Source organism: Paraburkholderia sp. GAS448, from assembly GCF_050435685.1.
GTDB lineage: Bacteria > Pseudomonadota > Gammaproteobacteria > Burkholderiales > Burkholderiaceae > Paraburkholderia.
This window is the reverse complement of sequence record NZ_JBNDKT010000013.1, coordinates 57,672-171,002: the sequence shown is the minus strand read 5'-3', so window position 1 is coordinate 171,002 and position 113,331 is coordinate 57,672. Positions and strand designations below refer to the sequence as shown.

At 62.7% G+C, this 113,331-nt stretch carries 103 protein-coding genes, 1 other RNA gene, 1 pseudogene and 1 riboswitch (2 of these 106 running past the window's edge); of the genes and pseudogenes, 62 read left to right on the top strand and 43 right to left on the bottom strand.

Annotation, left to right across the window (positions count from 1 at the left end; genetic code table 11):
* On the top strand, positions 1-198 hold the final stretch of the coding sequence (locus P3T23_RS23735) for a PaaI family thioesterase (RefSeq protein WP_429318561.1). It extends 222 nt beyond the left edge of the window; 198 of the gene's 420 nt are visible here — the last part of the coding sequence; the start codon falls outside the window, past its left edge; its stop codon occupies positions 196-198.
* A 927-nt stretch (positions 199-1,125) separates the two neighbouring features.
* Here P3T23_RS23735 and P3T23_RS23730 read toward each other — a convergent pair.
* Both P3T23_RS23730 and P3T23_RS23725 read right to left on the bottom strand, forming a co-directional pair.
* Entirely contained in the window at positions 1,126-1,542 is a 417-nt protein-coding gene (locus P3T23_RS23730; RefSeq protein ID WP_429318560.1) for a DoxX family protein, read from the bottom strand.
* Between the two features lie 136 nt (positions 1,543-1,678).
* Positions 1,679-3,238: a cobyric acid synthase gene (locus P3T23_RS23725; RefSeq protein ID WP_429318559.1), complete on the bottom strand. Its 1,560-nt coding sequence runs from the start codon at positions 3,236-3,238 to the stop codon at positions 1,679-1,681.
* A 55-nt stretch (positions 3,239-3,293) separates the two neighbouring features.
* Between P3T23_RS23725 and cobU the strand changes: the two genes are divergently transcribed.
* Genes cobU through P3T23_RS23705 form a run of 4 tightly spaced genes read left to right on the top strand, consistent with a single transcriptional unit; the run spans position 3,294 to position 6,718 of the window.
* Positions 3,294-3,839: a bifunctional adenosylcobinamide kinase/adenosylcobinamide-phosphate guanylyltransferase gene (cobU, locus tag P3T23_RS23720; RefSeq protein WP_429318558.1), complete on the top strand. Its 546-nt coding sequence runs from the start codon at positions 3,294-3,296 to the stop codon at positions 3,837-3,839.
* A 2-nt stretch (positions 3,840-3,841) separates the two neighbouring features.
* Positions 3,842-4,777 (top strand): adenosylcobinamide-phosphate synthase CbiB, encoded by a 936-nt coding sequence (cbiB, locus tag P3T23_RS23715; RefSeq protein ID WP_429318627.1) that lies wholly within the window; start codon positions 3,842-3,844, stop codon positions 4,775-4,777.
* Complete coding sequence (gene cobD, locus P3T23_RS23710) at positions 4,770-5,798, top strand: threonine-phosphate decarboxylase CobD (protein WP_429318557.1); 1,029 nt, start codon at positions 4,770-4,772, stop codon at positions 5,796-5,798. The genes cbiB and cobD overlap by 8 nt, the downstream gene beginning before the upstream one ends.
* Positions 5,795-6,718, top strand: coding sequence for a cobalamin-binding protein (locus P3T23_RS23705; RefSeq protein WP_429318556.1), 924 nt, complete (start codon positions 5,795-5,797; stop codon positions 6,716-6,718). Before cobD ends, P3T23_RS23705 begins: the two co-directional genes overlap by 4 nt.
* 40 nt (positions 6,719-6,758) lie before the next feature.
* On the opposite strand, the gene cobC is transcribed toward P3T23_RS23705, so the two are convergent.
* The 6 genes from cobC to P3T23_RS23675 are packed head-to-tail and all read right to left on the bottom strand — an operon-like array spanning position 6,759 to position 13,064.
* Positions 6,759-7,349, bottom strand: coding sequence for an alpha-ribazole phosphatase (cobC, locus tag P3T23_RS23700; RefSeq protein ID WP_429318555.1), 591 nt, complete (start codon positions 7,347-7,349; stop codon positions 6,759-6,761).
* Positions 7,334-8,092: an adenosylcobinamide-GDP ribazoletransferase gene (locus tag P3T23_RS23695; RefSeq protein WP_429318554.1), complete on the bottom strand. Its 759-nt coding sequence runs from the start codon at positions 8,090-8,092 to the stop codon at positions 7,334-7,336. Before P3T23_RS23695 ends, cobC begins: the two co-directional genes overlap by 16 nt.
* A 34-nt stretch (positions 8,093-8,126) precedes the next feature.
* Positions 8,127-9,182, bottom strand: a complete 1,056-nt coding sequence (gene cobT / locus P3T23_RS23690; protein ID WP_429318553.1) for a nicotinate-nucleotide--dimethylbenzimidazole phosphoribosyltransferase — start codon at positions 9,180-9,182, stop codon at positions 8,127-8,129.
* Between the two features lie 20 nt (positions 9,183-9,202).
* The gene (locus P3T23_RS23685) at positions 9,203-10,036 is read right to left on the bottom strand and encodes an ABC transporter ATP-binding protein (RefSeq protein WP_429318552.1); all 834 of its coding nucleotides are present in this window, start codon (positions 10,034-10,036) and stop codon (positions 9,203-9,205) included.
* The gene (locus tag P3T23_RS23680) at positions 10,033-11,079 is read right to left on the bottom strand and encodes a FecCD family ABC transporter permease (protein WP_429318551.1); all 1,047 of its coding nucleotides are present in this window, start codon (positions 11,077-11,079) and stop codon (positions 10,033-10,035) included. The genes P3T23_RS23685 and P3T23_RS23680 overlap by 4 nt, the downstream gene beginning before the upstream one ends.
* Positions 11,080-11,123: 44 nt before the next feature.
* On the bottom strand, positions 11,124-13,064 hold the full coding sequence (locus tag P3T23_RS23675) for a TonB-dependent receptor plug domain-containing protein (RefSeq protein WP_429318550.1): 1,941 nt from the start codon (positions 13,062-13,064) through the stop codon (positions 11,124-11,126).
* A gap of 88 nt (positions 13,065-13,152) precedes the next feature.
* A riboswitch (cobalamin riboswitch) is annotated at positions 13,153-13,403 on the bottom strand.
* Positions 13,404-13,622: 219 nt separating this feature from the next.
* Between P3T23_RS23675 and P3T23_RS23670 the strand changes: the two genes are divergently transcribed.
* The 5 genes from P3T23_RS23670 to P3T23_RS23650 all read left to right on the top strand — a co-directional run bounded on the left by P3T23_RS23670 (position 13,623) and on the right by P3T23_RS23650 (position 16,115).
* Positions 13,623-13,985 (top strand): ATPase, encoded by a 363-nt coding sequence (locus P3T23_RS23670; protein ID WP_429318549.1) that lies wholly within the window; start codon positions 13,623-13,625, stop codon positions 13,983-13,985.
* On the top strand, positions 13,982-14,296 hold the full coding sequence (locus P3T23_RS23665) for a cell division protein ZapA (RefSeq protein ID WP_429318548.1): 315 nt from the start codon (positions 13,982-13,984) through the stop codon (positions 14,294-14,296). The genes P3T23_RS23670 and P3T23_RS23665 overlap by 4 nt, the downstream gene beginning before the upstream one ends.
* Before the next feature lie 110 nt (positions 14,297-14,406).
* Positions 14,407-14,588: non-coding RNA, 6S RNA (gene ssrS, locus P3T23_RS23660), on the top strand.
* A gap of 119 nt (positions 14,589-14,707) precedes the next feature.
* Complete coding sequence (locus P3T23_RS23655) at positions 14,708-15,166, top strand: EVE domain-containing protein (protein WP_429318547.1); 459 nt, start codon at positions 14,708-14,710, stop codon at positions 15,164-15,166.
* 217 nt (positions 15,167-15,383) lie between these two features.
* Positions 15,384-16,115, top strand: a complete 732-nt coding sequence (locus tag P3T23_RS23650; RefSeq protein WP_429318546.1) for an SIMPL domain-containing protein — start codon at positions 15,384-15,386, stop codon at positions 16,113-16,115.
* 100 nt (positions 16,116-16,215) lie between these two features.
* Here P3T23_RS23650 and lgt read toward each other — a convergent pair whose 3' ends face one another.
* Together lgt and P3T23_RS23640 are read right to left on the bottom strand one after the other, a co-directional pair.
* Entirely contained in the window at positions 16,216-17,121 is a 906-nt protein-coding gene (gene lgt, locus P3T23_RS23645) for a prolipoprotein diacylglyceryl transferase (RefSeq protein ID WP_429318545.1), read from the bottom strand.
* Positions 17,122-17,241: 120 nt separating this feature from the next.
* Positions 17,242-18,204, bottom strand: coding sequence for a LysR family transcriptional regulator (locus P3T23_RS23640; protein ID WP_429318544.1), 963 nt, complete (start codon positions 18,202-18,204; stop codon positions 17,242-17,244).
* 159 nt (positions 18,205-18,363) lie between these two features.
* Between P3T23_RS23640 and ilvD the strand changes: the two genes are divergently transcribed.
* Positions 18,364-20,037: a dihydroxy-acid dehydratase gene (ilvD, locus tag P3T23_RS23635; protein ID WP_429318543.1), complete on the top strand. Its 1,674-nt coding sequence runs from the start codon at positions 18,364-18,366 to the stop codon at positions 20,035-20,037.
* A 153-nt stretch (positions 20,038-20,190) separates the two neighbouring features.
* Complete coding sequence (locus tag P3T23_RS23630) at positions 20,191-20,526, top strand: c-type cytochrome (RefSeq protein WP_429318542.1); 336 nt, start codon at positions 20,191-20,193, stop codon at positions 20,524-20,526.
* A gap of 79 nt (positions 20,527-20,605) precedes the next feature.
* Here P3T23_RS23630 and P3T23_RS23625 read toward each other — a convergent pair whose 3' ends face one another.
* The 3 genes from P3T23_RS23625 to P3T23_RS23615 form a co-directional block, all read right to left on the bottom strand.
* A complete protein-coding gene (locus tag P3T23_RS23625) occupies positions 20,606-21,322 on the bottom strand; it encodes a DUF2486 family protein (RefSeq protein ID WP_429318541.1) in 717 nt (238 codons plus the stop codon).
* Between the two features lie 120 nt (positions 21,323-21,442).
* The gene (locus P3T23_RS23620; RefSeq protein ID WP_429318540.1) at positions 21,443-21,859 is read right to left on the bottom strand and encodes a DNA polymerase III subunit chi; all 417 of its coding nucleotides are present in this window, start codon (positions 21,857-21,859) and stop codon (positions 21,443-21,445) included.
* 31 nt (positions 21,860-21,890) lie between these two features.
* Complete coding sequence (locus tag P3T23_RS23615; RefSeq protein WP_429318539.1) at positions 21,891-23,402, bottom strand: leucyl aminopeptidase; 1,512 nt, start codon at positions 23,400-23,402, stop codon at positions 21,891-21,893.
* A 125-nt stretch (positions 23,403-23,527) separates the two neighbouring features.
* Between P3T23_RS23615 and lptF the strand changes: the two genes are divergently transcribed.
* From lptF to P3T23_RS23595, 4 genes are all read left to right on the top strand, one after another.
* The gene (lptF, locus tag P3T23_RS23610; RefSeq protein WP_429318538.1) at positions 23,528-24,628 is read left to right on the top strand and encodes an LPS export ABC transporter permease LptF; all 1,101 of its coding nucleotides are present in this window, start codon (positions 23,528-23,530) and stop codon (positions 24,626-24,628) included.
* Between the two features lie 3 nt (positions 24,629-24,631).
* Complete coding sequence (gene lptG / locus P3T23_RS23605) at positions 24,632-25,780, top strand: LPS export ABC transporter permease LptG (protein WP_429318537.1); 1,149 nt, start codon at positions 24,632-24,634, stop codon at positions 25,778-25,780.
* 58 nt (positions 25,781-25,838) lie between these two features.
* Complete coding sequence (locus tag P3T23_RS23600) at positions 25,839-26,216, top strand: sirohydrochlorin chelatase (RefSeq protein ID WP_429318626.1); 378 nt, start codon at positions 25,839-25,841, stop codon at positions 26,214-26,216.
* A gap of 1,023 nt (positions 26,217-27,239) precedes the next feature.
* A complete protein-coding gene (locus P3T23_RS23595) occupies positions 27,240-27,935 on the top strand; it encodes a GntR family transcriptional regulator (protein ID WP_429318536.1) in 696 nt (231 codons plus the stop codon).
* Between the two features lie 75 nt (positions 27,936-28,010).
* Here the strand turns inward: P3T23_RS23595 and P3T23_RS23590 are convergent, their stop codons facing one another.
* From P3T23_RS23590 to P3T23_RS23545, 10 genes are all read right to left on the bottom strand, one after another.
* Entirely contained in the window at positions 28,011-29,297 is a 1,287-nt protein-coding gene (locus P3T23_RS23590; RefSeq protein WP_429318535.1) for an MFS transporter, read from the bottom strand.
* 221 nt (positions 29,298-29,518) lie between these two features.
* A complete protein-coding gene (locus P3T23_RS23585) occupies positions 29,519-31,120 on the bottom strand; it encodes an acyl CoA:acetate/3-ketoacid CoA transferase (RefSeq protein ID WP_429318534.1) in 1,602 nt (533 codons plus the stop codon).
* Positions 31,117-31,872: an enoyl-CoA hydratase/isomerase family protein gene (locus tag P3T23_RS23580; RefSeq protein WP_429318533.1), complete on the bottom strand. Its 756-nt coding sequence runs from the start codon at positions 31,870-31,872 to the stop codon at positions 31,117-31,119. The genes P3T23_RS23585 and P3T23_RS23580 overlap by 4 nt, the downstream gene beginning before the upstream one ends.
* A 24-nt stretch (positions 31,873-31,896) precedes the next feature.
* A complete protein-coding gene (locus P3T23_RS23575; RefSeq protein WP_429318532.1) occupies positions 31,897-33,237 on the bottom strand; it encodes an FAD-dependent oxidoreductase in 1,341 nt (446 codons plus the stop codon).
* A 642-nt stretch (positions 33,238-33,879) separates the two neighbouring features.
* A complete protein-coding gene (gene cobA / locus P3T23_RS23570) occupies positions 33,880-34,626 on the bottom strand; it encodes a uroporphyrinogen-III C-methyltransferase (RefSeq protein WP_429318531.1) in 747 nt (248 codons plus the stop codon).
* 52 nt (positions 34,627-34,678) lie between these two features.
* Positions 34,679-35,992, bottom strand: a complete 1,314-nt coding sequence (locus tag P3T23_RS23565) for a sulfate adenylyltransferase subunit 1 (RefSeq protein WP_429318530.1) — start codon at positions 35,990-35,992, stop codon at positions 34,679-34,681.
* Between the two features lie 60 nt (positions 35,993-36,052).
* A complete protein-coding gene (cysD, locus tag P3T23_RS23560) occupies positions 36,053-37,015 on the bottom strand; it encodes a sulfate adenylyltransferase subunit CysD (protein ID WP_429318529.1) in 963 nt (320 codons plus the stop codon).
* 101 nt (positions 37,016-37,116) lie between these two features.
* Positions 37,117-37,851 carry a phosphoadenylyl-sulfate reductase gene (locus P3T23_RS23555; protein ID WP_429318528.1) on the bottom strand — a complete coding sequence of 245 codons (735 nt, stop codon included), beginning with the start codon at positions 37,849-37,851 and terminating at the stop codon, positions 37,117-37,119.
* Positions 37,848-38,387 (bottom strand): DUF934 domain-containing protein, encoded by a 540-nt coding sequence (locus P3T23_RS23550; RefSeq protein WP_429318527.1) that lies wholly within the window; start codon positions 38,385-38,387, stop codon positions 37,848-37,850. Before P3T23_RS23550 ends, P3T23_RS23555 begins: the two co-directional genes overlap by 4 nt.
* A gap of 40 nt (positions 38,388-38,427) precedes the next feature.
* On the bottom strand, positions 38,428-40,107 hold the full coding sequence (locus P3T23_RS23545; protein ID WP_429318526.1) for a nitrite/sulfite reductase: 1,680 nt from the start codon (positions 40,105-40,107) through the stop codon (positions 38,428-38,430).
* Positions 40,108-40,370: 263 nt separating this feature from the next.
* Here P3T23_RS23545 and P3T23_RS23540 point away from each other — a divergent pair, with 263 nt between their 5' ends.
* The 3 genes from P3T23_RS23540 (at position 40,371) to P3T23_RS23530 (ending at position 43,027) form a co-directional block, all read left to right on the top strand.
* Positions 40,371-41,312 carry a CysB family HTH-type transcriptional regulator gene (locus P3T23_RS23540; protein WP_429318525.1) on the top strand — a complete coding sequence of 314 codons (942 nt, stop codon included), beginning with the start codon at positions 40,371-40,373 and terminating at the stop codon, positions 41,310-41,312.
* Positions 41,313-41,411: 99 nt separating this feature from the next.
* On the top strand, positions 41,412-42,578 hold the full coding sequence (locus P3T23_RS23535; protein ID WP_429318524.1) for an ABC transporter substrate-binding protein: 1,167 nt from the start codon (positions 41,412-41,414) through the stop codon (positions 42,576-42,578).
* Between the two features lie 191 nt (positions 42,579-42,769).
* Positions 42,770-43,027, top strand: coding sequence for a hypothetical protein (locus P3T23_RS23530; RefSeq protein WP_133660478.1), 258 nt, complete (start codon positions 42,770-42,772; stop codon positions 43,025-43,027).
* Positions 43,028-43,079: 52 nt separating this feature from the next.
* On the opposite strand, the gene P3T23_RS23525 is transcribed toward P3T23_RS23530, so the two are convergent.
* The 7 genes from P3T23_RS23525 to P3T23_RS23495 form a co-directional block, all read right to left on the bottom strand.
* Entirely contained in the window at positions 43,080-43,793 is a 714-nt protein-coding gene (locus tag P3T23_RS23525; protein WP_429318523.1) for an NAD(P)H-binding protein, read from the bottom strand.
* A 54-nt stretch (positions 43,794-43,847) separates the two neighbouring features.
* Positions 43,848-44,996, bottom strand: a complete 1,149-nt coding sequence (locus tag P3T23_RS23520; RefSeq protein WP_429318522.1) for a Gfo/Idh/MocA family protein — start codon at positions 44,994-44,996, stop codon at positions 43,848-43,850.
* A 31-nt stretch (positions 44,997-45,027) separates the two neighbouring features.
* Positions 45,028-46,077 (bottom strand): sugar phosphate isomerase/epimerase family protein, encoded by a 1,050-nt coding sequence (locus P3T23_RS23515; protein WP_429318521.1) that lies wholly within the window; start codon positions 46,075-46,077, stop codon positions 45,028-45,030.
* A gap of 110 nt (positions 46,078-46,187) precedes the next feature.
* A complete protein-coding gene (locus tag P3T23_RS23510) occupies positions 46,188-47,150 on the bottom strand; it encodes a substrate-binding domain-containing protein (RefSeq protein WP_429318520.1) in 963 nt (320 codons plus the stop codon).
* A gap of 141 nt (positions 47,151-47,291) precedes the next feature.
* On the bottom strand, positions 47,292-48,305 hold the full coding sequence (locus tag P3T23_RS23505; RefSeq protein WP_429318519.1) for an ABC transporter permease: 1,014 nt from the start codon (positions 48,303-48,305) through the stop codon (positions 47,292-47,294).
* The gene (locus P3T23_RS23500) at positions 48,286-49,773 is read right to left on the bottom strand and encodes a sugar ABC transporter ATP-binding protein (protein WP_429318518.1); all 1,488 of its coding nucleotides are present in this window, start codon (positions 49,771-49,773) and stop codon (positions 48,286-48,288) included. Before P3T23_RS23500 ends, P3T23_RS23505 begins: the two co-directional genes overlap by 20 nt.
* 48 nt (positions 49,774-49,821) lie before the next feature.
* Positions 49,822-50,901: a LacI family DNA-binding transcriptional regulator gene (locus P3T23_RS23495; protein WP_429318517.1), complete on the bottom strand. Its 1,080-nt coding sequence runs from the start codon at positions 50,899-50,901 to the stop codon at positions 49,822-49,824.
* A gap of 198 nt (positions 50,902-51,099) precedes the next feature.
* Here P3T23_RS23495 and P3T23_RS23490 point away from each other — a divergent pair, with 198 nt between their 5' ends.
* Both P3T23_RS23490 and P3T23_RS23485 read left to right on the top strand, forming a co-directional pair.
* Positions 51,100-51,753 carry a protein-L-isoaspartate O-methyltransferase family protein gene (locus P3T23_RS23490; protein WP_429318516.1) on the top strand — a complete coding sequence of 218 codons (654 nt, stop codon included), beginning with the start codon at positions 51,100-51,102 and terminating at the stop codon, positions 51,751-51,753.
* A gap of 58 nt (positions 51,754-51,811) precedes the next feature.
* Positions 51,812-52,135, top strand: coding sequence for a rhodanese-like domain-containing protein (locus tag P3T23_RS23485; protein ID WP_429318515.1), 324 nt, complete (start codon positions 51,812-51,814; stop codon positions 52,133-52,135).
* A 51-nt stretch (positions 52,136-52,186) separates the two neighbouring features.
* Here the strand turns inward: P3T23_RS23485 and P3T23_RS23480 are convergent, their stop codons facing one another.
* Entirely contained in the window at positions 52,187-53,470 is a 1,284-nt protein-coding gene (locus tag P3T23_RS23480) for an aspartate aminotransferase family protein (protein WP_429318625.1), read from the bottom strand.
* A 492-nt stretch (positions 53,471-53,962) separates the two neighbouring features.
* Between P3T23_RS23480 and urtA the strand changes: the two genes are divergently transcribed.
* The 13 genes from urtA to ureG all read left to right on the top strand — a co-directional run bounded on the left by urtA (position 53,963) and on the right by ureG (position 67,259).
* A complete protein-coding gene (urtA, locus tag P3T23_RS23475) occupies positions 53,963-55,261 on the top strand; it encodes an urea ABC transporter substrate-binding protein (RefSeq protein ID WP_429318514.1) in 1,299 nt (432 codons plus the stop codon).
* A 119-nt stretch (positions 55,262-55,380) separates the two neighbouring features.
* Positions 55,381-57,000, top strand: coding sequence for an urea ABC transporter permease subunit UrtB (urtB, locus tag P3T23_RS23470; protein WP_429318513.1), 1,620 nt, complete (start codon positions 55,381-55,383; stop codon positions 56,998-57,000).
* 1 nt (position 57,001) lies between these two features.
* Positions 57,002-58,195, top strand: a complete 1,194-nt coding sequence (gene urtC, locus P3T23_RS23465) for an urea ABC transporter permease subunit UrtC (protein WP_429318512.1) — start codon at positions 57,002-57,004, stop codon at positions 58,193-58,195.
* Positions 58,195-59,061 carry an urea ABC transporter ATP-binding protein UrtD gene (gene urtD / locus P3T23_RS23460; RefSeq protein WP_429318624.1) on the top strand — a complete coding sequence of 289 codons (867 nt, stop codon included), beginning with the start codon at positions 58,195-58,197 and terminating at the stop codon, positions 59,059-59,061. The genes urtC and urtD overlap by 1 nt, the downstream gene beginning before the upstream one ends.
* Positions 59,062-59,892: 831 nt before the next feature.
* Positions 59,893-60,585, top strand: coding sequence for an urea ABC transporter ATP-binding subunit UrtE (gene urtE / locus P3T23_RS23455; RefSeq protein WP_429318511.1), 693 nt, complete (start codon positions 59,893-59,895; stop codon positions 60,583-60,585).
* A gap of 95 nt (positions 60,586-60,680) precedes the next feature.
* Complete coding sequence (locus P3T23_RS23450; protein WP_429318510.1) at positions 60,681-61,562, top strand: urease accessory protein UreD; 882 nt, start codon at positions 60,681-60,683, stop codon at positions 61,560-61,562.
* Positions 61,563-61,901: 339 nt separating this feature from the next.
* The gene (locus tag P3T23_RS23445) at positions 61,902-62,717 is read left to right on the top strand and encodes a transporter substrate-binding domain-containing protein (protein WP_429318509.1); all 816 of its coding nucleotides are present in this window, start codon (positions 61,902-61,904) and stop codon (positions 62,715-62,717) included.
* Between the two features lie 171 nt (positions 62,718-62,888).
* Entirely contained in the window at positions 62,889-63,191 is a 303-nt protein-coding gene (gene ureA, locus P3T23_RS23440) for an urease subunit gamma (RefSeq protein WP_017773123.1), read from the top strand.
* A 10-nt stretch (positions 63,192-63,201) separates the two neighbouring features.
* Positions 63,202-63,507 carry an urease subunit beta gene (locus P3T23_RS23435; protein WP_429318508.1) on the top strand — a complete coding sequence of 102 codons (306 nt, stop codon included), beginning with the start codon at positions 63,202-63,204 and terminating at the stop codon, positions 63,505-63,507.
* Positions 63,508-63,559: 52 nt separating this feature from the next.
* The gene (ureC, locus tag P3T23_RS23430; protein WP_429318507.1) at positions 63,560-65,266 is read left to right on the top strand and encodes an urease subunit alpha; all 1,707 of its coding nucleotides are present in this window, start codon (positions 63,560-63,562) and stop codon (positions 65,264-65,266) included.
* 1 nt (position 65,267) lies between these two features.
* The gene (gene ureE / locus P3T23_RS23425) at positions 65,268-65,933 is read left to right on the top strand and encodes an urease accessory protein UreE (RefSeq protein WP_429318506.1); all 666 of its coding nucleotides are present in this window, start codon (positions 65,268-65,270) and stop codon (positions 65,931-65,933) included.
* On the top strand, positions 65,920-66,600 hold the full coding sequence (locus P3T23_RS23420) for an urease accessory protein UreF (RefSeq protein WP_429318505.1): 681 nt from the start codon (positions 65,920-65,922) through the stop codon (positions 66,598-66,600). The genes ureE and P3T23_RS23420 overlap by 14 nt, the downstream gene beginning before the upstream one ends.
* 11 nt (positions 66,601-66,611) lie before the next feature.
* Positions 66,612-67,259, top strand: coding sequence for an urease accessory protein UreG (ureG, locus tag P3T23_RS23415; protein WP_429318504.1), 648 nt, complete (start codon positions 66,612-66,614; stop codon positions 67,257-67,259).
* A gap of 24 nt (positions 67,260-67,283) precedes the next feature.
* Here the strand turns inward: ureG and waaA are convergent, their stop codons facing one another.
* The 4 genes from waaA to P3T23_RS23395 all read right to left on the bottom strand — a co-directional run bounded on the left by waaA (position 67,284) and on the right by P3T23_RS23395 (position 72,327).
* Complete coding sequence (waaA, locus tag P3T23_RS23410; protein WP_429318503.1) at positions 67,284-68,585, bottom strand: lipid IV(A) 3-deoxy-D-manno-octulosonic acid transferase; 1,302 nt, start codon at positions 68,583-68,585, stop codon at positions 67,284-67,286.
* Between the two features lie 52 nt (positions 68,586-68,637).
* Positions 68,638-69,522 carry a Kdo hydroxylase family protein gene (locus P3T23_RS23405; RefSeq protein ID WP_429318502.1) on the bottom strand — a complete coding sequence of 295 codons (885 nt, stop codon included), beginning with the start codon at positions 69,520-69,522 and terminating at the stop codon, positions 68,638-68,640.
* 200 nt (positions 69,523-69,722) lie between these two features.
* Positions 69,723-70,724, bottom strand: a complete 1,002-nt coding sequence (waaC, locus tag P3T23_RS23400; RefSeq protein ID WP_429318501.1) for a lipopolysaccharide heptosyltransferase I — start codon at positions 70,722-70,724, stop codon at positions 69,723-69,725.
* Positions 70,725-70,932: 208 nt separating this feature from the next.
* Positions 70,933-72,327 (bottom strand): phosphomannomutase/phosphoglucomutase, encoded by a 1,395-nt coding sequence (locus tag P3T23_RS23395; RefSeq protein WP_429318500.1) that lies wholly within the window; start codon positions 72,325-72,327, stop codon positions 70,933-70,935.
* A 309-nt stretch (positions 72,328-72,636) separates the two neighbouring features.
* Between P3T23_RS23395 and P3T23_RS23390 the strand changes: the two genes are divergently transcribed.
* The 4 genes from P3T23_RS23390 to galE all read left to right on the top strand — a co-directional run bounded on the left by P3T23_RS23390 (position 72,637) and on the right by galE (position 77,029).
* Positions 72,637-73,911 carry an oligosaccharide flippase family protein gene (locus P3T23_RS23390; RefSeq protein WP_429318623.1) on the top strand — a complete coding sequence of 425 codons (1,275 nt, stop codon included), beginning with the start codon at positions 72,637-72,639 and terminating at the stop codon, positions 73,909-73,911.
* Positions 73,912-74,021: 110 nt separating this feature from the next.
* Positions 74,022-74,798, top strand: a complete 777-nt coding sequence (locus P3T23_RS23385; RefSeq protein WP_429318622.1) for a glycosyltransferase — start codon at positions 74,022-74,024, stop codon at positions 74,796-74,798.
* A gap of 39 nt (positions 74,799-74,837) precedes the next feature.
* Positions 74,838-75,986 carry a glycosyltransferase family 4 protein gene (locus P3T23_RS23380; RefSeq protein WP_429318499.1) on the top strand — a complete coding sequence of 383 codons (1,149 nt, stop codon included), beginning with the start codon at positions 74,838-74,840 and terminating at the stop codon, positions 75,984-75,986.
* 11 nt (positions 75,987-75,997) lie between these two features.
* Positions 75,998-77,029: a UDP-glucose 4-epimerase GalE gene (gene galE, locus P3T23_RS23375; protein WP_429318498.1), complete on the top strand. Its 1,032-nt coding sequence runs from the start codon at positions 75,998-76,000 to the stop codon at positions 77,027-77,029.
* 119 nt (positions 77,030-77,148) lie between these two features.
* On the opposite strand, the gene P3T23_RS23370 is transcribed toward galE, so the two are convergent.
* A complete protein-coding gene (locus tag P3T23_RS23370) occupies positions 77,149-77,313 on the bottom strand; it encodes an FmdB family zinc ribbon protein (RefSeq protein WP_429318497.1) in 165 nt (54 codons plus the stop codon).
* 440 nt (positions 77,314-77,753) lie between these two features.
* Here P3T23_RS23370 and P3T23_RS23365 point away from each other — a divergent pair, with 440 nt between their 5' ends.
* Both P3T23_RS23365 and P3T23_RS23360 read left to right on the top strand, forming a co-directional pair.
* Entirely contained in the window at positions 77,754-78,128 is a 375-nt protein-coding gene (locus P3T23_RS23365; protein WP_429318621.1) for a DUF2784 domain-containing protein, read from the top strand.
* Positions 78,129-78,293: 165 nt separating this feature from the next.
* Positions 78,294-78,779, top strand: a complete 486-nt coding sequence (locus P3T23_RS23360) for an adenosine-specific kinase (RefSeq protein WP_133660579.1) — start codon at positions 78,294-78,296, stop codon at positions 78,777-78,779.
* Positions 78,780-78,967: 188 nt separating this feature from the next.
* Here the strand turns inward: P3T23_RS23360 and P3T23_RS23355 are convergent, their stop codons facing one another.
* Complete coding sequence (locus P3T23_RS23355) at positions 78,968-80,362, bottom strand: Do family serine endopeptidase (RefSeq protein WP_429318496.1); 1,395 nt, start codon at positions 80,360-80,362, stop codon at positions 78,968-78,970.
* A 400-nt stretch (positions 80,363-80,762) separates the two neighbouring features.
* Here P3T23_RS23355 and P3T23_RS23350 point away from each other — a divergent pair, with 400 nt between their 5' ends.
* The 8 genes from P3T23_RS23350 (at position 80,763) to P3T23_RS23315 (ending at position 93,218) form a co-directional block, all read left to right on the top strand.
* A complete protein-coding gene (locus P3T23_RS23350) occupies positions 80,763-81,227 on the top strand; it encodes a ferritin-like domain-containing protein (RefSeq protein WP_429318495.1) in 465 nt (154 codons plus the stop codon).
* Between the two features lie 85 nt (positions 81,228-81,312).
* Entirely contained in the window at positions 81,313-82,308 is a 996-nt protein-coding gene (locus P3T23_RS23345; protein ID WP_429318494.1) for a virginiamycin B lyase family protein, read from the top strand.
* Positions 82,309-82,570: 262 nt separating this feature from the next.
* On the top strand, positions 82,571-83,272 hold the full coding sequence (locus P3T23_RS23340) for an ABC transporter ATP-binding protein (protein ID WP_429318493.1): 702 nt from the start codon (positions 82,571-82,573) through the stop codon (positions 83,270-83,272).
* A 3-nt stretch (positions 83,273-83,275) separates the two neighbouring features.
* Positions 83,276-85,855 (top strand): FtsX-like permease family protein, encoded by a 2,580-nt coding sequence (locus P3T23_RS23335; RefSeq protein ID WP_429318492.1) that lies wholly within the window; start codon positions 83,276-83,278, stop codon positions 85,853-85,855.
* Positions 85,856-85,859: 4 nt separating this feature from the next.
* A complete protein-coding gene (locus P3T23_RS23330; RefSeq protein WP_429318491.1) occupies positions 85,860-87,011 on the top strand; it encodes a lipocalin-like domain-containing protein in 1,152 nt (383 codons plus the stop codon).
* Positions 87,012-87,390: 379 nt separating this feature from the next.
* On the top strand, positions 87,391-88,881 hold the full coding sequence (locus P3T23_RS23325; protein ID WP_429318490.1) for an efflux transporter outer membrane subunit: 1,491 nt from the start codon (positions 87,391-87,393) through the stop codon (positions 88,879-88,881).
* A gap of 110 nt (positions 88,882-88,991) precedes the next feature.
* Positions 88,992-90,143, top strand: a complete 1,152-nt coding sequence (locus P3T23_RS23320; protein ID WP_429318489.1) for an efflux RND transporter periplasmic adaptor subunit — start codon at positions 88,992-88,994, stop codon at positions 90,141-90,143.
* Positions 90,144-90,155: 12 nt separating this feature from the next.
* Complete coding sequence (locus tag P3T23_RS23315; RefSeq protein WP_429318488.1) at positions 90,156-93,218, top strand: efflux RND transporter permease subunit; 3,063 nt, start codon at positions 90,156-90,158, stop codon at positions 93,216-93,218.
* On the opposite strand, the gene P3T23_RS23310 is transcribed toward P3T23_RS23315, so the two are convergent.
* Positions 93,215-94,804, bottom strand: coding sequence for a methyl-accepting chemotaxis protein (locus tag P3T23_RS23310; protein ID WP_429318487.1), 1,590 nt, complete (start codon positions 94,802-94,804; stop codon positions 93,215-93,217). The two genes, P3T23_RS23315 and P3T23_RS23310, sit on opposite strands and share 4 nt — an antisense overlap.
* A gap of 304 nt (positions 94,805-95,108) precedes the next feature.
* Here P3T23_RS23310 and P3T23_RS23305 point away from each other — a divergent pair, with 304 nt between their 5' ends.
* Positions 95,109-96,212, top strand: coding sequence for an MraY family glycosyltransferase (locus P3T23_RS23305; protein ID WP_429318486.1), 1,104 nt, complete (start codon positions 95,109-95,111; stop codon positions 96,210-96,212).
* A gap of 35 nt (positions 96,213-96,247) precedes the next feature.
* On the opposite strand, the gene P3T23_RS23300 is transcribed toward P3T23_RS23305, so the two are convergent.
* From P3T23_RS23300 to P3T23_RS23280, 5 genes are all read right to left on the bottom strand, one after another.
* A complete protein-coding gene (locus P3T23_RS23300; RefSeq protein ID WP_429318620.1) occupies positions 96,248-97,246 on the bottom strand; it encodes an MraY family glycosyltransferase in 999 nt (332 codons plus the stop codon).
* Complete coding sequence (locus P3T23_RS23295) at positions 97,236-98,201, bottom strand: NAD-dependent epimerase/dehydratase family protein (protein ID WP_429318485.1); 966 nt, start codon at positions 98,199-98,201, stop codon at positions 97,236-97,238. Before P3T23_RS23295 ends, P3T23_RS23300 begins: the two co-directional genes overlap by 11 nt.
* 69 nt (positions 98,202-98,270) lie before the next feature.
* The gene (locus tag P3T23_RS23290) at positions 98,271-98,438 is read right to left on the bottom strand and encodes a hypothetical protein (protein WP_429318484.1); all 168 of its coding nucleotides are present in this window, start codon (positions 98,436-98,438) and stop codon (positions 98,271-98,273) included.
* Entirely contained in the window at positions 98,419-99,027 is a 609-nt protein-coding gene (locus P3T23_RS23285; protein ID WP_429318483.1) for a glycosyltransferase, read from the bottom strand. Before P3T23_RS23285 ends, P3T23_RS23290 begins: the two co-directional genes overlap by 20 nt.
* Before the next feature lie 99 nt (positions 99,028-99,126).
* Complete coding sequence (locus tag P3T23_RS23280) at positions 99,127-101,013, bottom strand: polysaccharide biosynthesis protein (protein ID WP_429318482.1); 1,887 nt, start codon at positions 101,011-101,013, stop codon at positions 99,127-99,129.
* A 497-nt stretch (positions 101,014-101,510) separates the two neighbouring features.
* Here P3T23_RS23280 and P3T23_RS23275 point away from each other — a divergent pair, with 497 nt between their 5' ends.
* The 13 genes and pseudogenes from P3T23_RS23275 to P3T23_RS23215 form a co-directional block, all read left to right on the top strand.
* Positions 101,511-102,962 carry a mannose-1-phosphate guanylyltransferase/mannose-6-phosphate isomerase gene (locus tag P3T23_RS23275; protein WP_429318481.1) on the top strand — a complete coding sequence of 484 codons (1,452 nt, stop codon included), beginning with the start codon at positions 101,511-101,513 and terminating at the stop codon, positions 102,960-102,962.
* Between the two features lie 163 nt (positions 102,963-103,125).
* On the top strand, positions 103,126-103,380 hold the full coding sequence (locus tag P3T23_RS23270) for a hypothetical protein (RefSeq protein WP_429318480.1): 255 nt from the start codon (positions 103,126-103,128) through the stop codon (positions 103,378-103,380).
* Positions 103,368-103,529 (top strand): annotated as a pseudogene (locus tag P3T23_RS23265) (glycosyl transferase family 1); the annotation flags it as partial. The gene P3T23_RS23270 and the pseudogene P3T23_RS23265, both read left to right, overlap by 13 nt.
* Positions 103,530-103,641: 112 nt before the next feature.
* Positions 103,642-103,785 (top strand): hypothetical protein, encoded by a 144-nt coding sequence (locus P3T23_RS23260; protein ID WP_429318635.1) that lies wholly within the window; start codon positions 103,642-103,644, stop codon positions 103,783-103,785.
* 293 nt (positions 103,786-104,078) lie between these two features.
* Positions 104,079-104,852 (top strand): glucose-1-phosphate cytidylyltransferase, encoded by a 774-nt coding sequence (rfbF, locus tag P3T23_RS23255; RefSeq protein ID WP_429318479.1) that lies wholly within the window; start codon positions 104,079-104,081, stop codon positions 104,850-104,852.
* Positions 104,849-105,919 (top strand): CDP-glucose 4,6-dehydratase, encoded by a 1,071-nt coding sequence (gene rfbG, locus P3T23_RS23250; RefSeq protein ID WP_429318478.1) that lies wholly within the window; start codon positions 104,849-104,851, stop codon positions 105,917-105,919. The genes rfbF and rfbG overlap by 4 nt, the downstream gene beginning before the upstream one ends.
* Positions 105,920-105,930: 11 nt before the next feature.
* A complete protein-coding gene (gene rfbH / locus P3T23_RS23245; protein ID WP_429318477.1) occupies positions 105,931-107,244 on the top strand; it encodes a lipopolysaccharide biosynthesis protein RfbH in 1,314 nt (437 codons plus the stop codon).
* A gap of 11 nt (positions 107,245-107,255) precedes the next feature.
* Positions 107,256-108,305 (top strand): NAD-dependent epimerase/dehydratase family protein, encoded by a 1,050-nt coding sequence (locus tag P3T23_RS23240; RefSeq protein WP_429318476.1) that lies wholly within the window; start codon positions 107,256-107,258, stop codon positions 108,303-108,305.
* The gene (locus P3T23_RS23235; protein WP_429318475.1) at positions 108,302-109,108 is read left to right on the top strand and encodes a transketolase; all 807 of its coding nucleotides are present in this window, start codon (positions 108,302-108,304) and stop codon (positions 109,106-109,108) included. The genes P3T23_RS23240 and P3T23_RS23235 overlap by 4 nt, the downstream gene beginning before the upstream one ends.
* The gene (locus P3T23_RS23230; protein WP_429318474.1) at positions 109,105-110,034 is read left to right on the top strand and encodes a transketolase family protein; all 930 of its coding nucleotides are present in this window, start codon (positions 109,105-109,107) and stop codon (positions 110,032-110,034) included. Before P3T23_RS23235 ends, P3T23_RS23230 begins: the two co-directional genes overlap by 4 nt.
* Positions 110,009-110,449 (top strand): GtrA family protein, encoded by a 441-nt coding sequence (locus P3T23_RS23225; protein ID WP_429318473.1) that lies wholly within the window; start codon positions 110,009-110,011, stop codon positions 110,447-110,449. The genes P3T23_RS23230 and P3T23_RS23225 overlap by 26 nt, the downstream gene beginning before the upstream one ends.
* A complete protein-coding gene (locus P3T23_RS23220; protein ID WP_429318472.1) occupies positions 110,446-111,441 on the top strand; it encodes a glycosyltransferase family 2 protein in 996 nt (331 codons plus the stop codon). Before P3T23_RS23225 ends, P3T23_RS23220 begins: the two co-directional genes overlap by 4 nt.
* A gap of 19 nt (positions 111,442-111,460) precedes the next feature.
* Positions 111,461-113,331: the 5' portion of a DUF7024 domain-containing protein gene (locus P3T23_RS23215; RefSeq protein ID WP_429318471.1), read on the top strand. Its footprint extends 418 nt past the window's final position; 1,871 of the gene's 2,289 nt are visible here — the first part of the coding sequence; it begins with the start codon at positions 111,461-111,463; the stop codon falls past the right edge of the window.

Genomic DNA, 113,331 nt, shown 5'->3' with positions numbered 1-113,331 from the left:
TTGCCTGAGAAGGCTCGTAATTTCACCACGGTTGAGTTGAAGAGCAATTTTCTGGGTACCGCGACTGAAGGGGTCGTGCGGGCCGTGGCCACGGGGGTTCATCTCGGACGGAGTACCCAGGTTTGGGATGCCAGGGTTTTTGCGCCCGATGGGCGGACTATTGCGCTTTTTCGTTGTACGCAGATGGTTTTGTATTGAGGTTTTTTGTTTCTTTTATTTTTCTGTTTGTTTGCCTTTCCTTGTTTTGCTTTTGGTTTATTAGCGTCGCCCCTGTGCGGGGCGGCACCTACTTTTCTTTGTCTTGCCAAAGAAAAGTAGGCAAAAGAAAGGCGCCGAAAACTCATCTTTTCCTGATGTGTCGCTGACCGGGAATGGCAACCCGCGAAGTGTCGCCCTCGCAAGGGAAACGACATTGGTCCGACGCCAGACCGTCCCTCGCGCAGTACTTCCCGTGACAAGGCCGTCATCCATCCCACTCCGCACTGCGTGCGTCGCGGACCGGTATGCAACAGGACCGTGAGCGCGCGGCCGCGATCAGCGGGCGAAGTGTCACAGTACGACTCGACGCGGCACACCACGACTTTTGACGTGCGTCGCTCACCACAACGATTTGCCCCGCTCTCTCGCCCGAATCCGTTGTCGCCACGCGTTACGTTAGTTCCAACAAGTTTGGGTCAACGCACACGCGACGCGAGCCCGACAGCTGCCCATCCTGACAGTCCGCGTGTTCGCGATACGAAAGCGAAGATTGAAGCCGAAGGCGAAGGCGAAGCCGCGAGATGATATGCAGAAGGTGCTGTGCCGGACGGGGACGCGCGTAGCGCGGAGTCGGAGGGATGAGTCCTTTGTCACGGGCAGTACTGCGCGAGGGATGGTCTGGCGTCGGACCAAGGTCGTTTCCCTGCGAGGGCGACACTTCATGGGGTGCCATTCCCCGTCAGCGACCCATCGAGAAAAGACGCGTTTTCGACGCCTTTCTTTTGCCTACTTTTCTTTGGCAAGACAAAGAAAAGTAGGTGCCGCCCCGCACAGGGGCGACACCAATAAACCACTAACAAAACAAGGAAACGCGACAAACCAGAACAACAACTTCAGCGTCAAAAAAACCAATAAAACTCAAAAAAATCAGGCATTAGCAACCCGCAGCGCCCGAGCCGCCCCAACCGCATAATGCCCATTCCCGAGCAAAGCCTGAACAACGAGGGTAACGGCCCAAAAGGCCGGATACTCCCACCCGCCGTTGGGCGAAGCAAACCCCCAACCGTTATGCAGGTGCGCGGACATCGCGCCGAGCATGAACGGCAACAGCACAATTGCGACCCAGCGAACCTGGACACCAAAAATCAGCGCGATTCCGCCAAACAGTTCGACGAAGGCTGTCACATAGCCAAGCCAGCCGGGCAATCCGAGCGACACGAAAAAGCCCGCCGTCCCCGGCAGCGTAAAAACGAAGATCTTCTGCAGGCTGTGGGCCAGATAAAGCACACCCAGGGCAAGTCGCAGCAAGGTGGCGGCCGCATCGGCAGTACGGGTCGAGTTCATGTCAGTTCCTCAAAGGTTGAAAGGAGGACGCCTGTGCGTCATCAATGGAACGGACTTTATTCGAACCGTGACAGACGAGAAACCACCTCCGACGCTTAGATTATTTCCTCTCAGTAGTTAATCGTCAAAGCACCCTTCAACCAATCGCCGCGAACAACTTCCCCAGATCAAGGTGTTGAGCCAGCGTATCGGCAAGCCGGTCGAGCGAAGCCTCCCGCAGCGCGGAATAGTCGATCGCCTGCGCGTCATCCAGCCCCGCCCAGGCGAGCAAGGCGCCGCACGCAGCAGGTGTGTCGAACAGCCCGTGAACATACGAGGCGAGAATCTGTCCGTCGGCGGAAATCGCTCCATCCGGGCGGACACCCTCCCCTTCGTCAGCCGCCAGCTGCAGGGCGGCCCGCTCGAGCGCCGGTCCTTCGGTCTCACCCATGTGGATCTCATAACCTGACACCGCTGCCGGATCCGGAAGCGTCAGGTATCCCGACACGTTTTTTAGCGTCTTGGCCTGCGTCAGCGTCGTCGAAAAATCGAGCCATCCCAAGCCGGCGACCACCTTCCCCGGCGCGCCCTCGACACCATAAGGGTCCGCAATCTCCTGCCCGAGCATCTGCATGCCGCCGCAAATGCCGATCACGCGGCCGCCATAGCGCAGATGGCGTCGCAGCGCGTCTTCCCAGCCTTGCGCCCGCAGCCACGCGAGGTCCGCCTGCACATTCTTCGAGCCCGGCAGGATCACGAGGTCGGCCGGCGGCGGCACAACGCCCGCGCGCACGTAGCTGAAATCGACCTGCGGATGCGCACGCAACGCATCGAAATCCGTGTGGTTGCTGATGTGCGGCAACGCCGGCACGACGACGCGCAGCGTCCGCGCCACATCGCCGGCATGGGTGGAGTGCGGGTCGCGTGGCAGCATATCTTCGGCGTCGAGCGTCAGGCCGTGCAGATACGGCACGACGCCCAGCACCGGCTTGCCGGTCTTTGCTTCGAGCCAGTCGAGCCCAGGCTTCAGCAGACTGATATCGCCGCGAAAGCGGTTGATGATGAAACCCCGCACGCGCGCCTGCTCGCTCTCCGACAGACACGCCAGTGTGCCGGTCAGGTGCGCGAACACGCCGCCACGGTCGATATCGGCGACCAGTACGACCGGGCAATCCACGGCTTCCGCAAAACCCATGTTGGCGATGTCGCGCTCGCGCAGATTCACTTCGGCGGGACTGCCCGCGCCTTCGACAAAGATGGTGTCGAAGGCGGCCTGCAGACGCGCGTAAGACTCCAGCACCGCCTCGAACGCGACCGGCTTGTAGTCGTGATACGCCCGCGCATCGAGATTCATGCGCGCCTTGCCGTGAATGATCAGCTGCGCGCCGCGGTCGCTCGTCGGCTTGAGCAGCACGGGATTCAGATCGGTATGCGCGGCGATGCCCGCGGCGACCGCCTGCAAGGCCTGCGCGCGGCCGATCTCGCCGCCATCGACCGTCACCGCGCTGTTGAGCGCCATGTTCTGGGGCTTGAACGGCGCGACTCGTACCCCCGCGCGACGGGCAAGCCGGCACAGCCCGGCGACGAGCGTGCTCTTGCCGGCATCGGACGTGGTGCCCTGGATCATCAGCGTGCCGCGCGGCACGTGCATGGCGTCGAGTGGGGAGGAAGTCGTCACGGAAAAGGCGCAGAAAGGCGGCAGAGGCGAAGGCGGCATTATCCCTCGCGCGCTACATCAAGGTATACGCGGGGACAGCCGGTACAATCACGCGATGATTCCACGCGACCTCACCTTCGTTCTCGGCGGCGCCCGCTCGGGCAAGAGCGCGCACGCTGAACAACTCGCCAGCGACAGTGCCTGTCCCGTCACCTACATTGCGACCGCACGGGTCGCGGATGAGGAATTCGCGCAGCGCGTCGCCCATCATCGGGAACGGCGTCCGGCACACTGGAATCTGCTCGAAGCTCCCGTCGATCTGGCGGGCGCCGTCACGTCAGTCGATGCGCCCGGCCACTGCATCCTGATCGACTGCCTGACGCTCTGGCTCGCCAACCTGCTCTGCCCGCCCGATAACGCCCCGCTCGCCGACGACCCGCACGCACACATGCTCGCGTTCGAGGCGGCGCTGGTGTCGGCGAAGGGCAGGATCATCGTGGTCAGCAATGAGATCGGCCTCGGCGTCGTGCCGCTCGGCGCGGCGACGCGTCTCTATGTCGACGAAATCGGGCGGCTGAACCAGCGCGTGGCTGCCCTGAGCACGCAGGTCACGATGATGATCGCGGGCCTGCCGCTGTCGCTGAAAACGGCGGGCCATTGACGATGCTGTCGCTGCCGCTCATCGCAACGCTCGCGACGGCTTCGGTCGCCGTCGATCGCTGGCTTGGCGAGCCGCGCACGGCGCATCCGCTCGTCGGCTTCGGCAAGCTCGCAAGCCGTATCGAGGCGCGCCTGAATACCGGTGTGCGCGCACGTCTGATGGGCATCGTCGCGTGGCTGCTGGCAGTCGCGCCGCCTGTGCTGATTGCCGCGTGGCTCGTCGCCGTACTGCCGTTCGGATACGCCTGCGCCGTGCATGTCGCGCTGCTGTGGTTCGCGCTCGGTGCCCGCAGTCTGCACGACCATATCGCGCCGATTGCGCGCGCGCTTCTAAAACGTGATCTCGCAGAGGCACGCTTGCTGACGTCGCGGATCGTATCGCGCGAAACAGCGCATGCGGACGAAGGCGCGTTATCGCGCGCCGCCGTCGAATCCGCGCTGGAAAACGGCAACGACGCGATCTTCGGCGCGCTCTTCTGGTTCGCGATTCTGGGCGGCCCGGGTGCACTCGCGTTCCGGCTCGCCAACACGCTCGACGCGATGTGGGGTTACCGCACACCGCGCTATCTGCGCTTCGGCTGGGCGGCCGCGCGCTTCGACGACGTGCTCAACTGGATTCCGGCACGCCTCACGGCGGCGAGCTATGCGGTGCTCGGCGATACCCGCGCCGCGCTGCAATGCTGGCGCGAACAGGCGCATCGCTGGGACAGTCCGAATGCCGGCCCGGTGATGGCTTCAGGCGCGGGCAGTCTGAACGTACAGATCGGCGGACCCGCCGTGTATCACGGCGCAATCGAGCAACGCCCGACGCTCGGCATGGGTCGCACAGCCAGTGCGCAACACGTGACGGCGGCGCTGGTTCTGGTGGAACGGAGCGTCGTTCTCTGGCTCGCCGTGCTGATCGTGCTGGCGCTTCTGAGCGTACCGTTCCATGGCTGAAGCAATCGCGCACGGCGGAAACCTGCACGAAGCGGCGCGACGCTACGGCATTCCGTACGGTGAATGGCTCGACCTGTCGACAGGGATCAATCCGCACGGCTATCCCGTGCCCCCGGTTCCCGCCGAAGCATGGCGACGGCTGCCGGACGAAGGCGACGGTTACGCCGCCTGCGCCGCACACTACTATGGCGCGCCGGACGCCGCACATGTGCTTCCTGTATCCGGCAGCCAGGCGGCGATCCGCATGCTGCCGACACTGTTGCCGCGCGGGGTCGTCGGTATTGCGCCGCTCACCTATGGCGAATATGCGCCGGCGTTCCGGCGTGCCGGTCATCGGGTCGCCGCGCTCGACGTATCGAGCGCGACGTTGCCCGATGAAATGACGCACGCGGTCGTCGTCAATCCAAACAATCCGACTGCGCAACACGTCCCGGCTGCAACACTGCTTCAGTGGCATGCCCAATTATCGGCGCGGGGTGGCTCGCTGGTCGTCGACGAGGCATTTGCTGATGCGATGCCATCGGCGTCGCTTGCGAACCGGACCGATCGCGTGGGACTGATCGTCTTCCGCTCGCCGGGAAAATTTTTCGGGCTTGCCGGCGTGCGCGCGGGTTTCGTGCTGGCTACGCCCACGTTGCTCGCTGGCCTGCGTGATGCGCTTGGTGCGTGGACCGTCAGCGGTCCGGCGCGGCATGCGGTGAGCGCCGCCTTCGGTGATATCGAATGGCAGCGCGATATGCGCACGCAACTCGAAGCGCAAAGCGCGCGTCTCGCTGCGCTGCTCGGTGCGCAAGGGTTGTCGCTGCATCGCACGCCACTCTTCGCATGGACCTGCGATGCGCGCGCTCAAGCCCTGCATCATGCGCTCGCGCGACGTGGCATCTGGACGCGCTTCTTTGCAGAGCCTGCCAGTGTGCGCTTTGGACTGCCCGGCGCCGATGCGGAATGGGCACGTCTTGAGCATGCTCTCGCCGTGAGCATGCGCGAAATCGCTGCCACTCCTCGTTTCGACAACCGATGATCCGCCGACTGCCGCGCGTTGCCTTCGCGATCTTCGCTGGCCTGTTCGCCTACGCACCGTCGGCGCACGCCACGACGATCAGCGTCACCGACGACTCTGGCGCCACCGTCACGCTCGCTGCTCCGGCACAGCGCGTCATCAGCCTTGCGCCGCATGTCACCGAAATGCTCTATGCGGCAGGAGGCGGAGCGAAACTCGTCGGTGCGGTCACCTATAGCGACTATCCGCCTGAAGCAAAACAGATTCCGCGCGTCGGCGACAACAAGGCGCTCGACCTTGAACGCATCGTCGCGCTCAAACCCGATCTGATCGTCGTGTGGCGTCACGGCAATGCGCAGCGGCAGCTCGACCGTCTGCGCGAGCTGCATATTCCGCTCTTCTTCAGCGAGCCGCATCGTCTCGACGATGTCGCCGTCACACTGACGAAGCTGGGTGCCCTGCTTGGCACATCGCAGACCGCGGATGCCGCGGCCAACGCCTATCGAGCCGACATTGCACAGCTGCGCGCGCGCTATGCGGCGCGGCCGCCCGTCAGCGTGTTCTACCAGGTGTGGGATCAGCCGCTGATGACGCTCAACGGCGAGCACATGATCAGCGACGTGATCGCGTTGTGCGGCGGCCGCAACGTCTTCGCGAAACTGGAGCCGCTCGCGCCCACCGTCTCAACCGAAGCCGTGCTCGCGGCGAATCCGGAGGTGATAGTGACCGCGTCGCGAGGGGCTACCGCACCCGACACGCAATTGCCGCAGCTCGACAAATGGCGCGCGTGGCCAGGCCTCGCGGCAGTGGCGCACAACAACCTCTTTGCGATCGATGGTGACCTGATCAGCCGCCCCGCTCCGCGTATTGCGCAGGGTGCGGCGCTGCTGTGTCGGGATCTGGAGACGGCGCGCTCAAGAAGAACGGGTTCAGGACAGTAAGCCCCGAGCACTCGAATTCGCGCTACAAGACGACGCGGCCTCAAGCATTCCAGCGTACGAGCGCCCACTGCCCGGCCGCATCGCCGCCTCGCAGCCATGCCACACCGGCGAAGTCGATCGACCAGGACAGACAACGGTCAAGCGGGATCCCTAGCGCGATCGATGCCAGCACGCGAATGACCCCCGCGTGCGTGACGACGTGCACGCATGCGTCATCAGTCTGCGCCTGCATGTCATCGAACCATTCCTGCACTCGTGCGCTGAACTGGGCAACGCTCTCGCCGCCATGTGCGCGGGCGTGCTGAAGATCGGCAGCCCATTCGTCGAGCAACGCGCGGTCGATTGAGTCCCAGCGTTGCTGTTCCCACGCGCCGAAATCCATCTCCTGCAGACGCGGGTCCACGCGCCACTGACAACCGCAATAAGCTGCCCACGATTCAGCCACCGACGCGCAGCGTCCAAGCGGACTGGTCAGCGTAACGTCGGGGGCCGGTACTTCGAGCTGCGCAAAGCGACTCGCCAGTGCTGAGACACAGGCCTGCGGTTCGCCTGCAAGCGGTACATCGCTGCGACCATAGCAAACGCCGGCCTCGACCGCGACCGCCGGATGACGGATCAGAACGAGATCCATGCAAGCCCCGTCAGATAGATCGCAAGTTCGAAGACCTGCTGTGCAAAGCCGAGGCAATCGCCGGTGTAGCCGCCGATGCGCCGCACGAAATAGCGCGCGAGGGCGAGGCGAAGTGCGATCAGCACGACAAGCGTGGCGCAGCCCGCGCGCCAGTCTGGCCAGAAAAGCCATGGCAGTCCGAACACGGCAGCGAGCGCTAACGCACCCGGCGTCATGCGCTGCGCAACGGGCCTGGCCTTGCCTTCGGGCCGCACGTAATCGAGCGTCGCCAGATAGCTGATCGCGCAGGCGCGGCTCGCCGTGTGCGCCGCCATCATCAGCCACGCAGCGCGCAGTGGCGGCAGCGAAGCTAGCGTCTGCCATTTCAACGCGAGCGCAACCACGAGCGCAATGGCACCGAACGCACCGATGCGCGAGTCATGCATGATGCGCAGCACGTCGTCGCGCGTATAGCCGCCACCAAATGCGTCGCAGCAGTCTGCGAGACCATCCTCGTGAAACGCGCCGGTCAATAGCAGCGTCGCAGCCATCGACAGCAACACGGCCACGCCCGCCGGAAACACGCGCAACGCCGCGAGATAAACGAGCGAGCCAACCCCGCCCACCAGCGCGCCGACGAGTGGAAAATACCGCGCCGCCGCGTTGAGATAGTGCGGTTCATAGCCGACCCAGCGCGGCACCGGTACCCGTGTGAAATAGCCCAGCGCAGTAAAGAAATAACGCAGTTCGGCAAGCGGATTCATGATGGCGCGGCCTCTACATCCGTATGCGATTGGCTCAGGCGTCGCGGTCAGCCACACCGGCGGATTCGAAACTCGCCATCTCGTTGATGAACGCGACTGCCGCGCGCAACAACGGCAACGCCAGCGCGGCGCCGGTGCCTTCGCCCAGCCGAAGATCGAGCGAGAGGAGCGGAACCGCACCGAAATAGTCGAGCATGCGCCGATGCCCAGCCTCATTCGACGCATGAGCGAACACACAGTAGCCGCGCACCTCAGGCGCAAGCGCATCGGCCACGAGCAGCGCGGACGTCGCGATGAAACCGTCGACGAGGATCGTCATCCGCTCCTGCGCCGCTGCGAGGTACGCACCGGCCATCATCGCAATCTCGAAGCCGCCGAAAGTGGCGAGCACGTCGAGCGGGTCGGCGCTGACGGCGTGCATGGCAAGCGCCGACGCCAGCACGTTGCTCTTCTTCGCGAGACCGGCGTTATCGAGACCGGTGCCGCGTCCGACGCATTCGTCGATCGGCACGCCACAGAGTCGACTCATCAGGCACGCGGCCGCCGACGTATTCGCAATGCCCATCTCACCGAGGCCGATCACATTGGTACCCAGCGCCGCGTGATGGCGCACGCGTGCCGCGCCGGCCTGCATGGCGGCGAGCGCTTCTTCACGCGTCATCGCAGGCTCGTGCGCGAAGTTTCGCGTGCCTCGCGCGATCGGGATATCGACGAGTACATCCGACGGCGGCAACGGCGTCGCCACGCCCGCATTGACGATTTCGAGCGTGAGCCCCGCGACACCGCTCAGCGCATTGATCGCCGCTCCGCCCGCAAGAAAGTTACCGACCATCTGCGCCGTGACGGCCTGCGGATACGGACTCACGCCTTCGTGCGCGATGCCGTGGTCGGCCGCGAATACGATCATCGCCGGACGTTCGATGGTGGGATGCGTCGTGCGCTGGATCATGCCGATCTGGCGCGCGAGCGCTTCGAGACGACCGAGGCTGCCGGGCGGCTTCGTCTTCGTGTCGATGATGCGCTGCAAGTCGTCACGCAACGTCTGATCGAGCGGTTCGACAACCGGCAACGCGAGTGGAGAAGAGGTCATGTTCATTTTTCGTTGAGGGATTATTGGTGTCCTGATGCATCGCCCGGCGCATGCGCAGGGTACATCGCGGGAACGAGTGCTTCATGGTCGCCGTCGCGGATCAGGATGAGCGGATAACCGAAGGCGCGGCTCGCGAGCGCCGGTGTCAGCACGTCGCGCGGGGCGCCCGCGTGCGCGCCGCCGTTTCCTTCGAGCAGTAACGCGTGTGTCGCAAAACGGCGTGCAAGGTTGAGGTCGTGACATGAAAAGATGACGGTTCGCGGTGTGTGCCGCACCCACTTCGTCAACGCTTCGAGGCAGTCGATCTGGTGATGCAGGTCAAGATGCGATAGCGGTTCATCCAGCAGCAACAGCGGCGCATCCTGACACAGGACCGCTGCCAGCGCGACCCGCTGACGCTCGCCGCCCGAAAGCGACAACACGTCACGCGTCGCCAGCGGGGCAAGGCCCAGCGTATCGAGCGCCGCGTGCGCCGCCGCGCGATCTTCGGCGCCTTCCCACCCCCAGCCCGAGAGATGCGGAAAGCGGTTGAGCATCACGATGTCCAGCACGCTCGCGCTGAACGCGTCGTGTTCGCCCTGCGGCATCAGCGCCCGGCGGCGTGCAAGATCGACTGGCGACCAGTCCGCGACGCGCAGGCCGTCGACTTCGACATGGCCTGTTGCGGGCGCAAGCAATCCGGCAAGCGCCGAGATCAGCGTCGTCTTGCCGGCACCGTTCGGTCCGGCGATGCACCAGGCTTCGCCGGCATAAAACGTGTGCGTGAAATCGTCGAGCAACGTGCGTGCGCCTGCACGCAACGTCACATGTTGCGCACTAAGCGCAGGCGCGTTGCGGGAAGGACGCTTCATCATCGCCGCCTGCGCAACAGCATCCACAGGAAGACGGGCACGCCCGTCAACGCCGTAATCACGCCAACCGGCAATTGCGCCGGTGCGATCACGGTGCGCGCAACCAGATCGGCGCCCATCACGGCGACGCCTCCGGCAAGCGCGGCTGCGGGCAGCAGCATGCGCTGGTCATTGCCGAAGCAAAGCCGCAGCATGTGCGGCACCACAAGGCCGACGAAGCCGATGGTGCCGCCCGTCGTGACGGCAGCGGCCGCTGCCAGCGAGGCCACGAGGTACACCCGCAAACGCAGCCGCATGACGGAGACACCAAGCGCGTGCGCGGCCGCATCGCCGCGCAGCAGCACGTTCAGTTGCGGGGTAACGGGCACGATCGCGACGAGCCCGACCAGCAACGCGGCAAGCGCGACCCAGGGCGCGCCGCCGCCGTTCAGGTCGCCGGTGAGCCAGAACAGCATGCCGCGCAGACGGCTCTCCGGTGCGACGCTCAGCAGCAACGTGATGACCGCGCCCCAGCCTGCTGCAATCACGGCGCCCGTCAGCAGCAAACGCGGCGACGTGTCCTGCGGCTCGCCTCGCCACAACTCGCGGCGTGCCAGGCCCAGCACAAGCAGGATCGACAGCAATGCACCGGCCAATGCGCTGGCGTCGACGATCCACCATGCGCAACCCGCGATCATCGCGATCAGCGCGAAGCTGGCCGCGCCGCCAGACACGCCTAGCACGTACGGTTCGGCGAGCGGATTGCGCAGCAGCACCTGCAACAGGGCACCGGCAACGGCGAGCAATGCGCCGCACGCGAATCCGGCAAGCGCGCGCGGCAGGCGCAGGCTGCGGACGATTTCACCCGCGAGATCCGTCGATGCCAACTCGCTGCTGCCATGCCACGGCAGCAGCGCAGCCAGCACGCGCACCGGCGAGACGGGCACGCTGCCAAGCATGAGCGATGCGACAAACACGAGGAACGCCAGCACGCCGAGCACGAGCCAGATCGCGGCCGCGCGCTTCGCGGTCATGCCGGCAACGGTGCGTAGTGCGAGGCGACTCATGGGCGTGGTTTCAGAAGACACGATGGCTCAGTACACCATGCGCATCACTGCTGCTGCCAGCCGAGCGTGAGCCAGGCGCCGCGTCGTGGCGTGTTGTATGTGTAGGCCAGTTCATAGTCCTTGTCGAAGAGATTCTGGATCTGCGCGGCCACGTACCACGCCTTCGTGATGTTGTAGCGCGCGGAGAGGTTCACTACACCATAGCCGCCGAGGGTATTGCCGGTATCGTCGCGCTCGCCACTTACGATCCACTCGCCGCCCACGCGCCATCCTGCAACGTCGCGGTTCGCCGAGAGCGATGCGAAGCGGCGCGCGCGCCGGTTCAGATCGGTGTTCGTGTCTTCGTCGACGGGATTCTGCACCGTCAGCGAAGCACGCACGTCAGTCTTGCCCAGATGGCCGCTCCACGATCCTTCGAGCCCCTGCACCTTCGCCCGCCCGACGTTCTGCGCGACATACACGCCCGGCGTGACCTGTTGATATTCGATCAGGTTCGTATGGCGCGTCTGGAACGCGGTCAGTCGCAACACGCCCAGGGCATCCGATGCGTACTGCAACGCCGCTTCAATCGAATGACTGTGTTCCGGCTGGATGGACGGATTGCCGCTCTCCGGAAAGTACAGATCGTTGAAGGTCGGCGCGCGGAATGCATCCGACCAGCTTGCGGTCACCTTCCAGTGCTCGTTCAGATCGTAGCCATAGCCGAGATAGTAACTGTTCGCGCCGCCGAAATCGGAGTACTGGTCGCGCCGCACGTTTGCCTGGAACTGGCTGCCGCCGAAGCGCCCCGTATAGCCGATAAACCCGGAGTCCACGTGACGGTCGGGCGCGCCGTACTCATCCGAATCGAGGCTCTGGTCGAGATGCTCGTAGCCTGCCTGGACCTTCTGCTGCGGCGCGAACGTGAAATCGTTCTGCCACGTGTACTGATGGTTGTCGGTGTTGAAGTGGTCGGTATAAAGGCCGTTCAACGCCGTGGTGCTGCGATCGTTGCCCGTCGCGACGACGAAGTGCGTCGTCCACCAGTCGGTCACGCGACCGTTCGCGAATACCGAAGCCTGCTGAATCCTGCTGTATAGATTGTTGAGATCGGTGGGCGCGCCGAACGGATCGTCGAAGCTGTCGTTGCCGTTCGACTGGAAATAGCGGATGCCCGCGTCCCACCTGTCGTTGAATGTGTGGCGCAGCGATGCCGAGATGCTTTCGTTCAGATAGCCATTGGCGTTCGGATTGACCGGCGCGAGCGCGGGATCGATCGACGAAAAGCCGTCGGTTTTTGTCCGCGCGAGCGACAGGCTGAAGGTCGTCGCGCCGTCCCTGTCGAGCGCACCGTTCACACCGGCCTGCTGGCTTTGCGTGTGATAGCTGCCATAGCCGACGGAGAAATTGAAGCGCGGCGGATGATCACCGCCGTCCTTCGTGAACACCTGCACCACGCCGCCAATCGCGCCGGAACCATATAGCGCCGACACATTGCCGTTCACCACTTCGACGTGATCGACCTGATCGAGCGGGATCTGCTCGATCTGTGCACTACCGAGGCTGACCGAATCGACACGCACACCATCTATCAACACGAGCGACTGCTGTGCCGAAGCGCCCCGCAGGAACAGACTCGCGGACGAACCCGGGCCGCCATTGCGCACGATCTGCGCGCCGGGCGCGAGTTGCAGCAAACCCGGCAGATCGCGCGCCGTGGTGTCGGCGATGTCCTGCTGGTCGAACCGCGCGGTCTGAGGGATCGCGTCGGCGAGCGGCTGCGGGCCGCGCTCCGCAGTCACGACGATCGGCGTGAGCGTGGTGCTGGCGGGCTTCGTGGCGGGAGCGGCCGTTGTGCTGGCGGTTGCAGTGTCGCCGGGCGCAGCCGACGGCGCCGTATCCTGCGCAAGCGCAGGCGCTTCATCCGTCGTTGCGGGCAAGGCCTGCGCGCCGAGCGGCAAGCCGGCCACGGCGAGTACTGCCGTGCCGGCGATGGGCGTGTACATCCGGTTGATTCCTGTGGATAGCGTGCCTGGCCTGCTTCCCCGCAAGCCGATGCGTAACAGGGCGGTCCGCCGGCGTGAAGCCACGCAGACGACGCCCCTCACTCTGGCCGGTATCCGGGCTGGCGACACATCGACCCGCCTTCCCACGCACGAATAGCGCAGTGGCATCGCGCGCCTCGCTGGAGGCGCGCCCAGGTCGACCTGCATGACATCATGCGGTCGCTTACCGTTGCGGGGGCAGCACAGGTTGGCTCGTCCTGGCGGACGCGGCTTCCTGTTTCCCGTTTAACTGCGCACGATGTGAAAACGCGCGCGGGCACCAAAGTGCCGCAAGTGTAGGAGCGGCCTCCTGGGGCGTCAAGAAAGGTCGATTCCTGCAATTCGCGTGCGCACGTCGCGTGCAATGCGAGCAAAATTTCTGCATGCCACAGGCACGAAACTCGCTCGAAACACGCATAAAACAGGTATAAAGCAGAGCTGTTACGTCTCGAAACGAGACAATTGTCGGAAGCTGTCACATTCCGCGCTAAAATGCCGTGTCTTTAGAGGACGCAGCACATGCTCACCGAACTCGAAACACTCTCACAGAATATTGGCCGGCTGATCGAAATCAGCCAGCGTCATCACGAAGCGCGTCGCGCGCTTGAACAGCAGCTCGCCGACGCTCGCGCAGAATGCGAAGCCGCGCGTGCCGAGCTCGAGCAGATGCGCGAAGAGCGCAACGCGCTGCAGGCGGAGCGCGATACGCTTTCATCGAAGATCGACGACGCCCAGGTGCGCCTGAACGCGATCCTCGAAAAACTCCCGCGAGCGAAAGCTCACGCCGAGCCGGACAATCAACTTGATCTGCTCGCGTCGTCGCAGCAGGAAGTCGAAACTGAAGCCGGCGGCGACGTCACCCGCCACGGAGAAAACGCATGACCGCAAAGCAGATCGAAGTCTCGATCCTCGGCCAGCCCTATCGTCTCGCCTGTTCGCCGGAAACCGAAGCCGCGCTGCTCGAAGCCGTTGCGCGCGTCGATGCAGAGATGTCGAAGATCCGTTCGACCAGCAACGTTCGCGGCCAGGATCGCATTGCCGTCATGGCTGCGCTGTCGCTGGCATCGGAACTGCTTAAGCTGCAGGCTAGCGTACGTCATGGAGAATCATTTCCCGCCGAAGAAATCCGGCGTACAATGCACTCAATGAACGAACAGCTGGGCGCAGTGATCCAGCAGTACGGTGTGCAGTAAAAGTTATTCAGAGGCAGGCCATCTGGAACATCGGGCCCGCTTCGGATTCAGAGCAGTTCGCGAGGTCACCCGAGGTAACCTCGAGCGTCTGGATCCAGTCAGTTTTGTCAGCTTCCCTGCCTGGTTCGCCAAGGTCATATATTCCTTGAACCAATGCCATGTGCACGGTTGCGGAAATTTGCAGCACGGGTGTGCGCGTCACTCCGTCTGATGTACCCGAAGTGCTGCTAACTGCGACCAATTCTGAACTCCCGGTTCAGGATGCCGGCCTAGCGGCTATGGCGGGGACCTATTCAACGGCATCGGACAATCGTCCGATGCCGTTTCCGTTTGTAGTGTTCCTTCCGCATCGCTAGCGCCGCGTCACGCATTGCGCTTATCCTGTGTTCTTCTCAACGTTCAAATCGACTCATGCGCTACTGGCTAATGAAGTCCGAACCGGACGAAGCAAGCATCGACCACCTCGCCAACGCCCCTCGGCACACCCTCCCCTGGACGGGCGTGCGCAACTATCAGGCGCGCAACTTCATGCGCGACATGATGCAGGTGGGCGACGGTGTTCTCTTCTATCACTCGAGTTGTCCGGAGCCGGGCATCGCCGGGATTGCCGAGGTATCGTCGACGGCCTACCCCGACCCTACCCAGTTCGATTCGAAAAGTCCGTACTACGATCCGAAATCGAGCCGCGAGACACCGCGCTGGATACTGGTCGACGTGGTCTTCAAGAAGAAGATCCCGTTGATTCCGCTCGCAAAGCTGCGCGAATATCCTGCACTTGCGGACATGCGTGTGCTCGCCAAAGGCAACCGGCTGTCCATCACGCCGGTCACTGAAGCCGAATGGCGCTTCATTACGAAGCAACTCGCCTAGCTGCTATGCGCGACATCGCGCGGCATCGCCTGACCGGACCGTCGCGCAGAGGAACCAACCTGATCTTACAGCCGCCTAACTGAGTCGCAAGCACCGTGCCACTCCGATGCACGGTGCTTGCATCGCGACAGCCTCGACGGGCGCCCGGTTGGACTTCAAGTGCCTGCCGCCCGATATAGGGCATCGCGTACAACCTGCCCAAGAAAGGAATCAAACGATGACCAGAAAACACGCACTCGCCTTCGCTCTCGCTGTCGCGTCCGCGGCGCCGCTCGCGTTGTCGCTGGCGCCAGCAACCGCCCACGCGCAGACTGTCGTGCAAAATCCGCCGTCGGGCGTGTTGTCGCTGTCGGCGCAGGCAAGCACCGAAGTGCCGCAGGATGTCGTCAACATCACGCTGTTCTATGAACAGCAAGCGAGCGACCCCGGTTCACTCACCAGCACGCTCAACGAGCGCGCTGACGCGGCGCTGCAAAAGGCGCGCGGCGTGGCTGGCGTCACCGCGCGCACCGGGGCATTCTCGATCTTTCCGTCAACCGATCGCGACGGGCGCATCTCGGCGTGGCGTGGCCGCACAGAAGTACAACTCGAGTCGCACGACTTCGCTGCGGCATCGAAGCTCGCCGGACAGATGTCGTCGATCATGCAGGTCGGCAATGTGTTGTTCTCGCTGTCGCCGGAAGCGCAGCGCGCCGCCGAACAGAAGCTCACCGGTCAGGCGATCGCGTCGTTCCGTCAGCAGGCCGCTTCATCGGCACAGGCGTTCGGCTACAGCGGCTACACCATTCGCGAAGTCAACGTCGGGCATAACAGCTTCATGCCGCGTCCGATGATGATGATGAGCGCCCATGCAATGGGCGCCGATGCCAAAGCCGCCGCGCCGATGCCGCTCGAAGGCGGCACGTCCACGGTGACGGTGAACGTATCGGGTTCGGTCCAGATGAAGTAATACGGTGCGCTCCATTGGAGCGTTTCGTTCATTGCCCGCAGAAGAGCAAAACGCCACGGCATGCCGTGGCGTTTTGCTTTTCTTCCTCTGTGAAGACGCGTCAGTTCGCGCCGACCGCCGATGATTGTTGACGCTTGCCGCGCCGATACGACCACACCAGCAACGCGATGCCCACGAGGACCATCGGCAGCGAAAGCCATTGTCCCATCGAAAGCCCCAGCGCCAGCAGCCCGAGAAAATCGTCCGGCTCGCGTGCGAACTCCACGGTGAAGCGGGCCAGCCCATAGCCGATCAGGAACACGGCGGACGCTGCACCCACCGGACGTGGCTTGCGCGTAAAAAACCACAGCACGAGGAACAGCACGACACCTTCGAGCGCGATCTCATACAACTGCGACGGATGGCGCGGCAGCATGTGATATTGCGCGAACACATCGGCCAGATGCCAGCGCGTCGTCAGTTCCGGATGCGTGGCGAGCCAGCCGGCGTCCTCATTGGCGGCGCCCGGAAACAGCATCGCCCATGGCGCAGACGGATCGGTCACGCGCCCCCACAACTCGCCATTGATGAAATTGCCGAGCCGCCCCGCGGCGAGCCCGGTGGGCACCATCGGTGCGACGAAATCGGTGACCTGCAACCACGTGCGCTTGCGCTGCCATGCGAACAGCACCATCGCGAACGTCACGCCGAGAAAGCCGCCGTGAAACGACATGCCGCCTTCCCAGACCTTGAAGATATCGAGCGGATGCGCGAAGTACCAGCTCGCCTTATAGAACAGCACATAGCCGAGCCGGCCACCGAGGATCGTGCCTAGCACGCCGTAAAACAGCATGTCGTCGATGTCTTTCGCGGTCCAGCCTTGTGCAGCGACATGCGGCAGGCGCAGACGCAAGCGGCCGACAACGATTGCCGCAATGAACGCCACAAGGTACATCAGGCCGTACCAGCGCACCGCGAGCGGCCCCAGGTGAATGGCGACGGGATCGAAATTGGGGTGAATGAGCATGTGTTTTTATGGGTGGTTCAACTGCGGATTCGGTTACGGCAACCGCGACGGGCGCGGCAACAAAACATGCATTGGACGGCGCGTCGCCCGATGGGTTCGCGATAGTCTCGAAGTCATTCGTCAGCGCTTGCGCGCACCGTGCGCCGCGACCGTGGCCGCATGCGCGCGCACGATGTCGATGAAGCCCGCCAGCACCGGACTCACCTCACCCGTGCGCCAGACGAGACCCGTCTCGATTGCCGGCACCGATTCGCGCAGCGGCCGGTAGACGACGCCCGTGCGCCGCAGATTACGTAACGATTGCGGCACCAGCGCGACACCCATGCCCGCCGACACGATACTGACGATCGTCTGCATCTGGATCGCCTCCTGGCCGATACGCGGCGTGAGCCCCGCGACGCCGTAGCAATCCATAATGATGTCATAAAAGCCTGGCGCGAGACGCCTTGGGAAGATCACGAGCGGCGCATCGGCGACGTCGCGCAGGCTGACCGGCTCGTCGCGCCAGTCCCCGTCAGGGTTGCTGCCGGCGTGCTCAGCCAGCTCCGACGACATCGCGATCACCAGCGGCTCGCGCGCGATGGGCAGCCAGGATAGCTGGGCCAGATGCCGCGGCGGCAGCGGCGCAATCACGAGGCCGGCGTCGATGCGGCCCGCAACGAGTTCGTCGATCTGCACGTCGCTGGTCGCTTCGGCAAGCTGCAGGCGCACGCGCGGATGGCGCGCGCCGAAGTCGCGCAGCAGAAGCGGCAGCAACCCGTAATCGGCCGTCGAGACGAAGGCGAGCGACAACACACCCGCTTCGCCACGCGAGAGGCTCTGCGCGAGCGGCCTCAAGCCCTCGGCGCTCGCGAGGAGGCGCCGCACTTCGGGCAGCAGGTCGACGCCCACCGGCGTCAGCTCGACCGAGCGCTTGGTGCGCGCAAAGAGTTCGACGCCGAGCGTATCCTCCAGCGCGCGGATGGCCTGCGACAACGGCGGCTGCGTCATGGACAGGCGCGCCGCCGCCCGCCCGAAGTGCTTCTCTTCGGCGACGGCGATGAAATAGCGCAACTGGCGCAGATCAGGCGTAAGGTGCAGCATCGATTAATATGTTTTCCGACCTAATACAGCCTCAATAATATATTGGACACGCGCGACGAGACACTGCATTCTTGCGCCACGTGCTGAACCATCCGCCCTGACCTCCCGGGCGAAGGTCCCCCAATACCAGCACCCAGGACAAGACAATCGGAGCTCCCCATGTCGTACAACCGTCGTTCGAAGAACATCACGCAAGGCGTCGCGCGCGCGCCGAACCGTTCGATGTATTACGCGCTTGGCTATGAAAAGGCCGATTTCGACAAGCCGATGATCGGCATCGCGAACGGCCACTCGACGATCACGCCGTGCAACTCGGGCCTCCAACGCCTCGCCGACGCAGCCGTGACAGCGGTCAAGGGCGCCGACGCCAACCCGCAGATCTTCGGCACACCGACCATTTCGGACGGCATGTCGATGGGCACGGAAGGCATGAAGTACTCGCTCGTGTCGCGCGAAGTGATCGCCGACTGCATCGAAACGTGCGTACAGGGCCAGTGGATGGATGGCGTCGTCGTGATCGGCGGCTGCGACAAGAACATGCCGGGCGGCATGATCGCGCTCGCGCGGCTCAACGTGCCGGGCATCTACGTCTATGGCGGCACGATCCGCCCGGGCAACTGGAAGGGCAAGGACCTGACGATCGTGTCGTCGTTCGAAGCCGTTGGCGAGTTCACGGCCGGACGCATGTCGCAGGAAGATTTCGACGGCATCGAAAGGAACGCGTGCCCGTCGTCGGGTTCGTGCGGCGGCATGTACACCGCGAACACGATGAGCTCGTCGTTCGAAGCGCTCGGCATGTCGCTCCTGTATTCGTCGACGATGGCCAATCCGGACGACGAAAAGGTCGGTTCCGCAGCGGAATCGGCGCGCGTGCTGGTCGAAGCGGTCAAGAAGGACCTGAAACCGCGCGACATCATCACGAAGAAGTCGATCGAGAACGCCGTATCGGTGATCATGGCAACCGGCGGCTCGACGAACGCGGTGCTGCACTTCCTCGCGATCGCCCACGCGGCCGAAGTGGAATGGACCATCGACGACTTCGAGCGCATGCGCAAGCGCGTGCCGGTGATCTGCGACCTGAAGCCGTCGGGCCAGTTCGTCGCCACCGATCTGCACAAGGCAGGCGGCATTCCGCAGGTCATGAAGATCCTGCTGGACGCGGGTCTGCTGCACGGCGACTGCATGACGATCACCGGCAAGACCATGGCCGAAGAACTGAAAGACGTGCCGTCGACGCCGCGCGCCGACCAGAAAGTGATCTTCCCGATCGACAAGGCGCTCTACAAGGAAGGCCACCTCGCGATCCTGAAGGGCAACCTGGCAACGGACGGCGCGGTCGCGAAGATCACGGGCCTGAAGAACCCGGTGATCACGGGCCCGGCACGCGTGTTCGACGACGAGCAAAGCGCAATGGAAGCCATCCTCGCCGACAAGATCAAGGCCGGCGACGTCGTCGTGCTGCGTTATCTCGGCCCGAAGGGCGGCCCCGGCATGCCGGAAATGCTCGCACCGACTTCGGCGATCATCGGCAAGGGTCTGGGCGAATCGGTCGGCCTCATCACCGACGGCCGCTTCTCGGGCGGCACGTGGGGCATGGTGGTGGGTCACGTTGCGCCGGAAGCGTATGCAGGCGGCACGATCGGTCTCGTGCAGGAAGGCGATTCGATCACGATCGACGCCCACAAACTGCTGCTGGAACTGAACGTCGACGCCGCCGAACTGGAGCGCCGCCGCGCCGCGTGGCAACAGCCGAAACCGCGTTACACGCGCGGCGTGCTGGCGAAATACGCGGCGCTCGCGCTGCCGGCCAACAAGGGCGCTGTGACGGGTTGAGCATGAAACCGGCGTAGCGCCCGACCGGCTGTGTTTGACAACGGCCGGCTCGAAACGAAGGGGCGAGGACTGGGGCACACGACGGGTCGTGTGCCCCTTTGCTTTTATAATGCCTGCACCACAGGTCGGGCACACGCACCGGCGGAGACCAGAATGAATCGAAAGTCGTATGCAGCATGGGCGCTCATCGGCACGCTGGCAGCCGGTGGAACGGCGTATGCACAGAAACCCGCGGTCGACGGGCTCGCGCTCGCCAAGGCGCAGAACTGCATGAGCTGTCACTCGGTGAACCGGCCAGTCATGGGACCGGCGTTGCATGACATCGCGGCAAAATACGCACCGCGCGGCGATGCGGCGACGTCGTACCTGTCGCGCAAGATCGTCGAAGGCAGCACGGGCGTCTGGGGCAGGGTGCCGATGCCCGCCAACACGCAGCTCACGCCCGATCAGGCCGTCGAGCTTGCGAACTGGATCCTGTCGCTGCAGTAAATCGCGGGTGGTGTTCGCCAGCCAGGCATCGGACAGCCCGCTGGCTGCTATGCACTACATGCATGGCTGACGGGGCGAGTCAGACGTCCGAACGCCGCGCCGCTTCTTCCTTTACTGCGTCCTTCACCCATCCGGCGATTTGCACTTCGAGCGCAGATGCCACTTCGCGCGCGATCTGACCGACGAGCCAGGTCGCGTGGACCCGCATCGCGGCCTGACACCGCTCTTCGATCAGCTCACGCCCTTCGCCGCCCAGATAACTCGCAAGACGGCCGCGCAGACGCTCGGCCAGCATATCGGCATCGATCTCGTGAGTGCCGTTCCCGCGCGCCAGTTCGGGCGCGTAGGGCTCGGCGAACGGCGTTGTTGCGACTTCGGTTGAGTCGTCGACGGGTGCGGGTTGCGGCACGAACGCAGGCGCTACCGTCTGCCGGTGTTCTGGCGGAGACTGGGGGGCGACCGCTGACGGCACCTCTCGCGCAACTTCCGGTGCAACCTGCGGCGAGGCATCGGCGGCGACATGAGGTACGTCTTTCGGCGCAACCACGGGCTCTTCGGTCGTGGCCACGACGGCAGGTGGCGGCACGTCTGTCGGTGCCGGAGTGGGCGCAACAGGCTCAGCCGGTGCCTCGAGTACGTCCTCGGCCGGCGCTGCGGCCGGCGCCGCAGCCTCGGCGGACGGATGGCGCGCGCGCACGGGACTGCCCGCCACGAGAACGTCACTCAGTACCGGAATCGAAGTATCGTCGCTACCACGGGGACCGCTGCTATCGTGGCTATCGTGAGAAGGGGACACGAAAACACTCCGTCAATGAATCGGGCGAACCGATAGGGGTCAAGCCAGGCCGCTGAGCCATGTTCACGCAGCAGACCACGCGAACGTTAACCGCGGGCAATCGCACGCACCCGGCAGACATCAACCGCCCTGCTTGTAGTTGTTCAAAGCATAGCCGCGATCGCGGTAAAAGCGATAGCGCTCGCGACCTGCGGCGAGTTCGTCGGGCGTATTGCCGACGATTTCCAGAAGCCGTTCGAAGCGCGCGAACTGCGCCGGCACCTCGGCGCCAAGATTGAGCAGTACCTGATGGTGCGGCGCGTTATCGAGATTCGTCGCCAGTACGATAGGCGTCTGCGCGGCAAGCGGGCTGTCCATCATGCAGTGCGGCACGAAGTCGAGCGGCGAAAACGTCCACAACTGCTCGTCGAACGCGCGTAGCCGTGCAGGGTCCGCCAGCACGACGGTCGGCTGTTGCGCCTGATACGCCTTGCGTATCAGGCGGCAGGCGTACAGAAGCGAATCGCCCACGTTCGAATGAAAGTCGATCCGTGTCATGCCCGGCTCCGCCTCGCCACGCTGCAACGCGTCATTGCGCCGCGCGGTCGATCAGGAACTGCGCGAGCAGCGGCACCGGACGCCCCGTCGCACCCTTCGCCGCTCCGCTCTTCCATGCCGTACCGGCGATGTCGAGGTGGGCCCACGGATAGCTTTCAGCGAAACGCGACAGGAAGCACGCCGCCGTCACGCTACCCGCCGGACGGCCGCCAATGTTCGCCAGATCCGCGAAATTCGACTTCAGCTGATCCTGGTACTCGTCGTCGAGCGGCAGGCGCCAGGCCGGATCGGCCGCTTCTTTCGATGCGTCGAGCAGTTCGCCGGCAAGCGCGTCGTCCTTCGCGAACAGGCCGCTGTTGTGATGGCCGAGCGCGATGATGCACGCGCCCGTCAGCGTCGCGATGTCGATCACGGCGGCCGGTTTGAAGCGCTCCGCGTAGGTGAGCGCGTCACACAGGATCAGACGGCCTTCCGCGTCGGTATTGAGCACTTCGATCGTCAGGCCCTTCATGCTGGTGACGATGTCGCCCGGCTTGGTCGCGTTGCCGGCCGGCATGTTCTCGACAGCCGGAATGATGCCGACGACATTGATCTTCAGGCCCATTTCCGCCACCGCGCGCAGCGTACCCAGCACCGAGCCCGCGCCGCACATGTCGTACTTCATCTCGTCCATGCCTTCGCCCGGCTTCAGCGAAATGCCGCCGGTGTCGAACGTCACGCCCTTGCCGACCAGCACCACCGGCGCAGCCTTCGCGGCGCCACCCTGGTACTGCAGCACGATGAACTGCGGCGGCTCGACGGAACCCCGCGTGACCGACAGGAACGAGCCCATTTTCAGCGCTTCTGCCTGCTTCTCGCCGAGCACTTCAACTTTCAGCTTCCAGTCTTTCGCGAGCTTCTTCGCGGTGTTCGCGAGGTAGGTCGGCGTGCAGACGTTGGCCGGCAGATTGCCGAGGTCGCGGGTCAGGTCCATGCCGTTGGCGAGCGCGGCGCCCTGCTTCGCGGCAATTTTGGCGGCCTTTTCGTCGGCGCTATCGACACTGAATACGACGCGCTTGAGCGCCCGCACGCTGGTGTCGGGCTTGCTCTTCAACTGGGTGAATTTGTACGTGAGTTCACGCAGTGCGAGGATCGCGGCGCGCACGTTCCAGTCGGCCGTGCGTTCCTGCACCGGCAGTTGCGCCAGCGTGAACGTGACCTGCACGACCTTGGTGCCGAGGAGCGCCCGCCATGCGGCGCGCACGGCTTCGCCGTAGGCTTTCTGCGTAAAGACATCCTGTTTGCCGAGACCGACCAGCAGCACGCGCGAGGCGCCGATGCCCGATACTTCGTGCAGGAACAGCGTGGTGCCGCTCTTGCCGTCCATGTCGCCGGCCTTGATGATACGGGTCAGGAGGCCCTTGGCGGCGGCGTCGATTTCCAGCGCGGCACCCGACAGCGTCTGCGACTCGAACACGCCGATTACAATGCAATCGGACTTTCCGGTAAGGAACCCGTTTGACGTGCCTTTGTTCCAATCACAGGCTTTTATGCTAAAGTCCATCGCGCTTGTCCTCGGATAAAATCTGGGCTTAGGATGAAAGCCGCAATTATCCGCTATTTTTCCCGCGGCGGCTGCAAGGAAGGCGCAACAGGCGCTTTCGTGGGCACGCCCTCTCTTCATCAACAATGATCTTCGAACGCTCCCTCCAGCGCGAACTCGCGTATACGGCTGGTGCCGTGTTCATGGTTCTGCTGACGCTCGTGCTGACGACAATGATGATCCGCATCGTCGGTTTCGCCGCGTCGGGCGAGATCGATCCGCGCGACGTACTGGTTCTGATCGGCCTCACCGTGATCGGCTACCTGGCGATCATGCTCGTCGCGACGCTGTTCGTGTCGATCCTGTTCGTCCTCACACGCTGGTACAAAGACTCCGAAATGGTGGTGTGGCACGCGTCCGGCGTGAGCCTCATGCGCCTCATCAAGCCCATTGGCGTGTTTTCGACGCCGATCATCATCCTTATCATGTTCTTCGTGTTCGTTGGCTGGCCGTGGTCGAACCAGCAGAACAGGCTGATCCGTGCCCGTTTCCAGCAGCGCGACGAGGTCTCGATGCTCGCGCCCGGGCAGTTCCGCGAATCGCCGGCCAGCCACCGCGTGTTCTTCATCGAGAAGATGACGTCCGATCAGGGCCGCGTCGAGAACGTATTCGTGACGAGCACCGAAAACGGCAAGGTCAACGTGGTGGTGTCGAAGACCGGCCATACAGAGACGCACAAGAACGGCGACCGCTTTGTCGTGCTCGAAAACGGCCGCCGCTATGACGGCGAGCCTGGCCAACCCGATTTCCGCATCATGGAATTCGAGCGGTATGGTGTGAAGATCCAGAGTCAGCCTGTGGTGAGCGTCCCGACCACGACGGGCACGCCGACGCTCGACCTGCTGCGCAATCCGACGAACGAAAACCTCGCCGAACTGGCGTGGCGCGCCGGGTTGCCGCTGATCGCGATCAACCTGATGCTGCTGGCCATTCCGCTTGCGCACCAGAATCCGCGCCGCAGTCGCACCATCAACCTCGTGATGGCGGTGTTGATCTATCTGACGTATTCGAACCTGTTGAATGTCGTGCAGTCGTGGATCGAACAGGGCAAGATGCCGTTCGTCGTCGGCCTCGTATCGCTGCACATTGTCGTGGCGGTGATCGTCGCGGTCATGTTCTGGCTGCGCGTGCGCAACCGCCCGGTCTTTACGCGGGCGATGTTCCACCGCTCGTCGCAGGGAGCCTGACCGATGCGGATCTATGAAAGGTACTTCGCGCGGCAGATCTACCTCACGTTCGTCTTCATCCTGTTCGCGTTTTCCGGGCTGTTCTTCTTTTTCGACCTGATCAACGAACTGGGCACGGTTGGTCACGGCAATTACAAGTTCGGCTACGCAGTGCTGCGCGTCGCGCTGCAGACGCCGTCGCGCTTCTACGAAATCATTCCGGTTGCCGCGTTGATCAGCGCGATCTACGTGTTCGCCCAGATGGCCGCGAACTCCGAGTACACGATCTTCCGTGTGTCAGGTCTCGCGACGAACCAGTCGCTGCGATCGCTGCTCAAGATCGGGATTCCGCTCGTGCTCCTGACCTATCTGATCGGCGAGGTGGTCGGCCCCTACACTGACCAGCTATCGGAACGTGTGCGGCTCGAGGCGCTCGGCTCGGCAGTATCGACGAATTTCGAATCCGGCGTGTGGGTGAAAGACACGCTGACCGCGCGTGCCGACGGCGAGCAGGTGACGCGCTTCGTCAACGTCGGCGAACTGCAGCCAGACTCGACGATCAGCAACGTGCGGATCTATGAATTCGACGCGCTGTTCCGCCTCGCCAACGTGCGCATTGCGAAGAGCGGCAGATATGCACCGCCCGGCCACTGGCTATTGAAGGACGTGACGGACACGCAGCTGATCGACGTCGTGCCGCCGGGCGCCCAGCCCACCGATGCGCTCAACCCGGTTTATCGGGCGAAGCAGGTGTCGCTGCCTGAATATTCGCTGCGCTCCGAACTGACGCCACAGATTCTTTCGGTGCTGCTGGTTTCGCCGGACCGGATGTCGATGTTCAACCTGTTCCGGTACATCCAGCATTTGACGGAGAATCATCAGGACACGCAGCGTTACCAGATCGCATTGTGGCGCAAGCTGTTGTATCCGTTCGCCGTGTTCGTGATGCTGGTGCTGTCGTTGCCGTTCGCTTACCTGCATACGCGCGCCGGCGTGGTGGGCGTAAAGGTGTTCGGCGGGATCATGCTCGGCATGAGCTTCCAACTCGTGAACACGCTCTTCTCGCACATTGGTACGCTGAATACGTGGCCGGCGCCGCTTACTGCGGCTACGCCGGGGCTGCTCTATCTTGTGCTCGGGTTGGTCGGGTTGAAGTGGGTGGACCGGCACTAGGGCGTCGTGTTGGTGTTGGTGTCGGTATCGCTGTCGCGGTCTGCCTGGGGATTGCATGATGGGTACGCACGGTATCGTTCTGTTCGGGCATGGGGCGCGGGACCCGCGATGGGCTGAGCCTTTTGCGAGGCTTGCCGCAAAGTTGCAGGGTTTGCGCGGCGAAGCCGGACCTGTGTCGCTCGCTTTTCTGGAATTGATGACGCCGGATCTGCCCGGCGCGATTGCTGCGCAGGTCGCAGGCGGGTGTGATGAGGTTACTGTCGTTCCCGTGTTTTTTGGCCAGGGTGGGCATGTGCGGCGGGATTTGCCCAATGTCGTTGAACAATGCCGTGCGGCGTATCCTGGTGTTGTGATTCGTTGTGCTACTGCCGTTGGTGAAGATGAGGGTGTGCTCGATGCTGTTGCTGGCTATTGCCTTCGGCAGGTTCAGGGTTAGGGTTTGGTTGTTCTTCCTGAGCGATGTTTTGGGGTTTTGGGGTCTGCTCGCGGATGGCCCCCAAGGACCATCGGCAAAGTTGCTCAGTCTCAATCGGTGCGCGAAAGCCTGTCCCTGTAATCGGGCCGGGATATTACCCGTGTCTAGCAAAGCATGGCGACTACGACGCCGTACAAAGCCAGGTAGCCAGCGAACAGAACAAGTATGTGTGTGTAGTCCATATCACGTCATCCCTCAGGTTTCCTCTTTGGTCATCGACAACTGCAAGCCCGGCGACGTGCGACGAACAGGTTTCGCAGCACGGAAGTGAGGCGAGCAGGCATCAGGCGAACGTGGCTGTGACGCGTGATGCCTGCGCGCCTATACAGGTCCGAAACTTCAATCAGGTAAAAGGGGCTCATGGCTATCTCCGTACAAGTGTCAAAAGGTTAAAGAGATAGTAAGCAGGCAACCCTTTGCCTTGTATCGGTAGAGTCCGAAAGAACTATGTCCCTCAATGTCGTGATCAGCGATCAGGAAAGCGGTCATCGTTACCATCGCAATCACGCAATGCGTAGCGATCGCCTGTGAGATGCTCAACAAACCCCGGTCGGTGTTTGAACGCGTGAGGCGCGAGATCGAAAGCGGTCTGGCGGTTGGCGCGCATGATGGAGCGCTATTCCTGGCGCGACCACGCCGCGTTCATGTAACCATTCATCGACCTGGCGCAGGCTCGTCTGGAAGCAGAAATTCCGACGCTCAGCGCAACTGATGACGGCGGCGGGAAATTCGAGGGCATCAAAGACCGCCTCCGTTTTCTTGATCCCTGCATCTCACACGACCACCTCGATAACGTGACAATGCCCGGTCCAAAGTGATAGATCCCGCTGCGGCGGAAGCCGGTGCGAACAACGCGTAGTCAGGGAAGTCGAGACGGAGAGCATTTGCGCGTCGGCACCGTGTATCCTGACGCTAACAAGGGGCGCGTCCAGGCGAATCACCACACCCGCAGCACGTCCGAGTCCAACGGTTCTGATAGTTCCAATGAGAAATAGCAATTCCGAAAAAAAAACCTTCAGACGTGAAGAGACGAATCTGCCCGAGCTGTTGCTCGCTGACGTCGCGTTCGCGCAGATAGAAGAAATGATCATCACACGTCGCTTGCCGCCCGGTTCCATGATCTCGGAGGTGCAGCTTGCAGCTGAGTTAGAAATGGGACGAACCCCGGTCCGGGAGGCTCTCCAGCGGCTACGCCAGATCGGATTCGTCGAAATGCTTCCGCGCCGCGGCACGCTTGTCGCCGGAGTCGACATTCGCCAGCAACTGGAACTTCTGGAAGTCAGACGTCCGCTCGAGGAACTCGTCGTCCGGATGGCAGCGCTGCGTGCGACTCCGGAGGAGCGAACCAATCTTCGACGACTCGCCAAGGTGATGGCGGCGGCGGCTGAACGCGGAAATATGGAGGACTGGATTCGGGCCGGCGGAGAAATTCATGACGCAGAAGTCCGCGCGACCCACAACAGCATGCTGGTCATCAGCATGCAGCCAATTCATGCCCAGTCGCGAAGATTCTGGTACCTGCATATTGGGCAGAATCGCGCGTATGTCGAGGGTGCACAGTTACACGCCAAAGTGTTGACCGCTATCGCACAGGGCGATGGTGATCGAGCTGCGGCCGCGGCGAACGGCTTGATGCAGTTCATCGAGCGATTTACCCGTTCCGCGCTCGATACCTTCTGAAGGGTCGCGTGATACGGGATGCGGTGCTCTAACCGCATCCCGGAATTTATCCCGCAGAAACGCGCGCGGGCATCGCTAATCTGTCAGCGGCTGGGGGACATCTGCGTTCAGGTTGCCGTGTGCTTCGGCAATCTTTCGTGGTGATCGCACGAACATGGCTACCGCGAGGGCACCCGCCAGAGCAACACCTCCGCTCAGCAGGAACGCGCTTGTGAATACCTTGGTCCATTGCACGAGGAAGCCCGTCAAAATCGGCGCAAGAATCCCGGCCGTATTCGCGAGCAGGTGCATGAAACCTCCAACGCCGCCCATCCGCGCTGGTTCAACCGTATCGAGGATGATGGCCCAGTACACGCTGAGCGTAAGGTTCATGAAGAACACCGTAATTCCCATCAGCGCGACTGCTGCACCAACGCTAGTCGCTGTCCCGGCACACGCGACGCAGGCGGCTGCGACCAGCAGACCGCCGACAATTACTATTTTGCGTGACTTCAGCGCATTTCCTGTCCACCGGAAAATCTGATCGGAGATAAAGCCGCCCAGCGCGATCCCCATAAACCCGAGAACCCATGGAATGACGTTGACGACGCTCATCGAAGACAGGCTCAGATGTCGTTCCATCATCAGGTAGCTGGGAAACCAGGATAGAAAGAAATAGAGGATGTAGGCGTAGCCGAAGTAGGCAAGCGAGGTTGCCCAGATCGTAGGACTTTTCAGATAGAAGCTCAACGGCCTGTGTGCAACGGACTCGAGTGCAGGGACGTCCGGGCCCGACGGCAGTGCACCGCGAACCCAGCGGTTACCCTCTGGCCGGTCCGTAGAGAATATCGACCACATCGCCACCCATAGCACCCCGATAACGCCGATCACGATAAAGGGAATTCGCCAGCCCCACTGGACCGCCATCAAGCCGACGACGGGACCCGCAAGCGCCGCGCCTAACTGCAGTCCGGAATTCGCAAATCCGACCGCTGTGGTCTGCTCCTTTCGCTCGAACCAGCCGCTTATTATCTTGTTCGTGCAGGTGGCTAGCGGCCCCTCCCCGGCGCCGAATACGACCCGGATCACAAGCAGGGTCGCAAGACTCGAAGCGACCGCGGTCAAGCCGCAGAAGATCGACCAGAGAGCGATGGCGACGACGAGTACCCGTTTGGCTCCAAAGCGGTCGGCTGCATAACCGCCGATGAAACAGAACAATGAATACCCTACGAAGAAAGCGCTAAACACGATGCCGAGATGGGCTGCATCAAGATGCAGATCTTTCGCAATCAGCGGCGCGGCGACCGAGAGTGCGGCTCGATCAAGGTAACTAATTGCGCAGGCTAGAAATAGCATGAAAACAATGAACCAGCGGTACTTCATGGTTGTCTCCTCCATAGCCGCCGTAGCGACCAAGATGGTCATTCTGTCAGGTGCTGGTCCACACCATGGACCGCCCCGTACAACGCCGGACGAACTGGCATAAGGTGTCCGACAGCGAGAAGTTCATTCGTGGCTGGTGAAGCGGCCGCTTCTCACATCACGTCGGACCAACTTCGAATAGGACTTCACGCTGCAGAAAAGTACGCCGTCGCACTGAGCTTCTAGATTTCGACCACCGGTTCGACACATTGACCAGAAGTCGCCGAAAACAGCGATGCGTCCATGAGCGGCAATGGGTCAAGGATATGAGCCGGAGCAAACGCCATATGCGCAAGAACATCGCGGCGCACATCGACGCCGGGAGCAACCTCAGTCAGCGCGAGGCCTCGCGTGGTTTGTTCGAAAACGGCACGTTCCGTCACAATCAACGCACTTTGCCCCGTCGAAACTCCCTTCGCCACCGAATAGGTAATGCTCTGCGCGGTATCGACGAACTTGCTGACCTTGCCTTCCTTCAGAATCTTCATGCGACCCGCTTCATACTCGATGTCGAGCCCGCCTGTAGTAAATGAGCCAGTAAACACCAGCCGCTGTGCATTCATCGCGATGTCGATAAAGCCCCCTGCTCCCGGGTTGACCTTGCCGAACTTGCTGACATTGACCGTTCCGTGTGAATCGTACTCAGCGAATGCCAGCGCGGCGAAGCGACACAAGCCACCATCGATTACGTCGAACTGCGTGACGCCATCCAGTAAAGCCTGGGGATAAAGATTCGCTGAGAACTGCCACCCATTCATCACGATCCCGCCGTAGGAACCATGTTCCGTCGTGAACCAGTAGTCGTCCGATCCGGTCTCGGGGTCGATCAGTCCCTGCTCGGCCATCACGAGGGGAACATCGGCTGCAGCGCCAAAGCCGAAAATCGATAGTTCATGCTTGCGCACTTCCATGGCCGCACGCCGGGCGATAACCTTTTCGGGACCAAACGGGATCTCGGGCAAGCGCGTACTCGCGCCAACCGAGCGCAGATACGCTTCGTTGTATGGCGTGTCGGTACTCATCATCATGTGCGGCTCGACCACAAGCGCATCGACCAGCATGCCCGGCAGTCGAACTGACGTTGCAGGTCGCTGGCCGCGCGGCACGATCCGCCGTACCTGTGCGATGACGCGACCGCCACTTGCCTTTGCCGCCAGCGCGAGCGCCAGACCAGCCGAAACCAACGGCTCGTCTTCAAACGAAAGATTCCCGAACTCGTCGGCACTGCTCGCACGAATGATCGCCACGTCAATTGGCCAGCTCGGGTAAAAAAGCACCTCTTCCTGATTCAGCCGGATCTTCTGGATCAGATCATCCTGACAGCGGCTGGTGAACTTCCCACCGCCGAACTCAGGATCTGCGTATGTTCCTACCCCCACACGCGTAACGTAGCCCGGGCTCTTGCGGGCCACTTCGCGCAACCAATGCATCGAGGCACCGATCGGCCACGAATACGCTTCGATCCGGTTCTCCTGAATGAGTCCCATCAGTGCAGGGCGTTGGCCAGTGCGCGGATCGACCGGGTTGATGTAAGACCCGGAGACAATGCGTTTCATCAACCCTTCCTGCGCCACGTGGTCCATCCCGCGGATACCGACTGCGTCTCCTGTGCCGCAGGGAAAGTAGAACGTGAGATTGCGGGGTGAGCCGGTTTCTCGAAAGCGCTTGCCAAGCGCTTCAAGTGTGGCGTCGGGAACGACCCATCCGATAACCCCCACCGACGCTACCGTCTGTCCGTCCTGGATCGATGCGACGGCCTGCGCCGCAGAGATGATTTTCGTCATGACTTCACCTTGAATTTCAAAAAAATGGCCTGCGCAGCCCCCCCTTCACAGTTGCTGGCAAAATGCCGGGAGGCCAGATTGTCGAGCCGCTCGCCGTCGAGCGTGGCGAAGGGCTCGAAGAAGCGTTTTGTCGATGTGATCGCATCGGGTGGCAGTGCTGCGAGCCGTGTGGCAAGAGCGATCGCCTCCTGATCGGCGGACCCGGGTTGGCTCAGATAGTCGGCGACACCCAGGCGGTGCGCCTCGATGCCATCGATCGCATCCGCTGCCCACGTCAGGAGTCGCGCGCGAACAGGACCGACGCGGGCAAGCAGGGACTGAAGACCCCACGGCGGCAACCAGCCGTTTGGTACTTCGGGAAGATGCCAGCGCGTGTTCGAAGCGGTAACCACGACGTCGCACGAGATTGCGAGAACGAACCCACCGCCAAGTGCAAACCCTTCTACTGCCGCAACCACGGGTTTGGACAGTCCCGCAATCGAGCGAGCGACCCGAGCGGTCTCCGATTCGGAATCGCACATCTCCTGGATCGACATGGTGCCTAGCTCCTTCAGATCACTTCCGGAGCAGAATGCTGGAGGAGCGCCAGAGACAACGATTGCACGCACGGACGGATCTCGATCGGCCTGCAGCAGCGCCTGTCCCAGTTCCTCGATGGAGGCGCCGTCGAGCGCGTTGCGCCGCTCCGGCCGATTCAGTGTCAACTGACGAACATGACCTATATTTTCAATAATCATCAACAAACTCTCCATTTGCGCTTCATCGATTAGTTACCCTCAGCACAGACATGCGCCGTCCCGCTCGAGCGCTTCGCGTATCGCCTGTGGTTCAAGCGCGCGCGGCTCGATCCTTTGACGTACAGCAAGGGTTGCGGCATGACCGATCGCATGGCCATATGAAAAGCATTGAGCCGTGACTCGTGCGGAGGCGACCGCCTCATGCTCTGCAGACAGACATCGTCCGGCGACAAGCAGGCCCTCACCGCGGGATGGCACGAAACAACCGTAGGGCACTTCGTAGTAGTCGTCCAGAACCCATTCCACCTTTGGTTTCGCGCCGGCATGCAGCTCGATTGGCCATGGGGAACGCGCGATAGCGTCGGAGAATTTCCGGGCGCTCACGACATCCGCGTTCATCAGCTTCGAGACGCCTTCGACCTGCCGCGTCTGGCGTACGCCTACCTGGACGCCGGTATCGTTTATGAAGGCGTTTTCGCACCCGGTCACGTACTCTCGAAGGAAGCGAGCGTATGCGTGCGCCTGACGGCGACCGTTCAGTTCAGCTTCCGTGAAGTCGTCATAGAAAAGTGGATTGAGTTCGCGCCCGTCAGTGCCGGTAATCCGGGTGCAGTTGCACAGCAACTCGCCTGGTCGGGTCGTCGGGAATAGCCAGATTTTTGAACGGGGGAGATCGTCGCCGGCGAGGTGACGTTCGCGTAGCAGCGCCGAGATTGCTTCGCCCATGATGGTGTCATCACCGTAGGCCGTGGTGAAGCGCCCGACATCCACGCCTTGCAGGCGAAAAATCATGGTCGGATTCTGTACACGGCCTTCATCGCCAATGAAGCTATCCAGGCCAGCCATCGCAACCAGATCGGCATCCCCGCTTGCATCGACGGTGACGCGTGCGCGGATCGTCAACGGCCCCTGCTTGGTCCACGCCGTGACCCCTTCGATACGCTGGTTCCCGTCAAGCAGGACGCCGATCGCGACCGCGTGGTAGATGACCTGAACGCCAGATGCGCTCAGCAAGGCGTCGGCCGCATCCCGCCACACGAGAGGGTCGTGGACGCGTGTCCAGGTTTTTCCGTAGCGCACCGGTGCGCCCAGTCCTCCGCGCTCTTCCAGTACCTTGCAGAATTCCTGCGCAAAGCCGAAAACGACAGCCTCAGGCTTCGCGGCTACGCGGTCTGTAGCGAGATACAGACCGCAGACTGTCCCGGAAAGCCCGGCTACGGCGCCCCCACCACAAAAGCCGTAACGCTCGAGCAGGACTACTTTGAGCCCCTGACGCCTCGCGGTGACCGCCGCGGAAACCCCTGCGGCCCCTCCACCTATAACCAGCACGTCACACTGAAGATCATCAACAGTACGAACGTCGATTGCTGCCTTTCCCATTTGTCGCCTCATTGTCGTCAACTGACATATCAGTTGACGACATTCTTAGCGATGTGAGATCGGGCTGTCAACGACGAAGACAGGGAACGGGCCCGTGCGGCGGGTCTCCTCACAGAGCGAAAGGTAGACCAGGCGGGCTTTGGCGCGGACACAGGCTCGCATACCTAACGTTTTCCCCAGGCGAGCCAACGTCGACGTTCCTGCACTGCAGAGTAAGACTCTGCGGCACTGTAACTAACGACGGCCAACCACGGTCAAAGGTAAGCCGTTACGAACCGGGACGAATTGGGGACGGGACGGAGCGAAGCCGTTCGACGTGCAGCGTACGGCGTTGCCGACAGCGGAGATGATGCCGACTGGCAAGCAATCGAACACGTCCTTCGTGCCCGCCAGGGTCTTCTAGAAACGCGCCAGTTGCTCGACAACGGGCTCGTGCGTGCGGACGCATCGATCAGCGATGCGTCGCAGCAAAGAATAGAGCTATGCACCAGAGGCACGAGCCTCGGCGGGGATAACCTGGGAATGTCATTTCATTCCCTGACTGGATAGTCCCGGTAGTGGACGGGACGTCTATCGGATCGTCAGCCGGCAGAAAGACGCGCAATGCGCGTCTGCGGTTTGGGGTCAAGGAAAGGCAAATAACTAGGCAGCGACCAACAACCCACTTCCAACACCCCGAGCCCTGCGCTCGGCAAATGCCTCGCCGATCATCAAAAGACTCGGCTGCGCCGGATCAAGCCAAACCTGCGCATCGCCAGCTGCAAGCTCATCGAGCGTCAACGTAAGCGTCCGTTCACGAACCGTACTGCAAGCCTCAACGATGGCGACGGGAGTCGCCCCCGCGCGACCGGCGTCGATCAGCTGCTGCGCGATCTGAGGCGCGCTATCCCGCCCCATGTAAAACACGAGCGAATCAGCATTCACCTGCTCACGGATAGCCTCCGTATCGGGCGCCCGGCTATGCGTAGCCAGCGCAACACTGCGCGACACGCCCCGCAACGTCAACGACCGCTTCAAAGCCGCCGCACCAGCCAGCGCAGCAGTAATGCCCGGCACGACCTCATACTCGATGCCCACGGCTTCCAGCGCCCGCATTTCCTCGTCGGCACGGCCAAATAGCATCGGGTCGCCGCCCTTCAACCGCACGACGACGTCATGTTCCAGCGCCGCATCGACAATCTGCTTGTTGATGAACTGCTGCGCGGTCGAAAGCTGGCCACAGCGCTTACCCACCGCAATCTTGCGCGCACGAGGCGCGTAATCCAGCATCGCCGGCTCGACGAGCGCATCGTGCAGCACCACATCCGCAGTGCCAAGCAGGCGCGCGCCGCGCACGGTGATAAGGTCCGCCGCACCCGGTCCTGCTCCGATCAGATACACCTTACCCATTTGCTTCAACCTCGTTCGTCCAGTCCGTGCGACATGCGTATGCGCACGTCACTTATGCCGAAAACGCACGGATCATGCCGGCCGCAACGGTGTGATGCGTGGCCTCGTCGATCAGCACGAACGCGCCCGTACCCGGATGCGAGTCATACGCGTCGGCGACGATCGGCTTTTGCAACGTCAAGGACACGCGGCCGATGTCGTTCATCGTCAGATCGTGGCGATCGGTGGCGTGCGACAGCGTATGCACGTCCAGCACCTGTTTGATCGCGCCGATACGCGCGAACACGGTATTCGTAGTCTGCTTGAGCAGATACTTGCGCTGCGTCGACAGCGGCGTGTCGTCGAACCAGCACAGGTCGGCTTCGAGCTTCTTCGCCGGTTCCGGCGCCTGCTCACGCAGCACGAACGTGTCGCCGCGCGATACGTCGACGTCCTCGGCAAGACGGATCGTCACCGTTTGCCCCGCAAACGCGCGGTCGACCTGCGCCGTGCCGCCCGGCACCGGCGCAATGATTTCCGCCACCGTGGCCTCGCGGTTGGCCGGCAGCACGACGATCGTGTCGCCCAGCTTCACCTCACCCGCTTCGACACGGCCCATGTAGCCGCGGAAATCGTCGGCCTGGCTGCCGTCCTGGCGCGCCACCCATTGCACCGGGAAACGCAGCGCCTGACCGGTCGGAATCTCGACCGGCAGCGCTTCGAGCAGGTCGAGCAGCGGCTCGCCGGCATACCACGGCATGCGCTCGCTCGCGGTCACGATGTTGTCGCCCTTCAGCGCCGACACCGGCACGAAGCGCACATCAGTCAAGCCCAGCTGGCGCGCCAGTTCGACATACGCATCGCGGATCTCGTTGAAGCGCGTTTCGCTGTAGTCGACCAGATCCATCTTGTTGATCGCGACGATCGCATGTTGCAGACCAAGCAGCTTGACGATCGCGCTGTGGCGCTTCGTCTGCGGCAGCAGTTGCGCGGCGCCGTTCTCGAACGTGACGCGCGTCGCGTCGACCAGAATGATCGCCGCATGCGCAGTCGAGGCGCCCGTCACCATGTTGCGTGTGTACTGCTCGTGGCCCGGCGTGTCGGCGATGATGAACTTGCGCTTCGCCGTCGCAAAGTAGCGGTACGCGACGTCGATCGTGATGCCCTGCTCGCGTTCGGCCTCGAGGCCGTCCGTCAGCAGCGACAGGTCGATTTCGTCGCCGACGGTGCGCTTGTTCTTTGCGCGCGACAGCGCCGACAGCTGGTCGGACAGCACAGCCTTGCTGTCGTACAGCAGGCGGCCGATCAGCGTGCTCTTGCCGTCGTCGACGCTACCCGCGGTGATGAAACGCAGCACGCCGAGGTCTTCTGGTTGACGAATACTCATGATTGCATTGCCCTCTGTCGACCGGAGTTAGCGCTTCAGCGCTTACTCCGGTCCCATGCCTTAGAAATAACCTTGCTTCTTGCGTGTTTCCATCGCGGCTTCCGACGTCTGGTCGTCCATCCGCGTCGCGCCGCGCTCCGTGATTTCGGTCACGGCCGTCTCGGCGATGATCTTCTCGAGATCGTCGGCGTCGCTTTCCACCGGGCACGTGCAGCTGATGTCGCCCACCGTGCGGAAACGCACGAGTGCCGTTTCGCTGATCTCGCCCTCGCGCATCGGTGTGAGCGGCGTCACCGGCACGAGCAGGCCGTTGCGGCGCACGATCTCGCGGTGATGCGCGTAGTAGATCGACGGCAGTTCGAGCTGCTCGCGGGCGATGTATTGCCATACATCGAGTTCCGTCCAGTTCGAGATCGGGAACACGCGCAGATGCTCGCCGTTGTGCAGACGCGCGTTATAGATACTCCACAGCTCCGGACGCTGCGCCTTCGGATCCCACTGGCCGAACTCGTCGCGGAACGAGAAGATGCGCTCTTTCGCACGCGCCTTCTCTTCATCGCGGCGCGCACCACCGATCATCGCGGTGTAACCGTATTGCTCGATCGTTTCGAGCAGTGTCACGGCCTGCGCCGCGTTGCGCGAATCCGTCTCGCGACGCAGACGCACCGTACCGCGTTTGATCGAATCCTCGACGTGGCCGACCACCAGCTCCGCACCGATCTCTTTCGCGCGACGGTCGCGGAAATCGATCACTTCGTCATAGTTGTGGCCCGTGTCGATGTGCACGAGCGGGAACGGCAGCACCGTCTTGCGGTTCGCACCGAGGCCGAACGCCTTCAGCGCGAGATGCAGCACGACGACCGAATCCTTGCCACCCGAAAACAGCAGCGCGGGACGGCTGCATTCGGCGACCAGTTCGCGCAGGATGTGAATCGACTCGGCTTCCAGCCAGTCGAGGTGATCCATCCGGTTCGCCGTGTTAGCGAGCGGAGCGTTCAGTGCGGGATCGAGCGTCGTGCTCATGGTGTGTCCTTCCTTTTTTCGTGTCGCAAGCGGTGGATCGCGACGCGGGGTATTCATTCAATCGATGTGCTGTCGCGGCTGACGGCAAGGCAACCGTACCGTCACGCAGCGGAGTTTTCCGTGCTGACCGCGATCGGGATCGTCGTGATATGCAGCCCGCATTCCTTCGTATCGCGCGACTCCCACCACCAGCGCCCTGCCCGGCTGTCTTCGCCGGGACGGATCGCGCGCGTGCAAGGCTCGCAGCCGATGCTCGGATAGCCGCGTGCGTGCAGCGGATTCACCGGTACGTCGAACGCTTCAAGATAAGCCCAAACGTCGGTTTCGGTCCAGTCCGCGAGCGGATTGAACTTCGCGATGTTGCGCGCGCCGTCGTGCTCTTCCTCGTGCAGTTCGGCACGCGTCACCGACTGCTCGCGCCGCTGCCCGGTCACCCATGCGCTGACGTCGGACAAGGCGCGGTTGAGCGGCTCGACCTTGCGGATTTCGCAGCAACGCTTGCGCAGATCGATGCTTTCGTAGAACGCGTTCAGACCATGCGATGCGACGTATTCCTCCACGGCCGCGGCCTGTGGATGAAACTGCTCGATCTCGTAGCCGTAGCGTTCGCGCACGCGGTCGATCATACCGAGCGTCTCGGCATGCAGACGGCCCGTATTCAGCGAAAAGATGCCGATACCGACCTTGCGCGACAGGATCGCGTGCGTGAGCAGCATGTCTTCAGCAGCCAGGCTGCTCGCGAGCTTCACGTTCGCGTGACGCGCGGCGATCGAATCGAGCAGTGCATCCAGCTGCCCGATTTTCGCAGTGAGTTCCGGCGTGATCTTCCCGCTCATGCTGAAGCCTTTTGCACAGCCGCCTCGCGGCGGCGGAATAGCGGCGTCGGGTCGTCGACGGCGCCCTGATACTGCACCGTGAAGTCGTCGAACGCCTTCAGTGCATCGTGAATGTCCTTGTCTTCGCGCACGGCGTACGCGTCGAAACCGCAGCGGTACATCAGCCTGACCTGGTCGCGCAGCACGTCGCCGATCGCGCGAAGCTCGCCCTTGTAGCCATAGCGCTCACGCAGGAGGCGGCCGATGCTGTAGCCGCGGCCATCGCGGAACACCGGGAAGTCGACGCCGATCAGCGCGAGCTTGTCGAAGTCGCCGGCGATGTCTGCCGGTTCGCTGTCCGGCGCAAGCCATACGCCGAGTTCCGCCGTGTTGCGCGAGGCGATCAACGCTTCGCGTTCCGCCTGCCACAACGCGAGCGCCACCAGCACCTTGCCCGCCGGCAGTGCGGCCACTTCGGGCAACGTGCCGTCTTCGGCTGCGCGCACGACAGTCCAGTCATCGTTCTGAATCGCGCGGTTTTTGATAATCGAAGCCATCTGCTGAATCCTTTGAGCCTTGAATCCCGGCAGTCCCGGGTTACGCGTGAGCCGGTTGACGCGATGCGTACACGCGTTCCTTGAACGGTGTGATGCCGATGCGCTGGTACGTATCGATGAAGCGTTCGCCATCGATGCGGTTTTCCACGAACGTATCGATCACCTTCGACACCACGTCCGGCATCTCTTCCGCCGAGAACGACGGGCCGATCACACGGCCAAGCGCCGCGCCGTTCACGCCCGTGCCCTGCTCGCCGCCGAGCGTCACCTGGTACCACTCCGAGCCGTCCTTGTCGACGCCGAGCACGCCGATGTTGCCGACGTGATGGTGGCCGCACGCGTTGATGCAACCCGAGATGTTCAGCGACACGTCGCCGAGGTCATACACGTAGTCGAGATCGTTGAAACGTTCCTGAATCGCCAGCGCAATCGGAATCGACTTCGCATTCGCGAGCGAGCAGAAATCGCCGCCCGGGCACGCGATGATGTCGGTCAGAAGACCGATGTTCGGCGTCGCAAAACCTTGCGCCTTGGCCTTTTCCCACAGCTCGTACAGATCACGCTTCTTCACGTTCGCGAGAATCAGGTTCTGTTCGTGCGACACGCGGATTTCGCCGAGCGAATACCTGTCGGCCCAGTCGGCGACCGCTTCCATCTGCGTATCGGTGGCGTCGCCCGGCGCAACGGTGCGCGACTTCAGCGACAGCGTCACCGATGCGTAGCCCGACACCTTGTGCGGCCGCACGTTACGCTCGACCCAGCGCGCAAACCCACGGTTTTCGAGCAGATGGTTTTCGAAAGTCGCGTCGGTGTCCGGCAGCTTGTCGTACTGCGGCGGCGCGAAGTATTGCGACACGCGGTCGACTTCAGCCTGCGTCAGGGTCGAAGGGCCGTCCTTCAGATGCTGCCACTCTTCCTCGACTTGCCTCGCGAACTTCTCCGGGCTCAACGCCTTCACGAGAATCTTGATGCGGGCCTTGTACATGTTGTCGCGACGCCCGTACCGGTTATACACACGCAGCACGGCTTCGCAGTAGGTCAGCAGATGCTGCCACGGCAGGTCTTCACGGATGATCGAGCCGACGATCGGCGTACGGCCCAGACCCCCACCCGCGAGGATGCTGGCAACCAGTTCGCCCTGCGCGTTCTTCTTCAGGTAGACGGCGAGATCGTGCACCTGCGCGGCGGCACGGTCTTCTATCGAACCCGACACGGCGATCTTGAACTTGCGCGGCAGCCACGCGAATTCCGGATGGAATGTCGACCATTGACGCAGGATTTCGGCCCACGGGCGCGGATCGACGACTTCATCGGGTGCCACACCCGCGAACTGGTCGGCCGTGATGTTGCGGATGCAGTTGCCCGACGTCTGGATGCCGTGCATCTGGACGGACGCGAGCTTCGCGAGAATCTCGGGCGTCTCTTCGAGCTTGATCCAGTTGTACTGGATGTTGGAGCGCGTCGAGAAATGGCCGTAGCCGCGGTCGTGTTCGCGCGCGATGCGCGCCAGCATGCGCATCTGGTCGCTGCGCAGGTTGCCGTACGGAATCGCGATGCGGTGCATGTACGCGTGGCGCTGCAGGTACAGGCCGTTCTGCAGGCGCAGCGGACGAAACTCCTCTTCGCTCAATTCGCCCGACAGCCGGCGGCGAACCTGGTCGGCGTACTGCGCGACGCGTTCATCGACGATGGTCTGGTCGTACTGATCGTATTGGTACATTCGGGGACCCCAGTTTTTGCGTTACACGCAGCGTTCAGGCGGCGCGGCGATCCGGCGGCCGGCGATCCGGCGGCCGGCGTGCCGGTTTCGCCGCGCCAGGCTATCCGCGTTTGTCAGCGGGAAAGACCGGGCGTTTAGACCGATCCCTCATTTGCTTATGACAAATACAGATATCCATATTGAAAAAGTTGGACAAATCGTAATAAACTCGCCTTATATTTCAAACGACTTAAAAATTGTTTTCATATGCTGAGAGGTTATAAATGAACCTGCACCAGTTTCGCTTCGTCCGCGAGGCGGTCCGGCAGAACTTCAACCTCACGGAAGCCGCCAAGGCACTGTATACAAGCCAGCCAGGCGTCTCGAAGGCGATCATCGAGCTGGAAGACGAGCTCGGCGTGGAAATCTTCACGCGGCACGGCAAACGCGTCCGCTCGCTGACCGAGCCGGGGCTGATCATACTTCAGTCGGTTGAGCGGATCCTGCAGGAAGTCGAGAGCCTGAAGCGGGTCGGTAAAGATTTCGCGGCCCAGGATCAGGGCAATCTGGTGATCGCCGCCACGCATACGCAGGCGCGCTACTCACTTCCGGCCGCGATCGCCGAATTCAAGAAGCGCTTTCCCAAAGTTCACCTTTCGATCCTGCAAGGCAGCCCGACGCAGGTCGCGGAAATGGTCATCCACGACCAGGCGGACCTCGCGATCGCCACCGAGGCAATCGCCAACTATAAGGAACTGGTGTCGCTGCCGTGCTTCCAGTGGCATCACGTAGCCGTGATGCAGCCGGATCACCCGCTGCTGGACCGCAAGCAGCTGTCGCTGGACGATCTGACGCAATACCCGCTGATTACGTACGACAACGCGTTCGCCGGCCGCACCAAGATCAACGAGGCGTTCCGTCTGCGCGGCCTGCATCCCGACATCGTGCTCGAAGCGATCGACGCCGATGTGATCAAGACCTATGTCGAACTGGGACTCGGGGTCGGCATCATGGCGGATATCGCGTTCAACGCCGAGCGCGACCGCCACCTGCGGGCGATGCCGGTCGGCCATCTGTTCGGCAGCAATGTGACGCGCGTCGCGCTGAAACAGGGCGCGTACCTGCGCGGCTATGTGTACACGCTGGTCGAACTGCTGTCGCCGAGCATGAACCGCAGGCTGATCGAGCAGGCGCTCAAGGGCGAGCATGAGACCTATGAGCTGTGAGCCCGTTCTTAAAACGAGCCTTGAAGCGACCCTTGAAGCACCGTTGATCCCACCGTCGATAAAAATCGCTGTTTCCTTTCCGCTACGGAGACCCAACCGATGAGCTTTACGTCGTACAAAAAGAACCTGCGCCAGGTAGCCGCCGCTGCGGCACTGCTGGTCAGCACGGTCGCGCATGCCGATCTGAAGGTTGGCATCGATCTGTCGAGCACCGGCCCCGCCGCCGCGATCGGCATTACCAGCAAGAACGCGATGCTGATGTGGCCGAAGACGATTGCCGGCCAGAACGCCCAGTACATCATCCTCGACGACGGCTCCGATCCGGGCGCCGCCGTGCGCAACATCCGCAAGCTCATCAACGAGGACCACGTCGACGTGATCGTCGGGCCGAACATTACGCCGGCCGCGCTGGCCGCGCTCGATCCGGTCGCCGAAAGCCAGACGCCGATGATTACGCTGATCGGCTCGGCGAGCGTCGTCGAACCACAGGAAGGCAAGCGCGTGTGGGCGTTCAAGATGGCCCAGACCGACAGTGCAATGGCCGACGTGATGACGCGCCATATGGCGAATCACAACGTGAAGACAGTGGGCTTCATCGGCTTCGCGGATAGCTACGGCGACAGCTGGCTCAACGAGTTCACGAAGTTCGCGGCGCTGCGGCACATTCAGGTGGTCGCGACCGAACGCTTCAACCGCACCGACGCGAGTGTCACCGGACAGATCCTCAAGCTGATGGCCGCAAAGCCGGACGCGATCCTGATCGCCGGCGCCGGCACGCCGACCGTGCTGCCGCAACGCACGCTCGTCGAGCGCGGCTTCAAGGGGCCGATCTATCAGACGCACGGCATTGCCACGCCGGAGTTCATCAAGCTGGGCGGCAAGGATGTCGAAGGGACGCTGTTCCCGACGCAGCCGGTCGTCGTCGCGCGGACGCTGCCGGCCGATCATCCGGCGAAGAAGGCGGCGCTCGCGTTCGTCAATGCGTATGAAGCACAATACGGCGCGAACACCGTCACGCAGTTCGCGGGCGACGCGGCCGGCGTGTATCCGCGCCTGCAGGACGCCGTGACCCGTGCGCTGAAGACGGCGCAGCCTGGCACGCCGGCGTTTCGCGCCGCGCTGCGCGACGAGCTGGAGCACGCGCATGAGCTGGTGGTGCCGAACGGAGTCGTCAATACGAGCACGAAGGATCACGTCGGGCTCGATCAGCGCGCCAGCGTGATGGGCATCATCAAGGACGGCAAGTTCACGTATCTGAGCCAGTGACGCCTGCTGGACGGACCGCCCGGGCGATCAGCGGCAGGCGGCGACATTGCACCGCCGCTACCGACGCTCGTGGTGACACCGGAGGTTTGTACGATGCCGGACACCTCGGCGGCGTGGGTGAAGCGGACCGGACTGACGCGCCCTGTCCGCGTTACTGATACAGTGCTTGACTTCACCCTGCATTCACCATCATGCGCACTACCCGAGCCATCCACGCCGTCGAGCGGCTGAAAACCCGCACCGGCAATCCGCTTTACGCAGCGATCAGCCTGTCCGGTGGCCTCTTCTATCTTGTCGACAAGTCGAGCGGCACCGATAAAAAGGTCTCCGATCCGCTCACGCTCGACGACTTCGTGAAGTTTGTCGACGCCTTCGGCCCGCAAAAACCCCGCAAAGCGAGCAAGCTCGACCTCGCGTTTGAAGAGCAGATCAAAAGAAGCCGGCGCTAAGCGTTGCGCTTTGCCGGTGATGTGATTCAGCGGCCAAAGTCCGCTATGTGATTCAGCGGAGCAACCCGGCGGCGCGATGCAGTGCGTCGTTTTCGATGATCGTCACGCCCTGCCCGTCGCCGAGCGCGGCCGATACCAGCGCACGTGCCACCTCGTCGGCGGCGATGGAACGCCACTTCGGCGGCAACACCACACCAAACCCACGCGCGATACTCTCCAATGGACGGCTCTCCTGCCGCGCCCCCATCAGGAACGACGGGCGTACGATCGTGACGGCGGGATAGCCGAGCTTCAGCAGGCCATCTTCGACTTCGCCCTTTACCCGGCTGTAGAACGTTCTTGCGTGCAAGCTGGCGCCGATCGCACTGACGAGCGCATAGCGCGACGCGCCACGACGGCGCGCCTGTAGTCCGACGCTCAACGGATACTCGTAGTCGACCTTGCGAAAGGCCGCCTGGGAGCCCGCCGTCCTGATCGTCGTGCCGAGCGCGCAGATCACTGCATCGACGGCAAAGATCTCGTCGCCATCGGGCAGCGCGTCAAGTCGATCGAAATCGACGACATGTTCGATCACGCGGTTCGCATGCCCCGCCCCCGTTATCGCTGCACCCGAGGCCCGCCGCACGAGCGAACGCACTTCGGCCACGCGTGCGTCGCGCGCGAGCAGCTTGAGACACGCACGACCGACCAGCCCCGTGCCGCCAACCAGCAGAACAGTGCGTTTGCGCGATGCGCCCGTAACGGTCGACGACGGTTGGGTAGACATGCAGGAACCCGCGGAAAGATGACGTGCCGCATCTTACCGCGCGTTCGTTACAGGTCAGCCGTTCTGCACCTCCTGAATCCCGGCATTGTTCGCGCTGCTCCTCATTACGGCGTCGATGAACCGCATGCCCGCGACACCGTCGTCGACCGTGGTCAGCAGACGGCTTTCCGGCGGAATCGGACGGCCCGCATCGAGCGCTTCGATCTGCAACGCGGCGTCGCGATACAACTGCGCGAACGCCTCCAGATAACCTTCCGGATGCCCTGGCGGCACGCGCGTCGCATGCGCGGCGACCGCGCTTTTCACCCGTCCGCGCGTCAGACGCACGGACGCCCCGCCAAGCGGCGTGAACCACAATTCGTTCGGGTTCTCCTGATCGAACGCGAGGCCCGCTTTCGTGCCATACACGCGCAGGCGCAGCGCGTTTTCCGCGCCGCTCGCGACCTGGCTCGCCCATAGCATGCCGCGCGCGCCGTTGGCGTAGCGCAGCATCGCCTGCACGTGATCGTCGACACGGCGCCCGGGAACAAAGGTATGCAGTTCCGCCGACAGCGACTCCGGCGTCATGCCCGTGACGAACGCCGCGAGGTGATACGCATGCGTGCCGATATCGCCGAGGCAGCCTGCGGGGCCCGATTGCGCCGGATCGGTTCGCCACCCCGCCTGCTTGTTCGTGCCCGCCCGCTCGACGGGTTCCGCGAGCCAGTCCTGCGCATACTCGACCTGCACGACCCGCACTTCGCCGATCTCACCGGATTCCACCAGTTCGCGCGCGTGCCGCACCATCGGATAACCGGAATACGTATGTGTCAGTGCGAAGAGCCGCTGCTTCTCCCGCGCGAGCTTCGCGAGCGCCTCGGCTTGCCCCAGCGAAATCGCGAGCGGCTTGTCGCAGATCACATGAATCCCCGCTTCGAGAAATGCCGTCGCCACCGGCGCGTGCAGGTGATTCGGCGTGACGATCGCGACCACGTCAATGCCGTCATCGCGTGCCGCTTCGGCCTGCGCCATCTCGCGCCAGTCCGCGTAACTGCGCGCGATGCCGACCTCCGCTGCACTCGCCTTCGCGCGCTCGACGTCGGACGACAGCGCGCCCGCGACGAGTTCATACCGGTCGTCGAGACGCGCGGCGATCCGGTGGACCGCGCCGATAAACGCGCCCTGCCCGCCGCCGACCATGCCTAACCGCAATCTTCGTATCATCGAATGCTCCTGAAGGACGCCGATGGACGCGCTACAGACCCAGCACCCGCCGGATCTGCGCCGTATCGACGCCGCTGCCCGCGAAATCGTCGAAGGCCTTTTCCGCCACGCGAATGATGTGCCGCCGGATGAATTCCGCCCCTTCGCGTGCGCCGTCTTCCGGGTGCTTCAACGCGCACTCCCATTCGAGCACCGCCCAGCCGGGATAGTCGTACTGAGCCATCTTCGAGAAGATCGCGCCAAAGTCGATCTGCCCGTCGCCCAGCGAACGGAACCGGCCGGGGCGTTCCGTCCAGCCGCTGTAGCTGCCGTACACACCGGCCTTGCCCGTCGGCCGGAATTCGGCATCCTTCACGTGGAAGACCTTGATACGCTCGTGATAGATATCGATGAACGCGAGGTAGTCGAGTTGCTGCAGCACGTAGTGGCTCGGATCGAACAGGATGTTCGCGCGCCGGTGTCCTTTCACGCGATCCAGAAAGCGCTCGAACGTCACGCCGTCGTGCAGGTCTTCGCCCGGATGCAGTTCGTAGGCGACATCGACGCCCGCTTCATCGAACGCATCGAGGATCGGCGTCCAGCGGCGTGCGAGTTCGTCGAACGCCGCTTCGACGAGACCCGCGGGCCGCTGCGGCCAGGGGTACACGTACGGCCACGCGAGCGCACCCGAAAACGACACGTGCGTGTCGAGCCCGAGACGCCGCGAGGCCTGCGCCGCCAGCTTCAGCTGCTGGATCGCCCACGCGGTGCGCGCCTCTGGATTGCCGCGCACATGCGGCGCGGCAAAGCCGTCGAACAACTGGTCATACGCCGGATGCACGGCAACGAGCTGGCCTTGCAGATGCGACGCCAGTTCGGTGATCTCGACGCCTGCGTCGGCGACGACGCCCAGCAGTTCGTCGCAATACGTCTGGCTCGATGCGGCCTGTTCAAGGTCGATCAAACGGCCGTCGACAGGCACCTGGATGCCCTTGTAGCCGAGACTCGCGGCCCACGTGGCCATGTTCTCCAGCGTGTCGAAAGGCGGCCTGTCGCCCAGGAACTGGGCCAGGTAGATCGCTGGCCCCTTGATGGTTTTCATCGTGCGGCTCCTCGGTTAAAGCATGGAACGCACGCCGCCCGGCGTGCGCGAGCGCCGCTCTCGTGGGGTCCCGGTCCCGCACCTCGCACGCAGCGGCAACACGAAGCACATCAGAACGGCGATGCAGGGAAGTAATAGTCTTTGGCGTTGTCCTTCGTCACGAGCACCGAAGGCACGATCGTCGTCGGCGGCAGCTTCTCGTCCTTCAGGCGAGCTTCGCCCGTCAGCTTGATGGCGTCGTAGATGAACTTGGGCGAATACGTGACGTCGGCCTTGATCAGCCTGTCGCCATCCATCACGCGCTTGACCATTTCCTTCGACCCCGCGCCGCCCAGCACTTCCTTGATGTCGGTGCGCTTCGCCTGGTCGATGGCCTTGAGCACGCCAACCGACATGTCGTCATCGGCTGACCAGACCGCGTCGATATGCTTGAAGCGTGTGAGGTAGTCCTGCATCACCTTGAACGCATCGTCGCGGTTCCAGTTCGCGTACTTCGCGTCGAGCACCTTCACGCCAGGACATGCCTTCAACGCGTTCGTGAAGGCCGTATAGCGTTCGTTATCGAGCGTGGTCGGGATACCGCGCAGCGCGACGATGTCGCCCTTGCCATCCAGCGACTTGCAGAAATATTCTCCGGCGAGCCTGCCGAAGGCGGTGTTGTCACCCGCGACATAGGCATCCTGCGCACTCGTGTCGGTCAACCCGCGATCCACCACCGTCACGTAGACGCCCTTCTTGTGCACCTGCGCGACCGGCTGTGTCAGCGAGGCGGATTCATGCGGGAAGATCACGAGCGCATTGATCTTGTTGACGGTCACCAGATCCTGCAACTGGTTGGCCTGTTCGGGTGCGCTGGCCGATGACTTCAGGATCACCTTCAGATCCGGATGCGCTTTCTCCATGTCCTCCTTCGCCTTGTTCGCCCACCAGACGATGCCGCCGGTGAAGCCGTGATCGGCGGTCGGAATCGCCACGCCCAGCGTGACCTTGTCGTCGGCTCTCGCCGCACCCGCTGTGCCCAGCATGCCCAACGCCAGCACGCCGGCACTGATCGCCCGAATGACCTGCTTCATGGTTGTGTCTCCTGTCATGGGGCGCGTGGCGCGCCCGGTTTTTGGGTTTCCGGCGCTGACGCCGGGCATAGCGGTTACCGCTTACGTCGACTTCGAAAACGACTGACTGACTGACTGCCTGCCTGATTGCCTGATGCAGGTTCAACGCCGCCCGCGCTGCAGGAACGCGACGATGATGATCACGACGCCCTGCACCGCGGCGTTCAGGTACACACTGATGATGCTGGTGAGATTGAGAATGTTTGCGATGACCGACAGCAGTACCGCGCCGATCACGGTGCCGACCACGCGCCCTTCGCCGCCCTTCAGCGCCGTGCCGCCGACCACCACCGACGCGATCGCTTCCAGCTCCCACAGGAGCCCGGTCGTGGGCGTCGCGGAGCCGAGGCGCGGCACGTAAAGCACCGTCGCGACGCCCACGCAGATACCGAGCAGCATGTACGTGACGATCTTCACGCGATCGACGCGAATCGCCGCATAGCGCGCGACCTGCTCGTTGGAGCCGATCGCCTGAACGTGCCGGCCAAACGCGGTGCGATTGAGAATGAGCGCGCCGCCGGCCGCGACGATCAGGAACACCCAGATCGGTATCGGCACGCCAAACACGCTGGCGTAATAAACCGGCCCGTACAGATCGGACAACGCGTTATTGAGCGTGAGCGCGCCGCCGTCGGCGAGCCACGTCAGCACGGCGCGGAAAATGCCCAGCGTGCCGAGCGTCACGATAAACGGCTCGATGCGGCCTTTCGTGATCAACAGCCCATGCGCGATGCCGAACACACCGCCGAGCACCAGTGCAAGCACGATGCCGATAAGCACGATCGACAGCGGCGCGAACGTATGGCCGCCGATGCCGTTCGCAAGCGCGTTCATCGTGTAGATCATGCTGCCCGCGATCAGCGCGGCCATCGATCCCACCGACAGGTCGATGCCACCCGAGATGATCACGAAGGTCATGCCCACCGCGATGATGCCGATGAACGACGTACGCGTGAGCACGTTCATGAGGTTGTCGACGGTCGCGAAGTCGTGATTCAGCAACTGCCCCGCGACGCACAGCACGACCAGGCCAAGTAGCGGACCGAGCCCGTACAGCCGGCGCGCGAGGCGCATCGCACGGCCCGGTTGCGTGGGTTCAGTGTGTGCCGGTTGCATGGGCGATCAACTCCTCTTCGGTTAGCTGGTCGAGCGTGAGCGTGGTCTGCAGACGGCCTGTGCGCATCACCGCGACGCGGTGGCACAGCCCGATCAGCTCGATCAGTTCGGACGAGATCACGATCACCGCGCGCCCCTGCGCGGCGAGCCGATGGATCAGGAAGTAGATGTCGCGCTTCGCGCCGACGTCGACGCCGCGCGTCGGTTCGTCGAGCACGATCACGGCCGGATCGGGATGCAGGAACTTCGCAAGCGCCAGCTTCTGCTGGTTGCCGCCGGAAAGCATGCGCGCGCGGATCGACGTATCGCCCGTGCGGATGCCGAATTCGGCGATGCCTTTCCCGAGCGCCGCGCGCTCGGCTTTCAGGTCGAGGAGCGGATGCGCATAGCGTTCGAGCGTCATCAGCGTGAGGTTGTCCTGCAGGTTCAGGTTCAGATGCAGCGCCTTGTTCTTGCGGTCCTCGCTCAGATACGTGAGGCCGCGGCGCATCGCCTCGCGCGGATTGCGGATATCGGCCACGCGGCCCGAGAGTTCGATGCGGCCCGCCGTGCGTCTGCGCAGGCCGAGGATCGCCTCGAAGGCTTCCGTGCGCCCCGCGCCGACAAGGCCCGCGAAGCCCAGCACTTCACCCGTGCGCACTTCGAACGACAGCGACTCCACCCAGCCCGGCACCGACAGCCCTTCCACGCGCATCGCCACCGGTGCATCGGCGGGCGGCGGTGCCTTGTCGGGGAACATGTCGGACAGTTCGCGGCCCACCATCAGGTTGGCCATCTGCTGGCGCGCGAGGCTCGACGTCTCGCCGCGCGCCACGAAACGGCCGTCGCGCATGACGATCACTTCGTCGGTAATGTGCTCGACTTCATCGAGCTTGTGCGAGATGTAGACGATCGTCACGCCGTCGGCCTTCAGCTTCAGCATCAGCGCGAACAGGCGCTCGGTTTCAGCGGGCGTGAGCGTCGCCGTCGGTTCGTCCATGATCAGGAAGCGCGCGCGCCGCGACAGCGCCTTGGCGATTTCCACCATCTGCTTTTCCGCGACGATCAGGCTGCGCACCTGCGTATCCGGCGATTTCGTCAGGCCGACCTGTTCGAGATAGCGCGCGGCCTCCTTGCGCATCGCGCCGTCGTCGAGCAGCCAGCCGCGCTTCTTCTCATGGCCCAGATACATGTTCTCGGCGATTGACAGATGATCGGCAAGATTGAATTCCTGGTGGATCAGCACGATGCCCGCGGCCTCCGCGTCGCGTGAACTCGTGAAGTGCCGCGTAGCGCCGTCGACGGTAAGCGTGCCTTCGGTCGCGCTTTCGTAGCCGGCGAGGATCTTCATCAGCGTCGACTTGCCCGCGCCGTTTTCGCCGAGCAGGCCATAGATGCGTCCCGGCGCAAGATCGAACGACACGCCGTGCAGCACGCGCACCGGGCCGAAATCTTTCCGGATGTCATCGAAGCGGACCGACAGACTCATTGCGACTGCGCTCCTCTCTCGTTATATCTGCGTGACACGCTCAGGCGCTTATGCGCTGCCGCGCACGACAAGCCGGTGTGGCAGCAGCACGCCCGGCACACTTGCCGCCGGGTCCGCGAGGCGCTTGAGCAACAGCCGCGCCGCGGTCTCGCCAAGTTCGCGCATCGGCTGCGCGACGGTGGTGAGCGGCGGATCGATCTGCGCCGCCACCGAGATATCGTCGAAGCCGACCACCGCGACATCGTCCGGCGTGCGCTTGCCGACGCTGCGCAGACCGTTGATCGCGCCGATCGCAAGCGTGTCGGATACCGCGAAGATCGCATCCGGCGCATCCGCGCCTCGCTGCCCCGCCAGTTCAGCGGCGGCTTTCGCTCCCGCCTCGTAGTCGAGGCTATAGACGTTGCGGCGCCACGCGGGCAGCGGCGTCACGCCGGCATCGCAGAGCGCGTCGAGATAGCCTTGCTGACGCTGGCGCGCGTACAGATAACCGTCGTCGGAATTGATGAGGCCGATCCTGCGATGCCCGCGCGCGAGCAGATGCCGCACTGCGTCGCCAGCCGCGCGATAGTTGTCGATGCCCACATACGGCACGCCCATATCGGTATCGAATTCGCAGCACGCGACCCAGGGCAGCGCGCCCGAGTCTTCCAGCAGCGCGTGCTGAACCGTGTCGGGGTCGAGGCAGATCGCGCCGTCCGCCCGATGGCGGCGCAGCATGTCGAAGTAACTACGCTCGCGGCCCGGATCGGCGCCCGTGTCGCACAGCAGCATGAAATAGCCGTGCTGGCGCGCAACCACGTCGATACCGCGCACGACTTCCGAATAGAACGGGTTGCCGAAGTCCGGCACCATCGTGAGCAGCAGACGGCTCTCCGCGGTGCGCAGATTGCGCGCGAGTTCGTTCACGCGATAGCCGCTGGTCTCGACGGCGGCCAGCACCCTGTCCCGCGTCTGTGCACGCACGTTCGAGTGGCCGTTCAGCACGCGCGACACGGTTGCCACCGACACACCCGCCTGTTCGGCGACGCCGGCAATCGACAGGTCGTCGGACGATCGAAGCGCTGAAACCGGCTGGGGCGATTGAGCCGGCTGAGGCGTTCGAACGTCACGCTGCCGCGGTCTGGACACAGGGGATGTCTCCGGAAAATGTAATCGATTACATTTTTGGACTACCGGAGCGCGAATCTCAAGGTCGATTGCGTAGGGATTTACACGGAGGGCCGGTTCGCGCTGCATGCCCTGCTGGACACGGAACCGCCGTCCGGTTTGGTACAATCCCGCAGTTCCCCCACACCTTCCAGTTGCCTACAACTCGCCGAAACCATCATGAATATCGAGCAAGCGCGTTTCAACATGATCGAACAGCAGATTCGCCCCTGGGAAGTGCTGGACCAGGATGTGCTGAACCTGCTTTCGATCGTCAAGCGTGAAAACTTCGTCCCCGCGGCATACCGCGATCTGGCTTTCGTGGACTTCGAAGTGCCGCTGCCTGCCGGCCAGCACATGCTGGCGCCGCGCATCGAGGCGCGCATGCTGCAGGAACTGGCGGTGAAGAAGCACGAAAGCGTGCTGGAAATCGGCGCGGGCTCGGGCTACATGGCAGCGCTCCTCGCCCACCGCAGCCAGCATGTACTGACCGTCGATATCGAACCTGAACTCGCCGAACTGGCACGCATGAACCTCGCGAACAACGGCGTGCTGAACGCCGAAGTCGCCACGGGTGACGCGTCGCGTGGCTGGGAAGGCGCCGCGCCCTATGACGTGATCTGCGTGTCGGGCGGCCTGCCGGTGCTGCCGCAGGAAATCCTCGAACAACTGAAGATCGGTGGCCGTCTGGCCGCCTTTGTCGGCACTGCGCCGGTGATGAAGGCACAGATCATCACGCGCATCGACGAAAAGCAGTTCCGCATCGCCGACGTATTCGAAACCTACGTCGAGCCGCTCATCAACGCCGTGCAGCCGCCGCGCTTCAAATTCTGAGCGCTGCCGGTCCCGCAGTCTGCCGCACGGTCTGCACCTATAACTGAAAGTCCCGCTGATGCAAAACCTGTCCGCTTCCGCTCTCGCCGAATGGCTCGCCGATACCTCGCGCGCAGCACCCGTGCTGCTCGACGTGCGCGAGCCGTGGGAAATCGCCACGGCGCAGATCGCCGGTAGCGTGTCGATCCCGATGCGGGAGATTCCGGCCCGCAGCGAAGAACTCGACGACGACGCCGAGATCGTCTGCGTATGTCATCACGGCGCACGCAGCGCGCAGGTTGCGATGTTCCTCGAGTCGCGCGGCCATGCGAAGGTCTTCAACCTGCAAGGCGGGATCGACGCGTGGTCGCGTCAGGTCGATCCGTCGGTTCCCACCTACTGACCCACGCTGTACCGTGCACCGGGCCGTGACGGCCCGGTCGCCCCCACTCTGCTAGTCCGTCTCGCGCAGCACCTCCGCCACGGTCCCGAAGATCTCGTCGATCTGCGCTTCATCGATGATGAGCGGCGGCGAGAACGCGAGAATATCGCCGGTATAACGCGTCAATACACCCTTCTGGAAGCACCGCACAAAGACGTCGAACGCACGCGCGCCCGGCGCGCCATCGCGCGGCTGCAACTCGACGCCTCCCACCAGCCCGAGATTGCGCACATCGATCACATGCCGCTCGCCGCGCAGCTTGTGGATCGCGTTCTCGAAGATGGGCGACATCTGCGCGGCGCGCTCGAACAGGTTCTCGCGCTCGTAGAGGTCGATGGTCGCGCACGCAGCGGCGGCCGCAATCGGATGCCCCGAATACGTGTAGCCATGAAACAGCTCGATCCCGGCCGGCGCGCCGTTGACGATCAAATCGTGCACCTTGTGGCTTGCCGCGACGGCACCCATCGGCGCGGCGGCGTTATTCGTGCCTTTTGCCATCGTCAGGAGGTCGGGCGTCACGCCGAAGTATTGCGCGGCGAACGGCGCACCAAGCCGCCCCCAGCCCGTGATCACTTCGTCGAAGATCAGCAGGATGCCGTGTTTGTCGCAGATCTCGCGCAGACGCTGCAGATAGCCTTGCGGCGGAATCAGCACACCGGTCGAGCCAGCCACCGGTTCGACGATCACCGCGGCGATCGTCGATGCATCGTGCAGCGTGACGAGCCGTTCGAGTTCGTCGGCAAGGTGCGCGCCCCACACGGGCTGCCCCTTCGAAAACGCCGCTTCCTTGATGTTGAGCGTATGCGGCAGATGATCGACCGCGGGCAGCAGCCCGCCGGAAAACGCCTTGCGGTTCGGCGCAATGCCGCCCACCGAGATGCCGCCGAAGCCGACGCCGTGATACCCCCGCTCACGTCCGATGAAACGCGTGCGCTGCCCTTCTCCACGGGAGCGGTGATACGCGAGCGCGATCTTCAACGCGGTATCGACCGCTTCCGAGCCTGAGTTCACAAAGAAGATGTGCTTCAGATCAGCCGGCGTGTGCTTTGCGATTTTAGTTGCGGCTTCAAACGCTTTCGGATGCCCCATCTGAAACGTCGGCGCGAAATCCATCTCCTCGGCCTGCGCTTTCACGGCCGCGACGATCTCGTCCCGGCAATGGCCCGCATTGACGCACCAGAGCCCCGCCGTGCCGTCGAGAATGCGCCGCCCGTCGTGCGACGTGTAGTACATCCCCTTGGCCTTCGCCAGCAGGCGCGGCGCACTCTTGAACTGACGGTTTGCCGTGAAGGGCATCCAGAACGCGGACAGGTCGAGCGGTGCGGCGCCGGCGCCCTCAGCCGGATTGCCGGCGCCAGGCTGAAGGGGTTCGCCGGGCTGCCCCGGGGTTTCGCGTTGATTCATGTTGTGTCTCCTCGCTGTTGGTCTTCCCAGGTGGATCGTTCGGCTGCGCCTTCCGGCTGGGTCTTTCAGTGTAGGCAGCGACGCCCGCATGCACAACGGCGCAGCGTTGATGCACCGCATCTGCCCGCCCGCATCCCGATGCGCTTCGTTGCGGCGCGACACGCACCTTCACGAGGCGCGAGGGGCCTGTCTGCACCAGATTCGCTCCCAAGCCGCATAACTCCACGAAACGTCCAACTGCGTTGCGGCGCGCCTCCCCCGCGACATGAGCATTTTTCACCGCTTGGCATATGGCTTGCAGTAGGACTTGGGCAATAAGCACGAAAACCGTCACAGCCGTACCGACGCCCAAACAGTCACTACTCAGATGGCAAGGGGAAACACATGAAACGTCGCAGTCTGCTGAAACTCGGCTCGATGTCGGGCGCGCTCGCGCTCGCGGGTCAGAGTCCGTTCGCAAATGCCCAGTCCAGCAGCGGTCCGATCAAGGTCGGCATCCTGCACTCGCTCTCGGGCACGATGGCAATCTCGGAGACCTCGCTGAAAGACACCGCGTTGATGACCATCTCGGACATCAACAAGAAGGGCGGCGTAATGGGCCGTCAGATCGAGCCGGTGGTTGTCGATCCAGCTTCGAACTGGCCGCTCTTCGCCGAAAAGGCCCGCCAGCTGATCACCCAGGACAAGTGCGCGGTCGTCTTCGGCTGCTGGACATCGGTATCGCGCAAGTCAGTGCTGCCGGTGTTCGAGGAGCTGAACGGCCTGCTCTTCTACCCGGTGCAATACGAGGGTGAAGAGATGTCGCGCAACGTGTTCTACACGGGCGCAGCGCCGAACCAGCAGGCGATTCCCGCCACCGAATACCTGATGAGCGCGGAAGGCGGCGGCGCGAAGCGCTTCTTCCTGCTCGGCACCGACTACGTGTATCCGCGCACGACGAACAAGATCCTGCGCGCCTTCCTGAAATCGAAGGGTGTGCAGGAAACCGATATCCAGGAGGTCTACACGCCGTTCGGCCATAGCGACTACCAGACCATCGTCGCGAACATCAAGACCTTCTCGCAAGGCGGCAAGACGGCCGTGATCTCGACCGTCAACGGCGATTCGAACGTGCCCTTCTACAAGGAACTCGGCAACCAGGGCCTCAAGGCGACGGACGTGCCGGTCGTCGCGTTCTCGGTCGGCGAAGAAGAACTGCGCGGCATCGATACGAAGCCGCTCGTCGGCAACCTCGCGGCATGGAACTACTTCATGTCGGTGAAGGGCCCGGCAAACACGAAGTTCAAGGACCAATGGGCCGAGTGGGTCAAGACGGAGAACCTGCCCGGCGGCTCGAAGCGTGTGACCAACGATCCGATGGAAGCGACCTTCGTCGGCATCCATATGTGGAAGCAGGCCGTCGAAAAGGCCAAAAGCACCGATGTCGACAAGGTCCGCGTGGCGATGATCGGCCAGAAGTTTGCCGCTCCATCCGGCTTCACGCTGGAAATGGATGGCAACCACCACCTGCACAAGCCGGTGATGATCGGCGAAGTACGCGCGGACGGCCAGTTCAACGTCGTCTGGAAGACGAAGACGGCTATCCGTGCCCAGCCGTGGAGTCCGTTCATCGCCGGCAACGCGGGCAAGCCGGACGTCGTCAGCTCAATTCCGGCGTTCCTGCGCCGCTCGCGCGTGGCCTGAGTTCCGGGCTGATTCTGGAGTTGAAAGTGCAGTAGCACGTCCGTAGTGCTGTAACGACGGCGCGGCATCGTTCCTCTTTCGATGCCGCGCCGCCCGCCGGTTCATCCTCAAAGGCCACCATGGCGTTTTCCATTTCCAGCTTCACGCGCGGCATTGGCATCGGCATGGCGTTTTGTGCGCTGATGCCGCTTTCGGCGTTTGCGTTGACGCAGGCCGACGTCGCCCCGCTCGCCGGCGACGACTTCGACGCGAAGTCCGCCGCCATCGACAGGCTGATCGCCAATCACGACGCGCCCTCGATGGCGCTCTTGAAGGCGATGTCCGAAGACAGCGCGCTCGCCACCGATGGCGGCGAAGTGCTCATCCAGGACAATGACACCGCCCGCGATGCCGTCACAGGAAAGACGGTTGCCGCAGGCGATGCGCAGGCAATCACGCTGAACAACATCCTGCGCTCGAAGGTATCGGGCGCGCTGTCGGGCCTTCAGCTCGACGCCACCGATCCGGCTGCGCGAAAAGCCGCGATCGACGCCCTGCTGCAAAACCCCGATGCCGCGATGAAACCGATGATCGACCGGGCGCGCGCGAAGGAGACCGACCCTGTCCTCAAGAAGCGTCTCGATACGCTCTGGGCGATGACCGCGCTGCATGACAGCGATCCGGCAAAACGCCTCGAAGCCGTGCAGCTTGTGGCCGCGCGGCACGATCTCGACATGAACGAACTGCTGCGTCCGCTGGTGGCGAAAAAGCCGGACGGCACGTTCGCCGAAAGCGACGACCGCGTGCGCGCCGCCGCGCAGGTCGGCATCGATGAACTCGACGCGATCCAGCGACGCAGCCAGATCGCCGGCACGCTGTTCGCCGGCCTGTCGCTTGGCAGCGTGCTGTTGCTTGCCGCGCTGGGCCTCGCGATCACGTACGGCCTGATCGGCGTGATCAACATGGCGCACGGCGAATTTCTGATGATCGGCGCTTACGCGACGTACGTCGTGCAGAACCTCGTGCAGCGCTACGCGCCCGGTGCGTTCGACTGGTACCCGCTCTTCGCGGTGCCGGCTTCGTTCGTGGCGGCCGCGCTGGTCGGCATCGTGCTGGAGCGGCTCGTGCTGAAGCATCTCTATGGACGCCCGCTCGAAACGCTGTTGACGACCTTCGGAATCAGCCTGATCCTGATCCAGGCGACGCGCATGTTGTTCGGCGCGCAGAACGTGCAGGTAGTGAATCCTTCGTGGATGAGCGGCGGCGTCAACGTGATGCCAAGCCTGATCCTGCCGTACAACCGGCTCGCCATTCTGGCGTTCTCGATGATCGTCGTCGCGATTGCGTGGGCGGTGCTGACCAAAACGCGTCTGGGCCTCTTCGTGCGCGCCGTCACGCAAAACCGGCGGATGGCCGCGTGCGTCGGCGTGAAGACCGCGCGTGTCGATTCGTACGCGTTCGCGTTCGGCGCAGGCATCGCCGGCCTCGGCGGCTGTGCGCTGTCGCAGATCGGCAATGTCGGCCCGGATCTCGGGCAGAGCTACATCATCGATTCGTTCATGGCCGTGGTGCTGGGCGGCGTCGGGCAACTGGCCGGGACGGTGATCGGCGGCTTTGGGCTCGGCCTCATCAGCAAGGCGATCGAGCCGTTCTGGGGCGCCGTGCTCGCGAAGATTGCCGTGCTCGTGCTGATCGTGCTCTTCATCCAGAAGCGTCCGCAAGGCATGTTTGCCCTGAAGGGCCGCAGCGCGGAGGCATGAGATGACATCCGCGACTTCTCCCGCTTCCGCTTCAGGTTCCGCTACGTCATCGGGCGCGACGCCGCCTGACGAACGCGCCGCGCTGGCGGGCTTTGCGCTCGGGCTCCCGCCGCGTCCCGCGCTGCTGTCGAAACGGGCATGGCAGGCGCTGATTGCGCTCATCATCGCGATCGGCCTTGGCGTGCCGTTCACGGCGCTGGTGCTGCCTGAAACGAGCGCGTTCCACCTGTCCGCGTACGCGATGACGATATCGGGCAAGTTCATGTGCTACGCGATTGCGGCGCTCGCGCTCGATCTCGTCTGGGGGTACTGCGGCATCCTCAGTCTCGGCCATGCGCTGTTCTTTGCGCTGGGCGGCTACGCGATCGGCATGTACCTGATGCGGGCGATCGGCCATGACGGCAAGTACGGCAGCGATCTGCCCGACTTCATGGTGTTTCTCGACTGGCACGCGCTGCCCTGGTATTGGGAAGGCACGCAGCACTTCTGGTATGCGCTGCTGCTGGTCGTACTGGTGCCGGCGGTCATCGCGTGGGTGTTCGGCTTCTTTACGTTCCGCTCGCGCGTGAAGGGCGTGTATCTGTCGATCATCACGCAGGCGATGACCTTCGCCGCGATGCTGCTGTTTTACCGCAACGAGACCGGCTTCGGCGGCAATAACGGCTTCACCGACTTCAAGCGGATTGCGGGTTTTCCGATCACCCATCCGGGCACGCGCACTGCCCTGCTGCTGATCACATTCGCGGTGTTGGTGCTGTCGTTTATTGGCGCCCGCGCGATCGTGACGTCGAAGCTCGGACGCGTCGTCACGGCCGTGCGGGACGGCGAAACGCGGTTGATGTTCCTCGGCTACAGCCCGCTTGCCTACAAGCTGTTCGTGTGGACAGTATCGGCGGTGCTGTGCGGGATTGCGGGCGCGCTGTATGTGCCGCAGGTCGGCATCATCAACCCGGGCGAGATGTCGCCGGGCAATTCGATCGAGATGGCGATCTGGGTGGCGGTCGGCGGGCGCGGCACGCTGATCGGGCCGATCATTGGCGCGTTTGCGGTGAATGGTGCCAAGAGCTTTTTTACGGCGAATTTTGCTGAATACTGGCTGTTCTTCCTGGGGGCGATTTTCGTGCTGGTGCCGCTGTTGCTGCCGAACGGGATCATGGGTCTCATCGAACTTGCCACGCGCAGGAGGAGCCGATGATGAACGAGAATCCGATGGTTCCCGACCTTGCCTTGCCTGAGGAACCGGATGGCGGCCGTGCGCTGAGCGGTGTTGCATCGATGGGCCATGCGGTCACGCCTGGCGAGATCGATGTATCGCACGGGACGATTCTTTATCTGGAGGACGTGACTGTCAGCTTCGACGGGTTCCGGGCGCTGAATGCTTTATCGCTGTCGATCGATGTGGGCGAACTGCGTTGCATCATCGGGCCGAACGGCGCGGGCAAGACGACGATGATGGATGTGATAACCGGAAAGACCGAGCCTGATTCCGGCAAGGTATTTCTTGGACAGTCGATCGATCTGACGAGGATGAACGAGCCGTCGATTGCGCGCGCCGGGATTGGGCGCAAGTTCCAGAAGCCGACCGTGTTCGAGCAGCATCCCGTGTGGGAAAACCTTGAACTCGCGATGAAGACTGACAAGGGGTGGTGGGCTTCGTTGAAAGCGCGGCTCGATCGCGAGGCGCAGGCGCGGATTGAGCAGACGCTTGGGCTGATTCGCCTCGAGAGTGAAGCCCGCAGGCTCGCTGGTGAACTCTCGCATGGGCAGAAGCAGCGGCTCGAGATTGGGATGTTGCTTATGCAGCAACCGGCGCTTTTGTTGCTCGATGAGCCTGCGGCTGGCATGACTGATGATGAGACGATGGAGTTGGCTGTTCTGCTTAACAAGCTGCGTGGGACCTGCTCCATGATGGTTGTCGAGCATGATATGGAATTTGTTGCTGCGCTGGCTGGTGATGCTGGAAGGGTCACTGTTATGGCGGAAGGGCGTGTGCTTGCTCATGGGAGTCTTGATGAGGTTAAGCGGGATGAGGCGGTGATTGAGTCTTATTTGGGGCGGTAGGGGTTGGTGGTTTGCCTGGGGTTTGTTGCGTTTTCTTTTGCTTTTGGTTTATTAGCGTTGCCCCTGTGCGGGGCGGCACCTACTTTTCTTTGTCTTGCCAAAGAAAAGTAGGCAAAAGAAAGGCGCCGAAAGCTCGTCCTTTCTCGATGTATCGCTGACGAGGAATGGCAACCCATGAAGTGTCGCCCTCGCAAGGAGACGACATTGGTCCGACGCCAGACCGCCCCTCGCACAGTACAGCCTGTGACAAAGGGCTCATTCATCCCACTCCGCACTACGTGCGTCGCGGAAGGGCCTGACAGGCGGTGTGCACGATATTGGCGGCGTTGGAGCCGCCTGGCGTAACAACGGTCTCTTGTCGCTAGTGCTGAATTGAGCAGATTTCTCACCGATGAATGCTTCAGCGCTCGGCGTTGGTCGCAAATGAGATTGAGGTCGCTATGCATGAGTATGTGATTGCGATGCGTGAGAAGCGAAACGATATGCAGCAGGCGCTATGCCGCACGACGACGCACACAGTGCGGAGTCGGATGAATGAGTGCTTTGTCACAGGCTGTACTGTGCGAGGGGCGGTCTGGCGTCGGACCAATATCGCATCCCTTGCGAGGGCGACATTTCATGGGTTGCCGTTCCCGGCTAGCGACACATCGAGACAAGACGCGCTTTCGGCGCCTTTCTTTTGCCTACTTTTCTTTGGCAAGACAAAGAAAAGTAGGTGCCGCCCCGCACAGGGGCGACGCTAATAAACCAAAAGCAAAACAAGGAACCGCGACGACGGCAGCAAACAAAAGAAAAACAAAACCAAACCCTGACCTGAGGCCCAAGCCAAAAATGCTAGAAGTAGAAGCCCTAAACCAGTACTACGGCGGCAGCCACATCCTCCGGGATGTAAAACTAACCGTGCCGGACGGCAAACTAACCGTCCTGCTGGGCCGCAATGGCGTAGGCAAGACTACGCTCTTGAGATGCCTGATGGGCACGGTACACGCAAAGAGCGGTTCGATCGCCTGGCGCGGCACGCCGCTAACAAAACTCCCAACGTACGCGCGCGTAGCGCAAGGTCTCGCCTATGTGCCTCAAGGCCGCGACATCTTCCCGCGCTTGACCGTCGAAGAAAACCTTCTGGTCGGCGCCGCCAGCAAAAAAGCCCCTTCAAAAATCCCCGACAGGATCTATGAGCTCTTTCCGGTCCTCAAAGACATGCGCGCCCGCCGCGGCGGCGACCTGTCCGGTGGGCAGCAACAACAACTGGCCATCGGCCGCGCGTTGATGAGCGATCCGCAACTCCTGATCCTCGATGAACCCACCGAAGGCATCCAGCCATCGATCATTCAGGACATCGGGCGCACCCTGCGTCAGCTCGTCGAGGAAATGGGCCTCACGGTGCTGCTCGTCGAACAGTATTACGATTTCGCCAAGGCCATCGCCGACCGCTACTGGGTCATGAGCCGCGGTGAAATCGTCGCGGGCGGCGAAGGCGCAAACATGGATTCAGACGGCGTCCGCCATCTCATCGCCGTGTAAGTCACGCATAAACTGGCATCAACCGGCATGCTATGCTCGTCGGCTCAAGCCGTCCTGATGCATTGCCGCGCGGCTGCACTCTCGAACCATCACGCATGTCGCTTCACGAAAACCACGCCGCACTCGCCACCGCGCAGCCCGTCGCACACCGGGAGTGGCGCGCAAGGCTCGAACTCGGCTTCGCGCTGCACGGCGAACGCACGACGCTCACGCATCGCCGGCATGACGGTCCGTTGCGCGTGCAACGGCCGCTCTACCCCGAAGGCCAGGCAATCTGTCATGCGGTGATCGTGCATCCGCCTGGCGGCGTCGCCGGCGGTGACCGGCTCGATATCGATATCTCGCTCGATCCCGGCACGCATGCCGTGCTTACCACGCCGGGCGCCACCAAGTGGTACAAGTCGAACGGACGCGTAGCCCGGCAGCACATCGATATCCGCGTCGGCGCACGCGCAAAACTCGACTGGCTGCCGCAGAACAACATTGTGTTCGATCATGCGCACGCCGATCTGGACTTCACGCTGACGCTAGCCGAAGGCGCTACCGCGCTCGGCTGGGATGCAACGCAGCTTGGCCGTCAGGCCGCCGGTGAGCGCTGGTCGGCAGGCACGCTGCGCGCGGTGTCGCGCATCGTCGGGGCCGATGGCCAGCCGCTCTGGCTGGAACGCGCCCAACTCACCGCGAACGATCCGCTGCGCGATTCGCCACAAGGCCTCGCCGGTTTCCCGGCGTACGGCACGCTATGGGCCGTCGGCCCCGCCTGCAACGACGCGCTCGCAGAATCGCTCAGCGCGCAACTGCCTTTCGACGATGCGTTGCGCGCCGCAGCATCCTGCGTATGCGAAGGCGTGCTGCTCGTGCGCGCAGTGTCCCGGTCGATGGAAACGCTGCAACGCGCACTGACGGACTGCTGGTTCCAGTTGCGCCCGGTGGTTCATGGCGTCGATGCCGCGCCTCTACGCATCTGGACCACCTGAGGCAGGACGGTTAAGGCGCTGGCGCCGCGTGGCAGGCGTTTCGGTAGTCGCGGTCACCAGCCTTCGCGCCGTCCGCGGTTCTGCAAATAGCCGCGCTCAACACCCCCTGATCTTTCGCGCCACGCGACGCGAAACTGGCAGCGCAGCAAAACCCTCACCATCAAACGCACCAACTTCGCGCATGCAACGCACACAACACGCCCAACCGTAGTGCACCTGCGGGCGCCGCTCATCGCACGCGCTTGCTGCACCGTCATGGCACACGGCTTGCTCCGTATGGCGCCTCGATGCTGCCGCACTCTCGACGGCAGCCGACCGGCCCGTCCGACCTACACGCCCATGAAAAACAAATTCGCCCATCCGATCGTCCGTCGCACGCGTCGTGCGTGGGTCGCGGCGCTCCTCGTCTCGCCCGCGCTCGCCTTCACCGCAACCGCCGCACACGCCGACGCGCTCGATAACATCGCCAAAGCCGGCGTGCTGAAGGTCGCGGTGCCGGAGGACTATCCGCCGTTCGGCTCGGTCGGCCCTGACATGAAACCGCAGGGCTACGACATCGACGCCGCCACGATGCTCGCGAAGGCGATGAACGTGAAGCTCGAACTCGTGCCGGTCAACAGCGCAAACCGCATTCCGTATCTGCAGACGAACAAGGTGGATCTCGTGATCTCGTCGCTCGGCAAGACGCCGGAGCGCGAGAAGGTCATCGACTTCTCGACGGCCTACGCGCCGTACTATCAGGGCGTCTTCGGTCCCGCCGACATCAAGGTGGGCGGGCCGGCGGACCTCACCGGCAAGACCGTCGGCGCGACGCGCGGCGCGCTCGAGGAACTCGCGCTCACGCAGATGGCGCCGAACGCCACCATCAAGCGCTTCGAGGACAACAACGCGACCATCGCGGCGTTCCTGTCCGGTCAGGTGCAACTGATCGCGGCGGGCAACATCGTCGCCGCCGCGATCCTCGCGAAAAATCCGCCACGCCGCCCGGAGCCGAAGTTCGTCATCAAGAATTCGCCGTGCTTCGTCGGCCTCAACAAGGGTGAAGCGCGACTGCAGCAAAAGGTCGACGCAGCCATCGCGACCGCGAAGCAGGACGGCACGCTCAACACGATGTCGAAGAAGTGGTTTGGCGCGCCCCTGCCCGCCGATCTGTAAGCCGCGCGTGAGTTCAGCTTGTTAAGTTGCGCCGTTGCGCGTTACTGTGCGGCATGTCGTTGTCGTTGCCACGTCGCACTCCAGAACGTTGCAGCAACCATGGCGAAGAACAACCACTGACCGACCACCAGAGCCCGCGCCATCGTGCGGGCTCGCTTACGTACCCATCCGATGAAGCTGACACCTCGCGAAAAGGACAAGCTCCTGATCTTCACCGCCGCGCTGCTCGCTGAGCGGCGCCGCGCACGCGGCCTGAAACTGAACTATCCGGAGGCCGTCGCGTTCATTTCGGCAGCGCTCATGGAAGCGGCGCGCGACGGCAAGACGGTCGCCGAAGTCATGCACTACGGCACCACGCTCCTCACGCGCGACGACGTCATGGAAGGCGTGCCCGAGATGATTCCCGATATCCAGGTCGAAGCCACCTTCCCGGACGGCACGAAGCTCGTGACCGTCCATCATCCGATTCCGTGAAGGAGCACGCATGATCCCCGGCGAACTGCTTATCGACGACGGCGAACACGAACTGAACGCAGGCCGCACCACGATCACGGTGACGGTGTCGAACACAGGCGACCGCCCCGTGCAGATCGGCTCGCACTATCACTTCTATGAAGTCAATCCGGCCTTGTCGTTTGATCGTGAAAAAGCGCGCGGTTTTCGCCTCAATATCGCGGCCGGCACCGCCGTGCGCTTCGAGCCCGGCCAGGAACGCACCGTCGAACTGGTCGAACTGGCGGGCGAGCGGGTCGTCTTCGGTTTCAACGGCAAGGTGATGGGCAAGCTCTGAGGCACCACGCCTTGAGTTGATCACCGCACCGATACTTTCCGGATCCACATCCATGACACTACGCATTGGCCGCCGCGCATACGCGGAAATGTTCGGCCCCACGACCGGCGACCGCGTCCGCCTCGCCGATACCGAACTGCTGATCGAAGTCGAGCGCGACTTCACGATCTACGGCGAAGAAGTGAAATTCGGCGGCGGCAAGGTGATCCGCGACGGCATGGGTCAGTCGCAACGCGTCGCGGCTGATGTCGTCGACACGGTCGTGACGAACGCCGTGATCCTCGATCACTGGGGCATCGTCAAGGCCGATATCGGCATCAAGAACGGCCGTATCGCCGCGATCGGCAAGGCCGGCAATCCGGACATCCAGCCAGGCGTGACGATTGCGATCGGCGCGGCCACCGAAGTAATCGCCGGCGAAGGGTTGATCGTCACCGCGGGCGGCATCGATACGCACATTCACTTCATCAGCCCGCAGCAGATCGACGAAGCGCTCGCGAGCGGCGTCACGACGATGCTCGGCGGCGGCACCGGTCCGGCGACCGGCACCAATGCAACGACCTGCACGCCCGGGCCCTGGCATCTCGAACGGATGCTGCAGGCCGCCGACGGCTATCCGATGAATCTCGGCTTTCTCGGCAAGGGCAACGTGAGCCAGCCGGCGCCGGCCACCGAACAGATCGCTGCCGGTGCGATCGGTCTGAAGCTGCACGAAGACTGGGGCACGACGCCGGCTGCCATCGACAACTGCCTGTCGGTCGCCGACGATACCGACACCCAGGTCGCGATCCACACCGATACACTGAACGAAGCCGGTTTCGTCGAAGCGACGGTCGCGGCATTCAAGGGCCGCACGATTCACACGTATCACACCGAAGGCGCGGGCGGCGGCCACGCGCCCGACATCATCAAGGTCTGCGGCGAAGCGAACGTGCTGCCGTCGTCGACCAATCCGACGCGCCCGTACACGGTCAACACGCTCGAAGAGCACCTCGACATGCTGATGGTGTGCCATCACCTGGATCCGTCGATTGCGGAAGACATCGCGTTTGCCGAATCGCGGATCCGCCGCGAGACGATCGCCGCCGAAGACATCCTGCACGACCTCGGCGCGCTGTCGATGCTGTCGTCGGATTCACAGGCGATGGGGCGGGTCGGCGAAGTGATCATCCGCACCTGGCAGACGGCGCACAAGATGAAGGTGCAGCGTGGCGCGCTGCCGGAAGATACCGGCCGCAACGATAACTTCCGCGCCAAGCGTTATGTCGCGAAGTACACGATCAATCCGGCCATCACGCACGGCATCTCGCATGAAGTCGGTTCGATCGAACCGGGCAAGTGGGCCGATCTGGTGTTCTGGGAACCGGCGTTCTTCGGCATCAAGCCGTCGCTGATTCTGAAGGGCGGCATGATCGCGATGGCGCAGATGGGGGACCCGAACGCGTCGATTCCAACGCCGCAGCCGGTCCACTATCGCGACATGTTCGCGACGCGTGGCGGCGCATTGGGACGCACGTCGCTGACTTTCGTGTCGCAGATGGCCGCCGACGCAGGCATTGCCGAGCGCTATGGCCTCAGCAAGCGTATCGTTGCGGTGAAGAACTGCCGCAACATCTCGAAGGCGGATATGATCCACAACGCGTGGCGGCCTTCGATCACGGTCGACCCCGAAACGTATGAAGTTGTCGCGGACGGCCAGTTGCTGACCTGCGAACCCGCCACCGTGCTGCCGATGGCACAACGCTATTTCCTTTTCTGACATGCGCACGATCGACAAACGCATCGACCCGCACATCAAGCTCGCTGCCGTGCTGGTGAAGCGCGCGCCGACGCTGACGCTCGCGTTCGATGCACGCTGCAAAAGCCGTCTGGCGGCGACACTCGATAACGGCGAAGAGGTGGCATTGCTGTTGCCGCGCGGCACGGTGCTGCGCGATGGCGACATACTCGTTGCGCAGGATGGCGGACTGGTGCGCGTGATGGCCGCCGCGGAAGACGTGCTGTACGTACGTGCTCCCGACCGGTTGACGCTCACGCGCGCGGCGTATCACCTCGGCAATCGTCATACGCCCGTCGAAGTGGGCGACGACTATCTGAAGCTCGAATTCGATCCGGTGCTCGCGGATATGTTGAAGCGCCTCGGCGCGATAGTGGATCAGGTGTCGATGCCGTTCCAGCCGGAAACCGGGGCATACGGCGGCGGCCATAAACACGGCCACGACGAAACGTTCGCCGAAGATTACGCGATCGCGCAGCAGGTGTTCGACGAACATCACGGGCACGGGCATTCGCACGATCATGACCCCGACCATGGGCATTCGCATGCACATGGTCACCCGCACGAGCACAAGCACGACCACGCCCACGATCACGACGACTGCGATCCGTCCTGCGGCCACACGCATCATCACCATGCGCATCGCTGAACTCACTGCGCTGCTGCATCTGGCGTCGCCGGCCCTGCCGATTGGCGCGTTCAGCTATTCGCAGGGACTCGAAGCGGCGATCGAAGCGCAGCTCATCACCGATGCGCACGGCGCCCGTGAATGGATCGCGAGCGGTCTCACGAACGTGCTCGCTCGCGCTGAGCTGCCGTTTCTCGCGCATCAGATCGGGCGCTGGCGCGCGCACGACGTCGACGCACTCGTAGACGGCAACGTCGAATTCCTCGCGAGCCGCGAATCCGCCGAACTGCGACGCGAGACGGGGCAGATGGGCTGGTCGTTGCGACAGCTGTGCACATCGCTCGAATGGGGCGACGCCGACAGGCGCGCGACGCTCGCTTCGATGACGCCGGTCGCGCAACCGACGGCGTTCGCGTTTGCCGCCTGTGCGCACGACGTGGCGGAAGAGGCCGCCCTCGCCGCCTACGCGTTCAGCTGGGTCGAAAACCAGGCGGCCGCCGCGCTGAAAGCCGTGCCGCTCGGGCAGCTTGCCGGCCAGCGCATCATCGTCGCCCTGCGCGAGCGCATCGACGAAGCGGTAGCGCGCGCGCTCGCCACGCCGCCACAGGACATCAACACCTTCGCGCCGCAGCTCGGCATTCTATCGGCGCGTCACGAGTCGCAGTATTCACGGCTCTTTCGCTCATAAGCTCCACCACCATGAACGCACCTCACCACCACAGCATCAAACGTACGAAGAAACTGCCGCCGCTGCGCGTGGGCGTAGGCGGCCCGGTCGGCTCCGGCAAGACGACCCTGCTCGAAATGCTCTGCAAGGCGATGCGCGATCGCTACGACCTCGTCGCGATCACCAACGACATCTATACGAAAGAAGACCAGCGCCTGTTGACGGTCGCCGGCGCGTTGCCGGCCGAGCGGATCATGGGCGTCGAAACGGGCGGTTGTCCGCATACGGCTATCCGGGAAGACGCGTCGATCAACCTGGAGGCCGTCGACCGCATGCTGACGCGCTTTCCCGATGCCGACATCGTGTTCATCGAATCGGGAGGCGACAACCTCGCGGCCACCTTCAGCCCGGAGCTGTCGGACCTGACGATCTACGTGATCGACGTGGCGGGCGGCGAGAAGATTCCGCGCAAGGGCGGGCCTGGCATCACGAAGTCGGACCTGCTCGTGATCAACAAGACGGATCTCGCGCCGATGGTTGGCGCGAATCTGGACGTGATGGCATCGGACGCGAAGAAGATGCGCGGCGAACGGCCCTTCGTGATGTGCAACCTGAAAGCGCTCGATGGACTCGCCGATGTCATCGCCTTCATCGAGAAGAAAGGGTTGCTGACGGTCTAGGCCGTTGCAGCAACCCGACGACGTTCATTCCTGCGGCAGCAGCGTCGTCAACACATCGACGGTTCTGGCCGTCGCGCCGCGATGGCGCGCGGCAAATGCCGACGCAGCGCCGCTCATCGCGATGCGGCGCGACCTGTCTTCGAAGAGTTCACCCAGCACGCGAGCGAGATCGGCTGGATCCTGCACCTGCACCGCCGCGCCCGCGGCCACCGCATCGGCGGTCGCCTGCGTGAAGTTGAACACGTGCGGCCCGATCAGCACGGGTACACCTACCGCACACGCTTCGATCAGGTTCTGGCCACCAAGCGGCAACAGGCTGCCGCCGATGAACGCCAGATCCGACGCGGCGTAATACGCGCCCAGCTCACCCATCGAATCGCCAAGCAGCACGGTGACATCGCGCGGCAACGGATCGATCGTCTGCCCGGAAGCCGCGGCGCCTGCCGGCGTCCACTTCGAGCGCCGCATAAGACGCAGACCGGCCTTATTCACCAGTGAAGCGACTTCGTTGAAACGCTGCGGATGCCGGGGCACGAGAATCAACAGCGCATCCTCGACATTGAGCGCGGCGAATGCCTGCAACACGAGCGCTTCCTCGCCTTCGCGCGTGCTCGCAGCCACCCAGACCGGACGCGAGCCGATGGCCGCGCGCCAGGCATGGCCGCGCGCCGCGAGTTCAGGCGGCGTGCTCATATCGAACTTGAGGTTACCCAGCACCGCGACATTGCGCGCGCCAAGCGCGGTCAGACGCTCCGCGTCGGACGGACTCTGCGCCAGCACGCGGGCAAAGCCGCCGAACACTTCGCGCGTCCCGCCGCCGAACTTCGCGGCACGACGGTACGAACGCTGCGACATCCGCGCATTGGTCAGCACGAGCGGCACGTCGGCGCGACGGCATTCGTCGATGAGTGTCGGCCACACTTCGGTTTCCATCACGATACCCAACGACGGCCGCCACGCACGCAGAAAGCGCCGCACCGCATGCGGCATGTCGTACGGCAGATAGCTGCGCAACACACGGTCGCCGAAGATCTCCTCGCCCGTCGCGCGGCCGCTCGGCGTCATGTGCGTGAGCAGGATGCGGGCATCGGGCCGCGCCTGCATTAGCGCTTCGATCAGCGGCTGTGCCGCGCGCGTCTCGCCGACCGATACCGCGTGCACCCAGATGAGCGGGGTGCCGTCCTCCGGCAGACGGCCGCGTGTACGGCCGAAGCGTTCGCCGATATGCTCGCGATAACCGCGCTCGCGACGCGAACGGATCAGAAGCCGCAGCACGGCGAGAGGCGCAATGATCCACCAGAGCGCGTTATAGATGACTCTCAGCATTCAGCCCCCGGGTGGAGGCGAAGCACGCCATACGGTGCAAAACGGGCCGCGCTCAAACCAGCGCCCTGCCCTTCAGGCGTTCGAGGATGCCCAGCGGCGCGCACTCGGGCTGCGCCATGGCCTTGACCGGCAGGAAGAACGTCTGCTCCAGCATGAACTGACCGGACATGACCGCGTGCGCCGTCTGGTCGGAGAAACAGACCCAGACGCTGCCAGGCGGAAACGGCATGGTCTCCTGCGGGCTCGCCTTCTGGTAGTCGAGGTCGGCTTTCATGCCGTCGTGCAGGTTCAGCATCAGATGGTCGTACTCGCTGCGCCGCGACTTGGTCACATGCAGCAGGTTCAGGAGCCATGCGGAACCAGGCGCCTGCGGCTTGATCTTCGGCAGGAAACGCTTCGCCATGTCTTCGAACGGTTCGCCGACGCGCCACACACGCGGCGCGCCATGCGGGTTCACGTTCGTGAAGACGCGCAAAATGCGCTCGCCGTAGTTCGGACGCGACGGAAACGCGTCGACGTGCAGACGGCTGTCGTCCTTACGCCACGACGTCTGACGCGTTTCGACCCGATGCAGGCGCAGGCTCGTGGGCGCGACGCGCAGCTTGCCGTCGTACTCGGGAAAAAGCCCGTCGACGAGCGTGCGCGCGTTCGTCTGATAACGCGCGATCAACGCCCGCACGGCCGATTGCGTCACCGCATCGCCCAGTACGCCGTGAAGCGCGCCGCCATTCGGCTCGAGGCTGATGTTCTTGCGTTTCGGATCGGCCAGCGCAGGGTCGAGCAGCGCCTGCTCGCCGCCTTCGATCGCAAAGCGCAGGTTCGGGAAATACAGCACCTTGCCGCGTTCGACGCCGGCGATCAGCGTCTCGCGCGGGACGGACAGGTTGCCGCCGTGCCAGTCGGCGGTTGCGACTTCGATGATCTGTGATTCGTTCATGGTCGCCCTTTGAAGCGGGTTGAGCGTAGCGTGTTGTTTGACGCGGCGGCCTCGCATCTGCGCGGCGCGCTTCAAGTGCGGCGCCTTCCACGTGTGGCGGGCAACGAGCGGTCGCTCGTGTTCGCCCATTTCACGCGGCGCGCCTTGAAACGCAGTGCAGCGATGACAGCGGCCGCGCACAGCGGCAACCGCCGCGCCCGTTACAGCAGGCCGAACCCGGCCAGCGTGGACTTCACCTCTTGCAGCGTCGGCGGCTTGCCGGCCGTGCCGAGATTGACGACATTCGGCGACCAGTAACCGCCGGTGCGCCACGCGGTGGCGAAATTGTACAACTCGACCGTCGGCCGCTTCAGCGCCGCCGCGATGTGGACAAGACCTGTGTCAACGCCAACGGTCGCAGCGGCCCCATCGATCAGCCCGACCACAGCCGGCAACGACAGCCGCGGCGGCACGATCGCCGCGGCGCCGAATTCACGCGCGAGCCTCTCGCTGGTCTCGCGTTCGGCGTCGCTGCCCCACGGCAGAACGATCGACGCGCCACGCCGCACCAGCGACTGGCCCAGTTCGATCCACGCGGTATCCGGCCACTGCTTGTCCGCCCGCGACGTGGCGTGCACAAACACCACGTAAGGCACGGGAAGATTCAGCCCGAGCGCGGACAGCGCCAGCGACGCGCGGCGCGTGTCGAGGCCGAAGTCGATATCGTCGGTAGGCTGCGGCATGGGTTCGCCGAGCGCACCCGCGACCAGCTGGCGCGTCCGTTCGACGACATGCGTGCGCGGCGGAATCGGCACGCGCCGGCCATAGAAAAAGCGCACCGGCCATTCGAAGCCCGCGCCGTCCGTACGGTTCGCGAGACCGACGAGCGGCCCGCGCGCCCAACTCGCGACCCACGCGGTCTTGATGAGCCCCTGGCAGTCGATCACCAGATCGTACTTCTCGGCGACGAGCGCACGGCGAAACGCGCTGATTTCGCGCCAGTTCTCCGGCGAAAACAACCGCTTGCGCCAGCGGCGCAGCGAAAACGGGATGGCCCGGCGCACACCGTCGACCAGTTCCACCAGGTCGATGAAGCTTTCTTCGACGAGCCAGTCGATCTGCGCATCGGGATGCCGGCGGCGGATATCGGCAATCACGGGCATGTTGTGGACGACGTCGCCTAGCGACGACACCCTCACGATCAGTATCTTTTGTACGCTCAAGTGGAAAATGCCGGCAAAGCGGCTCGAAGAGGCATGAACAGGAGCGCAATTCTATCGCGGCGGGTCGGGAAACACGCTCATTAACCCGGACACGACACGAAAAAACGCGGCGCGATGGCACGAGCCATGCGCCGCGTCCGACGGCGGTGTCATCACGGGCGAGGTGCAACCCGCCCGGCATGCCGCGCGTCTGACCGTTGTCTGCCGCCTAGAACGGCAGTTTTGCGTCGGCCTTCTCGGCGAGGATCACGCGCCGGAAGTCTTCCTGAATGCGCGCAAGCGCGGCGTCATTATCGGCCTCGAAGCGCATCACGACCACCGGCGTCGTGTTCGACGAGCGCGCAAGACCAAACCCATCCGGATACTCGACGCGCAGGCCGTCGATCGTCACGACATCGTCGGCGCCGGTGAACTTCGCGTTCTTCTGCATGCGGGCGATGAGTTCGAAGTTTTCGCCCTCTTCCAGCTTCAGTTGCAGCTCCGGCGTGGAATGCGAATTCGGCAGGCTGTTCAGCAGCTTGCTCGGATCGGCCACGCGCGCGAGGATTTCGAGCAGACGCGCCCCCGTGTACAGGCCATCGTCGAAGCCATACCAGCGGTCCTTGAAGAACACGTGACCGCTCATTTCGCCCGCGAGCGGCGCGCCGGTTTCGCGCAGTTTCGCCTTCACGAGCGAGTGGCCGGTCTTCCACATCAGCGGCTCGCCGCCCTTTTCACGCACCCATTTCGCGAGATTGCGCGTGCACTTCACGTCATAGATGATCTGCGCGCCCTTATTGCGGGACAACACTTCTTCGGCAAACAGCATCAGCTGACGGTCCGGATAGATGATCTGGCCGTCTTTCGTGACGACGCCGAGACGATCGCCGTCGCCATCGAAGGCGAAACCGATTTCGGCATCGGTTTCCTTCAGGGCGCGGATCACGTCCTGCAGGTTTTCCGGGTGGGCCGGGTCCGGGTGGTGATTCGGGAAGGTACCGTCGATCTCCGTGAACAGTTCCACGAGTTCGCAGCCGAGCTTCCTGAAAAGACGCGGAGCAAGACCGCCTGCCACGCCGTTGCCGGTATCGACGACGATCTTCAGCGGCCGGGCCAGCTTGATGTCGCTGACGATGCGGTCAAGATACGCGTCCGCGATGTCGTAGTCGGTGTAGCTGCCGCTGCCTTCGCTGAAGTTCTCGTCGACGATGCGCTGATGCAGTGCCAGAATCTGGTCGCCATAAATGGCCGCGCCGCGCAGGACCATCTTGAAGCCGTTGTAGTCGGGCGGATTGTGGCTGCCGGTGACGACGATGCACGAATCCACGCGGCGCTCGCCGCCTGCGAGCTTGAGCGGCACGCTCGCGGCAAAGTAGCCGACCGGCGTCGGCACCATGCCGACGTTGACGACGTCCACGCCTGCTGCGCGGAGACCGTCGGAGAGCGCGGCAATGAGCTCAGGGCCTGACAGACGGCCGTCACGGGCCACGACGACCGCATCGCCGCCCTGCGCACGCACTTCGCTGCCGAACGCACGGCCGATCGAGCGGGCGGTGTCGGCGTCCAGCGTCTTGCCGATCACGCCGCGGATGTCATACGCCTTGAAAATCGATTTGGAGATCATGAGTTCGCTCACTTGCGTGCAATGGAAAAATTTGACCGGGAAAAAACGGGGCCTCTCTGCGGAGTCTCTACTGGTCCTCGCGTCGCACCCTTGCCGGAAGCCTTCCGGTTCCAACTTATAATTGCGGTTTTTCTGACACGCCTATCTGGCGCCTATTCTAATGCTTAGACGCCCTCCCCTCATAAAGTTGCCGCGACTTGCGGCGGGGCGGGCATGCGCTCAGGTGTCTGGACAGCTGGCTCTGCATGGTTTGACTGCGGCAGGCACGAAGCCTGCCGGTGAATGGACGTACAAGCGGACGGACGCCGGATGCTGACGCTCAAGCGCTTTGCCAATCCGGATGTGACCAAGGCGGTCGCCAATATCGTCTGGCTGGGACTGGAACGGCTCACGCAGATCGCCGTCGCGATCGTGATCAGTGGCTTGCTGGCCCGCTATTTCGGCCCGGACACGTTCGGCAAGTGGCAATACGCCAATACGCTGCTGCTGGTTCTCTCGCCGGTTACCTGGGTCTGCGGCGCGGAAATTCTCGTACCGACCATCGTCAAACGCCCTCCTGCGCAACTGGGCACCGTGCTGGGCAGCGCGTTTGCGCTGCGGATCTCCGTCTCCGTCGCGGCCTTGCTGCTGACCTGGTGCGGCATTGCGGCCGGGATCGCCATGGGCCTGACCGATCCGCTCGTCGGCGCAATGCTCGCGGGTCTTGCCGTGACGATGCTGTTTCGCGAGCCGTTTGTCGGCGTCATCAATGCGTGGCTGCAAAGCATGACGTACAGCAAGCCGCAATTGTTGACGAGCATGACGACGGCTATCGTCAAGGCCGCGCTCGTCTATCTGCTCGTGCGCGCGGCCTCGGCGCCATCGCACTTCGGCTGGCTGTGGGCACTCGAATCGGCGGCCATCAGCGCGATATTGCTCGCGTACTTCGTGCGGCAGCATGGCGGCAAGCTCGGCTGGCACGTCGAGCGCGGCCTTTTCCGCCATTTCGCGACCGCCGGCACCGTATTCTGGCTCGGCCTGATCTGCATGTACCTGTTCCTGAAGCTCGACCGGCTGATGCTCGAGCGCGCGATCTCGTTTGCCGATCTCGGGCGCTATTCGGCCGCGCAACAGCTGAACGAGAACTGGATCACCCTTGCCCTGATGCTCGCGCAGACACTCGCACCCGCTTTCGTCTATCGCGTGCAGGACGCAGCGCACCTGCGCCGCAATATGTGGCGGTTGATGGGGATGACTGCGCTGCTGATGACCGGCGGGGCACTCGTTCTCGATCTATTGGCGGGTTTTATCATCGGCCGCGTGTTCGGGCCGGCCTTCGATGGCGCGATCGGGATTTTCCGCTGGGCCGTGTGGCTCTCCGTGCCGGCCGGCATCGAGGCAATCGGTAATCTGGTCGTGCTTAAATACCAGGCGAAATTTGTCCTGCTGTCGAAGTGGCTGCTCGCGCTTGCCGTGGCCTTCGTGATCAATCTGCTGACGATTCCGCGTCTTGGCGCGTATGGCGCGCTCGTCGGACTCGCCGGCGGCTATCTGGCCGCCACCGCAGTCAATCTCTATTACATCCGCTTCAAGCTGCGCCCATGAACTCATCCGTGCCTTCGTCCGCGTCCTCATCCGGGTCCCTTCCGGGGTCCTCGGCAGCGCGGCTCACGAACACGCCACGCGACGGCGCGCTCGACGACGTCGCCGTGCTGATGCCCGCCTACAACGGCCAGGCCGACGTCGATCGCACGCTCGCGTCGTTCAACGAGGCTGCGCCCGTTCACGTGCTGATCGTCGATGACGGCAGCACGCCGCCGATCGTCGCGCCTCGCCTGCCGAACATGTCGATCGAGGTGCTGCGCATGCCGCAAAACGGCGGCATCGAACGCGCGCTGCAAGCCGGCATCGATGTGCTTCACGAGCGCGGTTATCGCTACGCCGCGCGCATCGACGCGGGCGATCTCACGGTGCCGCACCGGCTTGCGAAGCAGCGCGCGTATCTCGAAGCGCATCCGCAGGTCGCGGGCCTCGGCATGTGGACCCAGGTCGTCACGCGCGATGGCCAGCCGCTCTTCATGCTGAGCCCGCCTGTCGAACCCGACGCGATCCGCCGCATCCGCTTTTTCCGTGCGTGTTTCGTGCATCCGTCGATGATGCTGCGTATCGACGCCGTGCGGGCTGTCGGCAACTATCGCGCGGCGTATCGCTCTGCCGAAGATCTCGATCTGTTCCTGCGCCTGATGGAGCGCCATGACTGTGCGAACCTGCCGGAACTCGGCCTTTATTACGAGCTGAACGAGGGCGGCATCAGCGCGACGAAACGCCGGCAACAGGTCACCTCGACGCTCAGGCTGCAACTGCACTACTTCAACGCGAAGAATGTCTATGACTGGCTCGGCCTCGCGAAGAACCTGCTGCATTTCGTGATGCCGTATCGCACGTTGCAACGTATCAAGCGCGTGCTGTTCGCGCCTCGCACGGGCCGCTGAATCGTGTCGCCACACACTCTCCTTTCCGGTGAAGTCCGCATGAAGCCCGTCAGCGAATCTGCCAGCGCCCTTCGCATCAGCCTCGTCTGCAATACGGCGTGGGCGATCTATACCTACCGGCAGGGGCTGATCCGCATGCTCGTCGGCAAGGGGGTCGAGGTCACGGTGATCGCGCCGCGCGACCGCACCTTCGATCTGCTCGCGCAGATGGGTTGCCGCTGCATCGACCTGCCGGTGGCCTCGAAGGGCACAAGCCCGCGCGAGGATCTGCGCACGTTGTGGGCGCTGTACCGGCACTACCGTTCGATCCGGCCGCATGTCGTGATTCATTACACGATCAAGCCGAATATCTATGGCACGATCGCGGCAAGACTCGCGGGCGTCGATTCGGTCGCCGTGACGACCGGTCTTGGCTATGTGTTCATTCAGCAGAGCCGCGCGGCGCAGGTCGCCAAAAAGCTGTACCGTTTCGCTTTCCGGTTCCCGCGCGAGGTGTGGTTCCTGAATCGCGACGACAAGGCCGCTTTCGTCGACCAGAACCTGCTTGTCCATCCGGAGCGCGCGCGGCTGCTGCACGGCGAGGGGGTTGATCTCGAGCAGTTCGCGTTCACGCCGCTCGCTGAGAAGACACATTTCGATTTCATACTCATCGGGCGGCTCCTGTGGGACAAGGGCGTCGGCGAGTATGTCGAGGCCGCGAGACGGCTGCGATCGCGCTATCCGCAGGCGCGCTTCCGTCTGCTTGGGCCGGTCGGCGTGGATAATCCCAGCGCGATCACGCGCGCCGAAGTCGAGGCATGGGAGCGCGAAGGCATCATCGAGTATCTGGGTGAGGCGCATGATGTGCGGCCTTTTATTGCCGATGCTGACTGCGTAGTTTTGCCGTCGTATCGTGAAGGCGTGCCTCGCACGCTGATGGAAGCGTCGGCGATGGGCCGCCCGATCGTCACCACCGATGTGCCGGGATGCCGCGAAGTGGTCGCGGATGGCGTCAATGGCTTGCTGTGCGAGGTGAAAAGCTCGGAGAGTCTCGCCGCGAAGCTCGCACAGATGCTGGACATGAACGGCGACGAACGCCGGGCAATGGGAAAACGTGGCCGCGAGAAAGTCACGTCGGAGTTCGACGAACGCATGGTGGTCGAACGATACAAAGAACTTTTGCAGACCTTGACGGGCGTTTCACTTTAACGGAGCACAGCATGTCAGCAACAGAGGCGAAGGGCACGATTCTGGTCACGGGCGGAGCGGGTTTCATCGGCTCCCATACGTGCGTTGAATTGTTGAACGGCGGCTACGACGTGGTCGTGATCGACAATCTCGTCAACAGCAATCGCGAGTCGCTCGCGCGGGTCGAACGGATCACCGGCAAGACCGTCGCGTTCTACGAAGCTGATGTGCGCGATGAAGCCACGCTGAAGCGCATTTTCGACGCGCATCCTGTCACCGGTGCGATTCACTTCGCGGCGTTGAAGGCGGTTGGCGAATCGGTGGCGAAGCCCATCGAGTACTACCGTAACAACGTCGACAGCCTTCTCGTGCTGCTCGACGTGATGCGTCAACGCAATGTGAAGCAGTTTGTGTTCAGTTCGTCGGCGACCGTGTATGGCGTGCCGAAAAGCTCGCCGATCGACGAATCGTTTCCGCTATCCGCGACGAATCCTTATGGGCAGTCGAAGCTGATCGCGGAACAGGTGCTGCGCGATCTCGAGGTGTCGGATCCGGGCTGGCGCATCGCGACGCTGCGCTATTTCAATCCGGTCGGCGCACATGAGAGCGGATTGATCGGTGAAGATCCGGCCGGCATTCCGAACAACCTGATGCCGTATGTCGCGCAGGTGGCCGTCGGCAAGCTCGATAAGCTGCGCGTATTCGGCGGCGACTACCCCACGCATGACGGCACCGGCGTGCGTGACTACATCCATGTGGTCGACCTGGCGCGCGGGCACCTGGCCGCACTCGATGCGCTGGTAAAGCGCGATGCGAGCTTCGTCGTGAATCTGGGTACGGGCCAGGGGTATAGCGTGCTCGACGTGGTGCGCGCCTTCGAGAAAGCGTCGGGCAGACCGGTGCCGTATGAAATCGTCGCTCGTCGTCCGGGCGACGTGGCCTCGTGTTTCGCGGACCCTCGCGCGGCTGAAGAGATCATCGGCTGGCGCGCACAGTACGGCATCGAGAGGATGTGCGCGGATCACTGGCGCTGGCAGGAGCAGAATCCAAAGGGGTTCGCCTGACCGGCCTGCGGCTTGACGGCGCGTCAGCGCAAACAGAGGGGCGCCGGGACGCGTCCGCCCCGGCGGCTCACCCGCACCTGGCACGAATCGAATCGGACGGCCAGCCGGCCGCGCGGGTCTCAGCTCTTTCTCGATGTCTTTGCGACAAAGGGCGTGGGTTTGTGTTGCACCTTCTCGCTCCCGCACTTGGGGCAAAGCGGATGGGCATTTTGATGTTCAACGAGATGTTCGGCATGCTCGAACGTCTCGCCACACTGCTCGCAGCGGTATTGATAAGTCGGCATCGCGCTCCTCCCTCCTGAATCCCGCACCGGCAGACGACGTATGCGACGCCGGCCGGATGTGCTGCACGCCAGCAACCTGCCAGGGCTGCAGCAGCGCACGCGATGCGCGCGAGTGCGGACCTGGCCCGTTCCGGCCCCGATCTCGTTTCAACGCCTGGTGATAATCTGGACCCGTCGCCGACAGGGTACGAAACAGGCGCACGGAACATCGCTCCATAGCTCGATGATCGCCGTCGCCGTTTCTCCTGCGTGTGCGCAAAACGCTCGCCGCGCTCGCAGCCCGAACACGCGATACGCCCTCCGGCAGGGTTCCGTTTCAGTCTACATCCGATAGCGCGCGACAATGCAACGATATTCCGACAAACGTGGCGCAGCGCGAAAACCGTGCGGCATTGCACAAGAGGCTGTCCGGCGTTCGCCGCGAATTCTGTGAGCACATCATGAACTGGCTGGCCGACGCGGTGCTCATCCTGCATGCGCTGGTCGTGATGTTTATCGTGGGGGGACTCGTCGCGATCTGGGTGGGTGCAGCCCTCGGCTGGAACTGGGTACGCGGCCGGCTGTTCCGGGGCGTGCATCTGCTGGCGATCGGCGTCGTGTCCACGCTGGCGCTGCTCGGCGTCGCCTGCCCGCTGACCGTGCTGGAAGACTGGCTGCGACATGGCCCGAACGAAACGCAGGGCTTCATTCAACGCTGGGTGAGCCGCCTGCTCTATTACGACGCGCCCGCCTGGGCGTTCACGCTTCTGTACGTCGCGTTCGCGCTCGTGGTGCTGACCATCTGGCGCCGGATTCCGCCGCGGCGACGCGCCTGAGCGAAAGGCGACCCGCTGGCAAACAACCTATCATTTGAACACCAGCCGGTTTTTTCGCCGATGCGATCTGCGGCAGGCAATCCGGTGATCCGGACGCCAGCGTGACCAGCAGGTGTCCCGGCACGCGGCTCCAGACCCCGCGTTCGACACAGAGGGAGGTTCGATATGCAACTGCTGACCATGGCCGTCGACAAGCCGGAAGACATGAATTTCATCCTGGGGCAAAGCCACTTCATCAAGTCCGTCGAGGACATTCACGAAGCAATGGTCGGCACTGTCCCTGGAATCAGGTTCGGGCTCGCCTTCTGCGAAGCGTCGGGCAAGCGCCTCATACGGTCTTCGGGTACGGATGCGGGCCTGATCGAGCTTGCACGGCGAAACGCGATGACCATTGGCGCCGGCCACAGCTTCATCATCTTTCTGGGCGACGGGTTTTACCCGGTCAACGTGTTGAACGCCATCAAGGCGGTGCCCGAAGTGTGCCGGATCTTCTGCGCGACGGCGAATCCCACCCAGATCGTCGTCGCCGAGATGGAGCAGGGGCGCGGCATCATGGGTGTCGTGGACGGATTCACGCCGCTTGGTGTCGAAACCGAAGAAGACGTCCAGTGGCGCAAGGACCTGCTGCGGCAGATTGGCTACAAGGCTTGAACGCAAGGCTGGGATGCTCCGTGATTCAGGGCGATCCCCTTGCGTAGTGACCGCGGCACATTTGACCGCAATGTGGGGTCCTGTACGGATATTTTTCGGGCGGCCGCCTGCATCGCAACGAATTGCGTTTGGCCGCCCGTGACCGTCTCTAAGTGTTCAACTGGACTATGTCCAGGCTTCCCAACCCGTCAGCCGAGTTCAACCGGGACAGACAGCTGTTCACCGTCCCGCTGGATCAACAAGGACACTTGATCGCCCGCCTGGGAAATCATCTGCCTGAGTTGGTTCACGCTCGTCACCCGCTTGCCATCGACAGCAAGAATCACATCCCCGGACTGGATCCCCGCCTGGGCCGCCGGCCCCTGTGCCTGCTCAACGAGCAAGCCGGACGACAGCGACGCCTCACCCAGCTCTTCCTGCGTAAGCGGCCGGACCGCGACGCCCAGCCGCGCATGAGCCGGCTGCCGTGCGGCGTTCGGCGACTCCTTCGTACCCGACATGACACCTACCGTAACGGACAGGCTCTTCCGGCTGCCGTTGCGCCAGACGCCGATATCGGCCGTGGCACCCGGCGACAACCCGGCGATCCGCGAGCGCAACTCCGACGCATCGCTCACCGATGTGCCGTTGACCGAGAGGATCACGTCTCCTGTCTGTATCCCAGCTCTCGCGGCCGGGCCGTCAGGATTGACGGAGCCGACCAGCGCGCCCTGCGGTTTATCCATGCCCAGCGATTTCGCAGCCGACTGGTCGATGGGCCCGACACCGATGCCAAGAAGGCCGCGGCTCACATGGCCGGTCTTGACGAGATCGTCCTTGACCTTGATTGCCTCGTCGATCGGAATGGCGAACGACAGACCCTGAAAACCGCCTGTGCGCGAATAGATCATCGAGTTGATGCCGATCACCTCGCCCTTCATGTTGAACAGCGGGCCGCCTGAATTGCCCGGATTCACCGGTACGTCGGTCTGGATGAACGAGGTGTAGTTCTCATCCGACATATTGCGCGACTTCGCGCTGATGATGCCGGACGTGACCGTGTTGTCGAAGCCATAGGGCGAGCCGATCGCGAGCACCCATTCACCGACCTTGCTTTGCGCCGGATCGCCGATTTTCACGGTGGGCAGGGTTCCCGCGTCGATCTTCAGCACGGCGACGTCCGACTCCTTGTCGGTGCCGATCACCTGGGCCGGAAATTCTCGCTTGTCCTTCAGCATGACGGTGACGACGTTCGCGCCGTCGACGACGTGGTTGTTCGTCAGAATATAGCCATCCTGACTGATGATGAAGCCTGAACCCAGGGCCGCGCTCGATTGGTCAGCCCCGTCCTGCCCTTGTGAATCACCCTGGCCGGCAAGGTGCTTCGCGCTGATGTGGACCACGGCAGGTCCGTAGTTCGCGACGATTTCCGAGAAGTCCGGCGTGCCGGGGCGCGCACTGGATGCGAACGGCGCGGTCGCCGTATCGGCGCTCTTGACGGTCTGCGACGCATCGGCATTGCGATGGCCTACGGCGTATGCGCCCGCCAGAGCGGCTACGGCGCCGAGGGTCATCGCGCCGCGGGAGAGGATTCTGGTGTTCATGGGTTCTCGTAGAGCGTAAGGAGTACTTTTTTGAGATGCGTAACGTACGTCACATCGCTTAAAGCGGGCTTAAATCTCTGCGGGCGAGGGAGTCTTCGGGGGCGAGGCTTACCGCAGGTCTTCTAATAAGGGGACGAAACAGGTGTTCCGCGAACCCGATGCGCAACGCGCAGAAATGGCGTTCCGACACCTGGCACCTCCCTGCCACCTCAGTCCTGAAACCCGGTGCCCGCCACTAGCCGGATTCGACAACCCGAGCCTCTCTCGCTATGTTTGTAGAGCAAGGCTAACGAATCTGGCCGGATGACGACTGACGTGGCAGCGCGATAGCGCGCAGAATGACCCTCGTCAACGATCAGTCGGCATCTCTCGAAACTGGTTCCGCAAAATGGAGGGAAAAATGTCAGAGATAGAGAAGGAAAAGGTCGTGGCAGTGCTGAACCGGATTCTCGAGTCCGAACTGGCTGGCGTGGTCCGATACACTCATTATTCGTTCCTGGTTTTCGGCTTTGGCCGCATCCCCATTGTGTCGTGGCTGCGACAGCAGGCCGACGAATCGCTCCTGCATGCCCAACAGGCCGGCGAATGGATCACCACCCTCGGCGCATACCCGTCCCTGGAAATTGGCCCGCTTCTGGACTCGCACACCTTCGACATCGCTTCCATCCTGCGTGAATCGCTGGAAGCCGAGAAAGTCGCGCTTGGCCTGTATCGGGACCTGCTCGCGCTGGCGGAAGGTCGATCGGTCGCGCTCGAAGAATACGCACGCCAGATGATCCATGTCGAAGAGCTGCACGCCGGCGAAGTGGACAAAATGCTGCGCCGCCCCGGAGCAATGACGACACCGCCCGAGCGCGGCACATAAGCAGCCTGATCGTGGGCCGCGGTCCGGCGCATATTGCTGCGCCGCAGTCGATACGGAAGAAGGAACAAGGAAGAGGCACAGCATGATGAGCGCCAGATCCTTTGCTTCAGCCCTGATCGGCGTAGCGCTCGCCGCAGGCGTCGCGCAAGCCGGTACGGCGCGCGCTGCGCAGCCGCAGCAATTCGACAGCTTCGCGCTGCCCGTCGGTAGCGCGCCGCACGACGTCGCGCCGGCAGCAGGCGGCGCCGTCTGGTACACCGCCCAGGCCCAGGGCGCGCTCGGGCGGCTCGACCCGGGAAGCGGCAAGACGGTCCAGATCCCACTCGGAGACGGATCGGCGCCGCACGGCGTGATCGTCGGTCCGGATCGGGCGGCCTGGGTCACCGATGGAGGCTTGAACGCGATCGTGCGGGTCGATCCGAACACGTTCGCCGTGACGCGTTTTCCTCTGCCGAAGGACCGCGCTTCTGCGAATCTGAACACCGCGGTTTTCGACAGGCTCGGACATCTGTGGTTTACCGGGCAAAACGGCGTCTATGGCGAACTGGATCCGAAGAACGGCCGCATGCGCGTCTTCGATGCGCCTCGCGGCGCCGGGCCTTACGGCATCTGCGTGACGCCGGACGGCAGCCTCTATTTCGCGTCGCTTGCTGGAAGCTATCTCGGCCGCATCGATCCTGAGAGCGGCGCCGTGCAGGTCATCGAGCCGCCGACGCCGCACCAGGGTGCGCGGCGGGTGTGGTCCGATTCGAAGGGGCGCGTCTGGGTCAGCGAATGGAATGCCGGGAAACTGGGCCTCTACGATCCGGCGACGCGTCAATGGCGCGAATGGCGACTCCCCGGCGACGCCCCTCATGCCTATGCGATCTTCGTCGACAACCGCGATACCGTCTGGCTCAGCGAGTGGAGCGCCAACGCGCTCGTGCGCTTCGACCCGCGCAGCGAGCGGTTCGACGTGTATGCGCTGCCGCACGCGCACGCGAACGTTCGCCAGTTGCTCGGACGCACGGGAGAAGTGTGGCTGCCTGAATCGGGTGTCGATCATCTGGTGCGTTACCGGTATGGCGCAGCCGAAAATTGACCGTGCCGATATTGCCGCCGCCCCATCGCACGCTGATCCGCTGACAGCGGACTGACGGTTGCCTTTCCCGGCGACCCTGTCGCTGAGGCAAGCGGCATGCGCAGACTTCCTCCTATACTCCAGACGTAGGTCATCCTCCACTCTGGCTGGCTGCTTCCATGCGTGCACTGCCAACGAACGTGTCCCGCACGTTCTGCGCGACGCAAAGGCCGACGCAGAGCCGGCTGCTGCACTCGCAGCGCGACCGCTGCCCCGGGACACCATGCTGACGCTGTCGAATGTTTCGAAGAGCTATCAAGGCACGCAACCGCGCAATGTGCTGCGCGCGGTGAACCTCGAACTGCGAGCCGGCGAATGCGTGGCGATCATGGGGGAGTCCGGCACCGGAAAATCGACGCTGCTGAACCTGGCCGCCGGGCTCGACCGGCCCGATACCGGCCAGATCCTGTTCGAAGGACAGGATCTGGCAACGCTCGACGATGACGCCGTTACCCTTGAACGGCGCCAGAAAATGGGCTTCGTGTTTCAGGCGTTCCATGTGCTGCCGAATCTGAGCGCCGCCCAGAATATCGCCCTGCCGCTGCTGCTGAACGGTGTGGGCGCGAGAGACGTGGCGGAGCGCGTGGCCGCTGCGCTGGCGTCGGTCGGGCTCGAAGGGCGCGCCGACACGATGCCGCGCGAGCTCTCCGGCGGCGAATTGCAGCGCGTGGCGATTGCGCGCGCGCTCGTCCATCGTCCACGTCTCGTGCTGGCAGACGAGCCCACCGGCAACCTCGACCACGACACGGCGATGCGCATCCTGCACCTGCTGCGCGAACTGACCCGGCAACACGGTGCCGCCGCGCTGCTCGTCACGCACTCGGCGGTGGCCGCCGCGACCGCCGATCGGGTCCTGCGACTGACCTCGCAAGGACTCGAGCCGTTTGCGCCGGGTCAGGTCAGCGCCGGGGCCGGAGCCGCGTAGGCGATGCGCGTCCCGAGCGCCGTGCGTCCCCTGCGCCCATGGCGCATTTTCTCCTCCGCCGGTGCGTACGGCGTGGCGCTCATCGCGGGCGAGGCGCGCGGGCATCCGTTGCGGGCGATTGTCGGCATTCTCGCCATTGCGGCGGGCGTCGCGATGGGCTACTCGGTGGATCTGATCAACCGCGCGGCGCTGACCGAACTCTCCGCGACGGTCAATTCGCTGATGGGGAACGCCGACGTGGAAATACGCGGCCCACGCGCCGGTTTCGATGAATCGCTCTACGCGCGCATCGCGCGCCTGCCGGACATCGAGACGGCAAGCCCCGTGGTCGAGGTCGATGCACGGGTGACTGGCCGCATGGAGCCGCTGAAACTGCTCGGGATCGATGTCTTTCGCGCGGGCCTCGTGACGCCGAATCTCATCGGGCGTGTCGAGAGCACGCGTGCCGGAAGCCTCGACCTGCTGGACCCTGACGCAGTTTTTCTTTCGCCTGCAGCATTGACGTGGCTGGGTCTGCAGCCGGGAGCGCATCTTGCCGTCCAGGTCGGGCTTCAATCCGTCGTGCTGCGCGTGGCGGGCGTGCTCCCCGCCACGGGCGAAGCGGTGCGTGTCGGCGTGATGGACATCGGCGCCGCGCAGTGGCGTTTGCAGCGACTCGGGTCCTTGCAGCGGATCGACATCAAGCTGAAGCCCGGGGTGGATGTCGCCACGTTTAAGCGCTCGGTCGCGCCGCTGCTTCCGGCTGGGGTAGCTGCCGTCACGCCGCTCGACAACGCGCACCGCACGTCGCAGCTCTCGCGTGCCTACCGGGCAAACCTGAACGTGCTTGCGCTCGTCGCGCTCTTCACGGGCGCGTTTCTCATCTTCACGATGCAGGCGCTCGCCGTGCTGCGGCGGCGCGCGCAGTTCGCATTGCTGCGCACGCTTGGCGTGACGCGCCGCGGCGTGTTGTGGCTCATCGTCGCGGAAGGTGCGGCGCTCGGGGTGCCGGGCGCGCTGGCGGGGCTCGCGCTCGGCTTCGCCCTGGCCGCCGCGGTGCTGCGCTACGCGGGCGGCGATCTCGGCGGCGGCTATTTCGAGGGCGTACAGCCGAAAGTGCAGTTCGACGCGCCGGCCGCGTTGATGTTCTTCGCGCTCGGATTGTGCGCGTCGATCATCGGCAGCATCGCGCCCGCACTCGAAGCCGCACGCGCGAGTCCTGCCCAGGCGCTGAAGGCAGGCGACGAAGAAGCGCCACTCGGGCGTCTGCGCACACGTTGGGGCGTGACAGCCGCTTTGGGCGCACTCGCTCTGGGACTCGCGGCGACGCAGCTTCCCCCGGTCGCCGGCTTGCCGGTGTTTGGCTATGCAGCCATAGCGTTGCTGCTGCTCGGCGGCGTTCTGGCGATGCCGTTTGTCGCGCATGCGGTGTTTGACGCGCTGCCACGTCCACAACGTGCGCTCCCGCAACTGGCTCTCGCGCAGCTTGCTCACGCACCCGGCCGCGCGGCCATCGGCCTTGCCGGCATCGTCGCGAGTTTCAGCCTGATGACGGCCATGGCGATCATGGTGTCGAGCTTTCGCATCGCGGTAGACGACTGGCTGCAACTGCTGCTGCCCGCCCCCCTTTACCTGCGCGCGGCGCCTGGCGGCGACAGTGCGTACCTGTCCCCGAACGACCAGGTGGTCATCGCGGCGACGAAAGGCGTCGAGCGAGCCGAATTCCTGCGCGCGACGCAGATCTCACTCGACGCGCGTTTGCCACCCGTCAGCCTGCTCGCGCGACCGATCGATCCGCATAATCCGGGCGCACGTTTGCAGCTGACCGGCGCGCCCGTCATGCCGCGCGAAGGCGATCCGCCACCGGTGTGGGTCAGCGAGGCGATGGTCGATCTGTATGGCATGCAGCCTGGGCGCCGCATCCTGCTGCCGCTGGCAGGCCAGCGCTTTGCTGTGATCGTGGCCGGCACGTGGCGCGACTATGCGCGCCAGTTCGGCGCGATCGTGATCGACGAACGCGACTATCGCCGGCTCACGCACGATACGCGGGTGACCGATGCGGCGCTCTGGCTCGCGCCTGGCGTCGCGCCGGCGCAGGTCATCGCGCGACTGCGCGAGGGCCTAGCCGGCGGACATCAGCTGGCTTTCGCCGAGCCGGGCGAGATTCGCGCGACGAGCCTCAGGATATTCGACCGCAGCTTCGCGGTGACCTATCTGCTGGAGGCGGTGGCCGTGATCATCGGGCTGTTCGGTATCGGCGCAAGCTTCGGCGCGCAGGCGCTTGCCCGCGCGCGGGAGTTCGGCGTGCTGCGGCACCTGGGTGTGACGCGCCGTCAGATCGGTGCGATGCTTGCGCTCGAGGGCGCGCTCGTGGCGCTCGTCGGCGTGCTCTCCGGGCTCACACTCGGCTCGGGCATTGCGATGGTGCTCGTGCACGTCGTCAATCCGCAGTCCTTTCATTGGACGATGGACCTGCACATGCCGTGGCGACTGCTCTCCACGCTCGCGTCGGCGGTCGTTGGCGCCGCCGCGCTCACCGCGCTCTGGAGCGCGCGCACGGCGATGTCGGTGGACGCCGTGCGTGCCGTGCGCGACGACTGGTGACCCTATGAAAAGGCGCGCGTTCCTGCTGTTGCCGCCGGCGCTGCTGTTCGGGCGAGCCGCACGGGCCCGCGCGCCGGACTATCCGCCCGTGCGAAGCGGAGAGCAACTGGCGTTCCCGCGCGACTTCGGCGCGCATTCTCGCTATCGCACCGAGTGGTGGTATGCGACCGGCTGGCTGCAAACGGATACCGGTGCGTCGCTCGGCTTTCAGGTGACGTTCTTTCGTTCGCGTCCGGCGCTCGACGATGCCAACCCGAGCCGCTTCGCGCCTGCGCAACTGCTCTTCGCCAACGTCGCGCTGAGCGACCCGGACGTGGGCAGGCTGCAGCACGACCAGCGCGCGGCGCGCAGCGGCTTTGGTCTCGCGGACGCGAGCGAGGCGGACACCAACGTGCACATCGGCGAGTGGTCGTTGCGGCGTGAGACCGACGGACGCTACCTCGTCAGCGTTGCCGCAGCCGACTTTATGTTTCTGTTCACGATGCAGCCCACGCACCCGGCGCTCGTCAATGGCGCATCGGGCTATAGCCGCAAGGGGCCGATGCCGGACGAGGCGAGCTATTACTACAGCGAACCGTGGCTGCACGTGGACGGCACCTTGACGCGCAGGCGCCTACCCGGCGGCATCCCCGACCACGATCCGGAGCACGTGAACGGCACTGCATGGCTCGATCACGAATGGTCGTCGGCGGCGCTCGCAGAAGGCGCCGTCGGCTGGGACTGGATCGGCATCAATCTCGACGACGGTGGCGCGGTGATGGCGTTTCAGATTCGCGACAAGGCGGGGCACAAGTTCTGGGCCGGCGGCACATTGCGCAACGCCGACGGGAACACGCGCGCGCTCGCGCCTGAGAGCGTCAGCTTCACCCCGTTGCGCTGGTGGCGCTCGCCGCACACCGGCGCGCGCTACCCGGTCGCGATGCGCGTCGATGCCGGCGACGCCCATCTGGTGCTCGCGCCGCTAATGGACGATCAGGAGCTCGACAGCCGCGCCAGCACGGGCGCCGTGTACTGGGAAGGCGCAGTCGTCGCATTGAACGTAAGCGGCGTGAATACCGCGAGTGCGGCGAGCGGGCCAGGCGCAACAGACGCGGCAACGCGACTCGGACGGGGTTATCTGGAACTGACTGGATATTTTCAGCGGCTCGATCTGTAGCATGGCGATGGTCGGGCAGGCTGCGCCGTGTCCACAACGCGTGACGACCCATACGCGCTCCGGATGCTGACCGGCAAGGACTTTGATTTCCACTACCACTCCGGGCTGCCTGCATCGTCGCGCCGGACATGCTCAACGTGTTGCAGTGCACCGGCCTGACGCTCGACGAAATGCTCCATGAATGCTTGCACGGCGCGTCGGCCCCCTCGATTTCCTCGCAAGGATCGTCGTGCTTCCTGCACAACCGACCCGCCCGGGCGTCGCGCTCTCCGTGCCGAAGTGCGCCCAGACGCACGTGCGTTCTTTCCGTTTTTCTGAGAGGATCGCGGTTGTCGCAACGATGGGTTCACCCCGGTCGTACCCCTTATACGGTGGATCGATGAAGGGTTTTACTCACTGTACCAACCGGTGTCAGCGTTTGTGCGTCGCGCTCAGCGGCTGCGCTGCGCTGGCCGGTTGCATGGTCGGGCCAGACTATCGAACCCCGCCGGCGCCAGCGGTCGACACCTATACCGCCGCCCCGCTGCCTGCGCAGACAGCGTCCGCACCGGGTGCCTCCGGCCCGCCGCAGTCCTTTGCTAACGGGCAGGATGTCCCCGCCGCTTGGTGGACACTCTTTCACTGCGAACCCCTCGACGCGCTGATTCGCGCGGCGCTGGCCGACAGCCCCAATGTCGCCGCCGCGCAGGCGGCATTGCGACAGGCTCGCGAAAACTTCCTGGCACAGAGCGGCGCAACACTGCTTCCCGCAGTAGACGCCCAGGCGAGCGCCACACGCGAAAAAATCAACGGTATCGCGTTCGGCAACCCCGGATTCACCGAGGAATTCAATCTCTACAACGCATCCGTGAACGTGTCGTACAAGCTCGACGTGTTCGGCGGCTCGCGCCGTGAACTGGAAGCACTGCATGCGCAGATCGACTACCAGCAATTCGAGTTGCAGGCCGCCTACCTCGCGCTATCGGCCAACATCGTGACCGCCGCGGTCAGGGAGGCGTCGCTGCGTGCCCAGATCGAAGCCACCGAGCACATCGCCGAGGACGAGGACGCGCAACTGCAACTGCTACGCAAGCAGTTCGATCTCGGCGGCGTGAGCCGCACGGCGGTGCTCGCGCAGGAGACACTGCTCGCGCAGACGCGGGCGACCCTCCCGCCGCTGCGTCAGTCGCTCGACCAGGTGCGCCACCAGCTTGCCGTGCTGACCGGGAAGACGCCGGCCGAAGCAGCAGTGCCCGAATTCCGGCTCGAGATGTTTTCGTTGCCGGTGACGCTGCCCGTCAGCCTGCCATCCGCACTCGTCAGGCAGCGGCCCGACATCCTCGCCGCCGATGCTGTCCTGCATCAAGCCAGCGCGCAGGTTGGCGTCGCGACCTCGGCGCTGTATCCGCAGATCACGTTGTCCGCCAGTTACGGCTTCGAGGCGCTGACGCCCGCCCAGCTCTTCAAGGCAGGCAGCACGGTCTGGAGCCTGGGTGCCAGCCTGCTGCAACCGGTCTTCCACGGTGGGCAGCTGAACGCCCAGAAGCGCGCGGCACAGGCCGCCTATGAACAGGCTGAAGCGCAGTATCGGGAAACAGTCCTGCTCGCATTCCAGAACGTCGCGGACTCGCTGCGGGCGCTCGAACACGATGCGACCGGCCTGAAAGCGCAAACCGACGCCTGGCGCGCCGCCAGCGACTCGCTCGACCTGACGCGCTCGCAGTACCGCATCGGCGGCGTGAGCTATCTGTCGCTTCTCGACGCGCAGCGCCAGTACCAGCAAACCGTGTTGAATCTCGCGCAGGCGCAGGCATCGCGCTACGCCGACACCGCCGCGCTGTTTCAGTCGCTCGGCGGCGGCTGGTGGAATGCCGCGGCTCCGCCCAATTGACCGCACAACGCATCGAAAACCTCGCAGGACGCTCGCCTCGCCCCAGGCGCGACCTGTGCCGCTGAACAGGAAACATTCGGCATCCCGGGCACCGTTACAAGGACAAGTCGATGATCGGAAAACGACCGATGGCCAAACGAATGGTGATCATGCTGGTCTGTGTCGGCCTGCTGCTCGCGGCGCTCGTCGGCTTCAACCTGTTCAGGAATTACATGTTCGCGAAGTTCATGGCGAGCAATGCGGCGCCGCCTGCCACGGTGTCGGCAGCGGTCGCCAGCTATCAGTCCTGGCAACCCCAGCTCGCCGCCATCGGCAGCCTGCGCGCCGTGCGCGGCGTGGACGTGACCACCGAAGTCGCCGGGCTCGTGCGCGAGGTCGCGTTCAGTTCGGGGCAGGACGTCAAGGCTGGACAGGTCCTCGTCAGGCTGAATGCGGACTCCGACGTGGCGCTGCTCCAGTCGCTGCAGGCCGCCGCGGATCTCGCGCAGACCGTCTACGAGCGCGACCGCGCGCAGTACGACATCCGGGCAATTGCCAAGGCCCAGCTCGACGCGGACGCCGCCGACCTGAAGGGCAAGAAGGCCCAGGTCGCGCAACAGGCCGCGCTCGTCGACAAGAAGATCATCCGCGCGCCGTTTGCAGGGCGGCTTGGCATCACCACGGTCAATCCAGGCCAGTACATCAATCCGGGCGACGCGATCGTCACGCTGCAGGCTGTCGACCCGATCTACGCCGACTTCACCCTGCCGCAGCAGCAGCTCGGCCAGCTCGCGATCGGTCAGGCCGTCTCGGTCGACACCAATGCGTATGGCACACGTACCTTCAACGGCAAGATCACGTCGATCAGCCCGAAGGTCGACAGCGCGACGCGCAACGTGCAGATCGAAGCCAGCGTCGACAACCGCGAGCGCAAACTGCTGCCGGGCATGTACGCGAACGTGAAGATCGACGCGGGCGCCGAAGAGCGTTTTCTGACGCTGCCGCAAACGGCCATCACGTATAACCCTTACGGCGCGACCGTATTCGTCGTGAAGCCGGGCACGCGGCCCGACGCGCAAGGCAGGACGCTGCCCGCCGCCCAGCAGGTGTTCGTGACGCCAGGCCCCACGCGCGGCGATCAGGTCGCGATCCTGAAGGGCATCGAAGCCGGTACGCAGGTCGTGACAAGCGGACAGCTGAAGCTCAAAAACGGCACGTTGCTTGTCATCAACAATCGCGTGCAGCCGGCGGACAGTCCGAATCCCACGCCTCAGGAACAATAAAGAGGCCGCGCGATGACATTCACCGATCTCTTCATTCGACGGCCCGTGCTCGCGGCAGTTGTCAGCCTGCTGATCCTCGTGCTCGGACTGCGCTCGCTCGTGGCGCTGAAGGTCAGCCAGTATCCGCAGACCGAAAACGCCGTCGTCACGATAACGACCGCCTACTACGGCGCGAACGCCGACACGATCGCCGGATTCATTACGCAGCCGCTCGAAGCGGCGATCGCGCAGGCGCAAGGCATCGATTACCTGTCCTCGACGAGCAGCACCGGCGTATCGACCATCATTGCGACACTGCGTCTCAACTACGACTCGAACCGTGCGCTGACCCAGATCAACACGCAGATCCAGTCGGTGCGCAACCAGTTGCCGCCGCAAGCGCAGCAGCCCGTGCTGACGGTTCAGGTCGGACAGACCACCGATGCGATGTACATGGGCTTCTACAGCGACGTGCTGCCGAGCAACAACGTCACCGACTATCTGCTGCGGGTGATCAAGCCCACGCTCGATTCGATCGAAGGCGTGCAGACGGCCGAAATCCTTGGCGGCCGACAGTTCGCGCTGCGGGCATGGCTCGATTCGACGCGCATGGCCGCGCACGGCGTGACGGCCGCCGACGTCTATACGGCGCTCGGCAACAACAACTACCTCGCGACGCTCGGCACGACGAAGGGGCAAATGGTCAGCGTCGCCCTGAATGCGGGCACGGACCTGCATACGGTCGATGACTTCAAGCAGCTGGTCGTCAAGCAGAAGAATGGTTCGATCGTGCGCCTCGAGGACGTCGCGAACGTCGTGCTCGGCGCCGACAGCTATGACTTCAATGTCGCGTTCAGCGGCAAACGCTCGGTGTTCATCGGCATCAAGGTGGCGCCTACTGCCAACATCCTCGATGTCGCCAAGCGTGTGCGGACCGCCTTCCCCGCCTTGCAGAGGCAGTTTCCGACCGGCATGACCGGCGACATCGTCTACGACGCAACCGACTTCGTGAACACGGCGATCAGGGAAGTCATCAAGACGCTGGTCGAGGCACTGCTGATCGTTACCGCAGTGATCTTCCTTTTCCTCGGCAGTTTCCGCGCGGTCATCGTGCCGCTGATCGCCATGCCACTGTCGCTGATCGGCTCGTTCTTCGTGATGCAGTCCCTCGGCTATTCGATCAACCTGCTGACGCTGCTCGCGCTCGTCCTCGCGATCGGCCTCGTCGTGGACGACGCGATCATCGTCGTCGAAAACGTCGACCGTCACATGAAGCACGAAGGCAGAACACCCTTTGACGCAGCGCTGATTGCAGCGCGCGAACTGGGCGGACCGATCATCGCGATGACCGTCGTGCTGGTTGCCGTCTACGCGCCGATCGGTTTCCAGGGTGGACTGACGGGCGCCCTCTTCACCGAGTTCGCGTTCACACTCGCTGGGGCCGTTACCGTATCCGGGGTGATCGCGCTGACCTTGTCGCCGATGATGTGCTCGCGTTTCTTCCGGCCGGACCAGGGGGCCGGGCGCTTCGCACATTTCGTCGACCGGCAATTCGAACGGGTCCATCGCCGTTACGCCCGCATCCTGCACGCAACGCTCGACACGTGGCCCGTGTTTGCGCTGATGGGTGCGATGCTGCTCGCCGGCGCGGTCTACCTGTTCGCGACGTCGAAATCCGAGCTTGCGCCTCAGGAGGATCAGGGGATCGTGCTATCGCAGATCCAGGGACCGCCGAACGCAACGATCCAGCAGATGCAGATGTATGCCGACCAGGTGTTCGAGATTTCGAAGGCGCTCCCCGAGTATGCGCAGATGTTTCAGCTGACAGGCGCGCCGACCCTCAATCAGGGGATCGGCGGCGTGCTGTTCAAGACATGGGACCAGCGCAGCAAGGGCGCGACCGAGTTGCAGCAGGAGCTGCAGCAGAAGTGGAATCAGATTGCCGGTGCGCGTGTCGCTGCATTCCAGTTCCCGCCGCTTCCCGGCTCGCAAGGCTTGCCGGTGCAATTCGTCATCAGCACGACCGAGCCCTTCGAGAACCTCAACGAGGTGTCTCAGGCGGTTCTGCAAAAGGCGCGGGCGAGCGGGATGTTCTTCTTCGTTGACAGCGACCTCAAGCTCGACAAGCCGGAAGCCACGCTTGTCGTGGATCGCGACAAGGTCGCTTCGCTCGGACTCTCGCAAGGTGACGTCGGCCAGACGCTCGGCGCGGCGCTCGGCGGTAACTACGTCAATTACTTTTCGATCGCTGGACGCTCGTACAAGGTGATTCCGCAAGTGTTGCAGACCGACCGGCTCAATCCTTCGCAGGTGCTCGACTACTACCTGCATACGCCGGACGGAAGCGTCATCCCGGCCGGGACGGTCGCGCATCTGGAGCGCAGTGTCGTGCCCGAATCGATCAACCATTTCCAGCAGCTCAACTCGGCGACGATCTCGGGTGTCGTCGTGCCCGGCGTGTCGCAGGGCGAGGTGCTCGATTTCCTGCGCAAGGCGACCGCGCAGGTCGCGCCGGCAGGATATTCCGCGGACTACTCGGGGCAGTCGCGGCAGTTCGTGCAGGAATCGGGCGGCTTTGTCATCACGCTGATGTTCGCGACGATCATCGTCTTCCTCGCGCTCGCTGCGCAATTCGAGAGCTTTCGCGATCCCATCGTGATCCTGGTCTCTGTGCCGATGGCGCTCTTCGGGGCGCTCGTCTTCATCAACATCGGGCTGTCGACGCTCAACATCTATACACAGGTCGGACTCGTCACGCTGATGGGACTCGTCAGCAAGCACGGCATCCTGATCGTGCAGTTCGCCAACGAGCTGCAACGCGCCGGCAGATCGAAGCGCGAAGCGCTGGAGGAAGCAGCCGGCGTGCGGCTGCGTCCGATTCTGATGACCACGGCGTCGATGGTGTTCGGCGTCGTGCCGCTGGTGATCGCTTCGGGGGCGGGCGCCGCAGGACGTAACGCGATGGGGCTCGTGATCTTCACGGGGCTGTCGATCGGCACCCTCTTCACCTTGTTCGTGGTGCCGGCTATGTACATGTTCGTTGCCGCCGATCACCATCGCGGAGGCGAGGTAGCAAAAGGCGGGGAGAGTGTTTAGCGGTTGGCCCGCATCTGCGTTGCCGATCCTGACACCGATCCATCCAGCCGAAACACCGCAACTGCATCGCGCAGCACATCCGCCTGCGCTTCAAGCGATTTCGCCGCGGCCGCGGCTTCCTCGACCAGCGCCGCATTGTGCTGCGTGACTTCATCGATCTGGCCGATCGCCTTGTTGACCTGATCGATGCCGTCGCTCTGTTCGTGCGCGGCGGCTTCGATCTCGCTCATGATGCCGTTCACGCGGCTCACCGAATCCATCGCCTCCTGCATCGTCCTGCGAGCCTCGGCGACGAGCGACGCGCCCTGCTCCACCTTCGCGGCCGAATCGCCGATCAGCTCCTTGATTTCCTTTGCCGCCGTGCCCGAGCGCTGCGCAAGGCTGCGCACTTCCGACGCCACGACCGCAAAACCGCGGCCCTGTTCGCCCGCGCGGGCCGCTTCGACCGCGGCGTTCAACGCGAGAATGTTGGTCTGAAACGCGATGCCTTCGATCATGCCGATGATCTCAGCGACCTTGCGCGACGACTCCGTAATGCCGTCCATCGTCTCCGTCACGCGGGTCACGACGTTGCCGCCGCGCGTGACCGTCTCCAGCGCGCCATGCGCGAGGCGGCTTGCCTGCTTCGCATTGTCGGTGTTCTGCTTGACCGTCGCCGACAGCTGCTCCATGCTCGCCGCCGTTTGCTGAAGCGCGGCGGCCTGCTGCTCGGTGCGGCTCGACAGATCCGCGTTGCCCGAGGCGATTTCGTTCGCCCCCGTCGTGATCGCTTCCGTGCTGCCGCGCACCTTCAACACCGTGTCGACGAGGCCATCGCGCATCTGCATCAGCGCGGACAGGAGCTGGCCCATTTCATTGCGCGAGCGCGTCTTGACGGAGATCGTCAGGTCGCCGGCCGCGATGCTGCGAAAGTGCGAGATCGTCCGCGTCACCGGCTTGACCACCGCCGCCGACAGCCCTGCGCGCGCCATCACGCCGACCACGATTCCGATCACACCGATCGCGCCGAACAGCAGCGTCGCGAGGCGAAGGCGCTCCGCCGCAGTCTCGGCCTGGCGTTGACCTTCCACGGTCTGCAGGCGGTCGAGCGCGTCGATCGCTTTCGAATAGGCTGCGTAGTACGTGTTGGCCGTGTCGCCCTGGATCGTGCGGAAGGTGTTGAAGTCGTTGTCGCCGAGTGCCTTGAATTCAGGCTCGATCGCGCGGTCGACCAGCGCGGCGCGCGCCTGTTCGACGGCCTGCGCGAGCTGCTTTTCCTGGTCGCTGGCAAACGGTCCGCCTGCATAGCTGCGGAACGCCGCCGTCGACTCTTCAAGCACCTTGTGTGCGGCCGGCAGCAGGTCATCGGTCTGCTTGCCGACGCTGAAAAGCGTCTCGTAGCTGCCGAGCGCGAGGCGCACCTGCAGAAGCTTTTCTGAGCTTGCCTTCAGCTGCATCAGTGCGGACGCGCTGTGTTGTACTTCCTCCAGCCCACGGTTTGTCAGCTTGAGCGCGCCGTAGCCGACGCCGATCACAGTCAGCAGAAACGCGACGAAGACGCTGATAACCAGTGTCAAACCACCGCGGATGGTGATGTTGTTTAGCATTTTTTCTCCGGAACGTCCTGGTCGGATGGCAGTTACGCGTGGTCTCTTTGTGTGTGGTTCGCAACTCCCCGCATTCGGGGTAACGACGCTTTTCGAGCCCGGATAGATAGGGAATATCCACTAGTGGCGCGGCTTTCGGGGCGGTTTTGATCCAGTATCTGGGATAGTTCAGCGAGCGCTTTTTGTCCGCGGTTTTCAGACACCCGGGCGGCGCTGTTTTTTCGCCTGGAACTGACTGGCCCTGGATTCAGGGCGCGATGCGTTTCGTTTGTATAATTCGGCGTCTTCGCTCAGGCCCACTTTCATGCTCAGTTTTGCGCTCGGCTTTCTCATCTCACTGCTGGTCACGCTGTTGATCGTGCGCTACGCGCACTTGCATGAGAAGTTCTCCACCGACAGCGATCTGGCCGGCGTGCAGAAATTTCACGCGCGCCCAGTGCCGCGGATCGGCGGGACGGGGATTCTGCTTGGCCTGATCGTGTCGGCACTTCAACTACATCGGGCCTATCCGGCGGTGTCCGGCGGGATTCTGGGGCTGGTCGCATGCGGCATGCCGGCGTTCGCCTCCGGCCTGATCGAAGACCTGACGAAGCGTGTGTCGCCTTTGATCCGCCTGCTCTGCACGATGGCCGCTGCGGCGCTCGCCTACTTTTTTCTGAATATCGCCGTGACGCGCATCAGCGTGCCGCCGCTGGACTTCCTGCTCACCTATGCAGTGATTTCGTTTGCGGTCACGGTGCTCGCGGTTGCGGCTCTGGCGAATGCGATCAATATCATCGACGGCTTTAACGGCCTGGCTTCGATGGTCGCGTTCATGATGTTCGCGTCGATGGGTTACGTCGCGTTTCAGGTGCATGACCCGATCGTGTTGTCGGCGTCGCTCATCATGATGGGCGCGGTGATGGGGTTCTTTATCTGGAACTTCCCGGCTGGCTTGATCTTTCTCGGGGACGGCGGAGCTTATTTTATTGGCTTCATGCTCGCCGAGCTGTCGATCATGCTCGTGATGCGTAATCGCGACGTGTCGGCGTGGTATCCGGTGCTGCTGTTCATGTATCCGATCTTCGAGACGTGCTTTTCGATTTATCGGAAGAAGTTCATTCGCGGGATGTCACCGGGGATTCCGGATGGCGTGCATCTGCATATGCTGGTTTATAAGCGGTTGATGCGGTGGGCGGTGGGTGCGCGGACTGCGCGGGAGTTGACGCGGAGGAATTCGTTGACGTCGCCTTATTTGTGGCTGCTGTGTCTGATTGCTGTTATTCCGGCTACCTTGTTCTGGCGGCATACGGTGCATCTATTTTGCTTTGTGGTTGTGTTTGCGGCTACGTATGTCTGGCTTTATGCGAGCATTGTGCGGTTCAAGTCGCCACGGTGGATGGTGGTGAGGAAGGGGCGGCGGTCGTAGGGCGGTCTCTAACGGGTCTGCGCGCGCACTTGCCGTTACGATCGACTGGCGCTTCGCCAGAGGCAATCGATCCTCCAGCCAACCAGCCCCAGCGCCGCGTACCAGCACACCACTGCGAGCCACTGAGTCAAGGTCGACAGATGCAACGCAAACAGAGCGATTGCAGACCCGGCCAGCATCAGGCAGTAGTAGATAAGCGCCACACGGACGTGAGTACCGCACAGCTGAACGAGGCGCTGATAGTAGTGCTCCCTATGCGCCTGCCAGAATTTTTCTCCACGTGCGAGGCGACGTAACAGCGTTACGGTAGCGTCGGCAATAAACGGTGCAAAGACGAGCGCGGGAAACCAGATCGGCCATGCCTCGTGCTGCCAACCCCAGAATCCAAGGGCGCCAGCAAGGAAACCCAGCGGGATCGAGCCCATATCGCCGAGAAAGATCCTCGCGGGATTGAAGTTCAGCACGAGGAAGCCGAGCCCGGCGCCCGCCACGGCTGCAGCAGCCGCGGCCAGTTCAGGCTGGGACGGCGCGGCGGCAATCGCATAGCTCGCGAAACCGAAAACGGTCATCCCTCCGGCCAGGCCATTGGAACCGTCCATGAAGTTGTACAGGTTGACCAGCCAGACCAGCGCGACCACAAGCACGGCAGCGAACCACCAGGCCACGTCTACGACGCTCGTCGACACCGCGACGCCAACTACGATGACATGTGCCGCAAATCTCACTCGGGCGGAGAGATCGCGCCGATCGTCGATCTGCGAGACCACGGCAAGTATCGCGGCCCCGAACGCTATCCATCGCAACGATGGCGCGCACAACGCAATCAACAACAACGACGCCGGCACAACACCCCATCCACCGACGCGTGGTACGGGGCGCACATGCAACGAACGCTGGTTAGGAATATCGACGGCGATGTCCCATGCCCAACCCGTCCGCAGCAGTGTTACCAGGATGGCAAGGCAGAGAACCAGCGCTATCGCCGCGGTGGCGAGTAAAGAAAACGGGCTGTGCTGATAAAGGTTATTCAGCATGCCTGCCGCCAGTTCGATATGCACGCACGGTTTCCGCTAGTCCTTCGGAGACCGACCAGGGCGGCGTCCATCGGAGTTCGCTGCCAAGACGCCGGGCTTCCATGCGAAGCGGACCGGTTAGACGTTCGATCTGTGCCGTGCGACCTGTCAACCGCCCGAGCGCCCGCAACACGGAAACCGGAACGGATATCAGCCGGGCCGGCTTGCCAAAGGCCGCAGCGATTGCCCGAACCATGCCTGAAACCGACAGATCTTCGCCGTCGGTCACATGGAACACACCCTCAGTCCGTTCCGGCCGGGTAGCCAGCACACGAATCGCATCGGCCAGATTGCCGACGTAGACCATGCTGCGGCGCGCGTCGACAGCGCCGAGCGGCAAGGGAACACCACGTTCGATCGTTTTCATCAGGCTCTCGAAGTTCGCGCGCACGCCAGGCCCGTAAACAAGAGGAGGCCTGACGATAACGATCTCCATGCCGTTGGCTTGCCCAAAAGCTGTCAACGCCCGCTCCGCTTCGAGCTTCGAGATGCCGTAGGGATCGATCGGTGTCGCCGGATCGTCCTCGCGCCACGGACGGCCGGGCTCACCTTCGCCCAATGCCTTCACGCTGCTCACGAATATCAGCCGGCGGGCGCCTGCGCGAAGCGCTGCGCGCGCGGCGTTCATTGCTCCGTCGACATTCGCCGCTCGATACACGGCAAGCGGATCGGCGACGTTGTCCTGCATCACATGCACACGCGCGGCGAGATGAACAAGCACGTCACAATCGCCCATGTCCGGCTTGCCGTGCGCGATGCCTGCAAAATTGTCGTCGGCGATCAGGCATTCGCGGGCACGCGGCTCGCAGACTCCAGAGCGTCGAACGATCGCGATCACGTCGTGACCCGCGTCGCACAGCTGAGTGCTGAGCGCGCGGCCGACGAATCCGTTTGCACCACTCACAGCAATCTGCATATCCCTCTTTCCTCACCTGCCTGACGCCTCACGCCAGTTGTCCTGTCCAGCGCAAAATGCTGACCCGCGTCAGCCGGCCAGTCCACGATAAACATTCAAGGTCTGCTCAACCGTCGCGCCCCACGTCAGTTCGCCCGCTCGTCGCAGCCCCTTTGCAACCAGTTCCGCACGCAACGGCGCGTCGCGCAAGAGCCGCTCAAGGCCAGCCTCGATCTCTTCAATGGAATACGGATCCACTTCGAGCGCGGCGCCCGCTGTAATGGATCGGCACGACTTTCTCTTCCGGCACGCCATATATTTCGAGAATCTCGTTGCGCGTATAAATGCTGTCCGCAATGATCGTCTGTGCATGCCGAAGCGTACGTGGCAGCCCATGATCGAGGTAATCGACGGCGACCTTCGCATGGAGCTCGGGGTGACGCCGATGCGGCAGGTCGTGCACTGTCACGACCATCGGACCGTTGTAACGCGACGCGATGAAGTTGGTCCCATGGTAAATGTATCCGCGTCGGCCGAAATCACGACGAAGCGCACGCGACGCGTGATGCCTCACTACCGTGCGCATCCTGTACAGACCAGGCAGCCCGCGCGATTTCCGCAGCAAGGTCGCTTTCAGGCCATCGCTGAACTGTGCCGCCGCCTGCAGCGAGGTTTGATCCGTCATCAAGTCTGTCAGTGACGTGCCCGAGTACGCGGTGGACCCGACCCAACCTGCAACGTCTTCAACATCCGGCTGTTCCCGCAACCCCTCCAGCAGATGTTGTGTGTAATAGCCAATGCCGCTTCTGGGTGGCCGAAGCGAGTTGAGGTCGAAAAGCAGTGTCATGCGGGTGGCGTTTAGAGACGAATCCGGCAGGTCCAAAGGCAACGATGGCAGCTAAAGCCGCCATCGTACGACAGGAGGAAGAGAATTTCGAGGCCGGCGTCAACTGGACAGATTCGCCTGTCTGAGAACCGGTACGCTCTGCAGGGAGGGCGCCGAGGTCGGCTGGTATTCCGGCACCCATCGGCGCAGATCCCGCCGGACCTCCTCGTCGGGAAGGACCCGATGCTGCATCAGCCATGGTAGCAACTCGTCGAGCAGATTGTCAGGCACTTCGCGGGCCTGTGCGATTCGCAGTTTGGGATGCGGCGTACGCGTTGTCGTCTCGTCGCACGCCAGCAACTCTTCGTAAAGCTTCTCGCCCGGCCGCAGACCGGTAAACACGATACGGATCTGTTCCTCGCTGAATCCGTACAGTCGGATCAGGTCTCGCGCCAGATCCACAATCTTCACCGGCTCGCCCATGTCCAGAATGAAGATCTCCCCTCCCCGCCCCATGCTCGACGCCTGCAACACCAGTTGCGACGCCTCGGGAATGGTCATGAAGAAGCGCGTGATCTCGGGGTGAGTGACAGTCACCGGCCCCCCCTTGGCGATCTGCTGCTGGAACTTCGGAATCACGCTCCCCGCGCTCCCGAGGACGTTGCCAAAGCGCACCGTTTCAAACTGCGTGCGTTCGCTGGTCTGCTGCAAAGCCTGACAGGCCATCTCCGCCAGCCGCTTGCTCGCGCCCATCACGTTGGTCGGATTGACAGCCTTGTCGGTGGAAATCAGAACGAAGTGCTTCACGTCGTGACGAATCGCGGCTCGCGCCACGCGATAGGTGCCGAGAACGTTGTTGCGGACCGCCTGCCACGAGTTCAACTCCTCCATCAGAGGCACGTGCTTGTAGGCCGCTGCGTGGAACAGGATGTGCGGCGTATAGCGCGAGAGCACCTGATCGAGCAGCAGCGAGTCCTTCGCGTCGCCAATCGCCGGGATCACCGACAGACCAGGGAAACGCTCGCGCAATTCCTCCGTCAGCCGGTACATCGCATACTCGGACAGATCGAATGCGATCAGCTGGGCGGGCTCAAAACGCAGGATCTGGCGACACAACTCCGAGCCAATCGAACCGCCCGCGCCGGTCACCATCACCACGCGCCCGCGTAGCAGCGCCTCAACGTGCGGCATGTCGATCCTGACAGGCTCACGGCCCAGCAGGTCTTCGAGGTCGATCTGGCGCACCCGGGAAAGGAACGCCTGCCCCTGAGTCAGCGTCGTTAGCGCCGGCAGCACCATCGCGCGGACGCCAGCCCGCACGCACAGCGTGGCAACCCGCCTTTGCGCATCCACCGATGCTGAAGGGATCGCGATGATTGCGTCCTCAACCCTCAGATCTTCCGCCCAGCGCTGCAGGTCGCCAATTGCGCCGAGCACTTTATAGCCGTATATCTCGCGGCCCTGCTTGGCAGGATCGTCGTCCAGAAGGCCGACAAGGCGCCACTCGCTCGACCTTGACAACTCCCGGGCGAGGCTCGCGCCTGCCGACCCGGCACCCAGCACGATGACGGGCTTGCCTTGCGCGACGAGCCCGCCGTACCGGTAAAACTCCTTGGCCGCCCGATACATCGCCCGCGCCCCGCCCATCGCCAGGAATAGCAGCAACGGTGACACCAACAGCACCGAGCGCGGAATGATCGGCGAGGGCTGCAGCATCACCGAACCAATCATGACCACCAACGCGCCGGATGCAACGGATTTCGATATCCGCATCAGATCCGGAAGGCTTGCGAATACCCACATGCCCCGATACAGGCCGAATATGCGGAACATCGCTGCGTAGGTGATCACCACCCATACAAGTGCTGTCGTCCCACCCTGCCAGAACTCGTGCGGCACCGCTCCGTTGAACCGGATGGAATAGGCGGCGAGCCATGCTGCTGCCACCGCGCAGACATCAAATGCGAACGCGCTGAACGACAGCCACGAGGACTTGAATCGAAGCATTCCCGTTGGACCTCAAGGTTGTTCAGAACGGTTTAATTAAAAGGGACGTCGTTGCCGATCTGTAAGGACGTCGTTTCCGATTCGTAGAGAACCCTGCGAGAACGAGTACTATCCGCCAAAAATATTTTTGCGAGGACGCAGACAAGAAACTGTAAGGCCCGGCAATTCCCGCCATTATGCCCATACGGCGTAGCAAATACCATGCTTGCGGCGTGAGATCCGGCCATACCACCGGAACTCGTATCATCCGCGCGACGACCGCCGTGAGTGCGCCCCGCCCTCGCGCCGTACGCCTGCCCGTTGCCCACGGAAGGCCTCCAGCAAGGCTGCACGGGCCATTGGCAGCACAATACCGCCACATCGTGCAAGAGGCGACTAAAAATGCGAGTCGTCGCTGCAACATGAGTAACGAGATGTGTGCAAGCAGGCGACCGACGTTTCGAATTCCGCTAAAATCGCCGTCTGCAACGCTACTGATGCGCAATTTGAGCGATTCAATGAATATTATTCCCGTCATTATCTGCGGCGGCGCAGGCACCCGTCTGTGGCCGGTCTCCCGCGAGGCTTTTCCGAAACCGCTGCTCAGACTGGCCGACGGGCAAAGCTTGCTCCAGAAGACATTCCTGCGTGCGTCGCGGCTCGCGAACTCGAATGAAGTCGTGATTGTCACGAACCGCGAGACGTATTTCCTCACGAAAGATGAATGCGTCGAGGTAGAGTCCGACGTATCCCAGCTGGGCTTCATCCTCGAACCGGCCGCGCGCAATACAGCCGCCGCAATTGGCGTGGCAGCCGAGGTCGTGCGCGAACAGCACGGCGGCGACGCCATCATGCTGGTGATGCCCGCGGATCAATTGATCGAAGACGAAAAGGCCTTTGGCGTCGCCGTACAACACGCAGCCCGCTCCGCTCAGGAAGGCCGGCTCGTTACTTTCGGCATTCGCCCGACCGGGCCGGAAACCGGCTTCGGGTATATCGAATACGAAGCGAAGCCCTTGCAAGGCGCCGAAGCCGTTCACAAGGTCGTCCGCTTCATCGAGAAACCCGAACTTCATGTCGCCCAGGAGCTGGTCGCGGACGGCCGCCACCTCTGGAACGCCGGCATGTTCTGCTTCACAGCGGACACGATGCTGGCCGAGCTAGAACGTCACGCGCCGACCGTGGCCGAGCCGGCTCTTGGCGCTGTACGCGACGCGAAACGAAGCACATCGAACGACGGCTATGCGATCGAGCTCGATGCCGCGCAGTTTGGCAAGGCAGAAGACATCTCGATCGACTACGCGGTTATGGAGCGCTCCGACAACGTGAACGTCGTTCCGTGCGAGATCGGCTGGAGCGATATCGGGTCGTGGCTGTCGATCAGCGACCTTACCCCGGCCGATGAGCGCGGCAACCGGATTCACGGCGAAGCAGAACTGTACGATGTCGACAACTGCTTCATCCGTAGTGACGAACGCGTGATCGGTGTCGTGGGTGTGCGTGACCTGATTGTGGTCGATACGGCCGATGCGTTGCTGATCGCCGAGCGTGGGCGCGCACAGGATGTGAAGCAGATCGTCGCGAGGCTAAAGCGCGCGAACCACGACGCATATCGCCTGCACCGCACCGTGCATCGTCCCTGGGGCACTTATACGGTGCTCGAGGAAGGCGAGCGGTTCAAGATGAAGCGTATTGTCGTCAAGCCGGGAGCGTCGCTTTCCCTGCAGATGCACCATCATCGCAGCGAGCACTGGATCGTGGTGAGCGGTTGCGCGGACATCGTCAATGGCGACCAGATTATTTCGCTGCAACCGAATGAATCCACCTACATTCCTGCAGGGCACAAGCACCGGCTGATCAACCCGGGCGTGATGAATCTCGTGCTGATCGAGGTTCAGTGCGGCGAATATCTGGGCGAAGACGATATCGTCCGGTTCGAGGATGTCTACGGACGCGCCCCGGCTACCTGAGCCCCAGGGCGCATGCCTCGGGAGCCGCGACGCGGTTCCCGGCCCACTCCGACTCATGCTCCAGGATGGGCTCCCCGCCCTTTCCACACGGTGATCCGTGTAGCCGGACAACACCACCCAGCCGGATCCATGCGCGTTCTACATTTCCTACAAGCCGGATTCGATGGGCGGCGTTGAGGAACCGATCGGCCAGATATGTTCTGGTGCGGCTAAACGGGGCGTCACGAGCGAGGTGCTCACGGTCAGCAACGATACGACAAGTGTCGATTTTGGCGACCACATTCATCATCGCGCGAAACTCGATGTGGAGATTGCATCGTCGGCATTCCCCATGGCGGCATTCCGGCATTTCAGCCAACTTGCACGGCACGCCGACCTGATTCACTACCGTGGCCGTTCGCGGACGTGGATCATTTAGCCACGCGCGTGCGCAAGCCGACGGTGGTGACATACCACTCGGACATCGTGCGGCAGAAGGTGCTGCTGCAGTTCTATCGACCGTTGCGGGACCGGTTTCTCGCCAGCGTCGACAGAATTGTTGCGACGTCGCCTAACTACCTCGCGACAAGCGATGTGTTGCAGCGGTATCGCGAGAAAGTTGAAGTGATTCCGATAGGCCTTGATGAATCCACGTATGCGGTGCCTACGGACGAGAAGCTACGGTACTGGCGCGAGCGCGTTGGGAAAGCTTTGGAACGACAGTGCCCTCGCGGCCGATCTTGGCGTCAGCGCGCGTGCACGCTTCAAAGAGAATTTCACCGCGAAGAAGATGGTCGACAGTTATGTCGATCTCTATCAGCGATTGATCTTGTCGGCGGACTGAAGAAACAGGCTGCCCGCCGCACGCAGCGGCATGTTCGGCGGGCGCCTTCCCCACGCCCATCGTCAATGCCCCCCTTACACTATAATGCGCGGATTCCGGCGAGAACATTACTGAAGATTTCTAATGTAAGTACCCGCAATGCCGTGACTTGGAGCGCGCGTGCGCTCTCGGCGGACTGCGGCAGGATCGCTGCGCATTGCCAACTCTAGCGGCGCTCCGGAGGCGTCTGCCGCCAGCTTCCGCCGGCCCGATCATTGCTTGTCTTAACCTAGAGCGCACCCAACAGGATTTCGATGAAAGCTGTAATTCTCGCAGGCGGACTTGGAACCCGAATTTCCGAGGACACGGTCAATCGCCCGAAGCCAATGATCGAGATCGGCGGAAAGCCGATTCTTTGGCACATCATGAAGATCTATTCGGCATATGGTGTCAACGACTTCGTGATCTGTTGCGGTTACAAAGGCTATGTAATCAAGGAATATTTCGCGAACTACTTTCTTCATACGTCGGACGTCACGTTCGACATGCGTACGAACGAAATGCAGGTTCACCAGCAATACGCCGAGCCCTGGAAGGTAACGCTGGTCGATACTGGCGAGTCGACGATGACGGGTGGACGTCTGCGTCGCGTAAAGGACTTCGTTAAAGACGAGGAAGCGTTTTGCTTCACATACGGCGACGGGCTTGGCAATATCAACATCACGTCGCTCACCGACTATCACAAACAACGCGGCACACTCGCAACGCTCACCGCTACGTACCCGCCAGGTCGGTTCGGTGCACTCGACATTCAGAACAGCAAAGTCAGTTCGTTCAAGGAAAAGCCCAAGGGCGATGGCGGAATGATCAACGGCGGCTTTTTCGTGTTGTCGCCGAGGGTTATCGATCTTATTCCGAACGATGAATGTGTATGGGAGCGCGAACCGCTCGAACAACTCGCGAATCAGGGGCAGTTGTCGGCCTTCGAACATGAAGGCTTTTGGCAGCCGATGGACACGTTGAGGGACAAGACGCATCTCGAAGAACTTTGGCAATCCGGCAAGGCGCCGTGGAAGGTATGGGAATGAAGGACAGTTCGTTCTGGCGCGGCAAGAAGGTTTTTCTTACCGGGCACACCGGTTTCAAGGGCAGCTGGCTGACGCTCTGGCTGCAGGCTCTTGGTGCGAGCGTTACAGGGTATTCGCTTGCGCCTGAAACGTCCCCAAATCTGTTCTCACTCGCGCGTGTCGGTGACGGTATTGAGTCGATCATCGGCGACATCCGCAATCGCGACAAGCTGACGAACGCGATCAGGGCGGCAGCCCCCGAGATCGTCATCCATATGGCGGCGCAACCGCTCGTACGGGAATCCTACGTCAACCCTGTCGAAACGTACGAGACGAACGTACTCGGCACGGTCCACGTGCTTGACGCCATCCGCCAGGTACAGGGCGTGCGATCTGTCGTGATCGTCACCACGGACAAGTGCTATGAAAACCGTGAGTGGGATTGGGGATACCGCGAAAACGAAGCGATGGGCGGCTATGACCCATACAGCAGCAGCAAGGGCTGCGCTGAACTCGTTACCGCTGCGTATCGCAACTCGTTCTTTAATCCGTCGGCCTATCCGAAACATGGTGTCGCGGTCGCAAGCGCCCGTGCCGGCAATGTCATCGGAGGCGGAGACTGGGCGGCGGACCGGCTCATACCGGACATCATGCGTGCAATTGCCAGCGGGGAAACGGTCAACATCCGTAATCCACACGCGATCCGTCCATGGCAACACGTGCTCGAACCGCTCAGCGGCTACCTTGTGCTGGCGGAGAGCCTGTACACCGAAGGTACGCGCCACGCAGACGCCTGGAACTTCGGCCCCAATGATTCTGACGCGCAGCCCGTGCAGGCCATTGTCGAACGACTCACCTCACAGTGGGGCGATAACGCACGCTGGGTGCTCGACAATGGCGATCATCCCCATGAGGCTACCTATCTCAAGCTCGATTGCTCGAAAGCGCACGCCCGTCTGGGCTGGCGGCCACGGTGGGATCTCGGCCACACCCTTGACAACATCGTTGCCTGGTACAAGGCAGCCGCGCGCCAAGAGGACATGAGGGCCGTTACGCTCGCCCAAATCGACGAATACACTCAATCTTAAGTCTACCGATCATGAACAAAGATCAACTCCGCGAACAAATCATCCAGCTCGTGCAGCAATACGGCACGCTGGCAACTCAACGGCCCGAGTTCGAGCCTGGCCAGACCGTCGTCCCGCCTTCCGGCAAGGTGATCGGCGCGCGCGAGATGGAACTCATGGTCGAGGCGTCGCTCGACGGCTGGTTGACGACAGGTCGCTTCAATGACGAGTTCGAAAAGAAACTCGCTGCATTTCTCGGCGTTAACTACCTGATCACCGTGAACTCCGGTTCGTCAGCCAATCTCGTGGCGTTCTCGACACTGACGTCGCCCCGGCTCGGCGACCGTGCAATCAAGCCGGGCGACGAAGTGATTGGCGTTGCGGCAGGCTTCCCTACTACGGTCAACCCGATTCTCCAGTTCGGCGCAGTGCCTGTTTTCGTCGACGTGGAACTGGGTACGTACAACATCGACGCGACGAAGATCGAAGCTGCGATTTCGCCGAAGACAAAAGCGATCATGCTCGCGCATACGCTTGGCAATCCATACAACCTCGAAGTCATCGTTGCATTGTGCAAAAAGCACAATCTCTGGCTGATCGAAGACTGCTGCGACGCCCTTGGCGCGACCTACAACGGTCAGTTGGTCGGCACCTTCGGCGATATCGGCACCCTCAGTTTTTACCCCGCGCATCACATCACGATGGGTGAAGGCGGCGCCGTGTTCACCAATAACCCCGATCTCAAGCTCATCGCCGAGTCATTCCGTGACTGGGGTCGGGATTGCTACTGCGCGCCAGGCAAGGACAATACGTGCGGCAAACGCTTTTGCTGGAAACTGGGTAATCTGCCAGAAGGCTATGACCACAAGTACACGTATTCGCATCTCGGCTACAACCTCAAGATCACCGACATGCAGGCGGCGTGTGCGCTTGCGCAAATGGATCGACTCGAAGGTTTTGTGCAGGCGCGACGCGACAACTTCGCCTATCTGCACGATCGTCTGCAAAGTTGCAAGGACTTCCTGATTCTGCCGCACGCAACACCGAATTCCGATCCGTCATGGTTTGGGTTCCCGATTACGCTCAAGCCGGAAGCTGAATTCCGTCGTGTCGACCTGCTCGCCTATCTCGATCAGAACAAGATCGGCACGCGGTTGCTGTTCGCAGGCAATCTCACGCGCCAGCCGTACATGATCGGCCGGGAATATCGCGTAAGCGGCGAGCTGACCAATACCGACATCGTCATGAACCAGACATTCTGGGTCGGCGTGTACCCGGGACTGAGTCGCGACATGCTCGACTTCATCGTCGAAAAACTCGAGACGTTCCTCGGCGTCAATTTCTGATAGTTGAAGCCATGCGAAAGCCGCTGCCGCAGGAAGATCTCGATCTGGTCGTAGACAGAACCACAGAGGTCTGGTCTACGTTCGATCGGGCGCGGCTTTTCATTACCGGTGGGACTGGCTTCATCGGGTCGTGGCTGCTCGAAGTCGTGCAGCATGCCAACAGCGTGCACGGAAGCCGGATCGAGATCGTCGCGTTGAGTCGCGATCCCCAGAGGGCTCGCGAGCAGGCGCCCCATCTTTTCAATGCCCCGGGTGTGAACCTGATCAAGGGCGACGTCCTGGACTTCGATGAAGCTGATGTCGGGGCATTCGACCTTTGCATCCATGCGGCAACGGACGTGGCCGACCCGACGAAAACCGGCGACGCACTGCGAGCTTTCGATACAGGCGTACTCGGCACCCGGAAAGTACTGGACTGCGCGCAGGCGAATCAAGCGTCACATTTTCTTCTGACATCGAGCGGCGCCGTCTATGGCGCGCAGCCCGCAACGCTTGCACGTACTCCAGAGACCTTCGCGGGTGCGCCTGATCCACTCGATGTAAACACTGCCTATGGACAAAGCAAGCGTGCCGCCGAATGGCTCGCGTCGGCTTACGCGCAACACGGCGATCTGAACGTCTCTATCGCGCGAATCTACGCGCTTTTGGGACCAGCCATTCCCCTTGATGGACCATTCGCAGCAGGCAACTTCATTCGCGATGCGCTAGCCGGACGGCAAATTGCGATCAAGGGCGACGGGCGGCCGCTCCGCAGCTATCTCTATATGGCCGACGCTTGCGTATGGCTTTTGCGCATGCTTTTGTCCGGCGGGCGCGGCCAGGCCTACAACGTTGGGTCCGAACGCGAGATTTCGATTATCGATCTCGCCAGGGCGGTCGAACGCCTGTGCGGGTCAACCGCTGTGGCCGTGCCTGCCGCCCCCGCCCAAGCCGGTCCAGCGCCGCGATATGTACCGGATACGGCAAAGGCGCGCGAAGCGCTCAACGTTGACGAATACACCCCGCTAGAACTGGCCCTGTCCAAGACGATCAACTGGAACCGCTCGGCGGTCACGGCATGAAAAAATTCGACGCACTTCGCGTCCGCAAAACCATCCTCGATATGGCGTTTGCGGGTTCGACAGTTCATATTGGTTGCGCATTTTCGATTGTGGAGCTTCTTGCGGTGCTCTATCGGAATCACTTGCGCTTCGACAGGAATGACCCGCACTCCGCGAGCCGCGATTACATGGTATTGAGCAAGGGGCATGGCGTCATGGCGCAATACGCTTGCCTTCATGAAATCGGCTGGTTGCCGGACGATGAAATTGCTCATTACTTCGGGAACGGAACGCGCCTTAAAGGCTTGGCCGATGCTCACGTACCAGGCGTCGAGGTTACCGCCGGTTCGCTTGGGCACGGGTTGTCGGTTGGCGTTGGTCTCGCGCTAGGCGCGAAGATGAACAAGACGGATCAAATGTGCTACGCGCTCGTCGGCGACGGCGAGTTGAACGAAGGCGCGATCTGGGAGGCAGCGCTGTTCGCCGCGCAGTTCAAGCTCGACAATCTGGTGGTTATAGTCGACGTAAACGGCTATCAGGCTATGGGAACGACCGACGAGGTCATGAGCCTTGGCGACATTGAGGCAAAGTTCGCCGCATTCGACTTCGACGCCGTGACTATCGACGGCCACGACGAGGCAGCGATCGATAGCGCCTATGAGAGTTTAAAAGCCCGCAAGAATGGACGGCCTAAGGCGTTGGTCGCGAAAACGATCAAGGGGAAAGGCGTGTCGTTCATGGAACACGACAACATCTGGCACTATACGCGGCTCAATCCCCAAACCTACCAGGCTGCCGTTGCGGAACTTGGAGCCAAGGCATGAGAGACGCATTTTCGAACGCGCTGGTCGCCGCCGCGAGAAAAGATCCCAAGGTGCTCCTGTTGACGGGCGACCATGGATACGCACTCTTCGACCCCTTTCGGAAAGCCTGCCCTGATCAGTATCTGAATTGCGGTATCGCTGAGCAGAATATGGTCGGTGTCGCAGCTGGGCTTGCGAAGGCGGGCTTCCGCCCTATCGTTTACGGTCTTGCCGCATTCGTACCCATTCGCGTGCTCGAACAGATCAAGATCGACGTTTGCTACGAAGAGTTGCCCGTCACCTTCATTGGCGACGGCGCGGGCGTTGTCTATGCGCAGCTCGGAGCGAGCCATCAAAGTACCGAAGATATTGCCGCGCTTCGCGCGGTACCGCAGATCTCCATCTATTCGCCCGGAGACCGGTTCGAATTGACGGCTTGTGCGGAGCACATCTTCCGCAATCCCGGTCCGGCATATCTTCGCATGGGCAAGGCCGATCTCGGAGACGTCCATACTGCTCCTCTCACCAGTTGGACGAAAGGTGATTTGATCCCGCTGACCAACACCGACGCGCCTTATCTTTTCATCGGCACCGGGTCAGGGGTCAAGCTTGCGCAGAAGGCGGCAGCCGCACTTGGCAATGCGGACGTAGTCTCTGCGCCGTGCCTGAAACCCTTCCCGGCCGAGACTTTGCGAAAGCTGGCACACGGCCGCGAAGCGATTGTCACGTTTGAGGAACACTCGATCTACGGCGGACTCGGCGGCGTAGTTGCCGAGACGCTGATGGGCCAATACCTTGGAACGTTTGTTCGCGTAGGCATACAGGACCGGTTCAGCATGCTGTGCGGTAACTACCCATTTCTCATGGAAAGTCACGGTCTGGCCCCCGAGGCCGTGGAAAACCAGATCAGAAAGGCACTTGATGCAAGCGTCCAATACCAACGGTGAGCGTACTGACGCCGAGGCGGTAGCTGTGTCGAGTCGCGAACCTGCCTCGAAGACCGCGTATCAGCTCTTCCGATTTCTGGTCGTTGGCGGTCTTAACACCGCCTTTGGCTATTCATTGTTCGCGGCCCTGACATATGTCGGAGTCGGATACCCGATCGCGATCGGTCTTGCAACGATCGGCGGTGTATTGTTCAATTTTCAGAGCGTAGGCCGACTGGTTTTCGACGGTGCACCTCGGTCGCGCTTCTGGAGGTTCGTTGGCGTCTACTGTTTTATCTATCTCGTCAATCTGGGTGGCGTACGGTTGCTGTTGGGCATTGGAGCCAATGTCTACGTCGCAAACGGCATCATGCTGATCCCCCTCAGCTTGCTCGCCTTCATTCTCAATCGTCGGTTTGTTTTCAACTTGACATGAAGCATATTACGGTCGTCACTCCCTGTTTTAACGAAGAGGAGAACGTTGAGGCGGTTTATAGCGAAACGCGCCGTATCTTCTCGACAATTCCGGACGTCACCTACGATCATCTTTTCATCGACAACGCGTCTACAGATACGACTGTGAGCAAGCTGCGCGACATCGCAGCCGTTGATCCTGCCGTGAGCGTGATAGTCAACGCGCGAAATTTTGGTCATATTCGCTCTCCGATGTATGGACTGTTGCAAGCCAAGGGAGACGCCGTCATCCTGCTAGTCGCGGATCTTCAGGACCCGCCGGAGCTGATGCGTGATTTTGTACAGAACTGGCTTGCGGGCGCACCAATCGTAATCGGCGTGAAGCCTGAAGCAAAGGAATCGGCACTCTTCTTCGCCATTCGTCGCATGTACTACCGTCTGGTTACACGGATTGCGAACGTTAAGCTCATCCAGAATTTTACGGGTTTCGGGCTCTACGACCGCAAGGTCATCGAGATCCTTCGTCAAATCGACGACCCGTATCCGTACTTCCGTGGCTTGATCTGTGAGATTGGCTTCGATGTCGTCTCGTTGCCCTACGTGCAACCGCGGCGCAAGCGTGGTATCTCAAAGAATAATTTCTATACTTTGTATGACATCGCGATGCTCGGCATCACCTCGCACTCGAAGGTGCCGCTCAGACTCGCGACCATCTCTGGATTCTTCCTTTCGGGTATCAGCCTGTGTGTGTCGCTGACCTATCTCGTGTTGAAGTTGATGTTCTGGAACAGCTTCTCGCTGGGCAGTGCCCCGATGCTCATCGGGTTGTTCTTTTTCTCTTCCGTACAGCTATTTTTTATCGGGCTACTGGGCGAGTACGTCGGTGCAATCCTTACCTATGCACAGAAGCGACCCTTGGTGATCGAGCGGGAAAGGATTAACTCAACCGTGCCGCCTCGCGTACCGGAGCAGTTGGGTCGGACGCAAACGGACTCGGTCGCACCCAACGCATAACTATCAAAGAACTCAGCCCGTGACAGATCTCACTGTAAAAAATACACCGGTTATGCATTCGCGCACGAAGGATAAAGTCTGGAGTTGTGTCATCCCGTGCGCGCTCGGGGCTCTTTCACTTCTTGCTTGTTGGCTGCTCATTGGAGGCAGGCATTTCGACCTACGTGTGCCGTTGACCTATTCGAGCGACGGGCCGTTAATCCTCTTGTTGATAAAACGGGCGATGGAAAATCCATGGATCTTCCATTCCAGCGCATTGGGAGCGCCGTTTGGCTCATATCTCTACGACTACCCTGTTCCTGACTCAGGGAGTCTTCTCGTTCTAAAAGCATTAGGCATCGCATCCGGCAGCGCTGGAATAGCGTTAAATCTCTACTACCTCCTCGGATATCCGATAAACGCGGTTGCCGCGTATTTTGTACTGAGAAGCTTCGGAATCTCCCGCGCATTCAGCTTTGTCGGCGGTTTCACATTTACGCTACTGCCATTTCATTTTCTCCGGGTCATTCACCTTTTTTATACGTGGTACTTTGCCGCTCCGATATTTATCTGGTACGCATGTCGAGTCTACAGTGGAAATCTGAATTTCCTGGATAAAAATCGCGGTCTTCTTGAACGCTCGGTTCACGCAATAGGGCTGCTCGCCCTTTCCTGCTTTGGCGTCTACTATGCATTTTTTGGCATATTAACGCTCTTGACCGCTGGCGCCGCGCGATATATGCATACTCGTTCAATCAAATCTGTCAGCGCCGCCATCCTTGCTGTGACGATTGTGACGGTTGGCATCGCGGCGAACGTTACGCCCAATTTGATCGATCGGGTTGAGCATGGCGTAAACGCCGAAACCGCGCAGCGATCTCCAGCCGAAGCCGAGTTATATGGATTGAAAATCGATCAGCTCCTGCTGCCCCGGCCCGATCATCGATTTATGCCATTTTCCAGATTGAATGAAGAATATTCGACTACCTTCCCTCTCGTAAACGAAAACAAAACTGCATCGCTTGGACTTATCGGAAGCGTCGGCTTTCTCGCTCTACTGATTATTCTGATTTCACCAAGAAAAGAACAACCAACCCATGAACGGTTATATATCCTTGCTCTGTTGACGCTTTTCCTGGTTCTGTTCTGCACCGTTGGTGGATTTTCAGCGCTTTTCAGCATCTTAATCAGCCCGATGATTCGGGCGTGGAATCGTGTAAGCGTATTCATCGCATTCACCTCTATCTGTGCTGCTATGCTCCTAGCCGATCAACGAATCGCGAAGTACAAGACCCGCACCCATTTCACCGTCCTGACGACGGGTGTCGCAGTCTTTCTGTGTGCGACGGCAATCTGGGATCAGACAACGGCACCTTGCCTGCCCTGCTTGAAAGAAAGCCAGGCCGCGTTTCACAGTGACGCTCAGTTCGTCGCCGCAATTGAGAGGCGCGAACCCGGCAACAGCGCAATCTATCAGCTCCCGTATGTTCGATTTCCGGAGACCCCGCCAATAGACCGCCTCCAAACGTACGACCAGGCCCGTGGGTATCTGCACTCGTCTTCGTTGGCGTGGAGTTACGGAACCATGAAAGGCCGCCCCGGCGATCTGTTCTTTCGCGCGCTGTCACTCGAACCGCTTAAGCGGCAAATTGATGTCGCCAGACGAATGGGCTTCGGCGGTCTGTACGTGGATAGACGCGGCTATGCAGACAATGGTGCCGAGGTTGAAGCCGAGCTAACGCGCTTGCTAGGCGCCCCGCCGACATCGGTCAGTGAGAACGCAAACCAGGTTTTCTTTGATCTGCGAGCCAAGGATCACGCCGTCGCTCAACTCCCGCGTGATCTGTCTCCCGAACAGATCATGGAGCGGGCGGGCTTTATTGTGAATGCGTTAGGCGAGAGATACCAGGG

What these genes read in the sequence shown, in the direction of transcription:
- ilvD (WP_429318543.1), top strand. Translation starts at nt 18,364, where the DNA reads ATGTCGTACAACCGTCGTTCGAAGAACATCACGCAAGGCGTCGCGCGC.
- P3T23_RS23220 (WP_429318472.1), top strand. Translation starts at nt 110,446, where the DNA reads ATGAAGCATATTACGGTCGTCACTCCCTGTTTTAACGAAGAGGAGAAC.
- lgt (WP_429318545.1), bottom strand. Translation starts at nt 17,121, where the DNA reads ATGCTCATTCACCCCAATTTCGATCCCGTCGCCATTCACCTGGGGCCG.
- ureG (WP_429318504.1), top strand. Translation starts at nt 66,612, where the DNA reads ATGAACGCACCTCACCACCACAGCATCAAACGTACGAAGAAACTGCCG.
- P3T23_RS23505 (WP_429318519.1), bottom strand. Translation starts at nt 48,305, where the DNA reads ATGCAACCGGCACACACTGAACCCACGCAACCGGGCCGTGCGATGCGC.
- ureE (WP_429318506.1), top strand. Translation starts at nt 65,268, where the DNA reads ATGCGCACGATCGACAAACGCATCGACCCGCACATCAAGCTCGCTGCC.
- P3T23_RS23555 (WP_429318528.1), bottom strand. Translation starts at nt 37,851, where the DNA reads ATGAGCGGGAAGATCACGCCGGAACTCACTGCGAAAATCGGGCAGCTG.
- P3T23_RS23580 (WP_429318533.1), bottom strand. Translation starts at nt 31,872, where the DNA reads ATGGAGAGTTTGTTGATGATTATTGAAAATATAGGTCATGTTCGTCAG.
- cobT (WP_429318553.1), bottom strand. Translation starts at nt 9,182, where the DNA reads ATGACCTCTTCTCCACTCGCGTTGCCGGTTGTCGAACCGCTCGATCAG.
- P3T23_RS23320 (WP_429318489.1), top strand. Translation starts at nt 88,992, where the DNA reads ATGATCGGAAAACGACCGATGGCCAAACGAATGGTGATCATGCTGGTC.
- cobC (WP_429318555.1), bottom strand. Translation starts at nt 7,349, where the DNA reads ATGGATCTCGTTCTGATCCGTCATCCGGCGGTCGCGGTCGAGGCCGGC.
- cbiB (WP_429318627.1), top strand. Translation starts at nt 3,842, where the DNA reads ATGCTGTCGCTGCCGCTCATCGCAACGCTCGCGACGGCTTCGGTCGCC.
- rfbH (WP_429318477.1), top strand. Translation starts at nt 105,931, where the DNA reads ATGAACAAAGATCAACTCCGCGAACAAATCATCCAGCTCGTGCAGCAA.
- P3T23_RS23420 (WP_429318505.1), top strand. Translation starts at nt 65,920, where the DNA reads ATGCGCATCGCTGAACTCACTGCGCTGCTGCATCTGGCGTCGCCGGCC.
- P3T23_RS23670 (WP_429318549.1), top strand. Translation starts at nt 13,623, where the DNA reads ATGCTCACCGAACTCGAAACACTCTCACAGAATATTGGCCGGCTGATC.
- P3T23_RS23275 (WP_429318481.1), top strand. Translation starts at nt 101,511, where the DNA reads ATGAATATTATTCCCGTCATTATCTGCGGCGGCGCAGGCACCCGTCTG.
- urtB (WP_429318513.1), top strand. Translation starts at nt 55,381, where the DNA reads ATGGCGTTTTCCATTTCCAGCTTCACGCGCGGCATTGGCATCGGCATG.
- P3T23_RS23445 (WP_429318509.1), top strand. Translation starts at nt 61,902, where the DNA reads ATGAAAAACAAATTCGCCCATCCGATCGTCCGTCGCACGCGTCGTGCG.
- P3T23_RS23500 (WP_429318518.1), bottom strand. Translation starts at nt 49,773, where the DNA reads ATGAGTCTGTCGGTCCGCTTCGATGACATCCGGAAAGATTTCGGCCCG.
- P3T23_RS23285 (WP_429318483.1), bottom strand. Translation starts at nt 99,027, where the DNA reads ATGACACTGCTTTTCGACCTCAACTCGCTTCGGCCACCCAGAAGCGGC.
- P3T23_RS23405 (WP_429318502.1), bottom strand. Translation starts at nt 69,522, where the DNA reads ATGAACGAATCACAGATCATCGAAGTCGCAACCGCCGACTGGCACGGC.
- P3T23_RS23650 (WP_429318546.1), top strand. Translation starts at nt 15,384, where the DNA reads ATGACCAGAAAACACGCACTCGCCTTCGCTCTCGCTGTCGCGTCCGCG.
- P3T23_RS23300 (WP_429318620.1), bottom strand. Translation starts at nt 97,246, where the DNA reads ATGCTGAATAACCTTTATCAGCACAGCCCGTTTTCTTTACTCGCCACC.
- P3T23_RS23325 (WP_429318490.1), top strand. Translation starts at nt 87,391, where the DNA reads ATGAAGGGTTTTACTCACTGTACCAACCGGTGTCAGCGTTTGTGCGTC.
- P3T23_RS23360 (WP_133660579.1), top strand. Translation starts at nt 78,294, where the DNA reads ATGCAACTGCTGACCATGGCCGTCGACAAGCCGGAAGACATGAATTTC.
- P3T23_RS23515 (WP_429318521.1), bottom strand. Translation starts at nt 46,077, where the DNA reads ATGAAAACCATCAAGGGGCCAGCGATCTACCTGGCCCAGTTCCTGGGC.
- P3T23_RS23620 (WP_429318540.1), bottom strand. Translation starts at nt 21,859, where the DNA reads ATGACACGGATCGACTTTCATTCGAACGTGGGCGATTCGCTTCTGTAC.
- P3T23_RS23730 (WP_429318560.1), bottom strand. Translation starts at nt 1,542, where the DNA reads ATGAACTCGACCCGTACTGCCGATGCGGCCGCCACCTTGCTGCGACTT.
- P3T23_RS23600 (WP_429318626.1), top strand. Translation starts at nt 25,839, where the DNA reads ATGGGTACGCACGGTATCGTTCTGTTCGGGCATGGGGCGCGGGACCCG.
- P3T23_RS23685 (WP_429318552.1), bottom strand. Translation starts at nt 10,036, where the DNA reads ATGATGAAGCGTCCTTCCCGCAACGCGCCTGCGCTTAGTGCGCAACAT.
- urtA (WP_429318514.1), top strand. Translation starts at nt 53,963, where the DNA reads ATGAAACGTCGCAGTCTGCTGAAACTCGGCTCGATGTCGGGCGCGCTC.
- P3T23_RS23615 (WP_429318539.1), bottom strand. Translation starts at nt 23,402, where the DNA reads ATGGACTTTAGCATAAAAGCCTGTGATTGGAACAAAGGCACGTCAAAC.
- urtD (WP_429318624.1), top strand. Translation starts at nt 58,195, where the DNA reads ATGAACGAGAATCCGATGGTTCCCGACCTTGCCTTGCCTGAGGAACCG.
- cobD (WP_429318557.1), top strand. Translation starts at nt 4,770, where the DNA reads ATGGCTGAAGCAATCGCGCACGGCGGAAACCTGCACGAAGCGGCGCGA.
- P3T23_RS23395 (WP_429318500.1), bottom strand. Translation starts at nt 72,327, where the DNA reads ATGATCTCCAAATCGATTTTCAAGGCGTATGACATCCGCGGCGTGATC.
- P3T23_RS23435 (WP_429318508.1), top strand. Translation starts at nt 63,202, where the DNA reads ATGATCCCCGGCGAACTGCTTATCGACGACGGCGAACACGAACTGAAC.
- P3T23_RS23480 (WP_429318625.1), bottom strand. Translation starts at nt 53,470, where the DNA reads ATGCCCTTCACGGCAAACCGTCAGTTCAAGAGTGCGCCGCGCCTGCTG.
- P3T23_RS23295 (WP_429318485.1), bottom strand. Translation starts at nt 98,201, where the DNA reads ATGCAGATTGCTGTGAGTGGTGCAAACGGATTCGTCGGCCGCGCGCTC.
- P3T23_RS23585 (WP_429318534.1), bottom strand. Translation starts at nt 31,120, where the DNA reads ATGACGAAAATCATCTCTGCGGCGCAGGCCGTCGCATCGATCCAGGAC.
- P3T23_RS23270 (WP_429318480.1), top strand. Translation starts at nt 103,126, where the DNA reads ATGGGCGGCGTTGAGGAACCGATCGGCCAGATATGTTCTGGTGCGGCT.
- P3T23_RS23355 (WP_429318496.1), bottom strand. Translation starts at nt 80,362, where the DNA reads ATGAACACCAGAATCCTCTCCCGCGGCGCGATGACCCTCGGCGCCGTA.
- P3T23_RS23695 (WP_429318554.1), bottom strand. Translation starts at nt 8,092, where the DNA reads ATGAATCCGCTTGCCGAACTGCGTTATTTCTTTACTGCGCTGGGCTAT.
- rfbG (WP_429318478.1), top strand. Translation starts at nt 104,849, where the DNA reads ATGAAGGACAGTTCGTTCTGGCGCGGCAAGAAGGTTTTTCTTACCGGG.
- P3T23_RS23565 (WP_429318530.1), bottom strand. Translation starts at nt 35,992, where the DNA reads ATGAGTATTCGTCAACCAGAAGACCTCGGCGTGCTGCGTTTCATCACC.
- P3T23_RS23315 (WP_429318488.1), top strand. Translation starts at nt 90,156, where the DNA reads ATGACATTCACCGATCTCTTCATTCGACGGCCCGTGCTCGCGGCAGTT.
- P3T23_RS23380 (WP_429318499.1), top strand. Translation starts at nt 74,838, where the DNA reads ATGAAGCCCGTCAGCGAATCTGCCAGCGCCCTTCGCATCAGCCTCGTC.
- P3T23_RS23235 (WP_429318475.1), top strand. Translation starts at nt 108,302, where the DNA reads ATGAAAAAATTCGACGCACTTCGCGTCCGCAAAACCATCCTCGATATG.
- P3T23_RS23535 (WP_429318524.1), top strand. Translation starts at nt 41,412, where the DNA reads ATGAGCTTTACGTCGTACAAAAAGAACCTGCGCCAGGTAGCCGCCGCT.
- P3T23_RS23370 (WP_429318497.1), bottom strand. Translation starts at nt 77,313, where the DNA reads ATGCCGACTTATCAATACCGCTGCGAGCAGTGTGGCGAGACGTTCGAG.
- P3T23_RS23680 (WP_429318551.1), bottom strand. Translation starts at nt 11,079, where the DNA reads ATGAGTCGCCTCGCACTACGCACCGTTGCCGGCATGACCGCGAAGCGC.
- P3T23_RS23725 (WP_429318559.1), bottom strand. Translation starts at nt 3,238, where the DNA reads ATGCCGCCTTCGCCTCTGCCGCCTTTCTGCGCCTTTTCCGTGACGACT.
- P3T23_RS23520 (WP_429318522.1), bottom strand. Translation starts at nt 44,996, where the DNA reads ATGATACGAAGATTGCGGTTAGGCATGGTCGGCGGCGGGCAGGGCGCG.
- rfbF (WP_429318479.1), top strand. Translation starts at nt 104,079, where the DNA reads ATGAAAGCTGTAATTCTCGCAGGCGGACTTGGAACCCGAATTTCCGAG.
- urtC (WP_429318512.1), top strand. Translation starts at nt 57,002, where the DNA reads ATGACATCCGCGACTTCTCCCGCTTCCGCTTCAGGTTCCGCTACGTCA.
- P3T23_RS23280 (WP_429318482.1), bottom strand. Translation starts at nt 101,013, where the DNA reads ATGCTTCGATTCAAGTCCTCGTGGCTGTCGTTCAGCGCGTTCGCATTT.
- P3T23_RS23450 (WP_429318510.1), top strand. Translation starts at nt 60,681, where the DNA reads ATGTCGCTTCACGAAAACCACGCCGCACTCGCCACCGCGCAGCCCGTC.
- P3T23_RS23365 (WP_429318621.1), top strand. Translation starts at nt 77,754, where the DNA reads ATGAACTGGCTGGCCGACGCGGTGCTCATCCTGCATGCGCTGGTCGTG.
- P3T23_RS23550 (WP_429318527.1), bottom strand. Translation starts at nt 38,387, where the DNA reads ATGGCTTCGATTATCAAAAACCGCGCGATTCAGAACGATGACTGGACT.
- P3T23_RS23350 (WP_429318495.1), top strand. Translation starts at nt 80,763, where the DNA reads ATGTCAGAGATAGAGAAGGAAAAGGTCGTGGCAGTGCTGAACCGGATT.
- cobU (WP_429318558.1), top strand. Translation starts at nt 3,294, where the DNA reads ATGATTCCACGCGACCTCACCTTCGTTCTCGGCGGCGCCCGCTCGGGC.
- galE (WP_429318498.1), top strand. Translation starts at nt 75,998, where the DNA reads ATGTCAGCAACAGAGGCGAAGGGCACGATTCTGGTCACGGGCGGAGCG.
- ureC (WP_429318507.1), top strand. Translation starts at nt 63,560, where the DNA reads ATGACACTACGCATTGGCCGCCGCGCATACGCGGAAATGTTCGGCCCC.
- P3T23_RS23630 (WP_429318542.1), top strand. Translation starts at nt 20,191, where the DNA reads ATGAATCGAAAGTCGTATGCAGCATGGGCGCTCATCGGCACGCTGGCA.
- P3T23_RS23340 (WP_429318493.1), top strand. Translation starts at nt 82,571, where the DNA reads ATGCTGACGCTGTCGAATGTTTCGAAGAGCTATCAAGGCACGCAACCG.
- lptF (WP_429318538.1), top strand. Translation starts at nt 23,528, where the DNA reads ATGATCTTCGAACGCTCCCTCCAGCGCGAACTCGCGTATACGGCTGGT.
- P3T23_RS23230 (WP_429318474.1), top strand. Translation starts at nt 109,105, where the DNA reads ATGAGAGACGCATTTTCGAACGCGCTGGTCGCCGCCGCGAGAAAAGAT.
- P3T23_RS23490 (WP_429318516.1), top strand. Translation starts at nt 51,100, where the DNA reads ATGAATATCGAGCAAGCGCGTTTCAACATGATCGAACAGCAGATTCGC.
- cysD (WP_429318529.1), bottom strand. Translation starts at nt 37,015, where the DNA reads ATGAGCACGACGCTCGATCCCGCACTGAACGCTCCGCTCGCTAACACG.
- P3T23_RS23485 (WP_429318515.1), top strand. Translation starts at nt 51,812, where the DNA reads ATGCAAAACCTGTCCGCTTCCGCTCTCGCCGAATGGCTCGCCGATACC.
- P3T23_RS23335 (WP_429318492.1), top strand. Translation starts at nt 83,276, where the DNA reads ATGCGCGTCCCGAGCGCCGTGCGTCCCCTGCGCCCATGGCGCATTTTC.
- P3T23_RS23525 (WP_429318523.1), bottom strand. Translation starts at nt 43,793, where the DNA reads ATGTCTACCCAACCGTCGTCGACCGTTACGGGCGCATCGCGCAAACGC.
- P3T23_RS23575 (WP_429318532.1), bottom strand. Translation starts at nt 33,237, where the DNA reads ATGGGAAAGGCAGCAATCGACGTTCGTACTGTTGATGATCTTCAGTGT.
- P3T23_RS23330 (WP_429318491.1), top strand. Translation starts at nt 85,860, where the DNA reads ATGAAAAGGCGCGCGTTCCTGCTGTTGCCGCCGGCGCTGCTGTTCGGG.
- P3T23_RS23545 (WP_429318526.1), bottom strand. Translation starts at nt 40,107, where the DNA reads ATGTACCAATACGATCAGTACGACCAGACCATCGTCGATGAACGCGTC.
- P3T23_RS23310 (WP_429318487.1), bottom strand. Translation starts at nt 94,804, where the DNA reads ATGCTAAACAACATCACCATCCGCGGTGGTTTGACACTGGTTATCAGC.
- lptG (WP_429318537.1), top strand. Translation starts at nt 24,632, where the DNA reads ATGCGGATCTATGAAAGGTACTTCGCGCGGCAGATCTACCTCACGTTC.
- P3T23_RS23510 (WP_429318520.1), bottom strand. Translation starts at nt 47,150, where the DNA reads ATGAAGCAGGTCATTCGGGCGATCAGTGCCGGCGTGCTGGCGTTGGGC.
- P3T23_RS23655 (WP_429318547.1), top strand. Translation starts at nt 14,708, where the DNA reads ATGCGCTACTGGCTAATGAAGTCCGAACCGGACGAAGCAAGCATCGAC.
- P3T23_RS23675 (WP_429318550.1), bottom strand. Translation starts at nt 13,064, where the DNA reads ATGTACACGCCCATCGCCGGCACGGCAGTACTCGCCGTGGCCGGCTTG.
- cobA (WP_429318531.1), bottom strand. Translation starts at nt 34,626, where the DNA reads ATGGGTAAGGTGTATCTGATCGGAGCAGGACCGGGTGCGGCGGACCTT.
- P3T23_RS23240 (WP_429318476.1), top strand. Translation starts at nt 107,256, where the DNA reads ATGCGAAAGCCGCTGCCGCAGGAAGATCTCGATCTGGTCGTAGACAGA.
- urtE (WP_429318511.1), top strand. Translation starts at nt 59,893, where the DNA reads ATGCTAGAAGTAGAAGCCCTAAACCAGTACTACGGCGGCAGCCACATC.
- P3T23_RS23640 (WP_429318544.1), bottom strand. Translation starts at nt 18,204, where the DNA reads ATGCTGCACCTTACGCCTGATCTGCGCCAGTTGCGCTATTTCATCGCC.
- waaA (WP_429318503.1), bottom strand. Translation starts at nt 68,585, where the DNA reads ATGCTGAGAGTCATCTATAACGCGCTCTGGTGGATCATTGCGCCTCTC.
- P3T23_RS23225 (WP_429318473.1), top strand. Translation starts at nt 110,009, where the DNA reads ATGCAAGCGTCCAATACCAACGGTGAGCGTACTGACGCCGAGGCGGTA.
- P3T23_RS23705 (WP_429318556.1), top strand. Translation starts at nt 5,795, where the DNA reads ATGATCCGCCGACTGCCGCGCGTTGCCTTCGCGATCTTCGCTGGCCTG.
- P3T23_RS23665 (WP_429318548.1), top strand. Translation starts at nt 13,982, where the DNA reads ATGACCGCAAAGCAGATCGAAGTCTCGATCCTCGGCCAGCCCTATCGT.
- P3T23_RS23530 (WP_133660478.1), top strand. Translation starts at nt 42,770, where the DNA reads ATGCGCACTACCCGAGCCATCCACGCCGTCGAGCGGCTGAAAACCCGC.
- P3T23_RS23590 (WP_429318535.1), bottom strand. Translation starts at nt 29,297, where the DNA reads ATGAAGTACCGCTGGTTCATTGTTTTCATGCTATTTCTAGCCTGCGCA.
- ureA (WP_017773123.1), top strand. Translation starts at nt 62,889, where the DNA reads ATGAAGCTGACACCTCGCGAAAAGGACAAGCTCCTGATCTTCACCGCC.
- P3T23_RS23540 (WP_429318525.1), top strand. Translation starts at nt 40,371, where the DNA reads ATGAACCTGCACCAGTTTCGCTTCGTCCGCGAGGCGGTCCGGCAGAAC.
- P3T23_RS23305 (WP_429318486.1), top strand. Translation starts at nt 95,109, where the DNA reads ATGCTCAGTTTTGCGCTCGGCTTTCTCATCTCACTGCTGGTCACGCTG.
- P3T23_RS23345 (WP_429318494.1), top strand. Translation starts at nt 81,313, where the DNA reads ATGAGCGCCAGATCCTTTGCTTCAGCCCTGATCGGCGTAGCGCTCGCC.
- P3T23_RS23595 (WP_429318536.1), top strand. Translation starts at nt 27,240, where the DNA reads ATGAGAAATAGCAATTCCGAAAAAAAAACCTTCAGACGTGAAGAGACG.
- P3T23_RS23385 (WP_429318622.1), top strand. Translation starts at nt 74,022, where the DNA reads ATGCCCGCCTACAACGGCCAGGCCGACGTCGATCGCACGCTCGCGTCG.
- P3T23_RS23390 (WP_429318623.1), top strand. Translation starts at nt 72,637, where the DNA reads ATGCTGACGCTCAAGCGCTTTGCCAATCCGGATGTGACCAAGGCGGTC.